Annotated in this window: 116 protein-coding genes and 1 pseudogene (2 of these 117 running past the window's edge); 45 read left to right on the forward strand and 72 right to left on the reverse strand. The window is 71.2% G+C overall.

Features of this window, described 5'->3' with window-relative positions; genetic code table 11:
* Window positions 1-784, forward strand: the 3' portion of a protein-coding gene (locus tag PQI07_RS07155; RefSeq protein WP_043386036.1) for an ABC transporter permease. Its footprint begins 425 nt before the window's first position; 784 of the gene's 1,209 nt are visible here — the last part of the coding sequence; its start codon lies off the left edge, out of view; the stop codon is at window positions 782-784.
* 32 nt (window positions 785-816) lie between these two features.
* Here the strand turns inward: PQI07_RS07155 and PQI07_RS07160 are convergent, their stop codons facing one another.
* Both PQI07_RS07160 and PQI07_RS07165 read right to left on the reverse strand, forming a co-directional pair.
* Window positions 817-1,269 carry a cache domain-containing protein gene (locus tag PQI07_RS07160; RefSeq protein ID WP_274926348.1) on the reverse strand — a complete coding sequence of 151 codons (453 nt, stop codon included), beginning with the start codon at window positions 1,267-1,269 and terminating at the stop codon, window positions 817-819.
* 78 nt (window positions 1,270-1,347) lie between these two features.
* Window positions 1,348-1,689 (reverse strand): hypothetical protein, encoded by a 342-nt coding sequence (locus tag PQI07_RS07165; protein WP_274926349.1) that lies wholly within the window; start codon window positions 1,687-1,689, stop codon window positions 1,348-1,350.
* 543 nt (window positions 1,690-2,232) lie between these two features.
* Here PQI07_RS07165 and PQI07_RS07170 point away from each other — a divergent pair.
* From PQI07_RS07170 to PQI07_RS07185, 4 genes are all read left to right on the forward strand, one after another.
* Window positions 2,233-3,075 carry a type 1 glutamine amidotransferase gene (locus tag PQI07_RS07170; RefSeq protein WP_274927692.1) on the forward strand — a complete coding sequence of 281 codons (843 nt, stop codon included), beginning with the start codon at window positions 2,233-2,235 and terminating at the stop codon, window positions 3,073-3,075.
* Between the two features lie 105 nt (window positions 3,076-3,180).
* Window positions 3,181-4,710, forward strand: coding sequence for a phytoene desaturase family protein (locus PQI07_RS07175; protein ID WP_274926350.1), 1,530 nt, complete (start codon window positions 3,181-3,183; stop codon window positions 4,708-4,710).
* Between the two features lie 95 nt (window positions 4,711-4,805).
* Window positions 4,806-5,564, forward strand: coding sequence for a lysophospholipid acyltransferase family protein (locus tag PQI07_RS07180; RefSeq protein ID WP_274927693.1), 759 nt, complete (start codon window positions 4,806-4,808; stop codon window positions 5,562-5,564).
* A 67-nt stretch (window positions 5,565-5,631) separates the two neighbouring features.
* Window positions 5,632-6,768, forward strand: a complete 1,137-nt coding sequence (locus PQI07_RS07185) for a glycosyltransferase family 2 protein (protein ID WP_075381264.1) — start codon at window positions 5,632-5,634, stop codon at window positions 6,766-6,768.
* 45 nt (window positions 6,769-6,813) lie between these two features.
* On the opposite strand, the gene PQI07_RS07190 is transcribed toward PQI07_RS07185, so the two are convergent.
* The 3 genes from PQI07_RS07190 to cutA form a co-directional block, all read right to left on the reverse strand.
* Complete coding sequence (locus tag PQI07_RS07190; RefSeq protein ID WP_244447714.1) at window positions 6,814-7,401, reverse strand: cupin domain-containing protein; 588 nt, start codon at window positions 7,399-7,401, stop codon at window positions 6,814-6,816.
* 84 nt (window positions 7,402-7,485) lie between these two features.
* Window positions 7,486-8,040, reverse strand: a complete 555-nt coding sequence (locus tag PQI07_RS07195) for a hypothetical protein (RefSeq protein ID WP_274926351.1) — start codon at window positions 8,038-8,040, stop codon at window positions 7,486-7,488.
* Between the two features lie 66 nt (window positions 8,041-8,106).
* On the reverse strand, window positions 8,107-8,460 hold the full coding sequence (cutA, locus tag PQI07_RS07200) for a divalent-cation tolerance protein CutA (RefSeq protein ID WP_274926352.1): 354 nt from the start codon (window positions 8,458-8,460) through the stop codon (window positions 8,107-8,109).
* A gap of 143 nt (window positions 8,461-8,603) precedes the next feature.
* On the opposite strand from cutA, the gene PQI07_RS07205 reads away from it, so the two are divergent.
* The gene (locus tag PQI07_RS07205) at window positions 8,604-9,371 is read left to right on the forward strand and encodes an NAD kinase (protein WP_043350190.1); all 768 of its coding nucleotides are present in this window, start codon (window positions 8,604-8,606) and stop codon (window positions 9,369-9,371) included.
* A gap of 2 nt (window positions 9,372-9,373) precedes the next feature.
* Complete coding sequence (locus PQI07_RS07210) at window positions 9,374-9,856, forward strand: GNAT family N-acetyltransferase (protein WP_274927694.1); 483 nt, start codon at window positions 9,374-9,376, stop codon at window positions 9,854-9,856.
* Between the two features lie 12 nt (window positions 9,857-9,868).
* On the opposite strand, the gene PQI07_RS07215 is transcribed toward PQI07_RS07210, so the two are convergent.
* The 6 genes from PQI07_RS07215 to PQI07_RS07240 all read right to left on the reverse strand — a co-directional run bounded on the left by PQI07_RS07215 (window position 9,869) and on the right by PQI07_RS07240 (window position 13,122).
* A complete protein-coding gene (locus tag PQI07_RS07215; protein WP_043350192.1) occupies window positions 9,869-10,069 on the reverse strand; it encodes a hypothetical protein in 201 nt (66 codons plus the stop codon).
* 35 nt (window positions 10,070-10,104) lie between these two features.
* Entirely contained in the window at window positions 10,105-10,473 is a 369-nt protein-coding gene (locus PQI07_RS07220; protein WP_043350195.1) for a DUF6481 family protein, read from the reverse strand.
* Window positions 10,474-10,596: 123 nt separating this feature from the next.
* Window positions 10,597-10,806, reverse strand: a complete 210-nt coding sequence (locus tag PQI07_RS07225) for a cold-shock protein (protein WP_010683690.1) — start codon at window positions 10,804-10,806, stop codon at window positions 10,597-10,599.
* Between the two features lie 370 nt (window positions 10,807-11,176).
* The gene (locus PQI07_RS07230; RefSeq protein WP_274926353.1) at window positions 11,177-12,304 is read right to left on the reverse strand and encodes a beta-ketoacyl-ACP synthase; all 1,128 of its coding nucleotides are present in this window, start codon (window positions 12,302-12,304) and stop codon (window positions 11,177-11,179) included.
* A gap of 7 nt (window positions 12,305-12,311) precedes the next feature.
* On the reverse strand, window positions 12,312-12,791 hold the full coding sequence (locus PQI07_RS07235; protein ID WP_043350198.1) for a 3-hydroxyacyl-ACP dehydratase FabZ family protein: 480 nt from the start codon (window positions 12,789-12,791) through the stop codon (window positions 12,312-12,314).
* 22 nt (window positions 12,792-12,813) lie between these two features.
* Complete coding sequence (locus PQI07_RS07240) at window positions 12,814-13,122, reverse strand: acyl carrier protein (RefSeq protein ID WP_010683687.1); 309 nt, start codon at window positions 13,120-13,122, stop codon at window positions 12,814-12,816.
* A 302-nt stretch (window positions 13,123-13,424) separates the two neighbouring features.
* On the opposite strand from PQI07_RS07240, the gene PQI07_RS07245 reads away from it, so the two are divergent.
* Window positions 13,425-14,543 carry an AI-2E family transporter gene (locus PQI07_RS07245; protein ID WP_043350201.1) on the forward strand — a complete coding sequence of 373 codons (1,119 nt, stop codon included), beginning with the start codon at window positions 13,425-13,427 and terminating at the stop codon, window positions 14,541-14,543.
* A 13-nt stretch (window positions 14,544-14,556) separates the two neighbouring features.
* Here PQI07_RS07245 and PQI07_RS07250 read toward each other — a convergent pair whose 3' ends face one another.
* Window positions 14,557-15,060 (reverse strand): thermonuclease family protein, encoded by a 504-nt coding sequence (locus PQI07_RS07250; protein ID WP_043386014.1) that lies wholly within the window; start codon window positions 15,058-15,060, stop codon window positions 14,557-14,559.
* Between the two features lie 209 nt (window positions 15,061-15,269).
* On the opposite strand from PQI07_RS07250, the gene PQI07_RS07255 reads away from it, so the two are divergent.
* Window positions 15,270-15,530, forward strand: a complete 261-nt coding sequence (locus tag PQI07_RS07255) for a hypothetical protein (RefSeq protein ID WP_182591275.1) — start codon at window positions 15,270-15,272, stop codon at window positions 15,528-15,530.
* Between the two features lie 46 nt (window positions 15,531-15,576).
* Here PQI07_RS07255 and PQI07_RS07260 read toward each other — a convergent pair whose 3' ends face one another.
* Window positions 15,577-16,257: a L,D-transpeptidase gene (locus PQI07_RS07260; RefSeq protein ID WP_043349444.1), complete on the reverse strand. Its 681-nt coding sequence runs from the start codon at window positions 16,255-16,257 to the stop codon at window positions 15,577-15,579.
* Window positions 16,258-16,428: 171 nt separating this feature from the next.
* Between PQI07_RS07260 and PQI07_RS07265 the strand changes: the two genes are divergently transcribed.
* Window positions 16,429-16,869 (forward strand): VOC family protein, encoded by a 441-nt coding sequence (locus PQI07_RS07265; protein WP_274926354.1) that lies wholly within the window; start codon window positions 16,429-16,431, stop codon window positions 16,867-16,869.
* Here PQI07_RS07265 and PQI07_RS07270 read toward each other — a convergent pair whose 3' ends face one another.
* Window positions 16,870-17,313 carry a cyclic nucleotide-binding domain-containing protein gene (locus tag PQI07_RS07270; RefSeq protein ID WP_043349450.1) on the reverse strand — a complete coding sequence of 148 codons (444 nt, stop codon included), beginning with the start codon at window positions 17,311-17,313 and terminating at the stop codon, window positions 16,870-16,872.
* Window positions 17,314-17,392: 79 nt separating this feature from the next.
* Here PQI07_RS07270 and PQI07_RS07275 point away from each other — a divergent pair, with 79 nt between their 5' ends.
* Window positions 17,393-18,208: an SCO family protein gene (locus PQI07_RS07275; protein WP_274926355.1), complete on the forward strand. Its 816-nt coding sequence runs from the start codon at window positions 17,393-17,395 to the stop codon at window positions 18,206-18,208.
* 18 nt (window positions 18,209-18,226) lie between these two features.
* Here PQI07_RS07275 and PQI07_RS07280 read toward each other — a convergent pair whose 3' ends face one another.
* Complete coding sequence (locus tag PQI07_RS07280) at window positions 18,227-18,433, reverse strand: hypothetical protein (protein ID WP_274926356.1); 207 nt, start codon at window positions 18,431-18,433, stop codon at window positions 18,227-18,229.
* 243 nt (window positions 18,434-18,676) lie between these two features.
* Between PQI07_RS07280 and PQI07_RS07285 the strand changes: the two genes are divergently transcribed.
* Window positions 18,677-18,865, forward strand: coding sequence for a con-10 family general stress protein (locus tag PQI07_RS07285; RefSeq protein ID WP_043349455.1), 189 nt, complete (start codon window positions 18,677-18,679; stop codon window positions 18,863-18,865).
* A gap of 147 nt (window positions 18,866-19,012) precedes the next feature.
* Here the strand turns inward: PQI07_RS07285 and PQI07_RS07290 are convergent, their stop codons facing one another.
* Complete coding sequence (locus PQI07_RS07290) at window positions 19,013-19,594, reverse strand: hypothetical protein (RefSeq protein WP_236952777.1); 582 nt, start codon at window positions 19,592-19,594, stop codon at window positions 19,013-19,015.
* Between the two features lie 249 nt (window positions 19,595-19,843).
* Window positions 19,844-20,647, reverse strand: a complete 804-nt coding sequence (locus PQI07_RS07295) for a response regulator (protein WP_043349459.1) — start codon at window positions 20,645-20,647, stop codon at window positions 19,844-19,846.
* Window positions 20,648-20,820: 173 nt separating this feature from the next.
* Between PQI07_RS07295 and PQI07_RS07300 the strand changes: the two genes are divergently transcribed.
* Entirely contained in the window at window positions 20,821-21,168 is a 348-nt protein-coding gene (locus tag PQI07_RS07300) for a NepR family anti-sigma factor (protein ID WP_236952776.1), read from the forward strand.
* Window positions 21,169-21,353: 185 nt separating this feature from the next.
* On the opposite strand, the gene PQI07_RS07305 is transcribed toward PQI07_RS07300, so the two are convergent.
* Window positions 21,354-21,530 carry a DUF1328 domain-containing protein gene (locus PQI07_RS07305; RefSeq protein ID WP_007568853.1) on the reverse strand — a complete coding sequence of 59 codons (177 nt, stop codon included), beginning with the start codon at window positions 21,528-21,530 and terminating at the stop codon, window positions 21,354-21,356.
* Between the two features lie 205 nt (window positions 21,531-21,735).
* On the opposite strand from PQI07_RS07305, the gene PQI07_RS07310 reads away from it, so the two are divergent.
* A complete protein-coding gene (locus tag PQI07_RS07310) occupies window positions 21,736-21,912 on the forward strand; it encodes a hypothetical protein (protein WP_164706346.1) in 177 nt (58 codons plus the stop codon).
* Between the two features lie 228 nt (window positions 21,913-22,140).
* Window positions 22,141-23,061 (forward strand): MBL fold metallo-hydrolase, encoded by a 921-nt coding sequence (locus PQI07_RS07315; protein ID WP_274926357.1) that lies wholly within the window; start codon window positions 22,141-22,143, stop codon window positions 23,059-23,061.
* Window positions 23,062-23,074: 13 nt separating this feature from the next.
* On the opposite strand, the gene PQI07_RS07320 is transcribed toward PQI07_RS07315, so the two are convergent.
* The gene (locus PQI07_RS07320; protein WP_043349473.1) at window positions 23,075-23,854 is read right to left on the reverse strand and encodes a DUF1499 domain-containing protein; all 780 of its coding nucleotides are present in this window, start codon (window positions 23,852-23,854) and stop codon (window positions 23,075-23,077) included.
* 67 nt (window positions 23,855-23,921) lie between these two features.
* Window positions 23,922-25,754, reverse strand: a complete 1,833-nt coding sequence (locus PQI07_RS07325) for an AsmA family protein (RefSeq protein ID WP_274926358.1) — start codon at window positions 25,752-25,754, stop codon at window positions 23,922-23,924.
* Window positions 25,755-26,061: 307 nt separating this feature from the next.
* Here PQI07_RS07325 and PQI07_RS07330 point away from each other — a divergent pair, with 307 nt between their 5' ends.
* On the forward strand, window positions 26,062-26,802 hold the full coding sequence (locus PQI07_RS07330; RefSeq protein ID WP_274926359.1) for a CoA transferase subunit A: 741 nt from the start codon (window positions 26,062-26,064) through the stop codon (window positions 26,800-26,802).
* A gap of 24 nt (window positions 26,803-26,826) precedes the next feature.
* On the forward strand, window positions 26,827-27,489 hold the full coding sequence (locus tag PQI07_RS07335) for a 3-oxoacid CoA-transferase subunit B (RefSeq protein ID WP_043349486.1): 663 nt from the start codon (window positions 26,827-26,829) through the stop codon (window positions 27,487-27,489).
* A gap of 269 nt (window positions 27,490-27,758) precedes the next feature.
* On the opposite strand, the gene PQI07_RS07340 is transcribed toward PQI07_RS07335, so the two are convergent.
* From PQI07_RS07340 to PQI07_RS07420, 17 genes are all read right to left on the reverse strand, one after another.
* On the reverse strand, window positions 27,759-28,052 hold the full coding sequence (locus PQI07_RS07340) for a formate dehydrogenase subunit delta (protein ID WP_043349488.1): 294 nt from the start codon (window positions 28,050-28,052) through the stop codon (window positions 27,759-27,761).
* Window positions 28,053-28,061: 9 nt separating this feature from the next.
* Complete coding sequence (gene fdhF / locus PQI07_RS07345; protein ID WP_043349489.1) at window positions 28,062-30,935, reverse strand: formate dehydrogenase subunit alpha; 2,874 nt, start codon at window positions 30,933-30,935, stop codon at window positions 28,062-28,064.
* 10 nt (window positions 30,936-30,945) lie between these two features.
* A complete protein-coding gene (locus PQI07_RS07350) occupies window positions 30,946-32,505 on the reverse strand; it encodes a formate dehydrogenase beta subunit (protein WP_043760140.1) in 1,560 nt (519 codons plus the stop codon).
* Window positions 32,502-32,975 (reverse strand): formate dehydrogenase subunit gamma, encoded by a 474-nt coding sequence (locus PQI07_RS07355; protein ID WP_010684574.1) that lies wholly within the window; start codon window positions 32,973-32,975, stop codon window positions 32,502-32,504. The genes PQI07_RS07350 and PQI07_RS07355 overlap by 4 nt, the downstream gene beginning before the upstream one ends.
* Before the next feature lie 459 nt (window positions 32,976-33,434).
* The gene (locus PQI07_RS07360; RefSeq protein ID WP_043349495.1) at window positions 33,435-34,091 is read right to left on the reverse strand and encodes a glutathione S-transferase family protein; all 657 of its coding nucleotides are present in this window, start codon (window positions 34,089-34,091) and stop codon (window positions 33,435-33,437) included.
* A gap of 97 nt (window positions 34,092-34,188) precedes the next feature.
* Window positions 34,189-34,653 carry a cytochrome c-type biogenesis protein gene (locus PQI07_RS07365; protein ID WP_274927695.1) on the reverse strand — a complete coding sequence of 155 codons (465 nt, stop codon included), beginning with the start codon at window positions 34,651-34,653 and terminating at the stop codon, window positions 34,189-34,191.
* Window positions 34,653-36,653 (reverse strand): heme lyase CcmF/NrfE family subunit, encoded by a 2,001-nt coding sequence (locus PQI07_RS07370; RefSeq protein WP_043760138.1) that lies wholly within the window; start codon window positions 36,651-36,653, stop codon window positions 34,653-34,655. The genes PQI07_RS07365 and PQI07_RS07370 overlap by 1 nt, the downstream gene beginning before the upstream one ends.
* Window positions 36,654-36,663: 10 nt before the next feature.
* Window positions 36,664-37,176: a cytochrome c maturation protein CcmE gene (gene ccmE, locus PQI07_RS07375; RefSeq protein WP_043388080.1), complete on the reverse strand. Its 513-nt coding sequence runs from the start codon at window positions 37,174-37,176 to the stop codon at window positions 36,664-36,666.
* Window positions 37,177-37,360: 184 nt separating this feature from the next.
* On the reverse strand, window positions 37,361-38,851 hold the full coding sequence (gene ccmI / locus PQI07_RS07380) for a c-type cytochrome biogenesis protein CcmI (RefSeq protein ID WP_043760134.1): 1,491 nt from the start codon (window positions 38,849-38,851) through the stop codon (window positions 37,361-37,363).
* A 189-nt stretch (window positions 38,852-39,040) separates the two neighbouring features.
* Window positions 39,041-40,459 (reverse strand): ATP-binding protein, encoded by a 1,419-nt coding sequence (locus PQI07_RS07385; protein WP_043349505.1) that lies wholly within the window; start codon window positions 40,457-40,459, stop codon window positions 39,041-39,043.
* Between the two features lie 15 nt (window positions 40,460-40,474).
* On the reverse strand, window positions 40,475-40,840 hold the full coding sequence (locus PQI07_RS07390) for a PrpF domain-containing protein (protein WP_274926360.1): 366 nt from the start codon (window positions 40,838-40,840) through the stop codon (window positions 40,475-40,477).
* Window positions 40,837-41,514, reverse strand: coding sequence for a response regulator transcription factor (locus PQI07_RS07395; protein ID WP_012321897.1), 678 nt, complete (start codon window positions 41,512-41,514; stop codon window positions 40,837-40,839). The genes PQI07_RS07390 and PQI07_RS07395 overlap by 4 nt, the downstream gene beginning before the upstream one ends.
* 35 nt (window positions 41,515-41,549) lie before the next feature.
* Window positions 41,550-41,921, reverse strand: coding sequence for a PepSY domain-containing protein (locus PQI07_RS07400; RefSeq protein ID WP_043354854.1), 372 nt, complete (start codon window positions 41,919-41,921; stop codon window positions 41,550-41,552).
* Between the two features lie 197 nt (window positions 41,922-42,118).
* Window positions 42,119-42,340 carry a hypothetical protein gene (locus tag PQI07_RS07405; protein WP_043354856.1) on the reverse strand — a complete coding sequence of 74 codons (222 nt, stop codon included), beginning with the start codon at window positions 42,338-42,340 and terminating at the stop codon, window positions 42,119-42,121.
* 1 nt (window position 42,341) lies between these two features.
* Window positions 42,342-42,701 carry a hypothetical protein gene (locus tag PQI07_RS07410; RefSeq protein WP_182591278.1) on the reverse strand — a complete coding sequence of 120 codons (360 nt, stop codon included), beginning with the start codon at window positions 42,699-42,701 and terminating at the stop codon, window positions 42,342-42,344.
* Window positions 42,702-42,741: 40 nt separating this feature from the next.
* Window positions 42,742-43,263: a hypothetical protein gene (locus PQI07_RS07415; protein WP_182591279.1), complete on the reverse strand. Its 522-nt coding sequence runs from the start codon at window positions 43,261-43,263 to the stop codon at window positions 42,742-42,744.
* A gap of 66 nt (window positions 43,264-43,329) precedes the next feature.
* On the reverse strand, window positions 43,330-43,839 hold the full coding sequence (locus PQI07_RS07420; protein ID WP_179697622.1) for a phage tail tip lysozyme: 510 nt from the start codon (window positions 43,837-43,839) through the stop codon (window positions 43,330-43,332).
* An 86-nt stretch (window positions 43,840-43,925) separates the two neighbouring features.
* On the opposite strand from PQI07_RS07420, the gene PQI07_RS07425 reads away from it, so the two are divergent.
* Window positions 43,926-44,486: a GDSL-type esterase/lipase family protein gene (locus PQI07_RS07425; protein ID WP_274926361.1), complete on the forward strand. Its 561-nt coding sequence runs from the start codon at window positions 43,926-43,928 to the stop codon at window positions 44,484-44,486.
* 39 nt (window positions 44,487-44,525) lie between these two features.
* Here the strand turns inward: PQI07_RS07425 and PQI07_RS07430 are convergent, their stop codons facing one another.
* Genes PQI07_RS07430 through PQI07_RS07485 form a run of 12 tightly spaced genes read right to left on the reverse strand, consistent with a single transcriptional unit; the run spans window position 44,526 to window position 54,780 of the window.
* On the reverse strand, window positions 44,526-45,782 hold the full coding sequence (locus PQI07_RS07430) for a DUF2793 domain-containing protein (RefSeq protein ID WP_274926362.1): 1,257 nt from the start codon (window positions 45,780-45,782) through the stop codon (window positions 44,526-44,528).
* A gap of 18 nt (window positions 45,783-45,800) precedes the next feature.
* Window positions 45,801-49,709: a baseplate multidomain protein megatron gene (locus tag PQI07_RS07435; protein WP_274926363.1), complete on the reverse strand. Its 3,909-nt coding sequence runs from the start codon at window positions 49,707-49,709 to the stop codon at window positions 45,801-45,803.
* Window positions 49,697-50,272 (reverse strand): NlpC/P60 family protein, encoded by a 576-nt coding sequence (locus PQI07_RS07440; protein WP_274926364.1) that lies wholly within the window; start codon window positions 50,270-50,272, stop codon window positions 49,697-49,699. Before PQI07_RS07440 ends, PQI07_RS07435 begins: the two co-directional genes overlap by 13 nt.
* Entirely contained in the window at window positions 50,269-51,144 is an 876-nt protein-coding gene (locus PQI07_RS07445; protein WP_053609246.1) for a DUF2163 domain-containing protein, read from the reverse strand. Before PQI07_RS07445 ends, PQI07_RS07440 begins: the two co-directional genes overlap by 4 nt.
* 14 nt (window positions 51,145-51,158) lie before the next feature.
* Window positions 51,159-51,800, reverse strand: coding sequence for a DUF2460 domain-containing protein (locus PQI07_RS07450; RefSeq protein ID WP_179697618.1), 642 nt, complete (start codon window positions 51,798-51,800; stop codon window positions 51,159-51,161).
* Window positions 51,801-51,843: 43 nt separating this feature from the next.
* Window positions 51,844-52,416: a phage tail tape measure protein gene (locus PQI07_RS07455; protein WP_043349533.1), complete on the reverse strand. Its 573-nt coding sequence runs from the start codon at window positions 52,414-52,416 to the stop codon at window positions 51,844-51,846.
* Between the two features lie 9 nt (window positions 52,417-52,425).
* Entirely contained in the window at window positions 52,426-52,629 is a 204-nt protein-coding gene (locus PQI07_RS07460) for a phage tail assembly chaperone (RefSeq protein ID WP_075382066.1), read from the reverse strand.
* Between the two features lie 14 nt (window positions 52,630-52,643).
* Window positions 52,644-52,976 (reverse strand): gene transfer agent family protein, encoded by a 333-nt coding sequence (locus tag PQI07_RS07465; RefSeq protein ID WP_043387351.1) that lies wholly within the window; start codon window positions 52,974-52,976, stop codon window positions 52,644-52,646.
* 5 nt (window positions 52,977-52,981) lie between these two features.
* Entirely contained in the window at window positions 52,982-53,392 is a 411-nt protein-coding gene (locus PQI07_RS07470) for a phage major tail protein, TP901-1 family (protein WP_043349538.1), read from the reverse strand.
* Window positions 53,393-53,403: 11 nt separating this feature from the next.
* Window positions 53,404-53,832, reverse strand: a complete 429-nt coding sequence (gp17, locus tag PQI07_RS07475; protein WP_043349542.1) for a tail completion protein gp17 — start codon at window positions 53,830-53,832, stop codon at window positions 53,404-53,406.
* A complete protein-coding gene (locus PQI07_RS07480) occupies window positions 53,829-54,182 on the reverse strand; it encodes a head-tail adaptor protein (protein ID WP_043349544.1) in 354 nt (117 codons plus the stop codon). The genes gp17 and PQI07_RS07480 overlap by 4 nt, the downstream gene beginning before the upstream one ends.
* A 34-nt stretch (window positions 54,183-54,216) precedes the next feature.
* A complete protein-coding gene (locus PQI07_RS07485) occupies window positions 54,217-54,780 on the reverse strand; it encodes a head-tail connector protein (protein WP_043349547.1) in 564 nt (187 codons plus the stop codon).
* 25 nt (window positions 54,781-54,805) lie between these two features.
* On the opposite strand from PQI07_RS07485, the gene PQI07_RS07490 reads away from it, so the two are divergent.
* The 3 genes from PQI07_RS07490 (at window position 54,806) to dps (ending at window position 57,284) form a co-directional block, all read left to right on the forward strand.
* On the forward strand, window positions 54,806-55,576 hold the full coding sequence (locus PQI07_RS07490) for a S1 family peptidase (RefSeq protein WP_274926365.1): 771 nt from the start codon (window positions 54,806-54,808) through the stop codon (window positions 55,574-55,576).
* A gap of 126 nt (window positions 55,577-55,702) precedes the next feature.
* Window positions 55,703-56,626 carry a S1 family peptidase gene (locus tag PQI07_RS07495; RefSeq protein WP_274926366.1) on the forward strand — a complete coding sequence of 308 codons (924 nt, stop codon included), beginning with the start codon at window positions 55,703-55,705 and terminating at the stop codon, window positions 56,624-56,626.
* Between the two features lie 112 nt (window positions 56,627-56,738).
* Window positions 56,739-57,284, forward strand: coding sequence for a DNA starvation/stationary phase protection protein Dps (gene dps, locus PQI07_RS07500; protein ID WP_043353382.1), 546 nt, complete (start codon window positions 56,739-56,741; stop codon window positions 57,282-57,284).
* Between the two features lie 256 nt (window positions 57,285-57,540).
* On the opposite strand, the gene PQI07_RS07505 is transcribed toward dps, so the two are convergent.
* The 3 genes from PQI07_RS07505 to PQI07_RS07515 form a co-directional block, all read right to left on the reverse strand.
* Complete coding sequence (locus PQI07_RS07505; protein WP_274926367.1) at window positions 57,541-58,833, reverse strand: phage major capsid protein; 1,293 nt, start codon at window positions 58,831-58,833, stop codon at window positions 57,541-57,543.
* Window positions 58,834-58,859: 26 nt separating this feature from the next.
* A complete protein-coding gene (locus PQI07_RS07510; protein WP_043387356.1) occupies window positions 58,860-59,372 on the reverse strand; it encodes an HK97 family phage prohead protease in 513 nt (170 codons plus the stop codon).
* 93 nt (window positions 59,373-59,465) lie between these two features.
* A complete protein-coding gene (locus PQI07_RS07515) occupies window positions 59,466-60,659 on the reverse strand; it encodes a phage portal protein (RefSeq protein WP_274926368.1) in 1,194 nt (397 codons plus the stop codon).
* Between the two features lie 30 nt (window positions 60,660-60,689).
* Here PQI07_RS07515 and PQI07_RS07520 point away from each other — a divergent pair, with 30 nt between their 5' ends.
* Entirely contained in the window at window positions 60,690-61,667 is a 978-nt protein-coding gene (locus PQI07_RS07520; RefSeq protein ID WP_274926369.1) for a hypothetical protein, read from the forward strand.
* A 321-nt stretch (window positions 61,668-61,988) separates the two neighbouring features.
* Here PQI07_RS07520 and PQI07_RS07525 read toward each other — a convergent pair whose 3' ends face one another.
* The 3 genes from PQI07_RS07525 to PQI07_RS07535 all read right to left on the reverse strand — a co-directional run bounded on the left by PQI07_RS07525 (window position 61,989) and on the right by PQI07_RS07535 (window position 64,399).
* Window positions 61,989-63,290, reverse strand: a complete 1,302-nt coding sequence (locus tag PQI07_RS07525; protein WP_274926370.1) for a DNA-packaging protein — start codon at window positions 63,288-63,290, stop codon at window positions 61,989-61,991.
* Window positions 63,256-63,894, reverse strand: a complete 639-nt coding sequence (locus tag PQI07_RS07530; RefSeq protein ID WP_274926371.1) for a helix-turn-helix domain-containing protein — start codon at window positions 63,892-63,894, stop codon at window positions 63,256-63,258. The genes PQI07_RS07525 and PQI07_RS07530 overlap by 35 nt, the downstream gene beginning before the upstream one ends.
* Before the next feature lie 121 nt (window positions 63,895-64,015).
* Window positions 64,016-64,399, reverse strand: coding sequence for a DUF3761 domain-containing protein (locus tag PQI07_RS07535; protein ID WP_236952773.1), 384 nt, complete (start codon window positions 64,397-64,399; stop codon window positions 64,016-64,018).
* Between the two features lie 345 nt (window positions 64,400-64,744).
* Here PQI07_RS07535 and PQI07_RS07540 point away from each other — a divergent pair, with 345 nt between their 5' ends.
* Window positions 64,745-65,836, forward strand: coding sequence for a sensor histidine kinase (locus PQI07_RS07540; RefSeq protein ID WP_170861828.1), 1,092 nt, complete (start codon window positions 64,745-64,747; stop codon window positions 65,834-65,836).
* An 80-nt stretch (window positions 65,837-65,916) separates the two neighbouring features.
* Window positions 65,917-66,345: a SufE family protein gene (locus tag PQI07_RS07545; RefSeq protein ID WP_043355266.1), complete on the forward strand. Its 429-nt coding sequence runs from the start codon at window positions 65,917-65,919 to the stop codon at window positions 66,343-66,345.
* Between the two features lie 6 nt (window positions 66,346-66,351).
* Here the strand turns inward: PQI07_RS07545 and PQI07_RS07550 are convergent, their stop codons facing one another.
* The 3 genes from PQI07_RS07550 to PQI07_RS07560 form a co-directional block, all read right to left on the reverse strand.
* The gene (locus PQI07_RS07550) at window positions 66,352-67,203 is read right to left on the reverse strand and encodes a DUF6456 domain-containing protein (RefSeq protein WP_274926372.1); all 852 of its coding nucleotides are present in this window, start codon (window positions 67,201-67,203) and stop codon (window positions 66,352-66,354) included.
* A gap of 93 nt (window positions 67,204-67,296) precedes the next feature.
* On the reverse strand, window positions 67,297-67,533 hold the full coding sequence (locus tag PQI07_RS07555) for a hypothetical protein (RefSeq protein ID WP_053609252.1): 237 nt from the start codon (window positions 67,531-67,533) through the stop codon (window positions 67,297-67,299).
* Between the two features lie 162 nt (window positions 67,534-67,695).
* Window positions 67,696-69,204 carry a PAS domain-containing protein gene (locus PQI07_RS07560; RefSeq protein ID WP_179697612.1) on the reverse strand — a complete coding sequence of 503 codons (1,509 nt, stop codon included), beginning with the start codon at window positions 69,202-69,204 and terminating at the stop codon, window positions 67,696-67,698.
* A gap of 503 nt (window positions 69,205-69,707) precedes the next feature.
* On the opposite strand from PQI07_RS07560, the gene PQI07_RS07565 reads away from it, so the two are divergent.
* Window positions 69,708-69,878 (forward strand): hypothetical protein, encoded by a 171-nt coding sequence (locus PQI07_RS07565; protein WP_164706349.1) that lies wholly within the window; start codon window positions 69,708-69,710, stop codon window positions 69,876-69,878.
* A 286-nt stretch (window positions 69,879-70,164) separates the two neighbouring features.
* Here PQI07_RS07565 and PQI07_RS07570 read toward each other — a convergent pair whose 3' ends face one another.
* From PQI07_RS07570 to PQI07_RS07580, 3 genes are all read right to left on the reverse strand, one after another.
* Window positions 70,165-70,548, reverse strand: a complete 384-nt coding sequence (locus tag PQI07_RS07570; RefSeq protein WP_043381491.1) for a nuclear transport factor 2 family protein — start codon at window positions 70,546-70,548, stop codon at window positions 70,165-70,167.
* 328 nt (window positions 70,549-70,876) lie between these two features.
* Window positions 70,877-71,035 (reverse strand): STAS domain-containing protein, encoded by a 159-nt coding sequence (locus PQI07_RS07575; protein ID WP_158498480.1) that lies wholly within the window; start codon window positions 71,033-71,035, stop codon window positions 70,877-70,879.
* A gap of 186 nt (window positions 71,036-71,221) precedes the next feature.
* Window positions 71,222-72,913 (reverse strand): methyl-accepting chemotaxis protein, encoded by a 1,692-nt coding sequence (locus PQI07_RS07580; protein WP_274926373.1) that lies wholly within the window; start codon window positions 72,911-72,913, stop codon window positions 71,222-71,224.
* Window positions 72,914-73,680: 767 nt separating this feature from the next.
* Between PQI07_RS07580 and PQI07_RS07585 the strand changes: the two genes are divergently transcribed.
* The 3 genes from PQI07_RS07585 to PQI07_RS07595 all read left to right on the forward strand — a co-directional run bounded on the left by PQI07_RS07585 (window position 73,681) and on the right by PQI07_RS07595 (window position 77,005).
* A complete protein-coding gene (locus tag PQI07_RS07585; RefSeq protein WP_051976024.1) occupies window positions 73,681-74,034 on the forward strand; it encodes a putative quinol monooxygenase in 354 nt (117 codons plus the stop codon).
* Between the two features lie 77 nt (window positions 74,035-74,111).
* Window positions 74,112-75,863, forward strand: coding sequence for an LLM class flavin-dependent oxidoreductase (locus PQI07_RS07590; protein WP_342462227.1), 1,752 nt, complete (start codon window positions 74,112-74,114; stop codon window positions 75,861-75,863).
* A 284-nt stretch (window positions 75,864-76,147) separates the two neighbouring features.
* A complete protein-coding gene (locus tag PQI07_RS07595) occupies window positions 76,148-77,005 on the forward strand; it encodes a DUF6662 family protein (protein WP_236952771.1) in 858 nt (285 codons plus the stop codon).
* 316 nt (window positions 77,006-77,321) lie between these two features.
* On the opposite strand, the gene PQI07_RS07600 is transcribed toward PQI07_RS07595, so the two are convergent.
* Entirely contained in the window at window positions 77,322-77,717 is a 396-nt protein-coding gene (locus PQI07_RS07600; RefSeq protein ID WP_274926374.1) for a TetR/AcrR family transcriptional regulator, read from the reverse strand.
* A 233-nt stretch (window positions 77,718-77,950) separates the two neighbouring features.
* Between PQI07_RS07600 and istA the strand changes: the two genes are divergently transcribed.
* Both istA and istB read left to right on the forward strand, forming a co-directional pair.
* Window positions 77,951-79,489: an IS21 family transposase gene (gene istA / locus PQI07_RS07605; protein ID WP_053609000.1), complete on the forward strand. Its 1,539-nt coding sequence runs from the start codon at window positions 77,951-77,953 to the stop codon at window positions 79,487-79,489.
* A gap of 11 nt (window positions 79,490-79,500) precedes the next feature.
* Window positions 79,501-80,244: an IS21-like element helper ATPase IstB gene (gene istB / locus PQI07_RS07610; RefSeq protein WP_053608999.1), complete on the forward strand. Its 744-nt coding sequence runs from the start codon at window positions 79,501-79,503 to the stop codon at window positions 80,242-80,244.
* A gap of 144 nt (window positions 80,245-80,388) precedes the next feature.
* Here istB and PQI07_RS07615 read toward each other — a convergent pair.
* Window positions 80,389-80,514 (reverse strand): annotated as a pseudogene (locus tag PQI07_RS07615) (TetR/AcrR family transcriptional regulator); the annotation flags it as partial.
* Window positions 80,515-80,625: 111 nt separating this feature from the next.
* Between PQI07_RS07615 and PQI07_RS07620 the strand changes: the two are divergent.
* From PQI07_RS07620 to PQI07_RS07630, 3 genes are all read left to right on the forward strand, one after another.
* Window positions 80,626-81,324, forward strand: a complete 699-nt coding sequence (locus PQI07_RS07620; protein WP_075381235.1) for a glutathione S-transferase family protein — start codon at window positions 80,626-80,628, stop codon at window positions 81,322-81,324.
* Window positions 81,325-81,877: 553 nt separating this feature from the next.
* Complete coding sequence (locus PQI07_RS07625) at window positions 81,878-82,792, forward strand: manganese catalase family protein (RefSeq protein ID WP_043355261.1); 915 nt, start codon at window positions 81,878-81,880, stop codon at window positions 82,790-82,792.
* A 309-nt stretch (window positions 82,793-83,101) separates the two neighbouring features.
* The gene (locus tag PQI07_RS07630) at window positions 83,102-85,237 is read left to right on the forward strand and encodes a S9 family peptidase (RefSeq protein ID WP_274926375.1); all 2,136 of its coding nucleotides are present in this window, start codon (window positions 83,102-83,104) and stop codon (window positions 85,235-85,237) included.
* A 127-nt stretch (window positions 85,238-85,364) separates the two neighbouring features.
* On the opposite strand, the gene PQI07_RS07635 is transcribed toward PQI07_RS07630, so the two are convergent.
* Window positions 85,365-88,820 carry an AsmA family protein gene (locus PQI07_RS07635; RefSeq protein WP_274926376.1) on the reverse strand — a complete coding sequence of 1,152 codons (3,456 nt, stop codon included), beginning with the start codon at window positions 88,818-88,820 and terminating at the stop codon, window positions 85,365-85,367.
* 500 nt (window positions 88,821-89,320) lie between these two features.
* Between PQI07_RS07635 and PQI07_RS07640 the strand changes: the two genes are divergently transcribed.
* From PQI07_RS07640 to PQI07_RS07670, 7 genes are all read left to right on the forward strand, one after another.
* Window positions 89,321-91,702 (forward strand): ATP-dependent helicase, encoded by a 2,382-nt coding sequence (locus PQI07_RS07640; protein ID WP_274927696.1) that lies wholly within the window; start codon window positions 89,321-89,323, stop codon window positions 91,700-91,702.
* A 419-nt stretch (window positions 91,703-92,121) separates the two neighbouring features.
* Window positions 92,122-92,838 (forward strand): PhoH family protein, encoded by a 717-nt coding sequence (locus PQI07_RS07645; protein ID WP_012321860.1) that lies wholly within the window; start codon window positions 92,122-92,124, stop codon window positions 92,836-92,838.
* A gap of 133 nt (window positions 92,839-92,971) precedes the next feature.
* Window positions 92,972-93,220, forward strand: a complete 249-nt coding sequence (locus PQI07_RS07650) for a hypothetical protein (RefSeq protein ID WP_043346996.1) — start codon at window positions 92,972-92,974, stop codon at window positions 93,218-93,220.
* A 148-nt stretch (window positions 93,221-93,368) separates the two neighbouring features.
* A complete protein-coding gene (locus tag PQI07_RS07655; RefSeq protein WP_043346993.1) occupies window positions 93,369-93,653 on the forward strand; it encodes an accessory factor UbiK family protein in 285 nt (94 codons plus the stop codon).
* Between the two features lie 290 nt (window positions 93,654-93,943).
* Window positions 93,944-94,453 carry a type III secretion system chaperone family protein gene (locus PQI07_RS07660; RefSeq protein ID WP_043346992.1) on the forward strand — a complete coding sequence of 170 codons (510 nt, stop codon included), beginning with the start codon at window positions 93,944-93,946 and terminating at the stop codon, window positions 94,451-94,453.
* Between the two features lie 8 nt (window positions 94,454-94,461).
* Entirely contained in the window at window positions 94,462-95,271 is an 810-nt protein-coding gene (gene proC / locus PQI07_RS07665) for a pyrroline-5-carboxylate reductase (protein WP_075382062.1), read from the forward strand.
* 102 nt (window positions 95,272-95,373) lie between these two features.
* Complete coding sequence (locus PQI07_RS07670; RefSeq protein WP_274926377.1) at window positions 95,374-96,195, forward strand: TetR/AcrR family transcriptional regulator; 822 nt, start codon at window positions 95,374-95,376, stop codon at window positions 96,193-96,195.
* A gap of 13 nt (window positions 96,196-96,208) precedes the next feature.
* On the opposite strand, the gene PQI07_RS07675 is transcribed toward PQI07_RS07670, so the two are convergent.
* Window positions 96,209-98,155, reverse strand: coding sequence for a methyl-accepting chemotaxis protein (locus tag PQI07_RS07675; protein ID WP_274926378.1), 1,947 nt, complete (start codon window positions 98,153-98,155; stop codon window positions 96,209-96,211).
* Between the two features lie 540 nt (window positions 98,156-98,695).
* Window positions 98,696-99,130 (reverse strand): response regulator, encoded by a 435-nt coding sequence (locus PQI07_RS07680; RefSeq protein ID WP_043346983.1) that lies wholly within the window; start codon window positions 99,128-99,130, stop codon window positions 98,696-98,698.
* Window positions 99,131-99,358: 228 nt separating this feature from the next.
* Here PQI07_RS07680 and argJ point away from each other — a divergent pair, with 228 nt between their 5' ends.
* From argJ to PQI07_RS07695, 3 genes are read left to right on the forward strand one after another with little or no spacing between them, the layout of a single operon-like run.
* Window positions 99,359-100,609, forward strand: a complete 1,251-nt coding sequence (gene argJ, locus PQI07_RS07685; protein ID WP_274926379.1) for a bifunctional glutamate N-acetyltransferase/amino-acid acetyltransferase ArgJ — start codon at window positions 99,359-99,361, stop codon at window positions 100,607-100,609.
* Entirely contained in the window at window positions 100,606-101,322 is a 717-nt protein-coding gene (locus PQI07_RS07690) for an SIMPL domain-containing protein (RefSeq protein ID WP_043346980.1), read from the forward strand. The genes argJ and PQI07_RS07690 overlap by 4 nt, the downstream gene beginning before the upstream one ends.
* Window positions 101,319-101,747 (forward strand): (deoxy)nucleoside triphosphate pyrophosphohydrolase, encoded by a 429-nt coding sequence (locus tag PQI07_RS07695; protein WP_043346979.1) that lies wholly within the window; start codon window positions 101,319-101,321, stop codon window positions 101,745-101,747. Before PQI07_RS07690 ends, PQI07_RS07695 begins: the two co-directional genes overlap by 4 nt.
* A gap of 171 nt (window positions 101,748-101,918) precedes the next feature.
* Here the strand turns inward: PQI07_RS07695 and PQI07_RS07700 are convergent, their stop codons facing one another.
* From PQI07_RS07700 to PQI07_RS07720, 5 genes are all read right to left on the reverse strand, one after another.
* Complete coding sequence (locus tag PQI07_RS07700) at window positions 101,919-102,896, reverse strand: Gfo/Idh/MocA family protein (protein ID WP_274926380.1); 978 nt, start codon at window positions 102,894-102,896, stop codon at window positions 101,919-101,921.
* Between the two features lie 100 nt (window positions 102,897-102,996).
* Window positions 102,997-103,818, reverse strand: a complete 822-nt coding sequence (locus PQI07_RS07705) for an alpha/beta fold hydrolase (RefSeq protein ID WP_274926381.1) — start codon at window positions 103,816-103,818, stop codon at window positions 102,997-102,999.
* Window positions 103,819-103,855: 37 nt separating this feature from the next.
* Window positions 103,856-104,266, reverse strand: coding sequence for a DoxX family protein (locus tag PQI07_RS07710; RefSeq protein WP_043388964.1), 411 nt, complete (start codon window positions 104,264-104,266; stop codon window positions 103,856-103,858).
* A 34-nt stretch (window positions 104,267-104,300) separates the two neighbouring features.
* Window positions 104,301-104,933 (reverse strand): alpha/beta hydrolase, encoded by a 633-nt coding sequence (locus tag PQI07_RS07715; RefSeq protein WP_182591298.1) that lies wholly within the window; start codon window positions 104,931-104,933, stop codon window positions 104,301-104,303.
* A gap of 71 nt (window positions 104,934-105,004) precedes the next feature.
* Window positions 105,005-105,928: a ring-cleaving dioxygenase gene (locus tag PQI07_RS07720; RefSeq protein WP_043760085.1), complete on the reverse strand. Its 924-nt coding sequence runs from the start codon at window positions 105,926-105,928 to the stop codon at window positions 105,005-105,007.
* Between the two features lie 119 nt (window positions 105,929-106,047).
* Between PQI07_RS07720 and PQI07_RS07725 the strand changes: the two genes are divergently transcribed.
* Entirely contained in the window at window positions 106,048-106,986 is a 939-nt protein-coding gene (locus PQI07_RS07725) for a LysR family transcriptional regulator (RefSeq protein WP_043346969.1), read from the forward strand.
* 284 nt (window positions 106,987-107,270) lie between these two features.
* Window positions 107,271-107,966 (forward strand): GntR family transcriptional regulator, encoded by a 696-nt coding sequence (locus PQI07_RS07730; RefSeq protein WP_053609680.1) that lies wholly within the window; start codon window positions 107,271-107,273, stop codon window positions 107,964-107,966.
* A 42-nt stretch (window positions 107,967-108,008) separates the two neighbouring features.
* Here the strand turns inward: PQI07_RS07730 and PQI07_RS07735 are convergent, their stop codons facing one another.
* Window positions 108,009-108,139, reverse strand: the 3' end of a protein-coding gene (locus PQI07_RS07735; protein ID WP_075381225.1) for a GbsR/MarR family transcriptional regulator. It continues 448 nt past the right edge of the window; the window shows 131 of its 579 coding nt (coding positions 449-579); its start codon lies beyond the right edge, outside the window; it ends in the stop codon at window positions 108,009-108,011.

Below are 108,139 nucleotides of genomic sequence, written 5' to 3' on the forward strand. Positions count from 1 at the left end.
GCGGGTCCTGAACGAGGCGCTGCCCGACGTGGTCCTGTCGCGGATCGTCGCCGACGTCGAGCGCACGGGCAAGATCGGCCCCGACGAGCGCCGCTTCCTCGACGAGGCCTTCGCGGAGCAGCGGGCCAAGAAGGAGCCGTTCAGCTTCGCCGCCCTGGTGGAGCGGCGCAGCACCGCCGCTGGCAGCGCCAATGCGCGGGTGAGCTACTATGCCGGTGCGATCACAGCGGTGTTCCTGCTCTTCGCCGCGATGCAGGGGGCGATGTCCCTGGTCGAGGAGCGCGAAACGGGCCTCGCCGAACGGCTGATGGCCGGTCCGGGCGGCCTGCCGGTGGTCGTGCTCGGCAAGTTCGCCTTCCTGACGCTGCAGGGTCTCGTCCAGGCCGGGCTGATCTTCCTGGCCGCCGCCCTGCTCTACGGAGTCGAGATCGGGCCGCACTGGCCGGCCTTCCTGGCCACCTGCCTGCTGGTCTCGGCGATGGCCGCCGGCCTCGCGCTCGCTGCCTGCGCGCTGGCTGGCTCGCGCCAGCAGGCGCACCTCGCCTCGACCTTCGGAGTGCTGCTGCTCTCGGCGGTGGGGGGCTCCATGGTTCCGCGCTTCCTGATGCCGCCCTGGCTGCAGCAGGCCGGCTGGCTCACCCCCAATGCCTGGGCGATCGAGGCGTATCAGAGCGCGCTCGGCGAAGGGTTCTCCGCCGCAGCGCCGTCGCTCGCGGTGCTGGGCGCGCTGACGCTCTGCGGGCTCGGCCTCGCCCTCACCCTGGCGGCGCGGCGGACCGTGTAGGGCAGCCATCGGGCGCGCGGATCGGACCCGCGTTACTCGACGTAGACGCCCGCACCGATGACCGCGTCCGAACCGGCGACGTGCGTCGCGCAGACGTAGCTCCATTTCACGGTCGGGACGGACTGACCGGGCTTCGGGAACATGTAATCGACCCAGCCGGAACCGAAGCGGTCCACAGCCTCGATGAAGTCCCTGTGGAACTGCTTCCGGTCGGCGTCGCGCTCGTCGAGAAGATCATGCCCCTCGCGGTTCGGATGCGCGGCATTGAACAGCACGATCCCCTTCATGTCGATGACGAACAGATAGACGTCCCCGTAGCGCCAGACGCTACCTTTCCGTCTGAACTCTCCGAACGCCCCGGCGCCGCGGTCTTCCAACGCCTCGGCCGCCCGGTTCACCAGGGCCTCGATCTCGGCCGCCTGATGGACGGGCGGAGTCGAGCGCGTCCGGAATGCGGGAAGCGTCAGGCCGATCACGAGCAACACCGGCCATATCAGCAGGGCTCTCCACATGTGGTTGCCTCACCGGTTGAATCTGAGACGTCCCAGGCGATCCCGAGACGATCACGGCGCGCTGCGCCACGGCGATCCGCCCAAGGCGGCAGGCGCGCCGAACTGCAGGTGCGGCCGCAGCACCGTCTCCAGCCCCGCCTGCGCGGAGCGGGGATGGCTGTGGGAGTCCGGCCGAACGGAGAGCGGAGGGTCCACGCTCGTCCCGTCAGGATCTTGCCGGGAGCCCTCCGAGGTCATCGGATAATCCCGCCCGGTGCGCGTTGCCGAGGCGCGGACTTCGCCGACATGGCCGTGCCCCCTCACAGCACAGCCGGCCCGCCTTCCGGAAACCGGCCGGCCCACGGCATCGGGCAGCGTCGCGAAGGCGAGGCAATTGCCGTTCAGCTCGATCATCGGATGACGGTCGTCGATCGCGGCACGCCTCGGCACGACCGTCCTGCGAGACCCCGCGCAGGCGCCCGCCTGCACCGCGCTACGGACGGCCTCCGTGTCTTGGACGAGGAGACCCCACCCCTCTCGGACACAGAATTCGATCCCTGTGAAATCCGGCATTTCGCCCTCCAGCATAGCCTGATTTCAGTAATGATCTGATCCAATATGAATCGTATGCGGGATAATGCGCATCATTCATTTGGATGCGCCAACGAATAAATAATATTCGACAGCCCGAGGGATGGACGGGAGCTCCGTCCCTTGGCCCGACCCTTGGCCCGTGCCGAGACCCGCGCCAAGACCCGTGCGCTCGGCATCCGTCACACCGTGGTCGTTGCCCTGTGCGTCCGGCCGGGGCGCTCCGACCCGGTCGCCCGCGACGGGCTCCGGGAACCGCTCCGGGCTGCGGCATGCTCGGCCCGCGACGATCCGCGCCGTTTCCCCGCGGCTCCGCGAGCGCACATGCAGCTTCCCCGCCGCACGGCCCCGCTCAACGGAACTCCCATGCTCCGCCTGCTCATCGCCGACGGCAACGACCGCGCGGCCCGGGACCGGCACGTCGCGGCCACCGGCCGAACCTCGGCCGAGTCCTACGCGGCCGTGGTCCGGGATCTTCGACCGGAAATCAGCTGCCATCTCGTCAGCCCCGCCGATGCCGACGCCACCCTCCCGGCGACCCTCGCGGATTTCGACGGCATGATCTTCACCGGCTCGACGCTCAGAGTTTCCGAGGGCACGCCCGAGGTGAGGCGGCAGCTCGTGCTGATGCGGGCCGCCCTGGACGCGGGGCTGGCGATCTTCGGATCGTGCTGGGGCGTGCAGGTCGCCGCCACGGTGGCGGGCGGGCGGGCCGCCGAGAACCCGCGCGGGCCGGAATACGGCTTCGCTCGCTCCATTACCCCGACCGAGGAGGGCCGGACCCATCCGCTCCTCGCCTGCCGGCCCGCCACGTGGGACGCCCCCGCGATTCACGCGGATGCGGTGCTCCAACCGCCGCCGGGCGCCCGCGTGCTTGCCGGGAACCGGATCCTCGGCATCCAGGCGATCGAGATCCGCCAGGGGGACGGATGGTTCTGGGGGACGCAGTATCATCCCGAACTCGACCTGGACGAAGTCGCCGCGATGCTCCGCCTGTGCGACACGGCCATCGTCGCGGCGGGCCTGGCGGAGGATCCGGAGACGGTGGCGGCCTATGCCGACGAGATCGCAGGACTTCAGACAGGCGAGCCCGCAGCCGTGCGCCGGCTCGCATGGCGCCACGGATTGGGGCCGGAAGTGCTGGAGGCGGATCGCCGCCGCCGCGAGATCGGCAACTTTCTGACCCGGCTGTCCACAGGTGAGGATTGACCGGATGCGGCCGCGACCGGGTGGCGCGTTGACCCGCACGACCCCGGGGCTAGCTTCGCTGTCGCGGGTCACGTTCGTGGAAGGCCCGGGGAGCGACCCATCAGGATGAGCCAGGATTCAACGGTGGCCGTTATCGGCAGCGGACTCGGCGGTCTGGCGGCCGCGTGTGTCGCTTCCGCGCGGGGACACCGCGTGACGGTCTACGACAAGAACGGCTGGCTCGGCGGAAAGGCGGCGGTGCTCCATGAGGGCGGCTTCCGCTTCGACATGGGCCCGACCATCCTGACCGTGCCGCGGGTGCTGGAACGGATCTTCGCTGAAGCCGGCCGCTCGGTCCACGACTACATGGATCTGCGCCGCCTCGACCCGCAATGGCGGTGCTTCTTCGATGACGGCACCCAGATCGACCTGATGCAGGACGTCGAGCGGATGGCCGGCGACATGGAGCGCTTCGCGCCCGGCACCGGCGAGGGCTACAAGAAGTTCCTCTCGATCTCGGAACACCTGCACGGCGTTTCGGAAAAGTTCTTCTTCTGGAAGCCGGTCGAAGACCTGTTCGACACGATCAACATCCGCGCCAACATGAACCCGAGCACGCTGCGCGACGTGCTCTCCCTGCGCATGCACGCCTCCGTCGCCTCGACGATCCGCGGCAAGGTCAAGGACGCCCGGCTCGCGCAGATGCTCGACCACTTCGTGCAATATGTCGGCTCCTCGCCCTACGGCGCGCCGGCGGTGCTCTGCGCCATCGCGCACATGCAGACCGCCGACGGCGTCTGGTACCCGATGGGCGGCACCCGCGCCGTGGCGGAGGGGCTGGCGAAGCTCGCCCAGGAACTCGGCGCCACCTGCAAGACCGACACCGAGGTGACCGGAATCGAGACCGCGAACGGCGCCGTGCGGGGCGTGCGGACCGCCCACGGCGTCACGCCCTTCGACGCGGTGATCTCCAACATGGATTCGGTCCGCACCTACCGCGAACTCGTCGGCGGCGAAGCGGCCAAGGTCTACGCCAAGAAGAACCCCGAGCCGGCCTGTTCGGGCGTGGTGCTCTATCTCGGCCTGAACAAGCGCTACGAGCACCTGAACCACCATGACTTCGTCTTCTCCCGGGATCCGGAAGAGGAGTTCGACTACATCTACAACAAGGGCGAGCCGGCCCCGGACCCGACCGCCTATCTGGCGGCGCCCTCCTCCACCGATCCGAGCGTGGCACCGGAGGGTGGCGAGGCGCTCTACGTCCTCGTGCATACCCCGTATCTGCGCCCGCACCACGACTGGCGTCCGGACGGACCGCTGTTCCAGAATTACCGCCGGACGATCCTCGACAAGCTCAAGCGCACCGGCGGCATGCCGGACCTGGAGGAGCGCATCGTCGTCGAGCGCCACCTGACGCCGCAGGACATCCACGAGCGTTACAAGGTGCTGAATGGCGCGATCTACGGTCTCGCCTCCCACGGGCGGGTGATGGGCGCATTCAAGCCTGGAAACCGTTCGCGGCAGGTGCGCGGCCTCTACCTCGCGGGGGGCGCCGCCCATCCGGGGCCCGGCATGCCGATGGTGATGATGTCGGGCTGGATCGCCGCCGACGCGCACGACCAGGACGCCCGCGGCGCCCTGCGCGCCTCGGCGTGACGGCGACGCCGCCACCTCCCGCCTCCGTCCCGGGGGGCGAGAGAGGTACGCGCGGCGCCCCCTTGCCCCCGATCTCGCCCGGAATCCGCGCCTTCATGGTGGCGTGGTTCGAGCGCTATATGCACCGCCACCTCGACGCCGTGCGGCTGCCCCTCTGGAGCACACCGCCGGCGACGAGCCATCCGGGCGCGATCGTGGTCTATTGCAACCACCCGGCGTGGTGGGACGCCGCGCTGATCGTCGTGCTGGCCGGCCGCCTCTATCCGGAGCGATGGAGCCGCGCCCCGTTCGACGCCGCGATGCTGGCGCGCTACCGGATCTTCGAGCGGATCGGCGCCTTCGGGGTCGACCTGGAGAGCCCGCGCGGGGCGGCGCAGTTCCTCACGGCCGCCCGGTCGATCCTGGCGTCCTCCGACGGCATGCTCTGGATCACCGCACAGGGCCGTTTCGCGGATGCCCGCGCACGGCCGCTGGCACTGAGGCCCGGCGTGGCACGGCTCGCCGAGATCGCCCCCGACGCCCTGTTCGTTCCCCTCGCCGTGGAATACACCTTCTGGGACGAGCGCGGCGCCGGCGCCTTCGTGGCCTTCGGTCCCGGGATCGGCGGAACCGAACTCGCCGCGCTTCCGCGAGACCAGCGGCTCGCGCGCCTGGAATCCGACCTGACCGCGACCCTCGACCGTCTGAGCGCCGATGTGATCAGCCGGGAACCCGGACGCTTCCGCACCCTGGTCTCCGGCCGAAAGGGCGTCGGCGGCCTCTACGATCTGTGGCGACGCGTGGCGGCCCAGCTCTCCGGGCGACGCTTCGATCCGGCGCATCGCGCCGCGGGCGGCCAGGATCGCGCCGGATGACCCCTTCCGCTCGCGCCCGGCCCCGTACGATCCCTGGTCGAGACACGACACCAGCGCGGCGCGGACGATGACCGATTCGATCCTCACGGCCCTGGCCCTGCTCTGCCTGGTCACCGCCCTCCTGCCGGCCGTGCTGGCGGCGGTGAATCTCGCGGCTCTGCGCCGGCCCATGCCGGAGACCGGGACGGGCCTGGTCTCGATCCTGATCCCGGCACGCAACGAGGCCGGCAACATCGACGCCACCGTGCGGGCTGCGCTCGCCAGCACATCGGTTCCGGTGGAGGTGATCGTCGGTGACGATCATTCCACGGACGCGACCGCGGAGATCGTGCGCGCCGTCGGTGATCCGCGTCTGCGCCTCGTCTCGGTGCCGGCCCTTCCCGAAGGCTGGACGGGTAAGAACCACGCCTGCAGCCATATGGCCGGCCTCGCCCGCGGCGACCACCTGCTGTTCCTGGACGCCGACGTGCGCCTCGAGGCCGAGGCCGCGGCTGCCGTGGCGGCCCAGGCCCGCCGCACCGGCGCGGCGCTCGTCAGCGGCGTACCCCGGCAGCGCACGGACACGCTCGGCGAGATGCTGACCGTCCCGATGATCGACTTCCTGCTCCTCGGCTTCCTGCCGGTGCCGCTGATGCGTCGGCTGCCGGACCCGTCGCTCGGCGCGGCCTGCGGTCAGCTGATCTTGGTCGATCGTGCGGCCTACACGGCCGTCGGCGGACACGCTGCGATCCGCAGGTCCCTCCATGACGGCGTCCGCCTGGCCCGCCTCTTCCGTGCCGCGGGCTACCGGACGGATCTCGTGGCCGCCGCCGCGCTGGCGACATGCCGGATGTACGATGGCTTCACCCAAGCCTGGGCCGGCTTCTCCAAGAACGCCCACGAGGGCATGGCCACGCCCCGCGCCCTTCCGGTCTGGACGCTCCTGCTCGGCTGCGGCCAGGTCCTGCCGCCGCTCCTCATTCTGGCCGGCCTGCTCGGGCTGGTGCCCGCCTCCGCCCTGGCCCTGGCCGCCCTGGCCTTGGCCCTGTCGCTGGCGACCCGGACGGCCGTCACGGTGGCGGTCCGGGCACCCTGGGCGACGATCCCGCTCCACCCGGCGGCGGTCGCGGTGGCCCTGGCGATCCAGTGGAACGTGCTCCTGCGCCGCGAGCGAGCCGGCGCGGCCACTTGGAAGGGGCGCAGCTATCCCGTGAGCGGCGGCTGACCCGCGCAGGCCGACGGAAGGCCACCGCCGGCCCGGATCACGCGTTCAGGGCTGGCACGGGTTGGTGTTGCGGGCCTTTCCGGAAGACGGCTTCAGCGAGACGATGAGCTGAACGTTCGGCACATCGCCGACCTGCCGGGTCAGGTGCCCGACATGGCCCTCCGCCCCCTGCGGCGTCGATCCCATGTCGGCGTTGAACTCCACCTCGCCGGGTCCCTGCTCGAGCACGCTCCCGTCGGTGGCCTCCACCGACCAGCGGCCCGACAGGGTGATCACCCATTGCGGCCCCGGCGCCGTGTGCCACGTACCGACATAGCCGACGGGCAGGACCGCATACTTGATCGACGCCACCTCCCCCGGCGGAAAGCCGACGTATTGCGGCGCTGCCGGAGGCGCGTAGCTCTTGAAGATGAAATTCTTCAGGTCACAGTATTGGACATGGCTGTGACCCTTGTCGTCGGCATAGAGAACCCCGTACCGCAAGGCGGGCGGATCGGCTGAGGCGAGACCGGCCGGACCGGACGGCGCCGCCTCGATGGTCATCAACGGTTCCTTCTTCGGATCGCCGGCCGCCTGAACATTCAGGGCGCCCATGACCGACATCAGCAGAGCCGCAGCGGCGCGGTCTGCCATCCTGAACCATCCCATGGTTTCCCCTCGGCTTTGTCTCGGGCGCGACGCGCGCCGCAGCCCATTAAAATCGGCCGCCAGATTTTCTCAATCTTTTTCGCGTGCAACGAACTTCCGATGCTTTTCTTTATCTGAAACATCGATCTTTAATCTCGAACCTTTGCATGCAAACTTAGATCTGTTCACGACGCCGAGAAGCAAGGCAAAGGAAATACCCGGATGCACGCGCTCCATGCGGCGTCCGACGGCGCAGGGGTCTTGTCCACAGACGCCCGACAGCGAGGCCGGCAACCTGACGGGTTCGGCTCCGATCCGCGGCCGCAGATCGGGGCGAGAATCGCTCATCGCCCACAGACCGCCAGATGCAGGATCCGGTCGGAGGCGCAGATGGATCCGACGGCTTCGGATGCCGGGCTCCCCATCGCGGGATACGCCTCGTCGTGGCTCGCAGCGCACGACCGCGCGCGCCCGGCTTTCAGCGCAGCGGCAGCCGTCCTGTTCGCCGGAGCGACGGCGGCTCTTGTCACCGTCGCCGGCAACAGCCTGCTCGGTGCCGGCATCGCCGAGCGCCGCAACGCGGCGCCGGACCGCCCGGTCGTCCTGGCGCCGGTGGGCCGGCGCGTTCGTCCGGATCGGTGCCAAAGCGGTGTTCGCCCGGGTGCGGTGATCGCACAGCGGTTTGTCGTGCCGCGGGCTCGGCCTATTGGATCAGGCCGACTGGGGCTCCGCTCCAGCCGAGCCGTCCGGCTGCGTTTCCGCCAGGATCCAGGCGGCGGTGTCGGCGTCCGCGCCGGCGACCGGCAGATGCAGGATGATCGGCGTGTCGTAGGGATGTCGCGCCTTCAGGGCGGCCGTCAGTGCGTCGGCGAGACCCTCATGGCTCTTGAGAAGGGCCGCGACCTCCGCGCCGCGCTCGACGGCGCCCTTCCAGCTGTAGACGGATTGCATGCCCGGCATCACGTTGATGCAGGCGATGAGACGCTCGCGGACCAGGGCCTCGCCGATATTCAGCGCAGAGGCGAGGTCGGGAAAGGTGGTGTAGACGAGGAGCGGACGCTCCATGCTATGCCTCCGATTGCGCATGTGCCGTCAGAGTGAGGCCCATGCCAAGCCAGGACGTCAACCGGGCGGTTCGCTCATCAGACTGGAGCCGTGACGTGAACCCTGAGGCGATTTTGACGCGCCTGCGCGGCTGCGCCTGAGCCATGGCGCTCTTCCAGAAGATCGCCTTCGTGGCGAGTCCGACCGGCCATGCCCGCGAGGCCGCCGCCGCCCTGATGCGTCGCTACGATCACGTCCCGCCCGAGGAGGCGGACGTCGTGGTGGCGCTCGGCGGTGACGGCCTGATGCTGCAGGTGCTCCACCGCTTCATGGACAACCCGAAGCCGATCTACGGGATGAACCGCGGCACGGTCGGCTTCCTGATGAACGAGTTTCGCGACGACGACCTTCTGGAGCATCTGGAGACGGCGCATCGCAGCGTCATCCACCCGCTGGTGATGGACGTCCTCGACACCGAAGGCCGCTCCCACCGGGCACGGGCGATCAACGAGGTCTATCTGCTGCGCCAGACCCACCAGACCGCCAAGCTGAAGATCGCCGTCGACGGCAACGTCCGGCTCGACCTGCTGATCGCCGACGGCGTACTCGTCGCCACCGCGGCGGGCTCGACCGCCTACAACCTGTCGGTCGGCGGCCCGATCCTGCCCCTGGACGCCAAGCTGCTGGCACTGACGCCGATCTCGGCCTTCCGCCCCCGGCGCTGGCGTGGCGCGCTCCTGCCGGATTACGCCCGCATCCGGATCGACGTGCTCGACGCGCCCCACCGCCCGGTGGCGGCGGTCGCCGACCACACCGAGTTCCGCCGCGTCTGCACCGTGGAGACATCCCTCGACCGCGCCACTGAACTCGTGCTGCTCCACGATCCCGGCCACAGCCTCGACGAGCGCATCCTGCGAGAGCAATTCGGGTGAGCCTGGACATCAGACCTGCGCGGGCGACCGATCACGCGGCGATCACCCGCATCATCGTGCCGACCATCCGGGCGGGAGAGACCTATGCCCTCGACCGCGACCTCGGCGAGGCCGAAGCCCTCGCCTACTGGACCGGACCGGACCGCGAGACCTTCGTGGCGGAGGAAGCGGGGACGGTGGTCGGCACGTATTACCTGCGCGCCAATCAGGCGGGCGGAGGCGCCCACGTCGCCAATTGCGGATTCATGACGGGGGAGGCCGCGATCGGCCGCGGAATCGCCCGCGCCCTGTGCGTGCATGCCCTCGATCGGGCGCGGACGCGCGGTTTCACGGCGATGCAGTTCAACTTCGTGGTCAGCACCAACGTCCGGGCCGTCCGGCTATGGGAAAGCTTCGGCTTCGCCGTGGTCGGACGGCTGCCGGGCGCCTTTCGACACCCGGACCTCGGGCCGGTCGATGCGCTGGTGATGTTCCGGACGCTCTGAGGTGCGCCCGGATCAGGGCTGCGCAGCCGCGACGAGGTCGCCTTCGCGGATCGCCCGCTCGCCGGCCTTCGTGCGGATCCGGTAGCTCGGCTCGCCGGTCTGATCCTGCGGCATGAGCCGCAGGACCTCGAACACCTCGACCTCGCCCGCTTCGCCGGGGGTCCCGAGCCGGGGCCGGCAGACACGCTGGCCGATCTTGAACTTGTGGGACATGCCGGGCTCCTGGAGGGTGTTGCCGCTGCCGCGCCTCAGCGCTTCTTCTGCGCTTTCGCCTTGCGGGCGAGATAGCGAGCGTCGCGCTGGGCCTTCTGTTCGGCCTGGAGAGCCTTGGCGCGCTCCTGCGCGGCCAGCTGCTCGGCGTGCTTGCGCTCGATTTCCGCGAGACGCTCGGCCTCGGCCAGGGCAGCGGCGCGCTCGAGCTCGGCCTGACGCTGGGCGGCGCGTTCGGCCGCACGGGCCTCGCGGGCATCGACCACGGCGCGGCGGGCGGATTGGCGAGCCAGGACCGTGGGATCATCGGCAGACGGGCGCGCCCGGAACCGGGCCAGCATCTCGGACCGCGCCTTCGCGGCGGTCTCCAGACGATCGACGACACCCTGATTCTTCAAAAAGCTCACAGACACTCCTGGATCGGGCGCGGCGAAGGCCGTCGCCCACGAGAGAAAGGCAAGGAAAGAGAATGCAGATACGAAGAAGCCGCTCCAAGGGAGCGGCTTCGACAGAAACGCCTAGGACGGCGATCAGGCCGTCTGGAGCTGACCGGCGGACTGCTTGCCGCTGCGACGGTCGGTCTCCAGCTCGTAGGAAACCTTCTGGCCTTCGTTCAGGCTGCGCAGGCCGGCGCGCTCGACGGCCGAGATGTGAACGAACACGTCCTTGCCGCCGTCATCCGGCTGGATGAAGCCGTAGCCCTTGGTCTCGTTGAACCACTTGACGGTTCCGGTGCTCATGGAAGTCCTTGATCTTCGCAGGCATAGTGAGGAATGGCACCCGCTCATGCGAGAAGGCGCCGGCATCGACCGATAGCGATAGGAAAGTCAGAACCGCCCTGCGAAGGCGTAACGGTCCAAGATATCCGGACACGTGCCGATACGGCTTAAATAAACCGCCGGCGGTTTTTTGGCAAGCGCAGGGAAATATTTCACCCGGCAACAGGCCCGCCGATGCGGGAAATTGTCAGCGGAAAATGCGGTTGAGCAACGCCAGAACGGCCGCGAGAACAACGAGATAAGGGAGTTCAATGCGGCTTGGGCGCATGAAATCTGTGGTTACGGCCGCACGAACTAGCGCCGTCGGCACGCAGGCACCGGACGGGCTTGCTCAGGCCGGAACGAGGCGCAGAACACCCTCGCCGCGCCGATGGCCGACGGCGGTCACCGCGACCTCGCGGGCGCTGCCGCCGGCGACGAGGGCGGCCCCGAGCGCCGTTCCGAAGGGTGCCGCCACTTCGAGCCCGTGCCCGGTCACGTCCCCGAGGGCGCGCAGCCGCGCGCCGGGCGCGAGACGGGCCAGCGCATCGTGCTCTTCCGCGGTGATCGGCGCGACTCCGGTGGCACCGGACAGGACGTGATCGGGGCTCGAGAGGCCGGCCTGTCGCCAGAGGGCCTCGAGGCTGTCGGCGACGCTGCCGGGCCTGCGCCGGGTCCGGTCGCTCGCCACCGTCTCAAGCCGGGCCAGGGCACGGGCACCGCGGGCGGCCGCATGCGCAGCCGATTCCAGCATCAAGAACGCTGCGCAGCTACCGAGGATGAAGCCGCCCGCCTCGCCGCGCGCGAAGACCGGGCGGTAGGCGTCGCGGGCGAGGTAGCCGCCCATCTCGTGGATGACCAGAACGTCCGGCCGCTCGGCGCTGTAGGAGCCGCCGACCAGGATCGCATCGATCTGGCCCGAAGCCACCCGCGCCTGGGCGATCCGCAGGGCGTCGACCCCGGCGGATTCCTCGCCCATGAAGGTGCGCGAGGCGCCCGTCACCCCGTGCACGATGGCGATGTTGCCGGCGAGCAGGTTCGAGAGCTGAGCGAGGAACAGGGTCGGCCGGAGGTCGTTCTGCAGCCGCTCGTTCAGGTAGGCGCCCGGATCGGCGGCGTCCCGCAGGCCCGTGAGGATCGCCCCGTCCGCCGCGTAATCGCGCTCGCCGCCGCCCGCCGCCACGACGAGATGGAGCGCCTGCTTGAAGGCGGCCTCATCCTTCACGCCCGCGGCGTCGAGGGCGAGGCCGGCGGCGTAGACGCCGAGCCGCTGCCAGGCCTCCATCTGCCGCTGGTCGCTGCGCTTGGGGATCTGGCCGTCCCAGGCGATCGCCGGCGCCGGATGCACCGGGTAGGGCGCAAAGGTCTCGCTGTCCGTGCGCGGAGCCGCCTCCCCGGCGAGGGCGGCCAAGTGGGCATCGACGCCTTCACCCGCGCAGGAGACGAGGCCGAGGCCGGTGACGACGACGGGGCGGCTCATGGCTGACTCAGGGCTCGCGTTCGGCCGGCGCCGAATCGGGAAACAGGCCGATCGTCCGCGCCCGCTCGCGCATCGGCGCGTCGAGGCCGTCCGGGAACGGCATGGTGCGGAAGCGCAGCTCCGCGTCGCACAGCGCCTTGCCGTCGTGGCTGATCGCCGCCTTGGTGACCGCGTAGCCCGAGCCGTCATGCTCCAGGTGCGCCGTGACGAGGAGGTCCGCCCCGGGGCCCACGAAGGACCGGAAGCGGGCCTTGTCGACGCCGGTGAGGAACGGCATCCGGGCGAAGTCGAGATGGGCAAGCACAAGGTAGCCGGAGGCCTGCGCCATCGTCTCGGTGAGGAGGACGCCCGGCACCAGGGGATGGCCGGGGAAGTGCCCTTCGAAGACCGGGCTGGCCATGGGCACCCGGGCGAGCGCCTCGATGCGGCCGGCGGCCCGATCGAGGAGCCGCACGGAGTCGATCATCTCGAAATATTCGAGGCGCATGATGGGTCGGATCGGCCTGCGTTCAGACCTTGGCGGCCTTCTCGGCCACGAGGCCGTCGATGCGCGCGCAGAGGTTCTTGAGGACGAAGTACTCCTCGGCCGGGACCTTGCCCTCGTTGACCTCCTGGGTCCAGCGCTCGAGCGGCAGCTTGATCCCGAAGGCCTTGTCCACCGCGAAGGCGATGTCGAGGAAGGCGAGGCTGTCGATGCCGAGGTCGTCGATGGCGTGGCTCTCGGGCGTGATCTTGTCCCGCGGGATGTCGGCGGTCTCGGCTATGATGTCGGCCACGCGCTCGAAGGTGGCGCTGCCGTGGGCGGGCTCGTCGGACATGTCTTCTCGCGGGCTGTTCGAATTCCGGATCGGTCGTGCGGGAGCCCCCTCGCCGCCCGGGCGGCCCGGCGGAAACGCCCCGTGCGGCCACCCTACGCGTATACGGGCCTTCGTACGCGGCCCCGTCGAATGGCGGCGACCTCTACACGAGGGTGTCAGGGGCGGCAACCGCGGCGCTTCCCCGGCGTTTCAGCGCCTGTCCACAAGCGTGCGCCGCCGGGTGCGCGGACGCGCATGTGCGCCGATCGCGCCGACCCTAGCTTGACGGCGAGAGGACCACGCGTCCTCAGGAGAACAGACGGATGCCACCGATCACCAAGCCCGCCGCTCCGCCGGCGCGGATCGAGACGCCACCCCTCCCGCCACAGGAGCGGGCGCGCTCCCAGGGTGCGGCTCGCGTCCTGCTCGTGCTGACCCTGTCGGCCCTGGGTCTCTGGATCCTGCACGAGTTCCTGCCCGCGCTGGCCTGGGCGGTGGTGCTGGCGATCGCCCTGTGGCCAGTCTACACGCGGCTGGAGCACCGCTTCCCGCCGGGGAAGCACAACATCCTGCTGCCCACGCTGATGACGGCGGCGGTGGCGCTGGTCTTCCTGGCGCCGCTGGCGATCCTCGGCGTCCAGGCCGCCCGCGAGGCCCACGACGTGGCCGAGTTCGTCCGCAATGCCGAGGCGAACGGCATCCCGGCGCCGGAATTCCTCCAGCACCTGCCCTACGGCGCCGCGCAGGCGACCGCGTGGTGGAACGACAATCTCGGCCATGCGCAGGCGGGCTCGGACCTGCTGCGCCGGTTCGAGAACAATTCCGTGCTCGGGGCGTCGCGCAATGTCGGCCGCGAGGTGGTGCACCGGATCGTGCTGTTCGGCTTCAGCCTCGTGGCCCTGTTCTTCCTGTTCCGCGACTGGCGGACGGTGCGGGACCAGTCGCTGACCGCCTGCCACCGGCTGTTCGGCCCGCGCGGCGAGCGCGTCGCCCGCCAGATGGTGGCCTCCGTGCACGGCACCGTCGACGGGCTCGTGCTGGTCGGGCTCGGCGAGGGCTTCGTGCTGGGGATCGTGTACCACTTCGCGGGGGTGCCCCACCCCGTGCTGCTCGGCGCCTTCACGGCGGTCGCGGCGATGATTCCGTTCGGAGCCGCCGTGGCCATCGCCATCGCGGCGCTTCTTCTGGTGGCGGCGGGTTCGGTGACGGCGGCTTTGGTGGTGGCTGCGGCGGGTTTCGTCGTGACCTTCGTCGCCGACCATTTCATCCGGCCGGCTCTGATCGGCGGCACGACGAAACTGCCCTTCCTGTGGGTGCTCCTCGGCATCCTCGGCGGCGTCGAGACCTTCGGGCTGCTCGGACTGTTCGTTGGCCCGGCGGTGATGGCCGCCCTGGTCCTGCTGTGGCGGGAATTCACCGAGGGGCAGGACGCGACGGCCTGAGCCGCCGGACCCGCTAGTCGGCCGCGCTCGCCCCGGCCGTGGCCTCGACCCGGCGCCGATCCTGGCGCCAATCGGCCGGCTTCTCGAAGGTGCCGGCCCAGATGCCGCGGCGGGTCGCCCAGGCGTGCCCCTCGTGGCGGACATAGGTGGGCGTCACGTGGCGGCTGGCCAGCGCCAGGCCCTGGCCGACCATCCAGGCGGACAGATCCTCGCCATGGACATGGCAGATCCCGGTGACACGCCCGGCGACGGCTCCCTCCCGCCGCTCGCAGGTGACGACGCCGCCGTCGATCCGCGCGCGCAGGGCCTGCGCGGCCTCGCGGCCGCAGCGATATTCCAGGCCCTTGGCGCTCTCGCAGCTCTGCGCGGTCTCGGGGGCGTCGATGCCGTACAGGTGGATGCGCGTCCCCTGCACCTCGATCGTGTCGCCGTCGATCACGGTTGCCGGACCGCTGATCGTCCCGGCCGCGGCAGCAGGGCCGCACAGGAGGAGCAGGGCAAGCATCGGTCTGATCATCACGGAACTGTCCACGCGGGAGGCAAGGCGTCGAAGAAAAGCGGTGTGAGGGCCGTCACGCTGCACGACCAATGTGGCGAATTTGTCGGGCGACCGGAGGGACGGCGCTTCCCCGGCGCCGACTTTCTCCCGTCGTGGTTGCGAAAGCGTTCCGACCCTGCGTGCGGGCTGCGCCACGGAACGGCGCCCCGGAGCCGTCGTTGTATCGCATGAGCTTTCTCAAGACCCTGCTCGCCGGCGTGGCCCTGAGCGCAGCCCTTCTCACCTGGATCGGCCTCGCGATCGGGCCGGAAGGACCGGCCGCCCGTACGAGCCCGGGGCTGACCACGGCCGCGGTCCTGGCGAGCGACGGCATGGTACGGGACGGCGCCCTGCGTGACCCGGCGCTGGATCGTGAGGGTCTCGGCCGTCTCGCGCGCCACGCCTCCGAAGAGGCACGCGACGCCGCCTCTGTGAGGCCGGCCGGCTGACCGCCGCCTTTGCGCGGCGCAGCCGACGTCGGGGAAGCCAGACCGATCAGGTCCGGTATTGGCCGTTGCGCTTGACGAGAACGCGGGTTCCCACCGGAACGCGCTCGTAGAGGTCCGCGATGTCTTCGTTCAGCATCCGGACGCAGCCCGACGACATCTGCTCACCGATGCTCCAGGGCTCGTTGGTGCCGTGGATCCTGAACAGGATGTCGCGGTTGCCCTGGTACAGGTAGAGCGCGCGGGCACCGAGCGGGTTGTCGACGCCGCCCTTACGGGTCCGTGGCAAGTCGGGATGGAGCGAGACCATCGTGGCCGTCGGGCTCCAATCCGGCCAGACACCCTTGCGCCCGACCCGGGCCTCGCCCTTCCAGGAGAAGCCCGCTTTGCCGACGCCGACGCCGTACTGCATCGCCGTGCCATCGGCCTGAACAAGGACAAGCTGGCGCTTGTCGATGTCGACGACGATGGTGCCGGGTTGCTCGGGGCCGTTGTAGCTGACCTGCTGCCGGCGATATTTGGGGTCGAGCCGCTGGGTATCGACGAGGGGAATGTCGAAGGGCTTGTCGGGCTTTGCGCCGATGTACCAAGCGGATTCGTCGTCCTGCGCGACCTGGACCGGACGGGTCTGACAGGCCGCCAGCGGCGCGATCGCCACCACGGCGAGGAGGATCCGCGAGAGGGCGATCCGGCGCAGGCGGCTCCAGGCCGATGGAAGCGTGGCGATCATAGGTCCTGTCGTGCGGGATACGGTCGTCGCGCCATGCCTACCGCCTCAGCGCCCGTGACGATGTAGCTTTTCCGCCGCAGCGGATCGCGCGCGGGCGGCTCGCGCGGCCACGGTTGCGCCCTAATTCAGAATCGCGGCAACGCTCTATTGCGGCCGGCGCGGAGGTTAAGGATGCCCGAGACCCAAACTCTTCCGACCGAGGCGACGACCGTACCCGAGGTCCCGCTCAGCCCGGCGATACACCTCGACCACTGTGTGATCCACGTCAGCGACTGGGCCCGATCCAATGCCTTCTACCGGGATGTGGTGGGCGCCGAGATCATCGAGCGCGGCCCAGGCTTCGCCTACCGGTTCGGCGGCGTCCAGCTCAACTGCCATGGCCCTGGCGTCGAGGCGGTGCCCGTGGCGGCCAAACCCGTCCAGCCCGGCAACAGCGATCTGTGCTTCCGCTGGTCGGGTCCGATCGAGGCGGCGATCGCGCATCTCGAGGCATCCGGCATCGCGGTGGAACTCGGGCCGGTGGAGCGGCACGGCGCCGCGGGTCCCGGCCAGAGCGTCTATTTCCGGGATCCGGACGGGTCGCTCCTGGAATTCATCACTTACGCAGCGTGATCAGCCGCGGCTCTCGGCCAGCGCCTGATTGGTCTGCTCCAGCCGCAAGGCCAGGACGCGCATCAGGGCGATGCTGATCTGGGGAAACTGTGCCAGCAGTTCCAGGAAGACGCCGCGGTCGATGCGCAGGGCGGTCACCGCGGATTGCGCCGTCACGGTGGCGGACCGGGGCTGCTCGGCCAGGATGCCCATCTCGCCGACCAGGGCATCCTGGCCCAGCAACGCCAGGCGCACCGGGCCGGCGGGGCCATCGATGCTGACCTCCGCGGTGCCCGAGAGGATCACGTAGGCTGCATCCGCCACATCGCCGCGGGCGAAGAAGCGTTGCCCCGGCTCGAAATGCACCCGCTCGCTGGTGAAGGCCAGAAGCTTCAGGCGCGACGGTTCCACCTCGCGGAACAGCGGCACCTGCTTCAGGGAGGAAACCTCGGTGTCGAGGGTCATTCGGGGGCTCCGCGACGGGTCTCACGCCCAGGACGGCGGGGCCGGACGGGCCCGTATATCCATGCGGTTCGTCAGGCACTTGTCCAGCCCTGCACTGGACGCAACTTGGCGGTGTGGTCTCGGCGCCCTGCTGGCACTCGGCCTCATCCTGGGGTCGAGGCCGGCCGCAGCCCGGCTGGTCCAGGCCGATCTCGCCCGTGTCGCGGTCACGCCGCCCCCGGGGGCCCGCGTCCCGCTCGACCTTGCGGTCACCGATGCGCGCACCGGGCAGCCCACCACCCTGGGCAAGGCCCTCGACGGTCGGGCCGCCCTGCTGCTGCCGGTCGATTACACCTGCGGCAATGTATGCGACCCGATGGTGTCGATGTCGGTGGAGGCCCTCGCGGCGACAGGACTCCCGCGGGACGATTACGGGCTCGTCCTAGTCGGGATCGACCCGCGCGACGATTCCGCGGCCGCGCGCCGCATGCTCGCGGATACGCTGGGAGACCGGGATGCATCGGCCCGCCCCCGGGCGCTGATCGCCTCGGACGCGGCCCTCGCGCGCCTCACCGGCGCCCTGGGCTATCAGGCCGTCTATGATGCCGGCACCGACAGCTTCGCCCATCCGGCGGCGGCCATTCTTCTCGCCGCCGACGGCCGGGTGGCACAGGTGCTGTCGCCCCTCGCCCTGACCGGGCGGGATCTCCGCCTCGCCCTGACCGAGGCCGGCGAAGGCCGGGTCGGCAGCCTCGCCGACCGGCTCACGCTGCTCTGCTACGGTTACGATGCCGCACGGGGTCTCTATACGCCGCTCATCCAGCGGATCCTGACGGGGGCCGGGATCGTCACCATCCTGGCAATCGCCCTCCTGATCGCCGCTCTGATCCGCCTCACGCACCGGCGGCAGGCTTAAGGGCGGCTTCGGCCTGGATCAGCGCTCGGTTGAGAGGCCCTGGCGTCCGGGAGCGGGCGCCTCGTGCTTGAGGCTGGCATTCAGATGGGGCGAGTCGGTGGGCTCCTCACGGGTGGTTGGCGTGGCGGAATCTTCCGCGGCCGGCATCGGCGGCATCGGCGGCGTGTTCGGCCGCTCCGTCGCCGTGCCCGGGACAGGATCCTTGACCATGTTGCGGTTCGTCATGCGCGATACCCCATCTCTTTCTGCGGCCGCACTGTCGCACCGCCTCCCGGACCAAGTCGCCGTGGCTCCGGTCATGCCGACACGGCCGCGGATGTCGACCAAGGTCGAACGTCGACCAACGCCCGACACAAGTCCGGGTTGCTGCCAAGCTTAGCTGGCGGAAGCTTGAGCAGGTCTCGGGATAGGAACCTTGGTTATTGCTGAAGGTTGTTGCGGGGTGAAGCGAAGCCTGAGGAGGAACTGATGGCATCCGGAAATTCGACCTCGAAGCGGGGCTTTGCCTCGATGAACCTCGAGCGGCAGCGCGAGATCGCCAGCAAGGGCGGCCGCAGCGTGCCGGCAGAGAAGCGGTCCTTTTCGCAGGATCGCGAATTGGCCTCGTCCGCCGGTCGCAAGGGCGGTCAGTCCACGGGGACAGGCCGGGCCGAGTGAGGCATCGGCTCACGCGTATCGCGTAGCGGCGCCGCGTCTTCGGACCGGCGCCGTTTTCGTTTCGGCTATGCCAACACGGCACACCAACGCAAAAGGCCCCGCCATGGTGACAGGGCCTTTTGCGTTACGGGATCCGGGGGGCAACGATCAGGAAATGCAACGCCCGGGGGTCATGCGGCGCGCCTCGGGCCCGACCAGGGAGCTCAGCGCCGTCTCGCAGCCTTCGCGGACCATACGCCGGGGCGGCTGACGCAGGATCGGCTTGATCTCCAGATCCTGGGCTTCCCCTGCCACCGGGGCAATCCGACCGTCGGCCTTCTGAACGCCCGCGACCCGCGTCGGGCTGAGCGCGATGGAGACCGGCCGCATCCCCGGCAGCGGAATCTGCGCCGTCTGGGCGGTGGGCACCGGGGGCACCCAACGATCCGCCGTGTCGCGCACGACCGGCTGGACGAGGACGGTGAGAAGAGCGGCAGGAGCACTCACGCCCAGGAGGAAACCAGACCGCAGCATTGCCCCGACCTCATGCGAGAGCTTGACAGGATGTTCGTATAACGCGCCCTGCAATCGCAGGTTCCTAGACTGTGACGCGCCTACGTATCCTGAGTATTCGATGACAGCCCGGCCGTTGGTGCGGCGGCGCACGCCCGCAATCCACACCATCCACATGTGGCCAAAAGGCCACCGCATCAGAAAAAGTGCGTTTGCTGGAACCTCCCGGTCCGGCATCCGTTTTCTCTGCACCCGGCCACCTGGTCCTCCCCGCATTCCCCTTGTGCATCGGCCGGAACCTTCGCGACGGGCTGGAGACTTCTCCGGCCCGTTTTTTTGCGCCTGCATCCGGGATGTCCGGGCCTCCGGCACGGACAACAAAAAACCCCGGCGCAAGCCGGGGTTTTTGTCGTCATCGAGGCTCGGAGGCGGCCTGGGACCGGTTCAGCCCGGCGAGAACCGCCGAGCCCGGCTCAGGCCGTCCTCTCAGGCCGTCTTGGCTTCGCGCCGACGGGCCGTCTGCTGGAAGAACAGCGCCTGGCTGATCACCGCCGAGACATTCGCTGGCTGGAAGGGCTTCGCGATGAGGAAGGCGGGCTCGGGACGCTCGCCGGTGAGGAACCGCTCCGGATAGGCCGTGATGAAGATCACCGGGACCTCGAAGGTCTTCAGGAGATCGTTCACGGCATCAAGACCCGAGGAGCCGTCGGCGAGCTGGATGTCCGCCAGGATCAGGCCGGGACGCTTACCCTCGCCGGCGATCTTGATCGCCTCGGTGCGGGTGCGGGCGACGCCGATGACATTGTGACCCAGACCCTCCACGAGGGCCTCGAGATCCATCGCGATCAGCGGCTCGTCCTCGATGATGAGGATCTCGGTCGCCATGTCGGCGGCCAGCTCGCGGCCGGCCTCGTCCACGAGGTCACGGACCTCGGAGACGTCGACGCCCAGGATGATGGCCGCATCTTCCTCGGAGAAGCCTTCGAGGCAGGAGAGCAGGAACGCCTGCCGCGGCAGCGGCGTGATCTGGCCGAGACGGACCTCCGCCGGCAGATCGTGCTGAACCTGCTCGCTGCGGCCGTTCACCGAGAGCGAATTCCAGATCCGCGTGAAGACACGGAACAGATCGGCCTTGATGTTGGTGCTCCGGCCGAGCGTGTCCGGTTCGTTGACGAGGGTCTCCAGGGTGGCGGCGACATACGCGTCGCCCGCCACTTGGCTACCCGTGAGCGCCCGCGCGTAGCGGCGCAGGTACGGCAGGTGCTGTACCACGAGTTGCGATGTCGACATTCGATCCCCTGTGCCTCGCCGTGTTGCCCGGCCGCGAACGCCTCGGTCCTTTACCGAAGTCCTGCCGGGGCCGGCTTGTGTCCTGCGCAGCCTACCGCCCAACGCGGAGGCCCGCACTCCGTTCCACCCCCCGGCGGAACCGATCCCGGCGGGCAGGCGTTGCCGCCGCAGCCATGGCGTATGTCGAGCCGCAGCACAATGCGGCCGAGCCGACTTCGGCAACAAGGGGCCTATTGATGGTGGACCAGGGAAAGGAGGGAGGTCTTCGCGCGCGCTATTCGCATGCCGAGACTGTCTCGAATCGCTCGTCGGAGGGCCAGGACGGCGCCGTCGATCAGCAACCTTTCGACACCCCTGACCAGACCACCGGCCACCGGACCAAGAACGGCCTGAGCGACCAGACCCGCAATCGTATCGCGACGCAGCTGCGCGCGATGTACGACACGGTCACGCAGCAACCGGTGCCCGACCGCTTTGCCGAACTGATCGCGAAGCTGGACAGCGCCGACCGCAAAGCCTGACGGTCGAGAGCCCTCGACCCCGGATCCAGCGGACGCCCATCCCTATACCCCCGCCTCGGCCAGACGGAACCGTCTCGAGCCCAGTATGCGGACCGACACGACGGAAAAAGCCGCCGCACGGGGCGGCGGCTTTTCATCGCGCCGTGCGCCGGCCCGGGATCGGGGCCGGCGTCTCCGGTCGTTCCTCAAAGTGTCGGCGAGCGGCCCCGCATCAGTCCCACGACCGCCGAGATCGCAAAGAGGACGATGGCCACGAAGAATACCAGCTTGGCAGCTTCCATCGCCGTGCCGGCGATGCCGCCGAAGCCAAGCAGAGCGGCCACGAGGGCGACGACGAGAAAAGTTACGGCCCAACCGAGCATCGTTCAGATCCTTCGAAAGTCTCAACGCGGGCGGGCCGCGTCGTTCTGAACACGAAAACGCCAAGGTTTCGCTCCGGTTCCGCCCCGATCGCGAAGTCCCCTGGGGAGCGGGGGGTTCGTGCGCTGTCCGCGTCAAGGGGTGACGGAACGAGACAGGGGCGCTAGCGTTCGAAGAGAGGTCTCCAGGCTCGATCCGGGATTTGCGATGCTGCAATCTGCCAAGAGTGCCGTTCGATCGAAGGCCGCCGCGCTGGCGGTGCGCCTCGCCGATCTCGTCGATAGAACCGGCGATGCCTTGCGCGCGGCAGCGCTCGGTCTCCTGCCGGCACCGGCGCCCGTACCGGTCCGCGTGCGCGCTCGACAGACCCGCCGCCAGGGCTGACGTCCTTCGTCGCGGTCTGGCCCGTAAGCGTCACGCCCAGACCGACGGCCGCCTCCAGGGGGCGAGGTCGGTGCAGGGGCGGTCATCCGGTCTCAGAGCGCGTCTGCGACATCGGAACTTGCCGGACGCGCGGGGAATGCCCGGAACGTCGGATCGCGGTCTCCGGGCCGATTGCCACGCGGCGTCGAACCGTCCAAGGAAGCGCCGTGTCGATCGCATGGGATCGCGATGGCGGACGCCGACGAGAACAGCCTGACCTTCGATCGTTCGATGCCCCCAGCCGGGCGGCTGGAGCCGGTCGCCCCGTTGATCCGCCGCCGGGTCGCGCCGAACGGCGGCCCCTTCACGGCGAGCGGCACCTGCACCTACGTGGTGGGCCAGGATCGCGTCGCGGTGCTCGATCCGGGCCCGGATGATCCGGTGCATATCGAAGCGCTGCTTCAGGACCTCGCTGGGGAGCGTGTGGAGGCCATCGTGGTCACTCACACCCACCGTGATCATTCTCCGGGCGCGCGGCTCCTCGCTGCCCGCACCGGAGCGCCGATCGTCGGATGCGGGCCACACCGGGCCGCACGCGCGCTCTCGGAGGCGGAAGCGCCGATGCTCGACGCCAGCGCCGACCGGGCTCACGCTCCCGAGCGGATCATGGCGGAGGGCGATTCCGTGTCCGGTCGAGGCTGGACCCTCGTGGCCGTCGAGACCCCCGGCCACACGATGAACCATCTCGCCTTCGCGCTGCCGGAAGCGCAGGCGCTGTTCTCGGGAGACCACGTCATGGCGTGGTCGACCACGATCGTGGCCCCGCCGGACGGCGCGATGCGGGCCTACATGGACTCCCTCGACAAGCTGCGCGGGCGCGACGAGACCGTATACTGGCCGGGCCATGGCGGGCCCGTATGCGAGCCCGCCCGGTTCCTGCGCGGGCTGGCCGGGCACCGCCGCCAGCGCGAAGCGGCGATCCGCGCGCGGCTGGCGGCCGGCGACAGGCGGATCGCCGACATCGTCGCGGCGATCTACCAGGGGCTCGATCCCCGCCTCCGCGGCGCCGCGGCGCTGTCGGTCTTCGCCCATCTGGAGGATCTTGTCGGACGCGGGCGCGCGACCTGCGGCGGCGCCCCCCGGCTGGACGGCACCTACGCGCCGGCCTGAGGGACGCGACGGGTCACTTCACCGCGAGGGCGAGGTTGGCGACGTCGTCGAGATAGGCCCGGATCCGGTCCGCGTTGCTGCCGAAATCGCGGCCGCTGAGGCGCGAGGCCGAGCGCACGTCGATCCGCGCCCCGTCCGCGCGGGGGCGGATGCGCACGGTGACGTCGCCGGGCAGGTTGAGGATCAGACCGCGGGCCACGGCCTCGATCCGACCGTTCCCGGTGCGTCCCCCCGGCCGGATCGCCTCGACGATCTGCCAGTGCCGCTTCAGCGCCGCCTGCCGGGCGAGTTCGAAGGCCTCGTCGGCGCCGATATCGAGGGTCAGGGGCGCGATCTGCGGATAGGCGCCGCGCTGGCGCTCGCGGATCGCGGGGCCGGGATCCGCCGGGTAGCGGCCGCCGCGAGCCGCGAAGGCCGCCCGCGAGCGCGAGAAGGCGGGTGGGTTGTCGATGTCGGTGGTGATGTCGGACAGCGCCGGCAGCCGCAGGCTGCGCAAGCCCAGGAAAGCGGGATAGCCGAGAACCGCCAGCGCGAGGATCAGCCCTGCGAGGGCGGCCCCGAGACCGCGAGCCCCCTCGCGCCAGACCCGCACGAAGGCGAAGACCGCAGCCGCCGCGGCGAGCACCGCGACCCCGAACCCGGCCACCAGGGCCGCGAGCGCCGCGTCGGTGTCGGCACGCGGGTCCCGGACCAAGATCAGGGCGATGCCGGTGGCGATGACGGAGAACACGGCGAGCCGCCGGGCCAGAGGCCCTGCGCGGGTGACGGGTTCCTCGATGAGCAGGCGGCGCATGGGGATCATGACGGCGATCGGGATCCGATCTTAGAGCTTGGCCGGGGCCGGCGCCAACGCGCGACCGTCACGGCGCGAAGGCACGGACACTGCCGGGCAGGCCGAGGGTGGCGGGCAATTTGAGAGGATCGGGCAGCATCGCATCCCCGATCCGGCCGGCCGGATCGGACGGCTCGCTGTGGGCGGCCGTCTGAGCCGTCAGGGCGTTCCAGGGGCCCGTCACCGCGAACAGGATCCCGCGGGCGGAATCGCCGGGCGGCCGCAGGACGAGATCGCCCCTGGCGTCGAGTCGCCGTTCCGGCAGCGACACCTGGCCGTGAAGGGTGGCGCCGACACTCGGCCCCAGAAGACCCGACTCGGCGATCTCGCCGACACCGTCGACGAAGCGCACCGTCACCACGGCCCGCTCGAACGCGGTCCGGCCGTTCCGGCGCGCCAGAGCTCCGGACGCCACGGCACCGTTGCGGTGGACGACGTCGGCGAGATCGAGGCCCGCGATGGCGCCCCCATCCATGGCGAGCGTGGCCCGTCCGCCGAGATGCGCCAGGAGGCCGACCGTGTCACGCGCCCTGGATTCGAGGGCGAAATGCCCCTGGACGGGCCCGACCACCCAGCGGGCCGCGCCGATCTCGCCGAGGAGCGCACCGAGATCGACGCGGTCGAGGCTCCCCTGGGTGCGCAGCTCCGTCGCGGCCGGATCGGTCCCGCTCGTCAGGTTCACGCGCCCCTTGAACGTGCCGTCCTGGATCCGGGCCCGGTTCACCGCGACCTCAAGGGCGGTATCCCGCACTAGGATGCTCGCCGCCAAATCCTGCACCCGAACGGCGCCGGCGCGGCCCTCCGCCGCCGACAGGCGGAGGTCGAGGTCGCCCTGCGTGAGCGGCGCCAGGGCGACGGATACCGGGGCGGGATCGAGGAGCCGGGTCAGATCCTCGACGAGCGGCGTGAAGTCGAGGGTCTCGGCCGCCAGGGTCGCCTGCACCGAGAGGCGCGGCGCCTTGCCGGGTCCGAAGGCGACGGCGCCGGCGCCTTCCAGCACGTTCTGACCGAGGCCGATGCGCAGACTCGGCCACGAGATGGACCGCTCCGCCGTCTCGAACCGGCCGTCGATCGAGAAGGCGCCGGCGAGCGGCGCCAGCGGCACATCACGGCCGATCCAGGCCAGGCTCTCCGGCAGGGATCGCGTCTCGAACCGGACCTGCCCGGACAGGACGGGCAGCGCGTTCCCCTCCGCAGGCGGCGCCACCGTTCCGTCCGCCGCGAGGCTGCCGTCCGGCCACGTGACCTCCGCGGTGAACGGGCTGCGGCGGCGCTGGGCCAGCTCGGCCGGACGCAGGTGGGTCAGGGTGATCCGGGTCGGCACGCCCCGCCACGTGAAGCTGGCGCGGCCCTCGGCGGTCTTTCCCCAGAGCGGCCACGCGATGTCCAGGTCGATGTCCCGGGCCGTGTCGCCGGCGGCGAGGCGCGCGTCGCGCACGACGATCCGGCGTGGCCGGGGCGTCTCGCCGGACCGGGACTGCTCGGCGAGGCGCGCGAGGGGGGCGTCCCAGCCGGCGGGGTCATCCGACAGCCGCGCACCCTCCAGGCGAAGCCCGCTCACGGCCGCGCGCCCGCCGAGGAGGCTCAGCGGGTCGAGGTCGAGGGTCAGGCGGCCCGCATCCGCCAGGACCGGTCCGTCGGAACCGGCGGCGAGCCGGACGCGGTCGAGGGTCAGGCGCGGCCAAGGCAGCACCGCGACGCTCGCGGGGCCCTGCAGCGTCAGGCCCAGGCCGTAGGCGTCGAAGGCGCGGCGCGCGTAGGCCGTGACCCGGCCGTCCTCCAGGGGCCAATCGCGCAGGCCGAGGCCGGCCGCGATCAGGCTCCCGAGAGCGAGGACGAAGATCGGGCGGCGCAGCGACATCATGCTCCGAAGGGGCGGCGGCTGTAACCGGAAGCCGGGCGCCGCGCCGGCCCCTCGGGCTGCCGCGGCCCGGCAGGGTCTGCACGTCGAGTGAGCAATTTAGCGTCCTTGGCCGGCTTTGTCTGCCGCGCCCGCGCAGGGCCGCCCTGCCCTCCCCAACGCAGTGCCGGTTACGGATCGCCCGCGTCCGCGCGGACCGGTGCGGCGCACCACTGGATTTCACGCGCGGAATCGGGGAGAGCAGGCGCGAGGACACGCACTTCCCAAGGTTTCGGCCGGTCGGGTCCGGCGGGAAAAGGACGGTTCGATGAAGAAGGTCTACACGGATGCCGCCGCGGCCCTGGCCGGCCTCCTGCACGACGACATGATGGTGATGTGCGGCGGCTTCGGCCTCTGCGGCATCCCGGACGAGCTGATCGAGGCGGTGCGCTTCTCGGGCGTCAAGGGTCTCACCGTCGTCTCGAACAATGCCGGCATCGACGGGGTCGGCCTCGGCAAGCTTCTGGACACCCGCCAGGTCCGGAAGATGATCTCGTCCTACGTGGGCGAGAACAAGGAATTCGCCCGCCAGTATCTTGGCGGCGAGCTGGAGATCGAGTTCAACCCGCAGGGCACGCTCGCCGAGCGGATCCGCGCCGGCGGCGCCGGCATCCCGGCCTTCTTCACCAAGACCGGCGTCGGCACCAAGGTCGCCGAGGGCAAGGAGGTCCGCGAGTTCGATGGCGAGCATTACGTCATGGAGCGCGGCCTGTTCGCCGACCTCGCCCTGGTCCATGCCCATACGGGCGACACCGAGGGGAACCTGCGCTACCGGATGACCGCGCGCAACTTCAACCCGATGATGGCCACCGCCGCCAAGATGACGGTGGCGCAGGTCGAGCATCTCGTGAAGCCGGGCGAGATCGATCCGGACACGATCCACACGCCCGGCATCTTCGTGAAGCGCATCGTCGACGTGGGCGTGCGCGACAAGCGCATCGAGCAGCGCACGACGCGCACGCGCAACGATGCGACCCCGGCCGCCGCGGCCGGCGGCGGCACGCACTGACCGGACGGGAAGGGAGCGAGAACGATGGCCTGGACCCGCGAGCAGATGGCGGCGCGCGCCGCCAAGGAGCTGGAGGACGGCTTCTATGTGAACCTCGGCATCGGCATCCCGACGCTGGTGTCGAACTACATCCCCGAGGGCATGTCGGTGCAGCTCCAGTCGGAGAACGGCATGCTGGGCATGGGCCCCTTCCCCTACGAGGGTGAGGAGGATCCGGACCTGATCAACGCCGGCAAGCAGACGATCACCGCCCTGCCGACGACGAGCTACTTCTCCTCGGCGGATTCCTTCGGGATGATCCGCGGCGGGCACATCAACCTGTCGATCCTCGGCGCCATGCAGGTGGCCGGCAATGGCGACCTCGCCAACTGGATGATCCCCGGCAAGATGGTGAAGGGGATGGGCGGCGCCATGGACCTCGTGGCCGGGGTGAAGCGCGTGGTCGTGGTGATGGAGCACGTCGCCAAGAACAAGGACGGCACCGAGAGCCCGAAGCTGCTCAAGGCCTGCGACCTGCCGCTCACCGGAACCCAGGTGGTCGATCTGGTGATCACCGATCTCGGCGTGTTCGCCATCGACAAGAAGGGCGACGGCGGCATGACGCTGATCGAACTCGCCGACGGCGTCACCGAGGACGAGATCCGCAAGAAGACCGAGGCCGACTTCACGGTCGCCCTCAAGAACTGACATCCGCAGGCTCGGCGACCGACGTCGCCGGGTCCGACGGGGCGATGGCCGCCCAGATCGGGCGGCCATCGCATGACGGCGCGGGCGCCCCTTCAGACGCGCCCGATGTCGGCGCACCTCGTCAGCGCCAGCCCCCCTTCACCCATCGGCACAGGCCAGACGCGAAACGCCCCCCTCTCCCGGTCGGAAGAGGGGGGCGTTTCGCGTGATCCTTCGCCGCTCGGCTTCGGCCGGGTCAGAGCCCGAAGCCTCCGACCTGTGCCGATCGGTCAGCCCGCGTCGCTGGCGCCCGCGCCCGCGAGTTGCGGATCCCGGGTCGCGGGACGCACCGGGCTGTCGGCCGCCGGCTCCTCGCCCTGCAACGCCCGCCGCACGTAGCTGTCGACCCGGTCGCCCTGCTCCGGGAGGGCGGCCTCGAGATGCGCGATCATCTTGGGCGTCCAGAACGCCTTGATGTGCTTCTGGACCCCGGCGACCGCCTCCTCCTCCGGGTAGGACCGGAAGAAGGTAGCGATCTGGTTGGCCATGCGGACGAGCTTGTCCGCCTGCGTCACGGCACTCATCGGATACTCTTACTCCGCCGCGTCGAGCGCAGTGCCCTGGGAATTGGCGATCCGGGTCAGGGAGAAGTCCTCCTCGTAGAACTTCGCCTGCCAGTCGGACGGCCGGTTGGTCCGCCGGACCTGCACCGCCGTCACCTTGTACTCGGGGCAGTTGGTCGCCCAGTCCGAGTAGTCGGTGGTGATGACGTTGGCGCCGGTCTTGGCGTGGTGGAAGGTCGTGTAAACCACGCCCGGCTGCATCCGCTCGGAGATCTTCGCCTTGAGGGCGATGTCGCCCGAGCGGCTCTCCAGGGCGACGAGATCGCCGTCGACGATGCCGCGCAGCTCCGCGTCGAACGGGTGGATCTCCAGCACGTCCTCCTCGTGCCAGCGCGAGTTCTCGGTGCGCCGGGTCTGCGCGCCGACATTGTACTGGGACAGGATCCGGCCCGTGGTGAGGATCAGCGGGAACTTCGCCCCCGTGCGCTCCTCGGTGGCCACGAACTCGGTGATCATGAACCGACCCTTGCCGCGGACGAACCGGTCCACGTGCATCATCGGCGTGCCGAGCGGCGCCTTCTCGTTGCAGGGCCACTGCACCGAGCCGAGCTCGTCGAGCTTGGCGTAAGACACGCCGGTGAAGCTCGGGGTGAGCGAGGCGATCTCATCCATGATCTCGGACGGGTGGCTGTACTCCATCTTGTAGCCCAGCGCGTTGGAGAGCAGCACGGTGCCCTCCCAGTCGCCATAGCCGCCCATCGGGGCCATCACCTTGCGGACCCGCGAGATGCGGCGCTCGGCGTTGGTGAAGGTGCCGTCCTTCTCCAGGAACGAGGCACCCGGCAGGAAGACGTGGGCGTATTTGGCGGTCTCGTTCAGGAACAGATCCTGGACGACGATGCACTCCATCGCCATCAGGCCCGAGGTGACGTGGTGCGTGTCCGGGTCGGACTGCGCGATGTCCTCACCCTGGATGTACATGCCCTTGAACGAGCCCTCGACGGCCTCGTCGAGCATGTTGGTGATGCGCAGGCCTGGCGCGTTGTCGAGCTTGGCGCCCCAGAGGGCCTCGAAGCTCTCGCGGGTGGCGTCGTCCGAGACGTGGCGGTAGCCGGTGAGCTCGTGCGGGAACGAGCCCATGTCGCAGGAGCCCTGCACGTTGTTCTGGCCGCGCAGGGGATTCACGCCGGCGCCGAGCTTGCCGATATTGCCGGTGGCCATGGCGATGTTGGCCATGCCCATCACCATGGTCGAGCCCTGGCTGTGCTCGGTGACGCCCAGACCGTAGTAGATGCCGGCCGCGCCGCCCTTGGCGTAGAGCCGGGCCGCCCCGCGGACTTCCGCCGGGTCGAGACCGGTGAAGGGCTGCTGGCTCTCCGGGGAGTGCCGCTCATCGGCGATGAACCGGGCCCAGGACTCGAACTCGGCGAGGTCGCAGCGCTCGCGGACATAGGCCTCGTCGATCAGCCCCTCGGTGACGATCACGTGCGCCAGCGAGTTGATGAAGGCCACGTTGGAGCCGGGCTTCAGCGGCAGGTGATAGTCGGCCTTGATGTGGGGCGACTTCACGAGGTCGATCTTGCGCGGATCGGCGACGATCAGCTTGGCGCCCTGACGCAGGCGCTTCTTCATCCGCGAGCCGAAGACCGGATGGCCGTCGGTGGGGTTGGCGCCGATCACCAGGATCACGTCGGAATGCTCCACCGACTTGAAGTCCTGTGTGCCGGCCGAGGTGCCGAGCGTCGACATCAGGCCGTAGCCGGTCGGCGAGTGGCAGACGCGGGCGCAGGTATCGACGTTGTTGTTGCCGAAGGCGGCGCGCACGAGCTTCTGGACGAGGTAGGCCTCCTCGTTGGTGCAGCGCGACGAGGTGATGCCGCCGACCGAATCCTTGCCGTACTTGGCCTGGATCCGCTTGAACTCGCTCGCGGCCCGGTCGATGGCCTCCTCCCAGGAGACCTCGCGCCACGGATCCGTGATCTTCTCGCGGATCATCGGCTTGGTGATGCGGTCCTTGTGGGTGGCGTAGCCGTAGGCGAAGCGGCCCTTCACGCAGCTATGGCCCTCATTGGCCTTGCCGCCCTTGTAGGGGACCATGCGGACGACGCGCTCGCCCTGCATCTCGGCCTTGAACGAGCAGCCGACGCCGCAATAGGCGCAGGTCGTCACCTCGGCGTGCTCGGGCTGGCCGTACTCGTGGATCGACTTCTCCTGAAGGGTCGCGGTCGGGCAGGCCTGCACGCAGGCGCCGCAGGAGACGCATTCCGACTCGAAGAAGTTGGTCGGGCCGGCGGCCACGCGGCTGTCGAAGCCGCGGCCCGCGATGGTCAGCGCGAAGGTGCCCTGCACCTCTTCGCAGGCGCGCACGCAGCGGTTGCAGACGATGCACTTCGACGGGTCGTAGGTGAAGTACGGGTTCGACTCGTCCTTCGGCAGATACTTCTCGGCGCTCGGCTTGACGTGGTTGTCGCCGTCATAGCCGTAGCGGACGTCCCGCAGGCCGACGACGCCGGCCTGCGTCTGCAGCTCGCAATCGCCGTTGGCCGCGCAGGTCAGGCAGTCCAGGGGATGATCGGAGATGTAGAGCTCCATCACGCCCTTGCGGAGCTTGGCGAGCTTCTCGTTCTGCGTGTGGACGACCATGCCGTTCTCGGCCGGGGTCGTGCAGGAGGCCGGGGTGCCGCGCCGGCCCTCGATCTCCACGAGGCAGAGGCGGCAGGAGCCGAACGGCTCCAGGCTATCGGTGGCGCAGAGCTTCGGGATCTGCGTCCCGGCATGCATCGCCGCCGCCATCACCGAGGTGCCCGCCGGCACCGTCACAGACATGCCGTCGATCGTCAGCGTGACGGTCTGCTCCGCCACGCGGATCGGCGTGCCGTAGTCGATCTCCTTGATCAGGCCCATCGACGCCTCCTTACTCGGCCGCGGCCGGCAGATCGCCGGCGCGCCTGAAATCCTCGGGGAAATGGGTGATCGCGCTCATGACGGGCATCGGGGTGAGCCCGCCCATGGCGCAGAGCGACCCGTCGGTCATGACCTCGCAGAGGTCCTCGACCAGCTTGAGATTCGCATCCGGCCGGATGCCGGCGATGACCTTGTCCATGGTCTCGACGCCGCGGGTGGCGCCGATGCGGCAGGGGGTGCACTTGCCGCAGGACTCGGTGGCGCAGAACTCGAAGGCGAAGCGGGCCTGGGCGGCCATGTCGACGGTGTCGTCGAACACCACAATGCCGCCGTGGCCGACGAGACCCTTCTTGGCCGCCATCGCCTCGTAGTCGAGGGGCGTGTCGAGGAGATGGTCGGGGAAGTAGGCCCCGAGCGGCCCGCCGACCTGCACGGCCCGGACCGGCCGACCCGAACGGGTGCCGCCGCCGAAATCCTCGATCACCTGCCGGAGGGTGATGCCGAAGGCCATCTCGATCAGGCCGCCGTGCTTGATGTTGCCGGCAAGCTGGATCGGCAGGGTGCCGAGCGAGCGGCCCATGCCGTAATCGGCGTAGGCCTTGGCGCCGTTCTCCAGGATCCACGGCACGGCCGTGAAGGTCATGACGTTATTGACCAGCGTCGGCTTGCCGAGGAAGCCCTTCAGCGCCGGGATCGGCGGCTTGGCGCGGACGATGCCGCGCTTGCCCTCGAGGCTCTCCAGCAGCGAGGTCTCCTCACCGCAGATATAAGCACCGGCGCCGAGGCGCACTTCCAGGTGGAAGGTCTTGCCCGAGCCCAGGATGTTCTCGCCGAGCACGCCGGCGGTCACGCCGTTGGCGATGGCCTCCTTGAGGGTGGCAAACGCCTGCGGGTACTCGGAGCGCAGGTAGATGTAACCGCGGGTGGCACCGGTCGCGACGGCCGCGATGGTCATGCCCTCGATGAGGTTGAAGGGGTCGCCCTCCATCATCATCCGGTCGGCGAAGGTGCCGGAATCGCCCTCGTCGGCGTTGCAGACCACATACTTCTGGTCCGCCTTGGCGAGCATCACGGTGTTCCACTTGATGCCGGCCGGGAAGCCGGCACCGCCCCGGCCGCGCAGGCCGGAATCGCGCACCGCCGCGACGATGCCCTCGGCATCGAGCTTCAGGGCGGCCTCGAGGCCGCGATAGCCGCCATGGGCCCGGTAATCGTCCACGGAGACCGGATCGATCACGCCGCAGCGGTGGAAAGTCAGCCGCTGCTGCCGGGCGAGGTAGGGGATTTTTTCAGGATCACCGAGGCGCAGGGGATGGTCACCGCCGGTGGCGAGGCCGGCATCCAGAAGGGCGTCGATATCCGCGAGCTTGACCGGGCCGTAGGCGACGCGCCCCTCGGGCGTGCCGACCTCGACCATCGGCTCCAGCCAGAACAGGCCGCGGGAACCGGTGCGCACGATGGTGACGTCGAGACCGCGGCGCTCGGCGCCGGCGAAGAGGGCGCGGGCGACCTTGTTGGCGCCGAGGCCGAGGGCGACGGCATCGCGGGGAATGTAGAGGGTCACGCTCACTGGCGCACCTCCGTCAGTGCAGCTTCGAGGGCGTCGGCGGTCAGGTGCGCGACGGGCTCACCGTCCACCAGCGCGGCGGGACCGTTGGCGCAGAGGCCGAGGCAGTAGACCGGCTCCACCGTGGCGCTGCCGTCGGCGGTGGTCTCGTGCCAGCCGCAGCCGAGGCGGCCGAGGATCTCGCGATGGAGCTTGTCGGAGCCCATGGCCTGGCAGGCTTCGGCCCGGCACAGCTTCACCTCGTGGCGGCCGGCGGGGTGGGCGCGGAAATCGTGGTAGAAGGTGATGCAGCCGTGCACCTCGGCGCGCGACAGGTTCAGCGCGTCCGCGATCAGCGGCACGGCGCCGGAATCCACGTAGCCGAACGTCTCCTGCAGCGCGTGCAGGATCGGCAGCGTGGCCCCTTCGAGATGGGTGTGTTCGGCGATGATCCCGGATGCGCGCTCCGCGCTCCAGGGCTCGTGACGCGCCATGGTTTCCAGCCCAGTCTGTTCCTGTTCTAATGCGAAGAGGAACAGAAATGCCGGTTGGCTTCAATCGCGCAGTCCGGTCGCTCGACAAAGGACGTTTGTCGAGCTGTAACCCGGCCGACCGCGCCCCGGCCGATTCCGGCTAATTCTTTGTCAGAAATTCATTTTTTGAATCGGAGCGGTGACTGACTACATCTGCGTGCGGCGCAACATGAATTTGTGCCCTGCAATAAATTGCATCCACACGGTGAATCTGCTCGATCGTCCGCCTCTGCCTTTCCGAGCGGCGCGAGCCATGCACCTCCGCGACGCTGGCCCGTGTCCCGTCACCTGGATCGTTGGGTGCGTGAGTCGCCTTCGTCCGGCGGCGACTGGGAGCGACCGAAGGAGGGCATCCGGGTTGCCTGCGCGCCCCGCTCGCAGGGACGACCTGCGCAGGCCGGACGCCAAGCAGGCGGCTCGTCAGAACTCCATCTCCAGTTCTTCGATCTCGTCCGGCTCGTCGGCAGCGGCTTCCGCCCATTCCACCATCAGCGGCCAGTGCAGGATCGTGTCGCGGTAGGCGGCGGCGCGGGGCGGCAGGGCGACGTCGTAGGTGCGGAAGCGGGTGCAGACCGGGGCATACATGGCGTCCGCCAGGCACGGTCGCGCTCCGAACAGGTACGGCCCGTCGTAGCGGTCCAGGCAATCGTCGAAGATCGTCACGATACGCTCGATGTCGGCCTTCGCGCCGTTGAACACCCGGAAGTCAGGGTGGAAGGCACGCAGGTTCATCGGCAGGGCCGAGCGGAGATTGACGAAGCCGGAATGCATCTCGCCGGAGATGGACCGGCAATGGGCGCGCTCCGCCGCGTTGCCGGGAAGGAAACCGGCCGCGGGAAAAGTCTCGGCGAGGTATTCGGCGATGGCCAGGGTGTCCCAGACGACCACGTCGCCGTGGCGCAGGCGCGGCACCAGGAACGACGGCGACAGGTGCAGCAGCTCCGCCCGGCTGGTGGCATCCGTGCCGGACAGGACCTCGGTCTGGAAGTCGAGACCGGCCATTCGGCAGATCAGCCAGCCCCGCAGCGACCACGAGGAATAATTGCGGCTCGAGATGGTGAGCGTAGCGGCCGTCATCGTCCTGCCCCGGGGCGCGTCGCCGATCATGCGGTCTGCGAAGCCCGATCCAAGACTCGTGCCGAATGGGGCGGGCGAATCGCTACCGCCCCCAATTCTAATCGCGTCGCAGCAGCGCCGCGACCTCCGCCTGCTCGGCGGCCGACAGAGTCCGGACCGGCGCGGGCGGCCGGCGGCGGGCGAGGCGCCAGAGGCCGAAGCCGCCCAGCAGCACCGCCAGAACCGGGGTCAGCCAGAGCAGCAGGGTGTGCAGCGCGAAGACCGGGCGCAGCAGCACGAACTCGCCGTAGCGCGCCACGACGTAATCGAGCACCGCCTTGTCGCTGTCCCCCTTCTGCAGCCGCTCGCGCACGATCAGGCGCAGGTCCTTGGCGAGCGGCGCGTCGGAATCGTCGATCGACTGGTTCTGGCAGACGAGACAGCGCAGCTCGGCCGAGATCTCCCGGGCGCGGTGCTCCAGGGTGGGATCCTTCAGCACCTCGTCGGGCTGGACCGCGTGGGCGGGAAGCGACGCCAGCAGGGCCAGCGCCGCCAGGGCCGATCGGAGGGAGCGGCGCGCCATCATTCGGCCGGCACCGCGACGGGAAGCGGCCGCGCCTTCGCCTTGGCGGGGACGCCCACGCGCATCCGCCGGTCCGTCAGCGACAGGCCGCCGCCGACCGCCATCACCACCGCCCCGAGCCAGATCAGCAGGACCAGCGGCTTGTAGTAGAGGCGCAGGCCGACGCCACCGTCCTGGCCGATCTCGCCGAGGCTCGCATAGACCTGGCTGGCGCCGATCGTCAGCAGCCCGGACTCCGTCACCGCCATCTTGCGGCTCGGGTAGAAGCGCTTGCCGGTCTCGACCTGGCCGACCTCGTCGCCGGCCCGGGTGCGGATCGTCAGGTAGGCGGCGGCCTCCTCGTAGTTCGGTCCCTTGCGCGGCGCGACCCGGTCCAGGGTGGCCGTGTAGGGCCCCGTCGCCAGAGTCTGGCCGGGCTTGAGGGTCGCCAAGCCCTCGGTGGCCCAGCCCTGCGCGGCGATGCCCAGCACCACCACGCCGACCCCGGCATGGGCGATGGCGGTGCCCCAGGCCGAGCGCGGCAGGCCGACGGCGCGGCGCCCGATCTGGCCGAGCGAGCGGGCCCGGCTCGCCCCGTAGCCCCGGGCGCGGGTGACGATCTCCAGAACGGAGCCGATCAGCAGATAGGCGCCGAGGCCGATCCCCACCGGCGCCAGGACCGGGCCGCCCCAGGTGAGGGCCAGGACCACGAAGCCGACGACCAGGGCCACCGCCAGCGCGGCGAAGAGGCGCTGGGCGGCGGCGAGCACGTCGCCGCGCTTCCAGGCCAGTGCCTGCCCCACGGGCACGATCAGCAGCAGCGGGATCGCGAGCGGCACGAAGGTGGAATTGAAGAAGGGCGGCCCGACCGTGATCTTCTCGCCGGTCAGCATCTCCAGCACCAGCGGGTAGAGGGTGCCGACCAGCACGGTGGCGCAGGCCGCCACCAGGAAGAGGTTGTTGAGGACGAGCGAGCCCTCGCGGGAGATCGGCGCGAACAGACCGCCCTGCCGGAGCAGCGGCGCGCGCCACGCGAACAGCGTCAGCGAGCCGCCGATGAACAGCACCAGGATCGCCAGGATGAAGACGCCGCGGGTCGGGTCGGTGGCGAAGGAATGCACCGAGGTGATGACCCCGGAGCGGACCAGGAAGGTGCCGATCAGCGAGAGCGAGAAGGTCAGGATGGCGAGCAGCACCGTCCAGACCTTCAGGGCGTCGCGCTTCTCCATCACCACCGTGGAGTGGAGCAGCGCCGTGCCGGCGATCCACGGCATCAGCGAGGCGTTCTCGACCGGATCCCAGAACCACCAGCCGCCCCAGCCGAGTTCGTAATAGGCCCAATAGGAGCCCATCGCGATTCCGAGGGTCAGGAAGCACCACGCGGTCAGCGTCCAGGGTCGCACCGCCCGCGCCCAGACGGCGTCGATCCGCCCGTCGATCAGCGCGGCCACCGCGAAGGCGAAGCTGATCGAGAAGCCGACATAGCCGACATAGAGGAGCGGCGGATGGATCGCGAGGCCGGGATCCTGCAGCAGCGGGTTGAGGTCGTTGCCCTCGAGCGGCGCCGGGATCACGCGGGTGAACGGGTTCGAGGTCGTGATGATGAACAGCACGAACACGAAGGTGATCAGCCCCTGCACGCCCAGGGTGTTGGCCCGCAGCCGCGGCGGCACCGCGTTCTTGGCGGCGGCCACGCAGGCGCCGAACAGCGTGAGGATCAGCACCCAGAGGAGCATCGAGCCCTCGTGGTTCCCCCAGACGCCGGACAGCTTGTAGATCAGCGGCTTCTGCGTGTGCGAATTCTCGACGACGTTCTGGACCGAGAAATCGGAGGTGACGTGCGCCCAGGTGAGCGCCGCGAAGGCGAACAACACGCAGGCGAAGGCGCCGAGCGCCGCCTGCGAAGCGGTCTGGCGCAGGGCCGGATCGCCCGAACGTGCCGCCCAGATCGGCATCACCATCTGGACGAGGGAGATCGCCAGCGCGAGCGCGAGGGCGAAGTGACCGGTCTCGACGATCATGCGGATTCCCTCACCGCTCGCTGCGGGGGCCGAGGGTGCTGTCCGCCGCCGCCGTAGCGGGTTTCGGCGCCGGGGCCGCCTTGTTCGGCCCCCCCTCCTGCCAGCGCCCCTGCGCCTTCAGCGCGTCGGCCACCTCGCGGGGCATGTAGGATTCGTCGTGCTTGGCGAGCACCGTGTCGGCGCGGAACTCGCCGCCGGGCTCCAGGACCCCCTCGGCGACCACGCCCTGCCCTTCCCGGAACAGGTCCGGCAACAGCCCCTTGTAGTGGACCGCGACGGTGGCGTTCGTGTCGGTGACGGCGAAATCGACCGTCTGGTCCGGGCCGCGCCTGAGCGAGCCGTCCTTCACCAGACCGCCGAGCCGCAGGCGCGTGCCCGGGGCGATGGCCTGCTGGGCGATGTCGGTGGGCGAGCGGAAGAACACGATCGAGCCGCTCATGGCGTACAGGATCAGCCCCACGGCGAGCGCCAGCACGCTGCCGCAGGCGGCGATCAGGATCAGGCGGCGTTTCTTACGCGTCACGATACTTCCACCCCGCGGTCCGGCGCGCGGAGACCCGCCCCGACCGGAACCGTTCTCATTCTAGTCTTGAGGGTGTCGGCTCCAGGCGCCCGCGGGTCAAGGGCGGGCATCAGGACCGATTGTCGTACGGGCCCCGTCCCGCGCAGGCGGCCTCACGATTTCGCGGTGTCGCGGATCGGGCTTGTCAGGGATTCGGCTTGGCGGCGAGGTCCAGCTCCCGGGCGAGTCCGTCGAGCCGCGCCACCGCGTCGCTGTTGGCGGCCAGCGCCATCCGGGCGCGGTCGAGGGCCTTCACGGCCTGGTCGCGCTCGCCCAGCGCGCTGTAGGAGCGCACGAGGCGCATCCACTCGTCCGGCGTGCCGCCCCGCGCGGCGAGGCGCCGGTCGAGCCCCTCGACCATGCTGCGAATCGCCGCCTGCTGCTCCGCCTGCGGCATGGCGCGCACCGCCGCCATCGCGGCCTCCTTCTCGGCCTGCGCGGTCGGGCCGGCCTCACCCGACCCGGCGGGCCCGGGCGCCGCGCCCTCCGCGCCGAGTCCCACGGCGCGGGCGCCCTGCTCCACCTGGGCGAGCCCCTGCGGGTCACCCGCGAGGGCGGTCCGGGCCCGGGCCAGGGCGGCGGCCGCCTGATCGGGCTCGCCGAGGACCACCCGCGACCGGACGAGCCTCAGCCATTCGTCGGAGGTGCCGCCGCCGGCCTTGAGGCGGGCATCGAGACCGTCGACCATGCCGCGGATCGCCGCCTGCTGCTCGGCCGGGATCTTCGGGGCGGCCTGGGGCGTCGTCGGGGGCGGCGGCGGCTCGCCCTTGAGGCGGGCGAGGCTCTGCTTGACGATTCCGAGCCAGGGGGCGGTCGGCGGGCTGCTGGCCTCGAGTTCGGTGAGCTGGCGGATTGCCTCACCGGTATCGCCGGCCTGCTCGGCCGCCCGGGCCAGATAGAAGCGCGGCTTCGGGGCGTTCGGCTCCTTGGCCTGGGCCTTCTCGAACAGGGCCTTGGCCTCGGGCGAGACGGTGCCGTCGCCGGCCGCCGTGAGGGCCTCGGCCTGATCGGCGAGGGTGTCGGCGGTCTCGCCCTTCAGGCGCGCGATGTTGGCGTAGGCGCGGGCGGCATCGTCGAAGCGGCCGGTGCGCATGTAGACCGGGGCGAGCACCGCCCAGCCGCGGGCGTCGTTCGGGTCCCGGGCGAGGCGCGCCTCGATCTGCCCCACCGCCTTCATGAGTTCGTCGGCCCCGCCGCGGGTGGCCTGCCGGTCGGCTTCCGTCTGCGCGGGCAGTTCGGGCGAGCCGTAGAGGCCGTAGGCGATCAGCGCCACGAGGGGAATGGTGGAGAGCGCGAAGGCCGAGGCGGCCCGCCGCCGGCGCAGGCGCGGCTCGGCCGGGCGCGCGGCCTCGACGAGGCCGGCATCCTCGGCCTCGCGCTGCGCCTCGCGGCTTGCCCGGAGCAGGCGGCGGGCCGCCTCGGCCTTGGCGGTCTCGGCCTCGTCCGGAGCGATCAGGCCGCGTTCGAGGTCGCGGTCGATCTCGGCGATCTGATCCTCGTAGAAGGCGGTCTCGGTGGCGAGCCCGCTCCCGCCCGCCTCGCCGGTCGGCACGGCGGCGCGCCGCGACATCGGCCAGAGCAGGCCGAGAACGGTCGCCGCGGTCATGGCCGCCAGAATGAACCAGATCGCCGTCATGGACCTTTCCGCCAACGAGCCGGACCGGCCCGCCCCTCCCCACGCCCTGTGGAGCCGGCAGCGTGATGCCACGACGCCTCCCGACGGCGGCACGGTGTCACGCAACTCTCCCACGATGACAAGGGCCTGGGCTGGGCCATGAGGCCGCGTCGGCCTCACACCGCCCCCTCGCGGAACTCGCGGACGGCCTCAGTGGGTCGCGGTGCCGACGGGCAGGTCGCCCGGCACCTCCAGCACCGCCCGCAGGCCGCCGAGCGCTCCCTCCTCCAGGGTGAACCGCCCCCGGTACAGGGCGGCGAGGTCGGCCACGATCGACAGGCCGAGGCCGGATCCGGGCTTCGATTCGTCGAGGCGCCGCCCCCGGCCGAGCACGGCCTGGCGGGCCTCCGGCGGCAGGCCGGGGCCGTCATCCTCGATGGCGACGACGAGGTGGGGATAATCGTCCTTGTCGACCGCCTCGGCCCGGATCGCCACCCGGCCGTGGGCCCATTTCGACGCGTTGTCGACGAGGTTGCCGACCATCTCCTCGAAGTCTTGGCGCTCGCCGCGGAAGCGCAGGCCGGGAGGCACGTGGACGTCGTAGGCGATATCCTTGTCCCGGTAGATCTTCCCGAAGGTGCGCACGAGGCCGGCCAGCGCCGGCTCCACCTCGGTCGAGGTGCCGAGCGTGCCGGCGAGCGCCGCGGCCCGCGCCCGGTCCAGATGGTAATTGACCTGATCGCGCATCACCGCGGCCTGCTCGCGGATCTTGTGCGTCAGCTCCTCGGGGGCATCGGAGGCGCCGACCTCGTTGACGATGATCGAGAGCGGCGTCTTCAGGGCGTGGGCGAGGTTGCCGACCTGGGTGCGGGCACGCTCCAGGATCTCCCGGTTGGTCTCGATCAGGAGGTTCACCTCGCCGGTGAGCGGCGCGATGTCGCGGGGATAGGTGCCGGTGATGCGGTCGGCCTCGCCCCGGCGCACGGCGCCCAGCGCCGCACGCATCTTCTTGAGCGGCGCGAGGCCGAACCGGATCTGCAGCAGGGTTGTGATCGCCAGCGACAGGCCCAGCAGGCCGAAGGTGATGGTCAGCGAATTGCGGAACCGGTCGACGTCGTTGACGATCTCGTCGGCGGGACCCGCGACCCGGACCGTGTAGCGGCCCTCCTCGCCGAGATCGACGTCGCGCTCCATGATGCGCAGGAGGCGCCCGTCCTGCCCCTTGCCGTAGCCCTGGCGGATCTGGCCGACGCCGGCCTTGCCGTCCGAATCGGTGGCCGCCGGCAGCGGCACGCCGACCAGCGAGCGGGAGGTGCGCACGTCCCGCGGCTTCGCGTCGGGCTTGCCGACCTGCCAGTACCAGCCGGACAGGGGCAGGTCGAAGCGCGGATCGCCCAGCGAGAAGGTCCGGCTCTCGGGATCGTTGGGCGAGACGAGATCGGTGGCGAGGTTGTTGGCGAAGACGAGGAGCCGGCTGTCGAAGGAGCGCTCGGTGTTCTCGCGATAGAGGGTCGTGAGGATCCAGGCCGCGATCAGCAGGATCGCGGAGCTCGACAGGAACGCCGACACGGCGAGCCGCACCGCGATGGAGCGGCGGCGCAGGGAGAAGAGGCCGATGAGGTCGATCATGGATGCGTCGGTCGCTCAGACGGGCGGCGGCGCATCGTCGAACACGGTGCCCCGCATCAGCGGGCGCGCCGTGCGGACGAACGCGCCGCGCGCGACCCGCCAGCCGTCGCCGACCACGACCTGCAAGAAGGTGTCGTCGATGTCGGCATCCGGCCGCGCAGAGCGCTCCACCACACAGGTCTTCGACACCGACGAGACGCCCCCGCCCATGCCGTTGAGCTGCCGCCCGAACGGGTCGGGACTGTCCATGGTGGAGAGGAAGACCGGCTCCCGGGCGGCGACATCTCCCGGTACGTCCCGGCGGTGCAGCATCAGCGCCTTGCTGGTGCCGCCGCGCATGAAGACGGCCGGCAGCGTGCCGGAACGTGCGGCCGCGCTCACATCCGCGCCGGCGGCTGGTTGGGATCCACGAGATAGCCGAGGCCGCGCACGGTCTGGATCAGGTCCACCGCGAGCTTCTTGCGCAGGCGGCCGACAAACACCTCGATCGTGTTCGAGTCACGGTCGAAATCCTGATCGTAGAGGTGCTCGGTCAGTTCGGCCCGGGACACGACCCGGCCGGTATGGTGCATCAGGTAGGAGAGCAGCCGGTACTCGTGGCTCGTCAGCTTCACCTGGGCGCCGTCGACGAAGACCTTGCCGGAGCGTGTGTCGAGGGTGACCGGCCCGCAGGCGATCTGGCTGGTGGCGTGTCCGGCGGCGCGGCGCAGCAGCGCCCGGACGCGGGCCATCAGCTCCTCCATGTGGAAGGGCTTGGTGACGTAGTCGTCGGCACCGGCATCGAAACCGTCGACCTTGTCGGACCAGCGGTCCCGGGCGGTGAGGATGATCACCGGCGTCTTCACGCCGGCCCGGCGCCACTTCTGGAGCACCGTGACGCCGTCGGCCTTGGGCAGGCCCATGTCGAGGATGATGGCGTCGTAGGGCTCGCTCTCGCCGAGATAGCCGCCCTCCTCGCCGTCATAGGCCTTGTCGGCCACGTAGCCGGCCTCCTCCAGCGCGGCCACGACCTGCCGGTTGATGTCCTTGTCATCCTCGACGACGAGCAGTCGCACGGCTTACTCCCCTCCGACACGGTTGCGGCGCCCGCTCAATACTGTCCCGCCACGGTGCCGGTGCGCGCATCCACGATCACGTGCACGAAATGCCCGTCCCGGCGCAAGGCGGTGAGCATATAGACGAGGCCGCCCTCGTGACGGCAGAGGCTCGCCCGCTGGATCTCGGCCCGGGGGATCACCGTGCGGGCCGCGCGGATCGCCGCCACGGGCGGGATCACCCGCCGCTCGCCGACCTCCTCGCGCAGGTCGGCGGGGGACAGGCAGCTCTCGATGCGCAGCGGCGCCTGGCTGGAGACGGCGCCCGTCTGGGGGGCCGGCCCGTCATCCGCCATGGAGCCGAACCCGCCCGCGGCGAGGGCCGCGGCGGTCAGGCTGATGGCGACGAGGGCGATGGCGTAGCGCATTGGCGAACGATGTGCGCCCAGGGCACTGAATGCGTCCTGAATACGTAGCCGTGCGTCAACCCCGGCGGTTGTCGGCGTCGGTCCGGACATTCCCTTCGCGGTTGATCTGGCGGCGGACGGCATCGTGCCGACATGACGGCCGAGGCGGCGCCCGGTTCCACGCCGCGGGCCGCTTCGCACAGGCGCGTCGACCGCTGTCATGGCGACGGAGCCGGGGCGGGCCCGCAGGCCAGGGCGGCGCGGGCCGGCGGGTTGACCCCGCCGGGTCCCGCCGGCGCGGCCAGCGCGCCGCCGCCGGACCCGAGCGTCCAGGCGCGCCGGCCGACCGCGCCGCCCTCGTGGACGGCGACCGTCACCGCCGCGGTGGCGGCCAGGGCGAGCCAGGCCCGGTCGAGAACCCTGTCCCAGCGCAGACGCATCTCACGCTCCCGTCAGCAGCTTCCAGAGGGCCCGCAGGGCCGGGACATGCGCGGCGAGCCACGCGACCTGATCGGAGAACCAGTGCGCGGCCGCCGCCGCGGCGACGAAGGCGAACACCGTCGCGTGCTTCAGCCGCCGCAGGTAGCGGCGCAGCGCCCGGCGCTCGACATGCGCGTCGACCAGCTCGTCGAGGGCGGCGAGCCGCGGCTCGGTCTGACGCGCAAACCACGCGTGCCAGAAGGGCGGGAAGCGGATCGTCCGGGGCCGGCCGCCCAGCGCGACGCCGGGACCGGCCCCGTCCTCGGGGGGCTCGACTGCCCATCCCGAGGCCCTGCGGGTCGTGGTGCGGGCGGTATTCATGGCGTCGATCCCTGTTCCACGGGCTCCCGGGGCGCCGGCCTCAGCCGCGGCGCTTGTCCGGCTCGCGCAGTTGGGTCAGCGCCGGGGCGAGGACGTTGGCTGCGCTCGCCTGCGGATCGAGGGGCAGCGCCCGGAAGATCCGCGCGGCGACGCCCTCGGGCCCGCCCGCCTTCCGGACGACGTGCGCGGGGGCGGTCGCGAGCACGTGACGGGCGCCGGCGGCCACCACTGCGGCGCCGACATCGACGCCGACGGTTCGGCCCCGGGCGGCCCCGGCCACGGCATTCTGCCCGAACTCGGCCCCGGCGCGGATCGCGGCCTCGATCCGATCGCGGGTGAGCACCGAGGCGGCCCAGGGCGCGACCCGGGCGATGCCGGCGGTGACGGCGGCGGCGGCGAGGGGCACGAGGGCGGCGGTCACCGGCTGGAGCAGGCCGACCAGCCAGTCGCCCCACGGGATCGCCAGGTTGGTGGCGGAACGGGCGGCGGCCGGCTCGGCGAGCGCGGCAAGCGACAGGCTCGTGCAGGCGAGGGCGAGGCCCGCCCGGATATGGTGCATCATCGTCGATCTCCGTGGCTATGCGCGCGGCGGACCCGGCCGGCTCGGGATCGGGTGCGACGGGGCCGGTCAGGCCCGTCCGGGCCGCCGGGCCGGTGCCGGAGCGGCGGGACCGTCGCGAAGGGCGGCGAGCGCCCGGCGGGCCCAGGCGAGGCGGCGCGCGGGGGCGACGACGCCCGGTCGCTCGTAGCGCCGCCAGACCGTCTCGGTGGCGGCCGCGAGGGTCGTCGTGGTTCTCAGGGCGGCGAGGGCCGGCGCCTCGGTGGTGCGCAGCTCGGCGCAGAGATAGCCGTAGCCCGCTTCGGGATCGGCGGGATCAAGGCCGCGCGCCCGGCACCAGGCCTCCAGGGCAACGCGCCGGGGGCCGGTCCACTGGGCGAGCCCCCATCCGCCGCGGGAGCCGGGCACCGCGGGGGCGATCTCCTGGAGGTGGCGGAACCCGCCGGTCTCGTAGCCGAGATTGCCCAGGAGCCCGGCGGCCTGGACGTCACTCAGGCCGAGATCGCGCATCAGCCGCGGCCCGAGGCGGCGGCATGAGGCGGCGAAGGAATCCCGCGCATTCGGGAGGGGGCTCGACATGGGCGTGCTCCGGACGGTGGCGTGCCCGACCCCGCCGGGCTAAGGCGGCGCCGCCCGATCCCGGGCGCGGCGCCGATGGGGGACGTGTGGGACGCGGACAGGACCGGCCGCTCGTGTTCATCGGCGATTCGATCACCGCCGCCTGGGGCGTCGTGCGGGCCGAGACCTTCGCGCGACACGGCTTCGTGGCCCGGGGGGTGCCGGGCGAGACGAGCGCGCAGATCCGGGCGCGCTTCCTCCGGGACACCGCGGATGCGCGCGGCGTCCATCTGCTCTGCGGGATCAACGACATCGCGGAGATCGGCGGCCCGGTCCCGGACCGGGCGATCGCCCAGAACATCATCGCCATGGGGCGGATGGCCTTCGCGGCCGGTCTGCCGCTCACCATCGGCACCGTGATGCCGAGCGACTTCTGGGGCTGGCGCCCCGAGTTGCGCCCGGTGGCGCGGATCCGCACCCTGAACGGATGGCTGCGCGGCTATTGCGCGGCGGGCCCCGCCCGCCTCGTCGATTACGGGCCGGCGCTCGCCACGGCGGAGGGGGCGCTCCGGCGGGATCTCACCGACGACGGCATCCACCTCAACGGGGCGGGGTACGCGGCCGTGGAGCCGGTCATGCTGCGGGCCCTCGGCGCAGTCCCGGACTGACAGCGGACGCGGCCGCGACGGACCCGCAGGGTCAGGCGCTCACGCACCCAGCGCGAGCCAGTAGGTCGGCACCGACCCGGCGCCCGCCACCGAACCGGCCGTCGCGCGACGGGTGCGGAGCGTGAACCCGGCGACCGCCACGTCGCTGACCTGCGCGACGTAGAGCGCGGCGCCGGCCCCGGCGACCGGCTGCGCCCAGACCCCGAGGCAGCTCCCCGGGAAGGCGGTGCCGAACGCCACCGCGACGTCCGCGTCGGCGGCGGTGACGAGCCCACATTGCACGATCAGGCCGCCCGGGAGCCGGACCGACCCAGTCGCGCCGAGCACCTGCGCGCCGGTGGCGAGCGGCGTCCCGTCGGCGCGCTGGTAGTGGTGCACGCGCCAGCGGCCCGCCGCGTCCGAGGCGGCGATGCAGGTGTCGTCGGGGGCCGTGACGAGATCGGCCCGGGTCGGCAGCGCCAGCGCCTCAGGATCGTGGACCAGGGTCGCGGCCCCCGAGAAGCGCACGAACCGCTCCCGGTCGGCCGCGGCGCCGAAGCTCGCGATCCGTGCCGCGCCGGTGACGAGCACCCGCCGCGTGCCCGCACCGCCGAGGTCGGTGATGGGGGCGGCCGCGAGCGCCGTCTCGGCCGAGGCGAAGTCGATCCCGCCGGTCCGGGCCGAAGCGGTGAGCGCCGTGGCGAAGGCGGCCCCGTCGGGCGAGACCTTCAGGCTGAAGTCGTCGCTCCCGAGGGTGCCCAGCATCGCCCGCGCCGCGTAGCCGGTCTCGAAGACCAGAGCGGCGTCGCGGGCGGCGGCCTTGCGGTTGACGAACACCCGCATGTCGCCGCTGCCCGGCGTGGCGTCGTCCCAGGTCAGGAGCGCGGCATCGGCCTTGACGGCGAGGCGGTTGGTGGCGTCCGCCCCCGTGTTGATCCCGAGGCGGCTGACGCTCTGGATCGCCGTCAGCGTCCGGCTCAAGCTCGTCCAGGCCACGCCGTCGAAGACGTAGAGGTCGGCCTCGTCGATCAGCCAGGCGAGCCAGCCGGCCCGCGGCACCGCGCCGGTCCAGACCCCGTCGCCGTAGCGCACCACCTGTCCGGCGAGCCCCGCCCAGGCGCCCCCGGGCTCGGCGGCGACCACGAGGTAGCGGTTGCCCTCCGCGGGGCTCGGCGGCGGCGCGGTGAGGTCCTTGTCCAGGCAGGCCAGCTGGACGAGGGCGTCGAGAAGGCCGAGCGCCTCGTTGTGGGTGACGTGCTTCTGCGCCTGGCTGGCGGCGATCAGCGGCAGGCCGAGATGGGGCGTGGCGTCGGACATGGGGCAACTCCCGGGCGGTCAGGCCGTGCGGACGGGGATGCGGGCGCGACAGGCGGGGCCGGGGCCGGCGACCTGCCCGATCTGCGCCACGGCGACGTCGAGATGCGCCTGGGCCCCGCCGAAATCGGCCGCCTCGTCCGCGTAGAGACAGTGCTGGGCCTCGGCCCGGAGCGTGCGCAGGGCCGTGCCGGCGGCCGAGAACAGCGTCACCGCGTAGGCCTCCGGCTCGTCGAGCGGGATCTCGGCCGGCTCCCAGGCGTCGCCGTCGCGGCGGGCCCGGCGGATCCAGGAGAGCCGCACGCCATCCGCGCCGCGCCGCGCCCGCAGGTGGACCGGCCGCAGGGGCGTGAGCGCCGCGAGGCCGGCCGTGGCGGTGAACTCGGTGAAGGCCGGATCGGCCGGATCGCTGTCCGCAGGCCCGATCCGGTAGCGGAAGGCGCGGCCGACCTCGTCCAGCCGGTCGATCAGGGGCGTCACGGCGCCGTCGTCGAGGCGCACGATCAGGCTCCCCGCCGGGCTGACGCGCCCCGCCGCCGCCTCGCTTCCGGCGAGCCCGCGCAGGAAGCCGGACAGCCGGTAGGTGTCGGGCCCGGTCAGCAGCGCGTTCGCCGCGCAGAGCAGCTCCACGGCGCCATCCGCGCCGAGCAGGGCGAACAGGTTGCCCCCGGCGCGCATCGCGCCCTCCCCGATCGACGCGAGGGCCGCGCCGCGCCGCAGGGCGACGTCGAGATGCACACCCCGCTGGATCCGCCAGAGCGGGCCGGCCGGCAGCGCCGACAGGGTGCGCCCGAGGCAGGCCGGGTAGTCGACGACGCTGTGCAGGGCGAGCGGTCCGTCGCCCGCCGCGCGCCAGATCGCGACCGCGCCGGGCCAGGGTTCGGCCGCCACCGCGGCGTATTGCAGGACGGTCGGGCTGCCGCGGTCGATCGGCAGGTCGAGGGCCAGGGCGACCGGCGGTCCCGGGAAGGCGGGCGGCGCCACCGCCGCCTGGGCCATCTGGCGAGGCAGCCCGCGCCCGGGTCCCGCCCGGGGCGGCACGCCGCTCGCCTCGATCCGGCGGCCCGTGGGCGCGTCGTCGATCCGGTCGATCCGGCGCAGGACCGTGCCGCCCGGCACCGCGCAGGGCACCGCCAGGAGGTCGCCGGGCTCCAGCTCGACCCGGCGCGGGCTCACGGTGAACACCGCGCTGTCGCGGGCCGCGATCAGCCGGTCGAGCAGCGCCTCGGCGAGCCCGTCGCCGGTCTCGCGGCGGGTGACGATCGCCGACTCGATCCGGGTCTCGCGCCGCCGCAGGCCGGCGGGCCGCACGGCCGCCGCCGTGGCGCGTCGGTAATCCGGGCTCTCGGATTCGGTGATCCCGAGCTCCACGGAGCGCGGCAGGGCGCTCTCCTCGGCCCGGACCTGGTGCAGGACCGGCCGGTCCTCGGACAGCCGGACGAGGTCGGCCTCGGCCAGGACCACGGGCCGGTCGCGGCGGGGACCGCGCAGGCGCAGGGTCCCGGCCACCGCCGAGACGTCGAGGCCGTAGACCTGCGCCAGGGTCTCCAAGGCACCGCGTGCCGTGAGCGGCCGGTCGATCACGTAGCCGTCGAGATAGGCGGCGGCCTCCACGGAGACCGGCGCGTCGAAGCCGAAATCCGCGAGGATCCTCAGGACCAGCAGGTCGAGGTCGCAGCCCTCGATCCGGCCGGTGATCCAGTGGCCCACCCGCCAGTTGGCGTTGTCGGCCCAGACGCCCCGCACCGTCGGGAAGGCCGGGAAGGGCCGCGCGTCCCAGGCCCAGACGAAAATCCCGTCGGGATCGACCATGCGGCCGCCATAGACCGGCGAGACCGGGTTGTCGGCCTCCCGGAAGCCCGGCACGGCCGGGTCGAACCGGGCGATCACGGCCTCCAGACCGCGGAGCTGGATCAGCTCGTCCCGCAGGGCCCGGGATTCCGGCGGGAAGGCGCTCTCGGAGGATTTCGGGTCCGGGAAGACGTTGGGGCCGTTGGTGCCCTTGTCCACCGCCGGCACGCCGATCTCGGTGAGCCAGATCGGCTTGCCGGCCGGCACCCAGGCGGTGCTGCGGGTCTCGACGCCGCCGTCGCGCTCCATGTGCGGGCTCGACCACCACGCGACGAGATCCTTGGCCCGGTAGAGCCACGGCTTGCCGGCGGCGCCGTCGGTGATCGGCCGGCGCGCCTGGGCGGCCCGGTCGTCCGCGTCGGCGTAGTACCAGTCGAAGGCCTCGCCGGACGCGCCGCGCGCCTTGAGATAGGCCCGGTCGGCGATGTCGCCCGTCACCGCGAGGTCGGCGTGGTCCGGGTCGTCGCGCCAGTCGGAGACGGGCGGGTACCAGTCGATCCCCACGGCGCCGATGTTCGGATCGGCGAAGAGCGCGTCCAGGGGGAAGCGCACCGTGGCGCCGCCGTCGCGGACATGGGCGCCGTATTCGGTCCAGTCGGCGCCGTAGACCAGGGTGACCGCCGGGCCGAGGCGTTCGCGGAGCGCGGCGGCGAGGTCGCGCAGGGCGTCCACGGCCGGGTAGCCGGCGGCGCCGCGCACCCGGGTGAGGCCGACGAGCTCGCTGCCGATCACGAAGGCCGCGAGCGGCACCCCGGAGGCCGCCCAGCCGGCCGCGAGGCCGGCGTAGTGGAGCAGAGCGGCGCGGTAGCCGCCCGCGAAGAAGGCCGCGACCTGCGCGTCGGCCGCGGCGGTCCCGTCCGGGCTTCCCGGGCAGCCCGGGGCCGGATCGCAGGTGATGCGGCCGCGCCAGGGATAGGCGGGCTGCGCGGCGCCGGGGACGTGCGGGTCGGGCAGCGCGTTGCCGGCCGGCACGTCCATCATGACGAACGGATAGAGCGACACCGCGAGCCCCCGGCGCGCCAGCTCGGCCACCAGCCGGGTCAGGCCCGCATCCGCGGGGGTGCCGCCATAGGCCGGGCTGCCGTCCGGCAGGGTCGAGACCACCTCGGCCCGGTCGCGGGTGATCCCGGCAACGCGCCAATCCTCCGGCAGGGCGCGCTTGTGAGCGGCCTCGACCTTCGGCACGACCCGGCAGGATCCCGCCCGCAGGTCGGTGCCGAACCACGTCGCCACCACGGCGACCCGGCGCAGGTTCGGGCAGAGCGCCTGGAGGGCGTCCAGGGAGGCGACGACGTCGGTGCCGCGCTGGAGCTGGTGCCGGTTGGCGGCCTCGGTCCGGCCGAGCCCGAGATCGACGGTGACCCGGTCCGGATCGAGGCCGAACTCGCTGGCGCCGGGGATCAGGTCGACGGCCCGCACCCGGCCGAACAGGCCGTTGACCGGGCGGATCACCTCGAAGGCGAATTGCGGGACGCGGTTGCCGAAGGCGGCGAGCGGCAGGTTCTCGAACACCACATAGGCGAGGCCGCGATAGGCCGGCGCGTTCTCAGCCCCCTCCTTGGCGACGATGAGCGGGTCGGGCTCCTGGCCGGGGCCGCCGGTATGGACCCGAAGGTTCAGGCCGACCTGGTCGATCTCCTTACCGTCCGCCCAGATCCGGCGGACGAAGGCGATCTCGCCCTCGCACAGACCGACCGCGAGGTTGGCAAAGTAGGTGTAGCGGGTCGTGACGGTCCTTTGGCCGCCCGTCAGGCCGCCCATGGCCTTGGCGGGCGCGGCGGCGCGCTGCACCGCGGTGTTGGCGACCTCCAGCGGACGGGTCGCCCAGATCAGGGTGCCGCCGATCCGCGCCCGGCCGTAGACCCGCGGGATCGGATCGCCCTCGGTGGAGGTGAGCCCGGCCACGTCGGCGAGCCGCGGCCCTTCGACGAAGCGCGTAGATCGCCCGGACCCCGACAGGGCGCCGCCCAGCGCCGCGCCCGCGACCGAGCCGAGCGCCCGACCGACCATGCCGCCGATCGGACCGCCGAGGGCGGTGCCCACCGCCGCGCCGGCCGAGGACAGGATCAGCGTCGCCATGACGGAGCTCCGAGATCGACCTGCTCGCCATCGACTCGGCGGTCTCGATGCGCACCGCGGCCGGGCAGCAGGTCGGACTCGGCGACGCCGCGGCGGCCCGACGGGACGTCCGGAAACCGGAACACCCCCGTCACGTGCCGACGCCACCAGCCGGTGAGCGCCACCTCGGCGACCACCGCGCCGTCGTGGGCATGGATCATGGCGCCGTCGCCGGTGGCGATGGCGCAGTGGCGCGCCGGCAGGCGGCGGCGGAAGGCGAAGAGCAGGACGTCGCCCGCCCGCGGCGCCAGATCCGCCAGGGGTCCCGGCACCGGCACGAGGTGGCGGGCGGCCGCTTCGGTGAGGGGGTCGGTCCCGGGCGCGGCCGATTCCGCCCAGGTTCCTGAATAGGGGGGCGGCCCCTCCGGCTCGTCCCCGTAGAGCCCGCGCCAGACCCCGCGCAGCAAGCCCAGACAGTCGCACCCTACGCCCCGGAGCGAGGCCTGATGCCGGTAGGGCGTGCCCAGCCACAGGCGCGCCTCGCCGAGCGCCGCAACACCGATATCCCGCCGCATCGCGCTCATCGGAACAGGCTCCCGCCGTCGAGGACGTGGTCGGAGCCCGGCACCGCGCGCATCACCGCGTCGTTGCCGGGCATGTGCGGGAAGCCCTGGAAATTGACCGCATTGGCGAAGCGGTCGCGGCACGTGGCGAGGCGCTTGTCGCACCCGGCCGTGAGGCTGAAACCGTCGCCGACGGCGACCGGCCGGGGTGGCACGGTCCAGAGCTCGATCAGGGACCCGAGCTGGAGGCGCAGATCCGCCGCGAGCCCGGCATTGGCCCCCGCGGTCCAGGTGAGCCGCCCGCCGGTGAACAGGCCGTCCGCGAAGGCGCCGACGAGCGTCGCCGCGAGCGTGGCCGGCTCCGGCACGCCGGTCACCCGGCCGGTGGTCGTCCACGCGGCGCGGTCCACCCGGCAGCGCGCATCACCGAGATCGGCACCGCAGGTCGCCCGGTAGGTTCGGCCCCGCTCGGCGCCGAGCCGGTGGGCGAGGCCGCGCAGCTCCGCCACGAAGGCGTCCCCATCCCGGCGCACCTCGCCGATGGTGGCGACGTCGATGAGAAGCCGCGTCTCGGGGTTGGTCCAGTCGACCAGCCAGGTCTCCACCGCGGCACCGTCGTAGAGGCCGCCGGCGATGTCCGCCTCGGTGAGGCCGAGGCTGCTGAGCGCCCCGGCCACATCGCCGCCCGAGACGGCGAAGCCGAGTTCGGCGCTGGCCTCGGCCGCCTCCAGCCCGGTGCGGGCGGCGTGGACGAGGCCCGCGACGGTAAGGTCGCGGTCGTGGTCGGTGAAGCCGAGGGCGAGCCCGTCGCGCCGCCGGAGGGACCAGCAGCGGCACAGAGTGGTCACGCCGCCCGCGAGATGGGCCGCGAAGGCCTCCGGGATGTCGCGCATGGCCTCACGCCTCCTCAGGGCACGATCTCGACGAGCGGCACCTTCGGGATCTCCCCGGCCGTGAAGGCGGCGAGGTCGATGGTCAGCGCGTCGGTGTCGAAGCGGACCGGAACGTCGAAGGCGAAGCCCGCCGTCACCGCGGCGCCCGGGGGCGGGACTTGGCCGGAGGCGAAGGTGACGAGACCGGTGGTCGGATCGCAGGCGAAGGCGCCGGGCTCGATCTCCCGGCCCGAGACCGCCACCCGGACGCTGCCCGCCACCGGCTTGGCGATCCGGCGGCGATAGGGCGCGAGACCGGCACCGTAGGTCTTCACCAGGGGGAAGGCGGTCGCGGTGCCGTCACCCGTGCCGAGCGGCTGGTCGAGGGGCCCGATCGGCCGGCCGGGCGGCCCGGAGCGGCCGTCGACCCGGTCGCGGAACCGGAAGCCGTAGAGCCGCCCGCGCCGCTCCTCGAAGAAGGCGAGCACGGCATGCAGCGCGTCGAGGCCGCGCATGCCGAACCCGGCATCGTAGCGGCGGCGGGAATCGGCCCAGCGGCCGTTCCGGTGCTCCCGGCCCGAGGCCAGGGTCACGATCTCGGTGAGCCGCTGCGGGCCGCCGCTCGCGCGCAGGGACACGTCGAGGGGGAACAGCACCTCGTGGAAGTCGTCGGCCATGGCGAACTCGGCGGTTGGAGCGGGGCGTCGGCGGCGGGATCCCTCACGTCGCCCGCTGGCCGCGCGCCACCGCCCGGGCGAGGCTCGCGGTCACCTGGGCCTCGGAGCGGCGGAAGGCTCCCGGGTCGGGAGTCGCGATGTTGACGGTCACGGAGACCGGCCGGGCCTGAGCGCCACCCGCGGCGACGCCGAGCCGCCCGTCCGGACCGCGGCCCAGGGGCAGGATCGCCTCGGGGCCGGCCTCGCCCATGAGGCCGGCGCCCCCCGCCATGGGGAAGTAGGTCGGTGCGGCCACGACACCGCCGGCGGCGAAGGGCTGGACGCGGCCGCCCCGGAACACGCCGCCCCGGGCGAAGCCGGCCTCCGAGCCCGAGCCCAGCATCGCGCCGATGAGGCCCGTGACGCCCGATTGGATCGGCCCGGCCGCCGCCCGCGCCGCCACGCCGGCCAGGCGCGCCCCGATCGTGCCGAGCACCCCGTCGAGGCTGCGACCAGAGGCGGCCCCGCGGGTCAGGGCCGTGTCGAGGCTGCGGCCGAAAGTCTGCGCCAGGCGGTCGAGGGTCTCGAGCTGCCTGATCCGGTCGTCGGCCTGGGTGTCGGTCTCGCTCTCGGCCATCGGGGCGCCTCATGTCGGATCGGGATAGGCGGCGAGCAGCCGCGCGAAGGCGGCGCGGGTCAGCGGCTCCGGCCCGCCGCGCCGGCCGAGCGCGGCGGCGAATTCGCGCGGGGTCGCCGACCAGAAATCGCGGGGCCGCCAGCCCAGAGCGCCGAGGCCGAGGGCCAGGGCGTCGTCCCAGGGGAAGCGGCCCGGAGCCGGACGCGGCGGCAGATCCGCATCCGGCTCTAGGGAGGGTTTGCCGGGCCCGGCGCCTCCCCGAAGGCGGCCGCCAGGACGTCCCCCAGGGCGGCCGAGACGGCATCGAGCCCCCCCGCCAGGGGCAGCCGCGCCACCGCCGCGTCGTCGAGATCGTGGCCGCCGCCCCGCAGGGCGACGCCCAGAAGGGCGATCAGGTCGCGGGCCGAGACGCGCCCGCCCGCGAAGCGCGCGGCGAGGCCCGCAAGATCGCCGGCCTGGAGCGCGGTCTCCAGCTCGGCCAGCGCCCCGAGGGTGAGGCAGAGGGTGTAGCGCTGCCCGCCGAGGTCGAGCGGCACCTCGCCGCGGATCCGGTTGGCCATGGGATTCAGGCCGCCGCGAAGGCGAGTGCGCCGCCGGATTCGAGGCTCATGTCGAAGGTCACCTCGCCGGCATGGTCGCCCCGGTATTCGAGGCTCGCGATCTGGAACGGTCCCTCCAGGGTCCCGAAGGCCGGGATCACGATCTGGAACACCTCGACCGCGCCCTCGAAGAACAGCAGCCGCAGGCGCGCATCCGACGCCTGGTCGCGGAACACGCCGGAGCCGGCGATCGCGGCCCGGCGTACCCCCGCGCCGGCCAGCAACTCGCGCCAGCGCCCGGCGGAATCGGCGTTGGTGACGTCGACGGTCTCGGCGTTGAGGGTGATCTGGCGGCTGCGCAGGCCCGCCACCGCCGTGAAGCCGCCCGCGCCGTCGCCGGCCCGGATCAGCAGGTCCTTGCCCTTCTGCGCGCCCATCGGCCTTCTCCTCACAGGGTCTCGGTGACGGCCTCGACCGTCAGGCTCGCGCGGGCCTCGCCGGTCCGGGCGTCGCGGTGGGCGCGGACGGCCCGCACCCGCAGGGTGACGAGCCGGCAGCCCGCAAGGGGGAGGACGGGCGGCGTCGCGGCGTCCTGCAGCAGGGCCGCCATCCGCGCCGCGGCGTCGAGGGCGGTGCGCACCGAGCCGGCCTGAGCGATAACCACGATCGCGTGGCTATGCCGGTGGCGCTCGGCGCCGTCGACGGAATCGTCCGTGATCTCGGCGTCGCCGAACAGAGCGTAGACCGGGAGCGTGCCCCGCGGCGGCTCGTCGTAGAGCCGGACCCGGCCGCCCAGCAGGGCGGCCAGGGCGGCATCGGCGGCGAAGCGGGCGATCAGGCCAGCGCGGAGCGCCAGGAGCGGGCCCGGATCGCTCACGACCGGCCCTCCCGGGGCAGTTCCTCGACGTGGCAGATCAGGTCGCGGCCCCGCGCATCCGGCTCGGTGACGGCGCGGATCGCGAAGCGGCGGGGGCCGGCGGCGAGCCGCATGGTCGGGTCGAGCTCGGCCCGGCTCCGCAGGGTGACGCGGTAGGCGGGCAGCGTGTCGGTGCGGCCGCCGGCCGGGCGATCGGCCATCCCCGCCGGGGCTAGGGCCCCCCACAGGACCGGGCCGGCCACGTAGCGGCGCAGCACGCCCCCGAAGCCGTCCGGCTCTTCCAGGGGCCGTTCGAGCACGAAGCGGCGGCGCCGCGCGCCGAGGGGCGGGTGTTGGGACGAGGACGCCATCGGGCAAACTCCGGGAGCGAGCGTCACAGCCGTGTCAGAGCCGCATCCGCCGGAACGGCGCGGCGAGTTCGGCCGCGTCGGTACGGGCGGCATCGGGCTCGTCGCCGCGATGCTCGTAGCGGGCGGCGGCGAGACGCAGGATCGCGAGGCGCAGAGGCTCGGGGAGCGGCGGCCCGTCGCCGCCGTATCCCGCCGCGACCTCGATCAGGATCGTGCGGCCGGCGGGATCCGGCACGGCGGGATCGATGCGCAGCGACGGCGCCTCGCCCGGATCGGGGCCGAAGCGCACGAGCCCCGCGGCGAGGTCGGAGACGTCCCCCGAAGCCTCCGCGAAGCCGGCGCGGAGGAGCGCGACCAGGGGGCTCAGGGGCAGCGGCACTTGCCCGTCCGGCGGCCATGCGGACAGGGCGATCCGGTAGCGGCCCGGGATCAGGATCCGGCGGGTCTCGATCTCCAGGCTCGCGCGCGCCGCACTGATCAGGGCCTGGAGCAGCCCGTCCTCGTCGGCGCCCGCATCGGACTCGAACCGCAGGTAGGCGCGCAGGTCGGGCACGCCCACCGGCTCGACGGCGGCGGCCTCGATGCGTAACGGGATCATCGCGCGTCTCTCTGCAGGTGGTCCGATGCCGATCTCGAAGCGCCGCCCGGTGCGCCACCCGGCGGGGGGGAGCCTTGCGGCGGCCTTCGCGGCGGCCCTGGCGCCGATCCTGGCGTTCGCCGCCCTCCCGGCGCAGGCGGTGGTCGGCGGCACCGAGGCGCCGGCCGGCGGGGCCGTGATGGTCCTGTCGTCGAAGGGCGGCGTCTGCACCGGCGTGGTGCTCGCCCCCGACACGGTGCTGACCGCCGGCCACTGCCTCGCCGACGCAAGCGAGCACCGCGTCCATTTCCGCGACGCCACCGGCGAACCGGTCCTCGTCGACGTCGCCGCGCAGGCGCTGCATCCGGGCTACGCGCCCGGCGCGGCGGCGGCCCGGCGGCGCTCCATCGACCTCGCGCTGCTGCGCACCGCGACGCCGCTGCCGACCCGCTTCGCGCCCGTGACCCTGAGCGCCGCCCCGGCCCGGGCGGGCGAGATCCTGACCCTGTCGGGCTACGGCGCGGCCAAGCCCGGCGATCCGCGCTCCACCGGCACCTATCGCAGCGTCGGGCTGCCGGTGATCGAGCCCTACGGGCCGAGCCGGGTCCTGGTCTGGCTGAAGGGCACGGGCGGCGGCGCCTGCCAGGGGGATTCCGGCGGCCCGATCGCGGGACCGGACGGGGCCGTCCTGGCGCTGTCGGCCTGGATCGGCGGCGCCTGCGGCGGCCTGACCCAGGGCATCCTGACGGGGCCGCAGCGCGGCTGGATCGATCGCGTGCTCGGTGGCTGGAACCGGACCGCGCGCTGGACGGAGTAACGTCACGGCGACGTGTGCGCAGGGAACCTCAGCTTGGCCGGGCACTTGCCTTGCTCTAGGCTCAACGCGCGCCGCCTCCCGCATCCGGCGCCCCCACCCGCGCAGTGCGCGCGCCCGGAGATCCCGATGTCCCCTCGCCCGATCCGGACGGCCGGCCCCCGCGAGCGCAGCCTGCGCGGCGGCCTGAGGGGCAGCTTGTGGGGCGGCCTGCTCGGCGTGTCGTTGCTCGGCGCCCTGACGGGCCTGCTCCCCACTCCCGCCGCCGCGGTGATCAACGGCGCGACGACGCGGGATCCGAACGGCGCGCGCAGCTTCGTGGTGCGCATCGAGAGCACCGAGGGCGAGATCTGCTCGGGGACGCTGATCGCCCCGGATCTCGTGCTTAGCGCCGCCCACTGCGTCATGCGCCCCGCCGGATACACGGTGATCAGCGTCGACCGGAGCTTCCGGCAGCACCGGACCCCGGTGATCGCCGCCTCCATGCACCCGGACTTCGTGCCCGGGACGACCCCCGAGGATCAGCCCGGCGTCGATCTGGCGCTGCTCAAGCTCGAGCAGCCGCTCGGCAACGACTACGTGCCCCTCGATCCCCGGGGCGCCGGCTCGATCAGCAACGGCGAGCCGGTGGACATCGCGGGCTTCGGCGTGGTGGCGGAGAACCGGCGGAACTCGGCGCGGGTCCTGCGTCTCGCCCACCTCGTGTCGATCGGCTCCCTGCAGGTCGCCAACCGGGTGACCGTCGTGACGGACCGGCGGCGCATGGCCGAGACCTCGGGCGCCGGCGCCTGCCTGGGCGATTCCGGCGGCCCGATCCTGACCGGAGGCCCCGGCGGCTACCGGATCGTCGGCGTTGTCAGCTGGTCGAGCGGGGCCCTGCAGCAGGGTACGCGGCGCACCGCCTGCGGCGGCTTCACCGCCGTGACGCCGGTGGCCGAGCATGCCGGCTGGATCGCCTCGCGCTCGGCGGAACTGCAGCGGATCCAGGTCGGCGAGGCGGCCTCCCGCGGCAACCGGTCGGACTGGATGGCGCGCCCCGGCCGCAACCGCTAGGCGCGCCCTGCGGCGAAACAGTCCCGCCGCCGCGGATCCGTCGCGGCTGCGGGAACCTGAGGCCGCACCGGCACTTTCGCATCCGAACCTTTTCGACTGACGGAGCGAAAGCATGGCCGAGAGCGGCACCAGCACCACACCCCGGACCCACAAGACCCGCAACGACACCGACTCGAACGCCAAGAAGGTCTCGATCGACGCCCTGAACGCACGGCTCGCGGACGGCATCGACCTCGCCCTGGCGATCAAGCAGGCGCACTGGAACCTGAAGGGCCCGCAGTTCATCGGCATCCACGAGATGCTCGACGGTTTCCGCACCGAGCTGGACGACCTCAACGACAAGGTCGCCGAGCGCGCGGTGCAGCTCGGCGCCACGGCCTTCGGATCGGCCCAGGTGGTCGCCGAACGCACGAAGCTGCCGCCCTACCCGACCGGCATCTACGCCATCGCCGACCACGTCGCGGCGCTGATCGACAGCTATGCCGGCTACGCCAACGCCGTGCGCGAGAACATCGACGAGACCGACGAAGCGGGCGATCCCGGCACGGCCGACCTGTTCACCGAGATCTCCCGGGCGGTCGACAAGCACCTCTGGTTCCTGGAGGCCCACGTCCAGGAGCCGACCGGCGCCCTGCGCGACGGCAATCCGGGCCGCTGAAGGCGCGCGGTCCTTCTGAAGGCGCTGGCCCGAGGGATCACACGTCCCCGTCCGAGACCGGCGCCGTCCCGGACGCGTGCAGTCCCCCCTCCCCCTGTGGGGAGGGGCCAGGGGCGGGGGCGGCTCTGGACCGAGCGGTCCGGTGACGTCCGAACGCCCCCGGTCCCGGGCCTCCCCAGACGGCGGAGGAGCGCGCATCGCGGATGAACCGGCGCGGCGATCCGAAAGCGCCGAGGGGGAGCGACGCGGCATCCCCTCAGGAGAATTTTAACAGCTTGATCGCGTCGAAATCCTGCACCCCACCGCCGACGCGCTTGGTGGTGTAGAACAGCACGTAGGGCTTGGCCGAGTACGGGTCGCGCAGCACCCGCATCCCGGTGCGGTCGACCACGAGGTAGCCCCGGCGGAAATCGCCGAAGGCGACCGACAGGCTGTCCTTGGCGAGATCCGGCATCGCCTCGGCCTCGGTGACCGGGAAGCCGATCAGCGTGGCGGACCGGCCGGCGGCGAGCGGCGGCTGCCAGAGGTAATTGCCCTCCGCATCCTTGAACTTGCGGATCGCACTCTGGGTGCGCCGGTTCATGACGAAGCCGGCATTCTGCCGGTAGGCCGCCCGCAGCCCGTAGACCAGATCGAACAGCACGTCCGCCGGGCTGGCGGACGGGAAGGCCCCGGCCGCCCCCGTGGCGATCGTGCCGAGCTTGCCCGGCACCCAGGCGGCATTGGCGACCGTGTCGTAGCTGAGGAAGCCCCGCGGGCGGCTCGCGCCGTTGCCGGACACGAAGGCGACGCCCTCCTGCTCGGCGAAGGCGGTCTCCACCTCGGCCGAGAGCCACGCGTCGAGATCCACCACGGCATCGTCGAGAAGCGTCTGGGTGGCGGCGGGCATCGCGTAGAGTTCCATGGCGGGGAACGCGATCTCCGACAGGGCCGGCGCGGCGGTCTCCGGTCGTGGCGCGGTCTCGGCGGCCCAGCCGGTGACCGGCGCGCCCACCGAGACCGCTCGCTTGTACTGGGATCCCGAAATCTGCTGCACGCTGGCGATCGACCGGATCGGCGAGACCTGGCCGAGGCGCGTCAGCACGGTGCGCTCGATCGTGTAGGGGACGAGGTAGCCGCCGTCCGGCCCGGAGCCGGCCGACAGGGCCTTGGCCTCCAGGCGCTTCAGGCCGCCGCTCTCGCCGGCCCGGACGTAGAGATCGAAGGCGGCCTTGTGCTCGTGCGCGGCCCCCGCCTCGCGGACGTCCGGCTGCCCGAGGGGCGGCCGGGCCCGCTCCAGGGCGATCCGGTCGAGGCGGGTGCGGGCGGCATCGAGGGCCGCGTCGATCCGGGCGAGCTTCTCCTCCGTGAGCACGTCTGCGCCGAGGCGGCCCTCGATCTGGTCGATCCGGGCGTCGTTCGTCTCCTTGAAGGCCGCGAAGGCGGCGGCGAGCTCGTCGAGGGCCGAGCGGACCGGGCCGCCCTCGGGTTGCGCGGCCTTGTTCTCCAGAAGAGGCAGGCCGCTCTTCGTCGCGAAGGCGGGATCGGTGTTCAGGGTCTGGGCGTCCATCGTGAGCCTCGTCGGCGGGGTGAAAGTCAGGACCGCGCGGCCAGCCGAGGCCGGGCGGCGGGTCTGGCGGTGCGGAGCGGGGCGATCAGGCCGGCGAGGCCGCGGATCGCGTCGGCCTCCGGATCCGGCTCGGGGCTGGGGCTCGCCCTCGCCCCCGGCTGCAGCGGGAAGGTCACGAGCGAGATCTCCCAGAGATCGACCTGCTGGAGCCGGCGCTCGCCGCCGGCGCCCTTCCGGGCGCGCAGCGTGCGGAAGCCGATCGACAGCCCGTCGAGGCCACCGCCGCGCATCAGGGCGTCGACCTCCCGGGCGCGCTGCACCGCGAGGTTGAGCTGGCCTTCCGCGAACAGGCCGCGGCCATCCTCGCGCAGGGCGAGCCACCGGCCGATCGGCTCGGCGGGGTCGTGCTGGAACAGGAGCCGCACCCCCGCGGCCCCACGCCGGGCGAGGCTCACCGCGAAGGCGCCGGGCACCACCACGTCGCGGCCGAGATCGGGCACGCCGAAGAGGCTGGCATAGCCGGAGAAATGCCCGTCCATGGGGGGATCCTCGCGTGAAGCGGGTCGTGAGGGGACGTTCGGAACTGCCACGGGCCCTTCCTCCCCCGCGCCGGGAGGAGGGAGACCTGCGCCTCACCGGGAACCCGGCTCCTGCGGCATCGCGGGCGGGTAGCCCACCGCCTCGCGCTTCTCCGCCACCGACAGGAAATCGGCGGCCTCGACCCGGCGCCACAGGGATTCCCGCTCCACCGCCAGCGCCTCGATCCGATCGAGGTCCGGCTCCAGGTCGACGGGGCCGAAGGCGGGCTCCAGCCAGCCGGCCAGCGCCTGCGCGGTGCGGGTGGCGAGGGGGATCAGGGTCTGGCGGTAGAGGGCGCGGTTGGCCTCGGCGTAGTTGGCGTGGGTGTTGTCGCCGGGCAGCCCCAGCAGCAGCGGCGGCACGCCGAAGGCCAGGGCGATCTCCCGGGCCGCCGCGTTCTTGGCCGCGACGAAATCCATGTCCCGCGGCGACAGCGCCAGGGGCTTCCAGTCCAGGCCGCCCTCCAGCAGCAGGGGACGGCCGGCATTGGCGGCCCCCTGGTAATTCGCCTCCAGCTCCGCCTTCAGCCGGTCGAATTGCGGTTCGGACAGCGACGCCCCTGCGAAGACCAGGGCCCCGGACGGCCGGGCGGCATTGTCGAGGAGCGCCTTGTTCCAGGCGCTCGCGGCGTTGTGGATGTCGAGGGCCGCGGCGGCGGCCGCGATCGGGGCGAGGCCGCCGGTCTCGTCGTCCGGGTGGAACAGCGCCAGCGCCAGGATCGGCGCCACGGCGGCCCCGGGCTCGGGCAGATCGAACCGGCGGCTGCGTCCGCCCGCCGTGTAGAGATAGGCCGTCGGCCAGCCGTCCGGGCCCGGCAGCATCCGCATGCGCCCGGGCCGGAGAGCCTGGAGCGCCGCGATCCGCCCGTCGAGGCTCACCGCCTCGAGATAGGCCGTGCCGCCGAGCAGGAGGTCGGCATAGACGGTTTCAAGCAGGTGCGTGCCGCTCTCCCGGGGGTTCGGCCGCGCCAGCAGCGCCAGGAGGTCGCCCGCCCGCTCGGCCCCGGGGCCGGTGGCGATCAGCGGCAGGCTCGCGGCGCTCTCGGCGACGAGCCGCACCGCCCGGTGGACCACCGGGTTGGCTTGGTAGCCGGCCCGGGCGAGGGCCGCCGGATCGCGGGGCGTCCAGCTGGCCCGGCCCTCGGCATAGAGGGCGAAGGCCGGGGCCGCGGCGGCCTTGGTGGCGGGCGCCGGGCCGCCGCTGGCGCGGCGCGCCACCCGCGCCAGCCGTTCGAGGAGGGTCGACATGCCGGTCCGTTCCTGAGCTATGGTCACGCAATGCAGCCCCGGTTCCCCACACGGCCCCAGGCGCGGTTCCGGGCGCGCTTCCGCGCCGCCCGTTTCGGCGGCCTCGTCGCGGCGCTCCTCGCCGCGCCCGCCCGGGCCGGGGATGCGCCCGGGCCCGCGCCCCTCTGGCCGGAACCCGATGGAACCCTGATCCTGGCGCGCCCCTTCGGCCGGTCCGAGATCAGCCTGCGCCTGTCCCGGCGGGTCGCCGGAGCGGTGGACACCCTGACCTGGGACGGCGTCACGTTCCTGGCCGATACCGAACCGGGCGATGCCCTGCAGGCGCGGGCGGAGGTCGGGTCCGGAGGCGGCTGCCGCCGGGCGAGCGAGGCGGGCACCCCGCAGGACCCCACCGGCGAACCCGCCGCCCGCCGTCTCCGCGCCCTGCGCGCCGGACGGAGCTGGGCCGAGACCGAGACCCGCATGGCCTGGGACGGGCCGTCCGATCCCGCCGACGAGCCCCCGTCAGACTGCCCGACGGGCGCCGCGGCCGCGGCATTGCCCGCCCCGATCCTGCACAAGCGGATTGCCCTCGGCCTGCCCGGCCTCGGCAACGCCGTGGAGGTGCAGGCCCGCTTCGACCTGGCCGAGGCCGCGGCGGCGCTCCGGCTCGAACCCCTCGCCGCCGCCGTGCCGGCGGAATTCTCGTCGGCCTGGCGCTTCGACCCGGCCAGCGGCGGGATCGCGCCCCTCGATCCCGAACCGGGGGAGCGGCCGGACCCCGTGATCCTGGCGACGCCGGAGGGCTCGCACGCTCTGGCGGTCTGGGCGCCGGGCCCGCCGGAGCAGGAGCCCGACGCGCCGCGACCCGGCTTCGCGGTCGACGCCGAGGCCGGAGCGAACCGCCTGAGCTGCCGGTTCCGGGTGACGCACGCCGCCGCCGGCGCGCACGCTTTCGCCTGCTATGCCCTGGTCGGCTCCCTGGCCGACGTCCGGGCCGCCCTGCGGACCCTGACCGCGCCTCCGTGACGGCGCCCCCCGTGCTGGACCGTCCGGATTGCAGGACCCGCCGGGGCCCGGGGTTCTGGATGCCGGGCGCGCCTGCGGCGCCCCAAGCTGACGGCAAGGATCGTGCCCCCAGGATGCGCGGCCCGATCCACCCGCCGCCGTCGCACAAGCGGAATGAATTGTGGTGGGGATTCCCAGCACGGGACGGCACGCCGTGGCAGGACAGCTACAGCTTTGGCGCACGACATTGTGTATACAGGATGCAGTTCGTTCCAGAGACCACGAACCACCTCCGGCGCGCTTCTCACGGAAGCGCGCCGAATTGTTTTCTAGACGCCGCGGTCAAAGCCGCCGGATCCGCGGCTCGGCCTGCGGCCCGAGCATCAGATGCGTCAGCGCCCAGACGAGGGCGTCGAGCCGGTCGGGCGAGGCCCCGCCGGACAGGCCGTCCGGCCCGAAATCGCACAGTTCGTCCTCCAGCGCCGGGAACGCCCCGACATGGTGGACCAGTCCGCGGGCGTAGAGCAGCGAGACCGGCTCGGCGCGGAGATACTTGCCGCGCGTGGCGTGCACCCGCGTGACCGGCACCGCGGGGTCGCACTGGCTGAGCACGGCGGCGGCCATCTCGCCACCCTGGTTGACCTCGACCACGAGGGCGTCGGCCTGGAGGCGGTGATAGAGCGCCAGCGCCGCACCCGCCCAGGCCTGTGGGGTGGCGCGGGCGAGGCTCGCATCGGCCAGGACGTAGGCGTGCCCCCCCGCGCGCCCGGCCGCCACGATCCCGCAGGCATCCGAGCGCGCCCCGGAGGCGGCCGGGGGATCCACCGCCACGACGATCCGGCCGAGATCGGGCGCGGCGGCGACCCGGCCCGCCTCCAGCGCGGCGCGGTTCCACAGGGCGTCGTCCCGGTCGGCGATGAGCTCGCCGTCGAGTTCCTGACGGCCGAGCCGGGTGCCGGCGTAGCGCCCGACCACTTGGTCGAGGAAGTCCGGCGCGAGATGCGCGGCGTTGTCATGCGTCCGGGCCCGGCTCACCACCGTGCGCGGATCGGCGAGCAGGCGGCGGATCAGCGGCACCGGCCGGGGGGTCGTCGTCACGCAGTTGCGCGGCCGGGCGCCGAGGCGCAGGCCGAATTGCAGCATGTCGAACGCGGCGTCCGGCCGGCGCCATTTGGCGGCCTCGTCGCACCACGCGGCGCCGAATTGCGGACCGCGCAGGGCGTCCGGCTCCTCAGCCGAGAAGGCCAGCGCGACCGCACCGTTGCTCCACTCGACGCGGCGGCGGCTCGGCGACCAGACCGGGCGAACGCGCCCCCGCGCCGGCAGGCCGAGGAGTCCCGAGGGCCCGTCGACCATCACGTCGCGCACGTCGAGATGAGTCTCGCCCACGAGCGCGATCCGTCCGACCGGGTCCTCGGTGAAGGCCGGATCGCCCCGGGCGAGGGCGTCGACCCACTCGGCCCCGGTGCGGGTCTTGCCGCTGCCGCGGCCGCCGATCACCGCCCAGGTGGTCCAGGGCTCGGGCGGCGGCAGCTGATCGGGCCGGGCCTGATGCAGCCAGTCGCCGGCCAGGGCCCGGAGCAGGTCCTGAGGCAGGGTCCCGAGGAAGTCAGGCAGCCGTCCGGCCGCCGACAAAGCCAGCATAGCGTCGCGCGATCTCCGCGCGCAGGGAGGGCAGGTCGGGTTCGCTCCCATCGCCCCCCTCCTCCCCCGCGCTCCGCGCCCTGTCCGCATCCACCGTGTCGAGGAGCCGCTTGAGCCCGCCGAGGTCGCGCAGGATCCGGGCGGAGTCGCGCGCGGCCGGCCCCACCCCGCTCAGCGTCGCGTCGAAGGCGGCGATCTGCCGGACGATGTGGGCGCGCAGATGCGTCCGCAGGGTCGCCGGATCGGTCGCCGGGTCGCCACGCCGGATCAAAGTCGGCGGCAGATCCGCCCCGAAGGCCGAGGCCAGCATCGCGGCATCGAGCCGGCCGAGTCCCAGGATCTCGGTGACGTCGCCGGGATCGGCGCCCGGGGTGCAGAGCAGGCGGATCAGCGCCGCCCGACGCGCCGCCGGCCAGCGCGCCGTCAGGAGCCTGGGCCGATGCTTCCGCGGTCTCAGCCAGCCGGCCCGGACATTCCACGTGCGGACCGTGCTCGGATGGACACCGAGGCGGGCGCTGATCGCGTCGAACGGCAGATCGGTCTCTCGGAGAAGCTTCAGGGCCTCGGCGCGGCTATCCGCCCTGCTGGGAGGAGGTGGCCACATCGGCGTCTCTCCGCACACGTCTCGACCGTGCCGTGTTGATACACGGGCAGCGCGACGGTGTCAAGCGCAAATTCCTATTCTTGGCCCAGAATAGGATTTAAGGCAGAGCTCGCCCTGGGCTTCAGCCTTCCCACCGGGCGACGCCGCCGTGGCGGGAGCAGGTGCCGCGATGGGTATGGCTGAAGCTCCACGTCCCGTCCCGGCACTTGGCGGTGGCGCCGGCCGGTTTGGCGCCGTCGAGGCTCTTGGCCGGTTGATGGACCTCGGATCCGTCCCGGCTCCGGTAATGGCCGTGCCGGTCGAGGTTCCGGTCGTCCGGTTCGGAGAAGGGCCGCGCGGTCGCACTGCCCGCCATGGCGAGGAGGAGGCAGCCACCGAGGGCGCACCAGCGGGCAGCGCCCCGGCGGAAGGCTCTGGGCCGCAGCGTGATCCGCCACCGGCTGGCGTCGCCACCGGCGCCCCTCCGGCGGAGGATGGGAACGGTCGCGATCGGGCCAGGCAGCACGGCGCCCTCAAGGTTGTGTCAAACACCATCAGACACAACCAGAGCATCGCGTCACGAACTATCTAAAGTTATCTCATCGTCACTCACAGGTTGTCGCTCCCGCGTGATGGCCGGTCTGCCCGACCGGCTCGCCGGCGCGTGCGGTCCGGCCGTGCGCCCCGGTTCGGGCGCGCAGGGCGGCGGGGCGCGGAACGGGCTCGAAAGGTATCGCGGCTATCGTCGCCGAAAGTGCGCTGTTGAAGGCGGTGGAAGACCGGAACGGCCGTCCGGTCGACACGTTGACCGGCGCCATCCGCACGCAGGCATCGCCTTTTACGCAGTTCGTCAAAGTGAATCGGGTACAGAATGGTCGGTGAGCCACCAGGGTCCGGCGCGGCACAACCGCCGGATAACGGCCCCTCGGGGGATCCTGGTCGGGGTCCGGCACAGGGGACCGCGGAAGCCGCTGCCCTGAGCGACAGCTTCAAGCGATTCGCCGACGTCGTGCCCCTGATGATGTGGCGCTCGGACGAGGCCGGTCACGCGATCCACCACAACGAGTGCTGGCTGGAATTCACCGGACGCCCCCTCGAGGCGGAACTCGGGCTCGGCTGGCGCAGCGGACTGCATCCCGAGGATTTCGACCGGCATGCCCGGATCGTCGCCGAGGCCTTCGAGGCGCGGGCGCCGTTCACCGTCGAGTTCCGGCTGCGGCGGCACGACGGCGAGTACCGCTGGCTGCTCGACACGGCCCGCCCCCTCATGGAGGATGGCCGGTTCCAGGGCTATCTCGGCTCCTGCTTCGACATCACCGACCGCAAGCACGCGGAGGAGCATATCGAGCACGCGCTGGCCGAGAAGGAGGCGCTGCTGGCCGAGGTCTACCACCGGGTCCGCAACAACCTCCAAGTGATGGTCAGCCTGATCGGCCTCTACGGCCGGGCGGCGCCGGATGCCTGCCGGGGCAGCTTCGAGGCCCTGGGCCAGCGGGTCCGGGCGATCGCGCTGGTGCAGCAACATCTCCATGAGGCGCCGCACATCGCGTCGATCGACCTCAAGGACTACCTCCACCGCCTCGCCTCCGGGCTCGGGCAGCTCCGGCGGGCCGGGCGGATCAGCGTCCATGTCGGCGGCTCGGGGAACGGCCTCGTGGAGCCGCGTACCGCCAATGCCCTCGGCATGATCGTCGCCGAGATCGTCGCCGAGTGCCTGGACGCCACGGCCGAGCACGTCGCCTGCTCCATCGCCATCGACATCGAGTCCGGCCTCCCGGCGCGCCTGTCGATCGTCTCCGGGGTGAGCGAGATGGCCGATTCCGGCCGGTCGAACGTCCCGAAGCTCGGCCCCCGCCTCATCGCCGCCTACGCGGCACAGGCCGAGATCAGCGTGTCGGGCGATGCCAGCCCGGGCGATCCCCTGTGGCTGACCCTGCCGCCGACCCGCCCCGCCGCGCAATGAGCGACCGCGTCGCCGGGCCCCGTCGCCATGACGGCGCGGTCGGCCTATAGCGGCGTGGACCCTACCGGACCCGGCCGAGCATGCTTCCTCCGATCGACACCATCATCGAGAATTTCGAGATCGTCGAAGACGACGACATGCGGCTTGAGTATCTGATCGAGCTGGGCCGCGCCCTGCCGCCGATGCCCGAGTCGGAGCGGACCGAGGCGAACCGCGTCCATGGCTGCGAGAGCCAGGTCTGGATCGACACGAAGGCGGAGCCGTCCGACGGCACGCCGCGCCTCGTCCTCCACGGCTTCAGCGATTCGTTCATCGTCCGCGGCTTCGTGGCGCTGATGGTGGCGCTCTACACCGGCAAGACGCCCCGGGAGGCCGCCGAGACCGACGGCCTCGACCTGTTCCGGCAGCTCCGCTTCGGCGCCCACGTGACCTCGAAGCGCTCCAACGGCGTGCGGGCGATGGCGGAACGCATCCACCGCGACGCGGTCCGGCTCGCCGCCGGGGCCTGAGGGGCCTCACCCCCGCCAGAGGCGCAGGCGGCCCCGATCGGGCCCCGTCGCCTCCCGCTCCAGCCCGTAATGCTCGGCCAGCCGCCCCAGGGCGATGCGGGCCACGACCTTGGCCGAGCGGGCCGGCCAGCGCCGCTCGGCCTCGATCCGCTCCAGGCCCTTGAGGAAACCGCAGAGGTCGATCAGCAGGCCCGACAGGTCGCTCCCGACCGCATCGAGGGCCCCGCGCACCCGTTGCCGGGCCGCGATCACGTGGTCGGCCGCGCTGGCCGGGTCACGGGGACCGCCGCCATCGACCCGGGGGGCCCCGAAATCCGAGCCCATGCGCGGCAGCAACGCGGCGGCGGTCATGTCCCGCCGCAGCCGCTCTCCGGCCTCGAACGCCGCCGCGTCGATGAGCGGCATGCCGTCCCGGTCGCGGCGGCGCACCATCCAGGCCAGGGGGTTCTCGGCAGCGTTGCGGAGGGTCGGCCCCGCACCACCCCCCTCCACGACGGCGAGGTCGTGGTGCTGGGCCGCGAAGGCCAGATCGCCCGGCATGGCCTGCCGGCGCAGGCGCGCCCGCCCGACCTCCGTGATCGTCAGCCGCGTGCCGGCCTCGTTCCACGTCGCCAGATCGGCCGCGGCCAGAGCCCGGCCGGCCGCGGCCGCGAAGCGCCCGCCCCCCACCGAGACACCGCCGCCGCCGCGCCGGATCACCAGTGCATCCTCAACCAGGGGATCGGGCCGCGCATCGGCGCCCGCCTCGCCCAGTCGCGCCAGAAGGCGGCACGCATCCGCCGGCAGATCCCCAGGTCCGGCGCCGCGCGGCCGCGCCTGCACCGAAGCCACGCGGCGACCCTTGAAAGGTTTGTTCATGCTTTGTTCCGTATGGTTCACCGCGGACGCGCCGAAGCCGCACCATATCAGGAAAAATCAGAATTTCAAGGTTTTTTTACCTACAACTCTCAGCTATCGCGCCGCGGTCTTTCGCGCGGCACGGGTCGGTGCCCGATGGAGGATCTCGGCGATCTCGTCCTCGGACTTGTCCCGGACCTCGTAACCCATCGCCTCGAACCGCTCGATGAGCGCGGCGCTCTCGGCGGCGGAGCGGGCCGCCCAGACGGCGAGGAGGTCGTTCACCCGGTCCAGCTCCACCTCGGGGTGATCGTCCTGCGCATCCGGCGACGGATTGGGGATCGCGACCATGGCGGCACCTCGGGATCGAACCGGCGACCGTGTTCGATGCCACGGCCCGTCATGCAACGCCCGAGGTCGGGCGTGGCTCCCGCGGTCCCGCAACCGAAAGCCGGGTCGCTCGGGCCGACGACGGTCCGCCCGGGGCAGCAACCGGATGGCCGGCGGACGGCGCTATTCGGTCTGAGCGCGGTCATCCCGGTCGGCGTTCGCCAACGGGGCGACGGCTGTGAAGACGACGCCCTCGGCGCGGTAGTCGATATCGACCCGCCCACCGATCTCCGTGGCCAAAACGCGCTTGATCAGCTGGGTTCCGAAGCTCGTCTGCCGCGGGGCAACGACCGGGGGACCTCCGCGCTCCTGCCAGCGAATATGGAGGAGCGGAGGCTCCTTCCCGCCCTGAACGCTCCACGCCACGTCGACCACACCCGCGGCGACAGACAACGCGCCGTACTTGGTCGAGTTGGTCGCCAGCTCATGGAGTGCCAGGGCGTAGGCGACGACAACCTGTGGGGGCAGGCGCAGATCCGGTCCCGAGAGCTGAAAGCGGTCGCCGTCTTCGACCCCGAAGGGAGCGAGCGAACGCATGATGAGGCCCTGCATCGAGACGCTGCCGAAATCCTCCGTGATCAGAAGGGTATTGGCGGCCGACATCGCCTGGATGCGCGCCGTCAGCGTCGCGGCGGCGTCCTGCAGCGAGTTGGCGCGCCGCATGGTCTGCGAGACGACGGCTTGCAGCGAGGCCAGCGTGTTCTGCATGCGATGGTGGAGTTCGCGGGTCAGCAGCGCGCGATGGCTCTGAACCGCCCGACGGTCCGTGATGTCCTGCGATGTTCCCGTGATCAGGATCGGCGTCCCGTCGGCCCGGTAATGCGCCTTCCCCCGAATCTGGACCCATCGCTCCTGACCGGCGGGCGTCGTCAGGCGATACTCGGCGTCGAGAAGCGACCGGTTCGCGATCGCCTGCTCAATCGCGTCCTGCTGGACCGCACGATCGTCCGGGTGGATGGAGGCGCGCAGTTCTTCGAGACTCAGCGGCTCGTCGGGCTGGCGTCCGCAGATCGCCTTGCAGCTGTCGGACGCTGTCAGATGCCCCGTGTCGAGGTTGATGCTCCAGCTTCCAAGCTGCCCCGCCTCGAGGGCAAAGCGCAGGCGCTCCTCGCTCGCCTGCAACTCGACATTGCGCCGCGCGACCTCCGCCTCCAGATCAAGGCGGTCGCGCTGGAGGCGAACCAGACGTTCACGCTCCAGGGTGACATCGAACTGGGACGCAAAGAAGTAGGTGAGCTGACCGTCTTCCCCGAACACGGGAGAGACGAGGAGGCGGTTCCAGAATGTCGAGCCGTCCTTCTTATAGTTCAGGAGGTCGAGTTCGATCGGCGTCCTGCTGTCGATCGCGCTCCTCAAGCGCGCGACGTCCGCCCGGTCGGTCGCAGGTCCCTGCAGGAAGCGGCAGTTCCGCCCGATGATGGCGTCGCGTCCATAGCCCGTCAGCCGCGTGAAGGCCGCGTTGGCGAAGACGATCGGGTTGTCGTCTTGTCGCGGGTCGGTGATGAGCATCGGCATGCGCGTGGCGCGAACGGCCGACGAGAAAGGGTCTGGTCCGGCGCCCGCCCGCGTCAGCTCGCGAATGATGCGGGCTTCTTCCTCATAGTCCGGCACCTGGGCACGTCCTGAACACATCAGACCTCAAGCGCTGCCGTATAACGCGTCGGCGCCTGCGCATGAAGAGCGCCGAAGACCGTTGAAGCGCCCATCCACCTGAACCGGATTGCTCGGGACCAGGGCGAGGCGCGCTGCTCCCGGGAAGGCATGACAGCCTTCCCTAGGCCCCATGGGTGGGGAACGGAGCGACCGCTCGGGGTGGGTTTCCCCCGGTCCGCCTTCGGGCAAGAATTCAGGGCCGCGGACGTCGTCGCCGCGCCTGTTTCCGGCCCGAAGCAGAATCTCGCGATCCCCGCTCCGTGCCGTCCCGATTTGGCGGTCTGCGATGATGGAACGGGGTGAGAGAATTGTTCCGGATGGTCTCGCGGGACATCCAAATCAGACCGGTGGCGGTGGGCAGCCGCGACCATACCCATGATGAACCGGCATCAGGCGCGGGGCCGGGATCACCGCGCGCCGGATCGAACAGCGGTCGGGTGACGTTCCTTACCGCCTACCCGGTCCAAACAGGAGGAACGCTCATGCGTATTGGCTATCTGCTGCCGCTCGTCGGCCTGCTCGCGCTCACGGCCTGCAAAGACGAGAAGAAGGCCGAGACACCCCCGCCTCCTCCGCCGCCTGCCAGCACCGCACCGGCAAACCCGGCGCCTCCGGCGACGACGACCAACCCGGCCCCAGCCAACAAGCCGTAGCCAACGAGCCTCAAGGGCGGCGGGCCCTGGCACGCATCCCAGCGCCACAGGACCCGCCGATCGCGACCGGGGCTGATGTCACCGCCCCGGTCGCGAGGCTCATACCCGAACCGAACCCCCTGGATCGACAGCCAGGGGGGGGCCTGCCCGTCCGCCCCCACGCAGCCTTGTGCGGAAGCGGACGAGGCCACCCATCCGCTCACGACCCGCCGCAGCGCCCGCGCGACGCGCCCGCATGCCGGCCTCGAATCGTGCGGCACGCCGATGCGGAGGCGAGTGTCGCCGTTCAAAACATCCCGTTGGGGTTGGCTGAGGCCTCTGGCAGGATCTGCAGCACGTCCCAGTGCTCTACGATCCGGCCGTTCTCATCGAGACGGAAAAGGTCCACGGCCGCGTAATCGTGGTCGCCCGGCCAGTGCTGATGGCAATGCAGCACGACCATATCGCCCTCGGCGATTGCCCGCTTCACCGACACCCGCTTCCCCGGCCACTCACGCGCCATGCGCTCGAAATAGGCGATGAAGCCGTCTTTGCCCGTGGCCACATGCGGGTTGTGCTGGATGTAAGCGTCGCCGGCATACCGCTCGATTGCTTCACGCGGACGGCACTCATTGAACATCAGCTCGTAGAACGCGATCACGTTTGCCTTATTTCGCATGAGATCTACCATGCGGCCTTCCTCTACAACGACAAGGCCAGTCTTTCGCCCCCGACAGCCAGTCGGATCGAGGGCGTCTTGATCGTGGCCGTCCGCGCCCGGTGATTGGGAGCATGTCGGCATAGGGCAGGCAAGTGCCCGCGCCCCCTTCCAAGCCGCTCTCGCAGACAGACGGACGGATCGCCGCGCTCTGGACGCTCTGGCCATCTCCCGTAAGCCGGACAGGAATCGTGCGCCGAATGCCCCCTCGGGGCCGGGAGCGATCCGATTACCGTAAGCAGCGCGCCGGGCGAGCATCCTCACGAACCGCCAGCCCGCGCGCGGATAGCCTTCGGTCGGATCAAGGGCCGCCGACCGCGCAGGCCGCCCCGGGCTTGTCGTGCGGGCCGATCCGCTCGACCCGGCTTGCCGTCGCCGCGTTCATGCCGACCACAGGGAGCGCGATGCCGTGGCGACGGAACGTCCGCACCACCCGGTCGAGGGCGTCGAAGGCCGACATATGCCCCAGGAGAGCCGCCTGGAGGTCGCGCCTGACCGCAGGATACCGTTTGGGCGAACGATCACAGCCGCCTTACCGGCCTCCCCCTGCCGCGGGACGGTTGAGACGGCGGGGCGTGCCAGGGCGTCTGAGGTGGACCGGCATCGGCGTGGCAGACGGGCGTCGATCCCCGCGGCCCCTCCCCCACTAAGCGGCGCGGACCTCGTCCAGGAATTTGCGGACGGCTCGGCTCAGCCCATCGGACCGGACGGCGAGGGTGCACGCGGCACCGAGAACCTGCGTCGCGGCCGATCCTGTTTCGCCGGCGCCCTCGCGCACCGATCCGATGTGATCCGTGACCTGCCGGGTCCCGTGTGCGGCCTCCTGGACGTTCCGCGCGATCTCGCGCGTGGCCGCGCCCTGTTCCTCGATCGCCGAGGCGATGTGGGTGGCGATGCCGGACATGTCGTCGATCGTGCGGCTCACGCCCTGGACCGCCTCGACCGCGCCGCGCGTGGCGGACTGGATCGCACCGATCCGGGCGCTGATCTCTTGCGTCGCCCGGGCTGTCTGCTCGGCCAGTGTCTTGACCTCCGCGGCCACCACGGCGAAGCCGCGCCCGGCCTCCCCCGCGCGGGCCGCCTCGATGGTGGCGTTGAGGGCGAGCAGATTGGTCTGGCTCGCCACGCCCGAGATCAGGCCCGCCGCAACGCCGATCCGGTCGGCGCTGTCGGACAGCTCCTGAATGATGGTGCCCGTCTCCTGGGCGCGCGCGATGGCCGCGCCGGCGATCGCGACCGAATGCGTCACCTGTCCGCTGATCTCCTGGACGGAGGCCGCCATCTCGTCGGTCGCGCTCGCAACCTGCTGCACGTTGCCGGACGTTTGTTCGGCTGCAACCGCGACGCTGACTGCGAGCGTATTGGTCTGCGCTGCGATCTCCGTCATCGATGCGGCGGTCGCCTCCATCTCGGTTGCAGCCGCGGTCAGCTCGCCCGTGAGCGCACCCGCCTCCCGCTCGAAATCACGCGTGATGCGGTCGAGGAGTTCGGCCCGGCGCATCTTGGCGGCATCGGCCTCGGCCTGCAGCGCGGCCAGCCGCCGAGCCTCGATCCCGGCCTCCTTGAACACCTGCACGGCGTCGGCGATCTGGCCGATCTCGTTCGCCTCGCCCTGGTGCGGGATCGCGACGGCGAGATCCCCAGCCGCCAACTGCCGCATCGGTTCCAGCACGGCCCGGACACGGGCGGCGATGCTCCGCACGATCAGGGTTCCGAGGATGGTGGCGACCACGAGCGCCAAGGCGCCGATGGCGAGCATGAGCCGCTTGGCCTTGGACGCGGTCGCAACCCCCTGCGCCACGGCGTTCTCGCCCTTGGCATTGTTGAGGGCTACGATCTCTTCGAGAGCCTGGGAGGCCGCCTTGATGTGCGGGCGGACGCCGACGAGGCTCTCGCGCAGCGCCAAGTCCTTATGCCCGGTCCGCGAGTATTCCAGCACGGCGGGGATCGCCGCGAGATAGCTCTGCCATTCACGGCGGAACCCGTCGAAGAGTTCACGCTCGCGCGCGTCGCCGATCAGCGGCGCGAAGTTGCGCATCGCCGCGGCCGTGGCCTCTGTCTTCTTTGACAGGGCGGCCTCCTCGGCCTGCATGCGGGCAGCGTCGGTGTAGAGGATGTGGTTGACGACGCTGACGCGCACATCGATGACGTCGCCGCGCAGTTCGCCGGCATATCGGACGCTCGGCAACGTGTTGGTGCCGAGGTGGGCTTGGTCATCGGCGAGGGTGCCGACCGCGTGGAGACCCAGGCCGTCGACGAGAAGCAGACAGCCGATGAGCAGGCCCAGGACGCCGACAAGGCGGTGCTTGATCGAAAGTCTGGAGAACCAAATTCTCATGGCCCGAGCGCAGCCCCGACATCTACACCGATGAAAATAGCGATCGATCTTAAATTTTCCCTTAAAATATCAAAATGCGAATGAAAATATCAAATATCAATACTAAATTCTACGACACGATAATCGCGTGTCATCTTCCTGATCGAGACCGACATTTGGCGTAATCGAGGCCGTATCATGCGGTCGAAAGTGCCGGAGGCAGGAAGTCAGCGCCGGATGGATTTCCATCGTCCGCATCTAGCCGAACACGATCCGAAGGTATCAGTCGGCTCTGAGCCGGCCCGACATCCCTTCCCGAGCCGTCCGTGAGGTCCTGGCTCGGTTCGGGGCGCTCCGCCTGCCCCGTCGGACGGGACGCAGGCCCACACGACAGCCACCCGTCTCGGCTGGTCGGCGGGCAGGCCTCGGTTCGACAACCGCCCCACCCATGCCGGCGTCGCGACGGCCAGCCCGCCACCCCGAGCCGGCTGTCGCGATGCCCGACGCGGGTGGCGCCTGCGGGACCGGCGCAGGAATCCGCATCGTCGCACCCGCCCGACAGCGGCGTAGCACGTTCTTTTGCGCCCGTGGCCGTTTGAAGAGCAGTCTTTTATCCCGCCCGCCGACATGCAAAATTTAAATCTTAATGCCGCGGTCCGTATTGCAATACTTTCCCTAATGTAAGAAGCGGAAGGCCGATCAAATCGGACTTACTGCGAAACGATCTCACTCAGAGACCAGTCGATTGTGATCGCACACGCACGATAGCCTTGCCGGAGGGCCACGCCATGACCCGTCAACCCGCGTCTCCCTCCGACAGAGCCTCGGCTGCCGGAGCGCATCGTGGGCCGACCCACGGTCTCGTCGTAACCCTGGAGGCGAAGAACGGGCAGCAGGAGCAGGTCGCGCAGACGCTCCACGCCGCCTTCACGACCGCCATCCGCGAGGGCGGCACCGCGACGTGGTACGCCTACCGCATCTCGGAGACGCGCTTCGGCATCTTCGACACGTTCTTCGACGAGGACGCACGCAAGTCCCATCTGGATGGGGAGGTCGGCCGCTTGCTGAGCCGCATCGGCGAGGAAATCCTCGTCGGCCCGCCAGACTTTCGGGCCATCTCGATCCTCGCGTCCAAGATCTAGCGTCGCAAGACCCGCCTCAAAGACGCGCGCGGCTTCCGTCCACGACACCGCCCTTCTTCCGGCCGATGGATAGAATTATGCTGATCGATCAGCGAGCGACGCGACCGCACATCTTCCTCAGTGCCTTCGACATGCACTGCGTCGTCCATCAGAACCCGGGCATGTGGCGGTATCCGGGAGACCAGACGCACAATTACAAGGATATTGAATACTGGATCGAGCTGGCCCGCGTGCTGGAGCAGGGCGGGTTCGATGCGCTCTTCATCGCCGACGTGCTCGGCTTCTACGATGTCTATGGCGGCAACCGCGATGCGGCGCTGCGTACGGCCGCGCAGGCGCCGGTCGGCGATCCGCTCATGACCATCGCGGCCATGTCGGCAGCCACGACCCATCTGAGCTTCGGGGCCACCGTCTCGCTGACCTACGAGCTGCCCTACAAGTTCGCGAAGACGATGACCACCTTGGATCATCTGACGAAAGGTCGTGTCGCCTGGAATATCGTGACGTCTTACCAGCAGAGTGCGGCCGTCAATCTCGGACTCGACACGCAAATCGCCCATGACGAGCGCTACAACATGGCCGATGAGTTCATGGAAGTCTGCTACAAATTGTGGGAAGGCTCCTGGGAGGACGACGCGGTGCGGCGCGATGTCGAGACCGGCCTCTACACCGACCCCTCCAAGGTTCACGACATTCGGCACGCCGGCAAATACTACAAGGTCCCGGGCGCACATCTGTGCGAGCCCTCCCCGCAGCGCACGCCCTTCCTGTTCCAGGCCGGCGCCTCCGCCCGGGGACGGAAGTTCGCCGCGCGCCACGCCGAGGCGGTCTTCCTCATCGGCACCAATCCCAAGGACACTCGCACCGTCGTCGATCAGTATCGGATGCTGGCGGCGGAGCAGGGCCGCGATCCGCGCAGCCTGAAGATCATCATCATGCTGACGCCGATCGTGGCGGAGACCGATGCAGCCGCCCAGGAGAAGCTCGCGTTGATCAAGTCGCGCGCGCAGGTCGATGCGGCCCTGGCGCTCTGGGGCGGCTGGACCGGCATCGACCTCTCCGGCGCGGATCCGGACAAGCCCCTCGATCAGTTCCAGGGGGACGGCATCCGGGCCTTCAGCGATATGCTGACGCGCGTGGACAGCGAACTCGTCTGGACGCCGCGGCGGCTCGCCGAATGGCTCTGCGTGGGCGGGATGAGCGCGAGCTGTGTCGGGTCCCCCAGGACGATCGTCGATCATCTGGAAGAATGGCTCGACGTCGCCGACGTCGATGGATTCAACATCGCCCGGGTGACGAATTACGGCACGTTCGAAGATTTTCGGGATCTGATCACCCCAGAGCTTCGCCGCCGCGGCCTGATCCCGGAGGATCGACCCGCCCGTCCTCAGACAGCCCGGGAGCGGGTCTATGGTCAGAGCCGCCTGCGCGACGATCATCCCGGCGCGGCCTTCAAGGTTGGCGCGGCCCAGGCGTCGGCTCGGCGCAGCGCGGGCCCGGTTACGCTGCGCACCTCACCCCGCAACGTCGGCCTTCTGGTCACGCTCAAGGCAAAGCCGGAGACGAAGGAGCAGCTGGAAACGTGGCTGCATGACATGCAGCAATTCGCCGAGGATGAGGCGGGTACGATAACCTGGTACGCCTTCCAGATCGACGACCTGACCTACGGCATCTACGACACGTTCCTCAGTCATGAGGGACGGGAGGATCACATCCACGGTCAGATCGTCAAATCATTGCGAACGCTGCAGCACGAGATGCTGGAGAGCCCGCCCGACATCCGGCCCCTCGATCTCCTGTCCGTGAAGAGCTTCGCGCCGGGCCACTGAGAATCGGTCCGCGTTCGGCAATCCCGCCGGCGCAGCAGACGTCGCGCTCCCCCCGGCCGACGAACCTCGCGCCTGTCCGGGACCGCCTGAGTGAAAGGCATCGGACGGCGGCAAGGCACGTGAGCCGGGCCGCCCCTCTCCGTAAGCCTTGGTTGTTGACGGCCCGTCATCGCAACGCCTAATACGTATAGCATAGGCTATAATGATGGGTCATGGCTATGCGGCAGACGTCCGCCCGACATCGGTCGCCGGTGTCAGGCCCCCTCCTGTGCGGGCTCGCGGTGATGCTCGGGCAGCTCACGGCACCGGCGCTTGCGCAGACCCTTCCCACCGCCGCCGAGAACCTGACGCCCGGTGACCTCGACAGCGAGCATCTGTTCGGGTTCACGGAAGGCAGCGACCTCGGCGTACCCGGGGAAGTCGAGCTGGAATGGGAGACGAGCGGGCGCCTGGGCAAGCGCCTGGGCCGTTTCCTGGCCGTCGACAGCGGGCTCGCTCTGAAGGTCCCACTCACCCGCGACTTCCGCCTGGCGCCGGGGATCACCTTCAACGCCTACGATATCGGCGTGCCCGGCGACCCGACCCGGACCACGGGCGGGTTCAACGGCGGCTTCCTCGAAACCCGTCTGCGTCTGCTGGACCGCCGCACCGCGCCCTTCGGCCTGACCCTCAACCTCGTGCCGGGATACGGGACCGTAGACGGGGGATCAGGCGCACCGGCCAGCAGCTTCGGCACCGAGGTCGGGCTTTTGGCCGACCGCGAGGTCATCCCTGACATGCTGATCGCTGCGGTCAACGTCGGCTTCGCATTCTCATCGGTCCGGATGAACGCGACGGACGCGCGCGTGGCTGGGTCAGGCGTCGAGGTCGCCGGCGCCTTGGCCTACCGCGTGCAACCGGGTTACTTCCTCGGCGGCGAGGTCCGTTATGCCTGGACCTATGATGGCCTGACGCTGGACCGGCTCGCGGGTCAGGCCGCGTATCTCGGGCCTACGGCCTATGTGACCCTGTCGCCGCATGCCTGGGCCTCATTCACCTGGAGCTTCCAGATCGCCGGGCAGTCGGCGGGTGAGCCCGGTCCGCTCGATTTGTCCAGCTTCGACCGTCATCAGATGCGACTGCGTGTCGGTTACAGCTTTTGATCGCGGCCAGGGCAAACGCGCAGCGAGGCTCCACCCACGCCTTCGCGGACAAAGGTGACGCCGTTCACCCTTGTTGTGCCGCGTGATGCCGCCCGCGCACCCCGCCGGGTTCGTCGCACGGCCGACGAACAGCTCCTCGGGAGATCGGAGATCTATCGGACGTCCGACTCGGGCCGGGAGGGCAATAGCCGCTTTGGGTGGATCTCAGCTGCTCCGCTTTCGAACGGCAACGCATCGACGCGGACCTCGCCTTGCCACTCGCTGACGCCCCACCCCGGCCTCTCGGCGCGTCCGGTCATAGGATACGCGACCCAAGTCACGGGATAAGGCCGCTCTCCCGGTAAGCCGCAATGACATCGGTGTAGTGGGCGACTTCGTCCCGGCCGTGCGCGATCATCTGCGCGCCCGATACCGCCGCGAAGATGGCCTTCGCCCGCCGCCGGATCTCCTCCGGGGCATCCCCCTCCCCCGAGGCCAGCACCCGCGCGATCCAGCGCTCGTTCATCTCGCCCCACCGGACGACTTCGGTCCGGACCTCGGCAGGGAGGTCGTTCCGTTCCGCCGCCAGCATCCCGGCCAAACACATGCGATTGCCGTTCAGCAACGTGTCCCGGAACACGTCGGTGTACCGCCGCATCACGGTCGTGCGGTCCGTGGCGTCGTTCAGGACCTCGTCGAGGTAGCGCTCGTAGCGATCGATGTAGCGCCTCACGATCGCCTCGACCAACGCACCCTTCGTCGGAAAGTAGTAGTGGATGCTGGCGCTCTTGCGGATTCCGACGGAAGCCGGCCACCCATTCCGACGCGAAGCCGGCCAGCGTTCCGATTTGATGTCGGCCACCATTCCGAGATGAAGCCGGCCACTCGGTAGCCGGCATCGGCGACGGCGCATCCCCGTGGGTCAGCAACCGCGGCATCCCAGTCCTCGACCACGAGGAGGATGGGATGCCGGCCAGGAGAGAGCTGACCATGCGACAGATCAGACAGATGCTGCGGCTCGCCCATGAGGGGGTGAGCGCGCGTGAGATCGGACGAACCCTCGGGATCGCCCGCTCCACCGTGCAGGACAACCTCGGCCGAGCCAGCGCTGCCGGCCTGACCTGGCCACTCGGCCCCGAGGTCGGCGACACGGTTCTGGAACAGCGCCTGTTCGCCCGAGCCGGAGTGAAGCAGGGCCTTCGACGGTTAGCCGAGCCAGATTGGCCGTCGCTGGTCCGAGAGATGCGCCGGCCTGGAGTCAACCTCACGGTGCTGTGGGAGGAGTACCGGGAGGCTCATCCCGAGGGATACGGCTATTCCCGGTTCTGCGACCTGTACCGCGAGTTCGAGCGCCGCCTCACCCCGGTGATGCGCCAGCACCATGCGGCCGGCGACAAGGTCTTTGTCGACTATTCCGGCAAGCGGATCGCCATCGTCGATCCGGCCACCGGTGTGGTGCGCGAGGCCGAGATCTTTGTCGCGGTGCTGGGCGCGTCGAGCCTGACCTACGCTGAGGCGACCTGGACGCAGACGCTGCCCGACTGGATCGGCGCGCACGTCCGCCTGTTCCGCTTCCTCGGCGGCGTCCCCCGCCTCGTCGTCCCGGACAACCTCAAGAGTGCCGTCCACAAGGCCTCGTTCTACGACCCGGAGATCAACCGCTCCTACGGCATGATGGCCGACCATTACGGCGTCGGCATCCTGCCAGCCCGGCCCCGCAAGCCGCGCGACAAGGCCAAGGTCGAGGCCGGCGTCCGCTTTGCCCAGAGCTACATCCTCGGACGGCTACGTCGACAGACGTTCTTCTCACTCGCCGAATGCAACGCCGCCATCGCCGTGATGGTGGAGCGCATCAACGCCCACCTCATGCGCCGGCTCAGCACGACCCGGCGCGCCCTGTTCGAGGCGATCGAGCGGGCGGCGCTCCGTCCCTTGACGGTGGAAGACTACACCTTCGCCGAGTGGCGGCTGGCTCGGGTCAATCTCGACTATCACGTCGAGGCGGCCGGCTTCCTGTACTCGGTGCCCCACGCCCTGATCCGCGAGCAGGTCGACCTCCGCATCACCGCGCGCACCGTCGAGGTGTTCCACCGCGGTCAGCGCGTCGCCGCCCATGAGCGTCGCTATGCCGGCCAGCGGCACGGCACCGATCCCGAGCACATGCCCAGCGCGCATCGGCGCTACGCCGAGTGGAGCCCCGAGCGCTTCCGGCGCTGGGCACGCGGCATCGGCCCGGAGACCGAGGGTCTCGTCGTAGCCATCCTCCACGACCGTCCTCACCCAGAGCAGGGCTTCCGGACCTGCCTGGGCATCCTGCGCCTCTATCGCGGGCTCGCCCCCGGCCGGGCGGAGGCTGCCTCGGCCCGGGCCGTGGCCATCGGTGCGCTCACCTACAAGAGCATCGCCTCGATCCTGGCCAACAGCCTCGACCGCACCGCGCCGTCTGCCGAGGCCGCTCCCGTCCTGCTCCACCCCAACCTGCGCGGCCCGCGCTATTTCCATTGACGGAGACGACGATGCTCACCCATCCCACCCTCGATCTCCTGCGCGAGCTCGGCCTGACCGGCATGGCCTCGGGCTTCAAGACGCTCGATGCCAACCCAGAAGCCGGCGCGCTCTCGCACGCCGAGTGGCTCGGACTGCTGCTCGAACACGAGGCCACCGCCCGTCGGCAGAAGCGCTTCGAGACCCGCGCCCGGGCCGCGCACCTGCGCCATCCCGCCAGCATCGAGGATGTCGACTACCGCAGCCATCGCGGCCTCGACCGTGCGCTGTTCCTCAAGCTCGCCACCGGCGACTGGATCCGGACCCGGCGTAATCTCGTCATCACCGGCCCCTGCGGCGTGGGCAAGAGCTGGCTGGCCTGCGCGCTCGGGCACAAGGCCTGCCGAGACGACCTCTCGGTGCTGTACTACAGGGTCCCGCGCCTGTTTGCGGCTCTCAGCTTGGCGCGCGGCGATGGTCGCTATGGCCGGATGCTGCGCCAGATCGCGCGCGTGAACCTCCTGATCCTCGACGATTGGGGACCCGAGCCACTCCTGCCCGAGCAGGCGCGCGACCTCCTGGAGATCATCGAGGATCGCTACGACACTGGCGCGACCCTGATCACCAGCCAGGTGCCGGTCGACCGCTGGTACGACATCATTGGCATCCCCACGCTCGCTGACGCCGTTCTCGACCGGCTGCTGCACAACGCTCACCGCATCGAACTCGCCGGCGAGAGCCTACGCAAAATCAAGGCGGCCGAACCTACCGCTTGACCTGCTGAACCGACCCCGTGATCTTCACCTCCGACCCACGGGAGCGCCTCCGCCACCGGCCGGCTTCAGATCGGAATGGTGGCCGGCTTCGCCTCGGAACGACGGCCGGCTTCAAATCGGAATCCCCGGCCGGCTTCGTCGGAATACGCAGGCGCTCTTGATCCCGACCGTTTTGGCGAGCTCACGGAAGCTGAGTCCGCTGTATCCGAGATCCTGCACGGTCAGCCGCGCGGCCTCCATGATCCGGTCCCGCATCGTGTCGCCACTCATCTCGGCCCCCCTGCTACCTGACGCCAGATAGGCTTTGACAGGCCATGCGTGAAGCTCCTATTCCGACCGCACCTACCTGACGCACGGTAGGTGCCCGTGGAGGACGCTACGATGACGGACAAGCCCCGCCTCTTCACCTCGCCCTCGGCCTTCCCCAACCCCCAGCGCGTGCGCCTCTTTCTGCACGAGAAGGGCATCGCCGATCAGTTCGATGAGGTCATCTACGACATGGCCCCCGGTGGAGAGCAGCGGGGCTGGCAACACCTCAAGATGAATCCCTGGGGCGAGACGCCGACCCTACGCCTCGCCGACGGCGAGATCCTGTCCGAGACGACCGCCATCGTGCGCTACCTCGACCAAGCCTTCCCCGGCCGCCGCATCCTGGGCGAAACCCCAATGGCGCAGGGCCTGGACGCGATGTGGGACAGCCGCATCTGGGTCCACATCCTCTATCGCATCACCACGATGTTCCACGTCCTGCACCGTGGGCTGGGTCCGAAGCTCGAACTGACGCACAATCCGGCCTGGGGTGAGCACTGCCGCAAGGAGGCGCTGGCTCACGCGGGGCTCGTGGACCGGCACCTGTCGGACGGCCGCGCCTGGATGTTGGGCGGGGATGCGCCGACCTTCTCGGACATCACGCTGGCGACGGCGGTGGCTTTCTCGAAATTCCCCGTCTGCGCCACGCCGCTGGACGAGCGGTTCGAGCACCTCGATGCCTTCTGGCGGCGATGGCAGGAGCGCCCGGCGTTTCGAGCGGCCTACGCCGATCGCAGCAGCGGCGTGCCGGAGCTGGACGACCGTCAGTAATCCCGGCGCGTGATACGGCGGTGATGGGGACCGGCCCGATCGCGAATGCCTCGGCGATCGGGGCCGATCTACCCTCTCACGGGAAGGGCGAAGCGTCCGCTCCGGACGTGATGTCTGCAATTCCGGGTGTGGAACGGCACCTGGCGGCCGCTTTCCACCGCGAGCCGAAGTTGATGGATGCGGGGCTGCTTTCGGGCTCGGCCGACGGCCGTCCCGGCGGCCGGCATGGGTTGGAGGCGGATGCCCCCTTCGGCGCGACGCGCCAGGGGCCGCGCCCCGTTCCAAGCCGAAGCTGCCGGCTGACCGACAAGGGGCCGCGCCCCGGAAGCGGCGACGGCGTTCCGCACGGCCGACAGGGGGCGAAAGCGGGCCGGCCGGTGCGGATGGATATGCGACGGGCTGCTTCTCAGCTGCCACCGTATCGAGGCGGAATTCGTAATCCCGCCTGGCGTAATTGCCAGATCCCGCACCTGTCGATCTGCGAGGCGACAGGAACAATCATCCGTCCGAACAGATGCCATCTTGCGCACACCGCGCAAACGGAGCTGCTCGCATGTTCATGAAGCTCGACCGCCTTCAGGCTGAACTGCCCCAGCCGAAGAAGCCCGATCCCAACGCCGCTGCCGCCCTGCAGGAGCTGCTCGGCGGAAAATACGGCGAGATGTCGACGCTCGGAAACTACATGTTCCAAAGCTTCAACTTCCGCAACAAATCGAAGCTGCGCCCTTTCTACAGCCTGGTATCGAGCATCTTCGCGGAGGAACTCGGGCATGTCGAGCTGGTCTCAACCGGCATCGCCATGCTGAACAACGGTCCGGGTGACGACACCGAGGAGGTCGACGTCTCCAAGGCCCCCTTCCACGACATGCAGGACATCCGGCTGGCCGGCAGCTTCCTGTCGAACGGCGGCGGCGCGACACCGGTCAACTCGAACGCCCAGTCGTGGAACGTCGACATGGTCACGACCACGGGCAACATCATCATCGACCTGCTGCACAACTTCCACTTGGAGTGCGGCGCCCGCCTGCACAAGCTGCGCGTCTACGAGACCCTGACGGACCCGACCGGTCGCGAGGTCTGCGGCTATCTCCTGGTGCGCGGCTCGGTCCACGCCCACGCCTACGCGCTGGCGCTCAAGAAGCTCACCGGCGTCGAGATCGAGAAGATGCTGCCCACGCCGAACATCGTCCTCGACAAGATACCGGAATGCCAGAAATACCTGCAGGAGGGCTCGCACCGGCGCCTCTACCGGTTCAGCCCCGACGACTACAAGGAAGCGGCGGGCGTGTGGTCGAACGACGAGGTGGCGCTGCCCGGCGATCCGCCCGGCAACCTGGAAGTGGTGGACGGTCTGCCCGAGGGTGGCAAGATCCCCGAGCTCGACGGCAATTACGGGGCATTCGCGCCCAACTACGCGCCCCAGGAGATCTTCGAGATCGCGAGCAAGCTCTACAAGAAGAGCCGCTGAACGGACGACGGTGGATGGAGATCGCCCCGCGGATGCGACGCCGCGGGGCGCGGTGGCTCTCTCGGCGGCTCTCTCGGAGACTCTCTGCCGCTCGGACGGCCGAGCCGATGGCGTTCAGACCCCGGGCGCGGTGCGCCCGGCCCGGATGCCCCTGGACGACGGGGTGACGCAGATCCCGGGATCACCGCGCCGTTCCGCCCCGCAACACAGCCCTCGCCCTGCCGCCCTGCGCCCCGGGTGCCTTGCATCCCGGCGCCGGGCGGGACACATCCCGTCACCCGAACGTGACGGGACCCGACGGGAGAGACAATGACGGAGATCGGCCACGGCTTGCTCGCTCACCGGTCCGGCGCGCCGGTCGCCGAGGTCCGGCCGCGACGCTTCAGCGTCCACGGGCAGGAGATCACCGACGATTACGCTTGGCTGAAGGCCGAGAACTGGCAGACGGTCCTCAAGGACCCGTCGGCGCTCCCCGACGACATCGCCGCCTACCTGAAGGCCGAGAACGCCTTCGCCGAACAGGCGCTCGCCGGGAGCACGGAGCTGCGGCGGCAGCTGGTCGCCGAGATGCGCGGGCGCATCCAGGAGGACGAGAGCGGCGTCCCGGAGCCGGACGGGCCCTTCGCCTACTACACCCGCCATCGCGCGGGCGGCCAGCACCCGCTGATCTGCAGGCGGCCGGCCACGTCGCCCGACGTGCCCGAAACGGGGCCGGACCCGGACGAGACGATCCTCATCGACGGCGACCGAGAGGGCGAGGGCCTGCCGTTCTTCGAGATCGCCGCCGCGGTGCATTCCGACGACCACCAACGACTCGCCTGGAGCGCCGACACCAAGGGCTCGGAACTCTACACGATCCGGGTGCGCGACGTCGCCACCGGCCTCGATCTCGACGACCGGGTCGACGCGACCTCCGGCGAGGCGGTCTGGGCCGCGGACGGGGCGAGCTTCTGGTACGTGGCGGTGGACGCCAACCACCGGCCCGCGAAGGTCATGCGGCACCGCATCGGCACGGGGCAGAGCGAGGACGAGACCGTCTACACGGAAGCCGATGCCGGCTACTTCGTCCATATCGGCAAGACCCAATCCGGCGCCTTCCTCGACGTGACGGTGAGCGACCATGAGACCTCCGAGGTCCGGCTCCTCGACCGGCACGCGGAGGACGCCCCCTTGCGCCTCGTCGAGCCGCGCACGCCGCTGCTGATCTACGGGGTCGAGCATCGCGGCGACCGGCTGTTCATCCGCACCAACGCGGACGGCGCCGAGGACTTCAAGATCGTCACCGCGCCGCTGGACGATCCGGGCCGCGCCCACTGGACCGACCTCGTGCCGCACCGGGCCGGGGTGATGATCCGCCACCTGCACCTGCTCACCGGCCACCTGATCCGTCTGGAGATCGAGAACGCCAAGCCGCGGATCGTCGTGCGCGACTTGGCCGACGGCGCCGAGCACACGGTCGCCTTCGAGGAGGAAGCCTATTCCCTCGGCCTGCGCGCCGGCCTCGCCTTCGACACGGCCACGATCCGCTTCGTCTATGCGTCGATGACGACCCCGTCGGAGACCTGGGACTACGACTGCGCGGCCCGCACGCGGGTCCTGCGCAAGCGTCAGGCGGTGCCGAGCGGCCACGATCCGGCCGCCTACGTGACCCGGCGGCTCTTCGCCACCGCGCCCGACGGCGCGCAGGTGCCGATCTCGCTGCTGCACCGGCGGGATCTCGTCCTCGACGGCAGCGCGCCGCTGCTGCTCTACGGCTACGGCTCCTACGGCACGCTGATGCCGGCGGCGTTCCGCACGAACCTGCTGAGCCTCGTCGACCGCGGCTTCGTCTACGCGATCGCCCATATCCGCGGCGGCACCGAGAAGGGCTGGCGCTGGTACCTCGACGGCAAGCGCGAGAAGAAGCCCAACACCTTCACGGACTTCATCGCCTGCGCCCGGGCCCTGATCGCGGCGCGCTACACCGCCGAGAAGCGCATCGTCGCCCATGGCGGATCGGCGGGCGGGATGCTGATGGGGGCGGTGGCCAACCTCGCGCCGGAGCTGTTCGCCGGAATCGTCGCCGACGTCCCCTTCGTCGACGTGCTCAACACCATGCTCGACGCGGAGCTGCCCCTGACCCCGCCGGAATGGCCCGAATGGGGCAACCCGGGGGAGAGCGAGGCCGCCTTCCGGACAATCCTGTCGTACTCGCCCTACGACAACGTCGCCGCCAAGGACTATCCGGCGATCCTGGCGCTCGGCGGGCTCACCGACCCGCGCGTCACCTACTGGGAGCCGGCCAAGTGGGTCGCGCGGCTGCGCGCCACCATGACGGGCGGCGGGCCGGTGCTCCTGCGGATCAACATGGAGGCAGGCCACGGCGGCGCCGCCGGCCGGTTCGACCGGCTGGAGGAGGTGGCGCTGATCTACGCCTTCGCGCTCATGGCGGTGGGGAAGGCTTGAGCGCCGTCGTCCGTGCGGGCGCATGGCCCATGACGGCGATGACGGGGCCATGACGGGGCGCGGCGCCTGAGGCGTTCAGAGGGGCCGGTCCCACGGAGATGGGAGCTGCCTCAGGATGCGGCCGGCCTCATGGTCGGACCTCGGCGGGAGCCGGCGGTTGGGCGATCCCCTCGTCCGGATTGCGGGCCCGCTTCGCCGCCTCCTCGGCGGCCTTCTCCGCGGCGGCTTTCTCCGCAGCCGCTTTCTCGGCGGCAGCCTTCTCGGCCGCGGCCTTGAGAGCCGCCGCGCGGGCCCGGTCCATCTCGATCCGGGCGCGGCGGCGCTGCCGCTCCACCTGGTCGGCCTCGGTCAGCTCGATCGTCTCCAGCTCGCGCTGCAGCACGAAGGCGGCGAGGCCGTTCGACAGGGTGCCGACGTCCAGTACGCGCTCCGGCGCGCCGAGGGGCCCGGTCAGGCCGAACTGGACCGCGGGCGGGCCGGCATTCCAGCCCCGGGGGACCGGGCCGCCCACGAGCGTGCCGCGGACGTCGAGGCGGCCGGCGCGCAGGTCGTAGCCGACGGTGCCGGCCCAGCGGGCCGGGCCGAGATCGAGGTCGAACGGCCCGGCCCGCAGGACGCCGCCCACGATGGTGGCGGCGGCCCGGGCGGATCCCCGCGCCTGCCCGCCGCCCCGGGCGAGTTCCTCGGTGACCAGGGCCTGGAGCCGCCCCTCGCGGAGCGGGTCGTCCATCTCGGCCGCCCGGGCCAGCACCCGGCCGAGGGCCGCGGGATCGGCCGCGGGCAGGCTCAGATCGGTCAGGGTGAGCGCGCCGCTGCCCGAGAGGCTGTCGGCGAGGCCCGGCAGGGTCTCGGCCGTGGCGGCGAACCGCAGATCGGCGCTCAGGCGGCCGCCGATCGGGCCGCCGGCCAGCGTCGGGAGCGCCGCACCGTCGAGGCTGCCCGAGCCGGAGACCGCGGCGCCGGCCCCGAGACGGGCGATCGTCACCGAACCCACGAGCCGTCCCCCGGCGAGCTTGCCGGACAGGTCCCGCAGGATCAGGTTCCCATCGGTGAGGCCCAGGGCGGCCGTCGCCTCCGTGGCGACGAGGCCGCGCCCGAGATCCAGGCTGGCGACGCGGGCGTCGAGGGACAGGGCCGGATGGGCCGTCGGCGGCCCGAACGTGCCGTTCGCCCCCGGCGGGATCACCAGGGCGGCGGCGAGCTGCGGCACGGACAGGCGGTCGAGGGCGAGGCGGCCGTGCAGGGCGCCGCCCGCCGCCCGCAGCAGCGTCCCGTTCACCCCCGAACCCGCGACCGTGCCGGCGATGGCGGCGGCGGCCTCGCCCTGCTGCCGCGACAGCGTGACGGTGAGATCGGCCGGCCACGCGCCGGGGGCCAGGGTCGCGGCGCCGGCGAGCGTCAGGAACGGCGCCAGATCGGCCGTGTCGGCCCGGACTTCGCCGCCCGTGGGCACGAAGTCGGGACCGACCAGGATCGGGCGGCCGGTGGAGAGCCGGAGGCCCGCGACCGTGCCGTTCGCCGTCAGGGCGAGGGCCTGCCCGTCCGGCCGCTCGGCCGTCACGTGCAGTTCGGCGGGCTGCTGGAGGCCAACGATGTCGGTGCGGCCGAACCACGCCCCCGCCCGGGGCGCGGTGAGCGTGGCGGTGCCGCCCTCGATCCGCGTGCCGCGGCTCGCCAGGGTCAGGTCGAGGGTGCCGCCGCCGGCGCTGCCCCGCGCCTGGGTCCGCAAAGCCGCGGCCGCGCCGCCCGCCCGGTCGAGGGTGACGGCGAGGTCGAGGGGCGCGTCCCGCAGGACGGCGGGCAGCAGGCGGATCTCGCCCACCCAGACCCGCTCGAGCAGGCCGAGCAGCGGCGCCGCCGCCGGGGCCTTCAGCCGTCCGGAGACGCGGCCGGTCCCGTCCGCACCGATCTGGCCGGACAGCCGGGCGCTGGCGCCGGCGAGATCGGTGACGTCGAGGCTGTCGACCTTGAGGCCGGCGCCGTCGGACTGGATCCGCGCCGCGATCGTCCCGGTGCCGGAGCCCGTGGCGCCGAACCGGACATCCTTCGCTTCCAGGGTCAGGGCGAGGTCGGTGTCGCGCAGGGTCCCGAGCGTCGTCCCGAGGGGCGGCAGGCCGGCGATGTCGAGGCCGCTGGCGCGAATCTGGGCCTCGAACCGGCCGCGCTCGGTGCCCTCGGCGGCGGTGTAGCGGGCGTTGCCGGTGATCCGCGCCGGTCCGAGTCCGAGGCGCAGGTTGCGCAGGGACAGGCCGGTGGCGGCGGCCGACAGGTCGGCGGCGGCCTCGACCGTGCGCCCGTCGAGGAGCGCGACGAGGGGCCCCTCGGCGCCGAGGCGGCGCAGATAGCGGCCCAAAGCCTCCGAATCGGGGGCGGTGAGCGACACCGGGCCGGTGAAGCGCAACGGGGCCGTCTCGACCTGCCCGCTCGCCGCGACGGTGGCGTCGGCCGGGCCCGTCACCGACAGGCGGCGCAGCAGCAGGCCGCCGGCCCGTTCCAGGGTGCCGGTGAGGGCGAGGTTCGACCAATCCTCGCCGCCGAGCACGGCGCTGCCCACCGTGAGGTCGAGATCGAGCATGGCCGGCAGGCTGCCGGCCGAGCGCGGCAGGCCGCGGCCGATCAGATTCTGGCCCTCCGCCGAGGTCAGGAAGGCGTCGAGGTCGAGGCGGCGGGCCTCGAGGGTCAGGCCGCCGCGCCACTGGCGCAGATCGAGCCGGCCGGTGCCGCCGAACCGCAGGCTCCGGCCCCCGGGATCGATGGCGAGGTCGACGCCCTCGAACCGCACCTGCGTGCCCCGGGCCTTGAAGGTGCCGGCCAGCGAGAAGGGCAGGTAGGCGCCCGCGGCCTGGGTCGGCGGCCCGACGACGAGGCGCGCCGAGCCCTCGGCCTCGACCAGGGAGCCGCCGGCTTCGCTCGGCGCGAGGCCGAAGCGTGCATCCGCCTCGAAGCGCGGAGCCGCGTCGCCGCCGCCGGAGATCTTGGCGGCGAGGCGCCCGTCGGGTCCCGGCGTGCCACTCACCGCCCGGAACGGGATGCCGCCGCTCGTCCCCTCGACCCGCCAGGGGCCGACCAGGGCCGGCGCCTGCAGGTGCAGGTCCTGGACGTAGAGCTGGTCGGTCCGCCCGGTGGCGGGCACCTGCGTGGTGACCAGGAACTGCTGGATCTGCAGGTTCTCGATCGCGAGGTCGCGGTCGCGCAGGGCGCCACCGAAATCGGCCGGCAGCTTCAGGGCGTCGGGGCCGGCGACCGGGAGCTTGATCTCGGCCCGGCCGATCCGGGTCTCGGTGAAGCGGAACTCGCCCTTCAGGAGCGGCGCGAGGGCGATCTCGGCCTTGACGAACCGGGCGTCCAGGCTCGGCCGGTCCGGATCGGCGCCGAGATGCAGGCGGTCCACGCGCAGCCGCGGCGAGGGCAGCAGCCGGACCTCGATCCGGCCGTCGGTCCGGACCGGGACGCCGAGGGACCGGGCGAGCGCCCGGTCGACGAGCGCGCGATGGGCCTGCCAGTCGACGAAGGGCGGAACGGCGAGCGCCGCCACGAGAACCAGGATGACGGCGCACGCCAGCGCGGTCAGAAGATCACGCAATGGTCCTGTTCCGCACCATCTCTCCGCGAGGCCGCGCCATCACCGTGCCGCCATGCCCCGCGTGCCCCCGCGAGTCAGTTGTCACGGCCATAGCACGATAAGCCCCCGGGAGCGCCAGCGGCGATGCCACGGTCCGGAGCGGTGCGCGCGGCTGTCCGCGGCACCCCGGGCGAGGGGTTCCGGACCGGGCGCGGGTCCCCTCTCCCGTGCGGGAGAGGGACAGGGTGAGGGATGCGACTTCTCCGGAAGGACCTGGTCCCTCACCCCAACCCTCTCCCGCACGGGAGAGGGGGCTTGTCGCGCTCCGCCGCCGCTGTCGGCCCCCGATCACACACGTGCCGATCCGCGGCCACCGGGGAGACGGCGGCGCCCCGCAGCCGGCCGCGGGCCCCGAAGGGCGCGGATCGTCCCGGCGCGGACAGCCGCGCTTCATGGCTCCGCGCCCCCTCGGCGGCGCGAACGGCCTCGACGCCGTTCGCGATTTGGTCCAGGGATGCGGGATGCAGAACCACCCGCAAGCGCAGCCCGCCGGGGACGGCGCGCCCGCCACGTCCATCACCGCCCGCGCCATGGGCGCCCTCCGCCGCGACGCCGCCGGCTATCTCGAGGGGCTCAATCCCGAGCAGCGCCGCGCCGTCGAGACCACGGAGGGCCCGATCCTCGTGCTGGCCGGCGCCGGCACCGGCAAGACCCGGGTGCTGACCACCCGCATCGCCCACCTGATCGCCACCGGGCGGGCGCGCCCCTTCGACATCCTGGCGGTGACCTTCACCAACAAGGCCGCCCGGGAGATGAAGCACCGGATCGGCACGCTGATCGGCCCCGCCGGCGAAGGCATGCCCTGGCTCGGCACCTTCCACGCCATCGGCACCAAGATCCTGCGCCGCCATGCCGAGCTGGTCGGGCTCAAATCCGACTTCACCATCCTCGGCACCGACGATCAGCTCCGGCTGATGAAGCAGGTGATCGCCGACCAGAACGTCGACGAGAAGCGCTGGCCGGCCCGGGCCCTGTCCCACGCCATCGACGGCTGGAAGAACCGCGGCCTCGGCCCCGAGCAGGTGCCCCCGGGCGAGGCTGCCTCGTTCGCCTTCGGAAAGGGCGGCGCGCTCTACACCGCCTACCAGGCCCGGCTCGCGACGCTGAACGCCGTCGATTTCGGCGATCTCCTGCTGCTCTGCCTCAAGCTCTGGCGGGAGAACCCCGACGTCCTGGCCAATTATCAGGACCGGTTCCGCTACATCCTGGTGGACGAGTACCAGGACACCAACGTCGCGCAGTACCTGTGGCTGCGCCTGCTGGCGCAACAGCGCAAGAACATCGCCTGCGTGGGCGACGACGACCAGTCGATCTACGGCTGGCGCGGCGCCGAGGTCGACAACATCCTGCGCTTCGAGCACGATTTCCCCGGCGCGGTGGTGGTGCGGCTGGAGCGCAACTACCGCTCCACCGGCCATATCCTCGCCGCCGCCTCGGGGCTGATCGCCAAGAACGAGAGCCGCCTCGGCAAGACCCTGCGCACCGACGACGAGCCGGGCGAGCGCGTCACCGTCACGGGCGCCTGGGATTCCGAGGAGGAGGCGCGGATGCTCGCCGAATCGATCGAATCCCTCCAGGTGAAGCAGCATCCCCTGTCGGAGATCGCCGTGCTGGTGCGGATTTCCGCGCAGATGCGCGAGATCGAGGATCGGTTCGTCCAGCTCGGCCTGCCCTATCGGGTCATCGGCGGCCCGCGCTTCTACGAGCGCGCCGAGATCCGCGACGCCCTGGCGTATCTGCGCGCCACCGTGAACGTCAGCGACGACCTCGCCTTCGAGCGGATCGTGAACACGCCCAAGCGCGGCCTGGGCGACGCCACCCTGCAGCAGCTCCACACCTACGGCCGCGCCAACCGGCTGCCCCTGCGGATCGCCGCCGAGCGCCTGTGCGAGACCGACGAGCTGAAGCCCCGGGTCCGCTCGACCCTGCGGGCGCTCACCGAGAGCTTCGCACGGTGGGCGCGACTGGTGGAGGCGCAGCCGCACAGCGAGGTCGCGCAGACGATCCTCGAGGAATCCGGCTACACCGAGATGTGGCAGAAGGACCGCTCGGCCGACGCCGCCGGCCGGCTGGAGAACCTGAAGGAATTCGTCCGCTCCATGGAGGAATTCCCCGACCTCGCGGCCTTCCTGGAGCACGTCTCCCTGGTGATGGAGGCCTCCGAGGCCGAGGGCGCCGAGCGGGTCTCGCTGATGACGCTCCACGCCGCCAAGGGGCTCGAATTCGACACCGTGTTCCTGCCCGGCTGGGAGGACGGCCTGTTCCCGAACCAGCGGGCGCTGGACGAGAGCGGCCGCGCCGGCCTGGAGGAGGAGCGGCGCCTCGCCCATGTGGGCCTGACCCGGGCGCGCAAGCGGGCGAAGCTGTCCTTCGCGGTCAACCGGCGCATCCACGGGCTCTGGTCGTCGACCATCCCGTCGCGGTTCATCGACGAGTTGCCCGAGACCGCCGTCGACGTGGTCGAGGCCCCCGCCCACTTCTCGGCCGGCGCCTCGCGGTTCGACCGCAACCCGGCGCCGTTCGGATCGAGCTACGGCACGCCGGGCTGGCAGCGGGCGCAGGCCAACACCGCGCCGGGTGGCCGGTCCGGGTCCGGCGGCGGCTTCCGGTCGGCGGGCCCGGGGGGCCGCTCCGGCGGCCAGTCCGGCGGACCCCGCCAGATCGAGGGCGAGCTGATCGCCAAGTCGACGGGCGCGCCCTCGGCCTTCCAGGCCGGCCAGCGGGTCTTCCACACCAAGTTCGGCCCCGGAACGGTCGCGGGCGTCGATGGCAACAAGCTCACCGTTGACTTCGACAAGGCCGGCCAGAAAATGGTGCTCGACAGCTTCATCCAGGCCGGGTGAGGCCCGTCCCGCCGACCAAGCCCGGACGTTTCAGGGCGGCAGGGTCGGCCGGCTTCGCCCCTGCGGGCGGGGAGGATCGTGATCGTGCCGGATGCCGCGTCATCGCGTCTCCCCCGTCCCGAACCTGATGCATCCGCGCCAGCCGCGCGGCTTTTCCGAAGCCCCCTCGCCCACCGTCACCCCTTGGTCACACCCGGCGCGCATTCGTCGGATGCGAATCGCACTGGTGCGCCAGTTGCATCGTGTATTCGGCCGCGCACGGATCGTCGTGACGCTCTCCACAGGCGGACGAGCGCGGGGCGGAACCTTCGGCCTGGGGCCGGTATTAAGTTTCGCAAACGAATAGAACCGGGAGCACGCAGGTAAACGGCAGTTCAGATACAGATCCAGGTTGGCTAGTCCCGTTGGAGTGTACATCCATGAAGAGACGCCGCGCACGACTTGAACTGGTTGAAGACCGCACGTCCCGCATTCACCGCACACGCTTCGACGAAGAACGCAACCTCGCCCCCATCCAGCCGCTCACCGAACGCCAGGCCGAGTATCTCGACGCCCTCGCCCGCTCCCCGCAGGTCATCGTCCTGGGGCCGGCCGGCACCGGAAAGACCTTCATCGCCGGCACCCGCGCGGCGGACCAGCTCCGCCAGCGCCGGATCGCCAAGGTCGTCATCACCCGCCCGAACGTGCCCTCGGGCCGGTCCCTCGGCTACTTCCCCGGCACGCTGGAAGAGAAGATCGCCCCCTGGGTCGCCCCGCTGACCGAGGCCATGAAGGAGCGCATGGGCGCCGCCGCCTTCGAGATCGCCCTCAAGACCGGCGACATCGAGATCGTCCCCTTCGAGGTGATGCGCGGGCGGACCTTCAAGAACTGCCTCGTGATCCTCGACGAGGCCCAGAACACCACGATCAACGAGATCAAGATGTTCCTGACCCGGATCGGCGACGATTGTCAGGTCATCATCAACGGCGATGTGTCGCAGACCGACCTGCGCGAGACCTCCGGCCTGCGCACCGTCATGCACATGGTCAAGAGCCGGATGATGCCGATCCCAGTGGTGGAGTTCACCCGCAACGACATCGTGCGTTCGGGAATCTGTGCCGAATGGGTGAAGGCCTTCGAGGAAACGAATCTCTGACTTGGCAGTTGATGGCGGCGGGTCCTCGCAGACCCGCCGTGCCGCCCCGCGGCACGAGACGACTCTCCGCACCTCCCGTCCGGGAGGAGGAACCGGGCACCCGACCCGGCCACCAGAAAATTGGAGTCTCCTCGTGAGGAAACTGACCTTCGCCTTTGCCGTGCTGGCCTCCCTGGGCGGCGCCGCCCTCGTCCAGCCGGCCTCGGCGGCTCCGGCGATGCCCGGCGCCGTCACGGCGCCCGACGCCGTGACCCATGTCCGCATGACCCCGATGGAGCACCGCATGATGCACCGCCGGATGGAGCGCCGCATGATGCACCGCCGGATGGAGCGCCGCATGATGCATCACCGCATGCATCGCCGCATGATGCGCCACATGTGATCAGCCGGCGAAGCGGGGGCCTCGCGCCTCCGCCTCGCCGTCCCGGACCGACCGGGCGTTGCTCCCCATCGCGAAGATTCCTATCTCGTCCTCTCGAATCGCGCCGTCAGGCGGCCGCCGCGGCAGCCGGCCGATCCGGGAGACCTCGATGCCCCCCTCCAATCGACTGTTCGACGACCTCGCCCGCCTGATGACCGACGCGGCCGGCGCCGCGCAGGGCGTCCGTCGCGAGGCGGAGACCGTGGCCCGGGCGCAGCTCGAACGCGTCATCCGCGACCTCGACATCGCCTCGCGCGAGGAGCTCGACGTGCTCCGCGACCTCGTGACTCAGCTGCAGGCGCAGAACGAGGCCCTGTCGGCCCGTATTGCGGCCCTGGAGGCGAAATCCGGTGCCGCCGGAGCGGGCGCCGCGGGCCTGAGCGAGGCCGTCTGAGTCTCCGCGGCAACGCCCCCGGCTTTTACACAGGAAGCCGCGGCGACGATCCGGTTTCCTGTTCACCGATTGTGACCTGCACTTTGTGTCGCGAGTCACGGCCGGTCTATAGTCGGGCATAGGGTGATTCGGGGGCTGCAGGGCGATGTCCGCAGAGCTTCGACAGTCGATCGCATCACCACCGGCCTAGATCTGCCGATCGTTCCAGTTCTCGGAGTGTTCTCACGCTCCGGTTTCGCGTCACCGTCACGTCGGGCCGGATCTCGTCCGGGCCGTCCTTTTGGATCGTCATGCCGCTTCTCAACGTCGACTTCCACGACCCGGACCGGAACGAGCATCCGCTCGACGTCGTCGAGCGGCTGGCCTCCCTGCGCGATTGGATCTTCGACCGGGCCGAGACCGACGAGATGTCGGTCACGAGCCCCGGCCGGTGGACCGACTACAACGTGGCCTTCACCTGGATCGAGGATGTCGAGGCGCTTCACGTCGCCTGCGCCTTCGACCTCAAGGTGCAGGAGCGGCAGCGCACCGAGGTGATGCGCCTGATCGCGATGATCAATGAACAACTGTGGGTCGGCCATTTCGACCTTTGGACCACCGACAACGTCGTGATGTTCCGGCACGCCCTGCTGCTGACGGGGGGCGCGGTGCCGACCCACCCGCAATGCGCCACCATGATGAAGACCGCGGTGGACGCCTGCGAACGCTACTTCCAGGCGTTCCAGTTCGTGCTCTGGGCCGGCAAGAGCGCCCGCGAAGCGCTGGACGCTGTCCTGTTTGAGACCGAAGGCGAGGCGTGACCGGCCCGATGCCGATGCCCGCCTCGCTGGTCCTGGCCGGGGCCGGCAAGATGGGCGGCGCGATGCTGGCGGGCTGGCTGGATGCTGGCCTCGACCCGCGCCGGACAACGATCATCGACCCCGTGCCGTCCGGCGCGATCGTGGACCTCTGCACCGAACGGGGCATCGCCCTGAACCCCCCGGCCCCCGAGCCCGGCGCTGTTCTGGTCCTCGGCATCAAGCCGCAGGGTCTGGAGACGGCCGCCCCGGGGCTCGACCGGCTGATCGGCCGCGACACGCTCCTCGTCTCGATCCTGGCGGGCAAGACCATCGCGGATCTCCGCGCCCGCCTGCCGCGGGCGCGGGCCGTCGTCCGGGCCATGCCGAACCTGCCGGCGAGCATCGGCCGGGGCGCCACCGGCGCCTGCGCGAATCCCGAGGTGACGCCCGCGCAGCGCGCGGCCGCCGAGGCGCTGTTCGCGGCGAACGGCACGGTGGCGTGGCTCACCGACGAGGCGCAGATCGACGCCGTGACGGCGGTCTCGGGCTCCGGGCCGGCCTACGTATTCCTGCTCGCCGAGACCCTGGCGGATGCCGGCATCGCGGCCGGCCTGGATCCCGACGTGGCCCGCAACCTCGCCCGGGCGACGGTGGCAGGGGCCGGTGCGCTCCTCGACGCGGACCCGGCCGAGGCGGCGGACTTGCGCCGCAACGTCACCTCCCCCGGCGGCACCACGGCGGCGGCCCTCGACGTGCTGATGCGGCCGGACGGCCTCGGCGCGCTGATGCGGGAGGCCGTGGCGGCGGCCCGCAGACGGGCGGAGGACCTCGCCGGCTGACACGGTGCGGCGTCCGTGCGGCATGGCCGCGCGACGGCCCTGCCCTTCGCCGCCGGCTCGCCTACATGAGGCGACACGACCGACAGACCGGGCGACCGATCCATGACCGACAGCAGAGCCACCTCCAAGCGTCCCCGCAAGGGCGCGACGTCCCCCAAAGCGAGCAGCGCCACCGAGAGCGTCGCCCCCGCGGCCTCCGCTCAGGATGGCGCGGCGCGGAGCGCCGGTGCGGCGCCGGAGGATAGCGCGCCGAAGCTGCCGCCCCGGGAGGCCGCCGTCGAGGCTCTGATGCGGCTCGCCGCCGAGCAGCCCTGGAACGACATCGAGGTGAGCGACATCGCCCGGGAGGCGGGCCTGACGCTCGCCGAACTGCGCGACCTGTTCCCGTCGAAGGGCGCCGTGCTCGGCGGCCTGACCCGCATCATCGACCGCAAGGTCCTGGAGGGCGATCTCGCCGGCCTCGAGGAGGAGCCCACCCGCGAGCGGCTGTTCGACGTTCTGATGCGCCGCATCGATGCGATGGAGCCCTACAAGCCCGCTCTGCGCCGGATCGCCTACGCGCTGCGCGGCGAGCCGCTGTCGATGCTGGCGCTGAACGGCGTGATGCTGAACTCGCACCGTTACATGCTGGCGGCGGCCGGGATCGACACCGAAGGCCCCCTCGGACAGCTCAAGCTGCAGGGCGTGGTCATCGCTTTCGCCCGCGTGACCCAGGTCTGGCTCGACGACGACGACCCGGCCCTGGCCCGGACGATGGCGAAGCTCGACAAGGAAATCCGCAACGGCGAGCGCGTCATGGAACGCGCCGAGGATGTCCGTCGGTTGACGGCGCCGCTGCGCGCCCTCGGCCGCTCCTTCCTCGATCGGCGCCCCCGCGAGCGGCGGACGCGCGACGGCGACGAGACGGACACCGCCGCCATCTAGGCCGCCCTGGCCTTCACGCCGCCTGAATGTCGTCGAGGAAGCTGTCGACCTCGCGCTTGACCGTCAATGACTGGGTGGCAAGCTCGGACGCAGCGCTCTGGACCTGCGCGGCTGCGCTGCCGGTCTCGCGAGCGGCGGCCAGCACGCGCGTGACATTGGCCGACACATTCTCCGTGCCCCGCGCCGCTTCACCGGCATTGCGCGAGATCTCGCTCGTGGCGGCCGTCTGCTGCACCACCGTCGCGGCGATGGCGCCGCTGATCTCGTTCACGGCGGCGATCGTGCGGCCGATCTGGGCCATCGCCTCCGCGGCCTGCCCCGAGGCCGCCTGGATCGCGGCGATCTGGCCGCCGATCTCCTCGGTGGCCCGCGCCGTCTGCGAAGCGAGTTCCTTCACTTCGGAGGCCACGACGGCGAAGCCGCGCCCCGCCTCGCCGGCCCGCGCCGCCTCGATGGTGGCGTTGAGGGCCAGCAGGTTGGTCTGGTTCGCGATGCCGGAGATCATGATCACGGCGGCGCCGATCTGCTCGGCGGCGGCGCGCAGGCTCGCCATGGCGGCGTTGGTCGCCTCGGCCTCGTGGGCGGCGTGACCGGCCACCTCGTTGGAGCGCACGACCTGCCGCTCGATCTCCTGAAGCGAGGAGACCATCTCCTCGGCGGCCGCCGCGACGGTCTGGACATTGGCCGAGGTCTGCGCGGCGGCCGAGCTCGATGTCACCGCCTGACTGTTGGTGTTGTCGGCCACCCGGGTCATCGCCTGCGCGGTCGCGTCGAGTTCGCTGGTCGCCGCCGTGACGATGGCGAGCGAGGCGGCGATCTTCGCCTGGAAGGCTTGGACGCGCTGCTCGACCCGCTCGGCCCGGCGCAGGCGAGCCTCCCGTTCGGCGGCCTGCGCCGCCTCGAGCTCCGCTCGGGCGACCGCGTTCTGCCGGAAGATGTCGACGGCCTTGGCCATCGCGCCCATCTCGTCGGCCGCGTCGCGGTACGGCACCACGACCTGAAGGTCGCCGCCGGCCAGCCGCGTCATCGCCTCCGTCATGCCGGCGATCGGCCGGATGATGCTGCGGGCCAGCATGAAGGCCAGGACGCCCCCGAGGAGCAGGGCCGCGCCGACGAGGCCGATCAGGATGTAGCGGGCCCGTGACGCGGCCGACGCGGTCTCCCGGGAAATCCTCTCGCCGGCGGCCACGATCCGGTCGCGCAGCGCGATGCCGAGCCGTTCGATCGCGTCGGTGTGGGGCTTGATCCCGGTTTCGAACGTCGCCTTTGCCGAAGCCACCGCCTGATCGTACGCACGGAAGCCGGTCGCGGCGGCGACCAGCGCGTCGCGAACGGCCCTGACCTGCTGCGCGAAGACCGCGCCGCCCTGCGTGTCCTTGAACGCATCCAGGGCCGCCAGAGCCTGCTCGACCCGCTGCTCGAAGGTGCTGCGGTCCTGCGGATCCAGGCCGATCACGAAGCGGGCCGATGCGATGCGGGACCGCAGGACGGCATTCTCGATGTGCTCGATCCGCGCCAGCATTGCCTCGCCGCCTCGGGCGCGCACATCCGCGAGCAGGTTTCCGAGAAGAACGGTGAGGGTATTGCCGGTCTCGTACAGCTTCGCCCTGGCTTCACGCAGGCTCGCGCCCGAGGCCGCGAGGCGCTCCAGCTCCGGCTTCATCGCGCGGGCGGCCTCCCGCACGTCGTCGTACAGCTTCCGCCCCCCGTCCGTCATGGCCAGCGAGAAGTACTTGTCGCAGGTCTGCTCGATCGCCCACCGGGTCTGCTCCATCGCGACGATCAGATCGGGATCCGGCTGGAGCCGGTACCGTTCGGCGGTTCCGATGAGGCGTGCGGCATGACCGTCGATCATCAGGACCGATTGCGCACCCCGCTCCACCCGCTCCTGAAGCGCGTGGTCTTCGCTGATCACACCCTGCTGGTAGATCGCGAATGCACCGATGATACCCGTGATCATGACGAGCATCGCAAATCCCGCGTAGAGGCGAGAGCGTATCCCAGTTCTCACAGGCGCATCTTCCACGGAACAGGCCAAGTTCTCGGCCGAACGATAGACGCCTCAATCATGACAACATCGTGTCACGCGATCAAGTTCAACTTGTACTATATATATTTGGCGGCAATGTCTTGAGATATATTTGATATTCAGGCCATGCAAGTCAGCCGCAGACGCAGGGCGGCACGCGCAAACGGCAATCGGGGCGTTCTCGTCGCGATAGACCAGTTCTGACAACGCGTCCTGGGTCGCCAGAAAGCTTCGCCTTGCGCGTGTCCGCTGCTGAGCCGCGCTAAAACTGCGCGCTCATCCCTCTTTCACCGGATCACGCGGCCGCTGCATTTGGATTGCCGTGCGGCCCGGCCCGCGTTGCTGACATCGAGCGGGCCGTCCCGATTGCAACAGTCCCGAACCGGCACGGAGGCGCGGCGACGTCGTGAGTCGCGTCGGCCGCGATTCGGTCGACGCCTTGCGAGGCCCCTCAGGCCGTCGCGCCGGACCTCAGGCCGCGCGGTTCGCCAGCGCCTCGCGCATCATCGTGGCGACCATGCCGTTCTGAAGCTGGTCGCGCGGGACGCGCAGCGCGTCGGGCACGCGGGCCGACGCCTCCGGCTCCATCGCGTCCACCGGGTCGCTGGCGAGGATGATGCGCAGGGCCGGGCGCAGGGCCCGCGCCTCGACGGCGAGCTGCGCGCAGCACAATCCCCCCTGGAGCGCGGTATCCACCACGATCACATCCACGGGGAGGCCGAGGGCCAGCACCGTCATGGCATCGACGCCGCGATCGCAGGCGGTGACCTGATAACCCAGCATCCGGACTTGCGCGGAGACCTCGTCGCGCCAGCGCTTGTGGCAGCCGACCACCAGAACCTGGATTCGATAGCAGCTGCCCTGGGGAAGGCTGCCCGAGGCAGTCTCGACGTCGGCTGGGGGCATTCCGCACTCGACCTCGCGCTGACTTTGCGATGCAGCATGCTAGGCTGGGATGCAATCCACACGCAAGCCCGACGCCGTGATACCGCCGTATTCGGCGCCGTCGGTGCACAAAACCGAAGCAGCTCGAAGCGTGGCCATAGGCTGAGCACACGGTTGACGCCGCAGGGGTCGCGCGGGCAACACCGGGCCGCCGCGGAACCTGAGCCGCGCGTGCCGGAGCCTGAGCCGATGTCATCCGCGAAAGCCCCTCCCGTCTCCCCGCTGGCGCCCACCGCGATGCCCGAGCTGCCCCCCCTGCCGGGCGTGCGCATCGCCACCGCTCAGGCGGGGATCCGCTACAGCGGCCGAACCGACGTGCTCTACGTCGCGCTGGAATCCGGCACCCGGGCCGCGGGGGTGTTCACCCGGTCGAAATGTCCCTCGGCACCGGTGGATTGGTGCCGCGACGCCCTGGCCGACGGATCCGCGCGGGCGCTGGTGGTCAATTCGGGCAATGCCAACGCCTTCACGGGCCGGCTCGGCCGCGACGCGGTGGCGCGCACCGTCGAGATCGCCGCGCAGGCGGCGGGCTGCCGCACGGGGGAGGTGTACGTGGCTTCGACCGGCGTGATCGGCGAGCCGCTTCCGGCGGAGCGGTTCGAGGGCGTGCTCGCGGAGTGCGCGGCCCGGGCCGAGGATGGACCGGCCGCCTGGAATGCGGCGGCCCGCGCGATCATGACCACCGACACCTTCCCGAAGCTCGCCACCCGCACGGCCGAGATCGCCGGCGTGCGCGTGACCATCAACGGGATCGCCAAGGGCGCCGGCATGATCGCCCCCGACATGGCGACGATGCTGTCCTTCGTCTTCACCGACGCGGCCCTGCCGCAGGACGTGCTGCAGGCGCTCCTCTCGGCCGGGACGAAGACGAGCTTCAACTGCGTGACGGTGGACGGCGACACGTCCACCTCCGACACGCTGATGCTGTTCGCCACCGCGAGGGCCGGCCATCCGGCGATCACGGATCCCGCCGACCCGCGTCTCGCCGGCTTCCGGGAGGCGCTCGACGGCCTGCTGATCGAGCTGGCCCAGCTCGTCGCCAAGGATGGTGAGGGCGCGCGCAAGTTCGTCACCGTGCGGGTCACCGGCGCCGAGAGCGACGCCTCCGCGCACCGCATCGCGATGTCGATCGCCAACTCGCCGCTGGTGAAGACCGCGGTGGCCGGCGAGGATGCCAATTGGGGCCGCGTCGTGATGGCCGTGGGCAAGGCCGGCGAGCCCGCCGACCGCGACCGGCTCGCGATCTGGTTCGGCGACGTCCGGGTGGCCGTCCAGGGCGCCCGCGACCCCGATTACAGCGAAGCGGCTGCCAGCGCCGTGATGTGCGAACCGGAGATCGAGATCCGGGTCGATCTCGGCCTGGGCGACGGCAATGCCCGCGTCTGGACCTGCGACCTGACCAAGGCCTATGTCGAAATCAACGGGGATTACCGCTCGTGAGGGCCATCCTGTCCGGCGCCCTGTTGGTCACGGTCCTGGCGGCCCCGGTTCAGGCCGACGACGCGGCGTGCAAGCGGCATATCAGCGTGGTCGGACGCGCGGCGGAGACACGGGCACCGGACTTCGCCGAGGTGACCGTCGGCATTGAGGCGCGCGCCGCGACCGCGGCAGCCGCCCTCGACGCGGCCTCGAAGGCGGTGTCCGGCGTCTCGGCGCAGGCCCGTGCCCTCGGGGTCCCGCCGGCCGATATCGGGACGGCCGCCGTCACCCTGCAGACGGCGACCCGCACCGTCGCCCGGCCCGGAGGCGCCGTGACCGAGGAGCCCGACGGCTACCGCGCCAGCAACCTCGTCACGGTCCGCCTCGCCGATATGGACCGCCTCGGCGACCTTCTCCGGCAAGCACTGGACTCCGGGGCGAACCGCATCGACGGCGTGAGCTTCGGACTGCGCGACCCGGACAAGAGCGAAGCAGCCCTTCAGGTCGCGGCGACCCGGGACGCCCGGAGCCGGGCCGAGGCGCTCGCCGAGGCGGTCGGGGCCAAGCTCGGCGCGCTCTGCACGCTGACCACCACGGTCGGGACACCGTACCGCCCGGCGCTGGAGATGGCCCGCGCGGCACCGATGGCCGCCAAAGGGCGACGGGTGCCGATCGAGGCGGGCACGATACAGATGTCCTCCGAGGTCTCGGCCGCTTTCGCGGTGGCGCAATGAGCGGGCTCGAAGGCGGCGCGCTGCGCCTGCTCCTGGTGGTCGCCGTGGCCCTCGTCGACGTCGACGGCCGGGTGCTGGTGAGCGAGCGTCCGGCGGGCAAGCAGCTCGCCGGCCTGTGGGAGTTCCCCGGCGGCAAGGTCGAGCCCGGCGAGCGCCCCGAGCAGACCCTGATCCGGGAGCTCGCCGAGGAACTCGGCATCCGGGTCGAGGAGCCCTGCCTCGCGCCGCTGACCTTCGCCAGCCATGCCTATCCGGACTTCCACCTTTTGATGCCGCTCTACGTCTGCCGGCGCTGGACCGGCACGCCGCGCCCGATGGAGGGACAGGCGCTCAAATGGGTCCGGCCGAAGGCGCTGCGCGATCTCGCCATGCCGCCCGCCGACGCGCCGCTGATCCCGTTCCTGGTCGACCTGCTGGGAAGCTGAACGCCTCACGGTCCGGGTCGCTCGGTCCCGGTCCGCTCCGTCATCGCGAGCGCAGCGATCCAGGGTAGCGAGAGGCCAACCCGCGTCCCGCGGCCTGGATGGCCGCCCTCCGCTCGAAGACGGCGGAGCCTCGGCGGGTTCGTTCTTCGGGCGCGGGCCCGCGCCCGGCCCTCACAAGGCCAGGATACCCTCTACGACCTCCTGCACGGCGAGCGCCTCCGCGAAGGTGGCGAGGGGGTGGGGTTCGCCGCGGGCCATCCGGACGACGCCCTCGAGCTGTCGCCGGAGGGTGATCGGCCGCAGCCGCTCGTTGGGGATCGCGTCCGGCTCCGGCTCGAAGCGCCCGTCGGCGCCCCGACGCTCGGCGATGGCCCAGTCGCGCAGCCGGACGGCGCCCGCGTCGCCCTCCAGCGTCCACGTGTTGTGGTCGTCGGCCTCGACGCCCCCGACCCGGCCGGTCAGGGTGACGGGAATCCCACCCGCGCTGAGCGTCACGTCGATCGCGCGCTCGGACCGGCCCGGCTCCGGGAAGGCGATCCGTCCGGCGAGACCCTGGAGCGGGCCGAGCTGGCGGCGGGCCAGGAACAGGAAATGCGAGACCACCTCGCGGGTGAAGCCGCCCTCCGCCCGGGCGTCGAGCCAGTGCGCGGCGTCGGCCTGCCAGGGGCGCGGCCAGCGAGCGAATGCCACCGCGATGGTGAGCGCCCGGGGCGTGCCGACTGCGCCCGCTTCGATCCAGCGCTCGATCGTCGCCACGCCCGGCGACGAGGCGAACGGGAAATTGACCGCGGCGGCACCCGTGGTGTCCGCCACGAAGGCGCGGGCATCGGCCAGATCGATGGCAAGCGGCTTCTCGCAGAAGACGCTCCGGCCGGCGGCCAGGGCGGCACGGGCATAGTCGAGATGCGAGGCGGGCGGCGAGGCGACGTAGACGCAGTCGCTCGCCGCCACGACCGCGGCGGCGTCGGCTACGCGCGGCACCGCCGGGAAGGCCGCGCCGATCCGGGCCAGGGCCTCCGGGGCCGGATCCCAGATCGCCGCGACCCGCACGGGCGAATCAGCCGCCCCGTGGATCGCACCGAGCAGGCGCTCGCCCATGATGCCCGCGCCGATGATCCCGAGGGCGAGGGGTGCGTCGGAGGTCGGCATGCGAGGATCCGTGCGGAGGTTCGGGTCTGACGGACCGCGGCGTGCGGCCCGTCGCAGGCTTTAGGAGCCCGGACCCGCGCGGGAAAGGCCGCCGGTCTCCTCAACCTTGGATGAAGGCGAGCAGGTCTGCGCTGAGCCGGTCCTTGTGGGTGGCGGCCAGCCCGTGCGGGGCGCCCGGATACTCCTTCAGCACGGCGTTCGGCACGAGCTTGACGGCGGCGCGCGCCGCGGCGTCGATCGGCACGATCTGGTCGTCGTCGCCGTGCACGAACAGGGTCGGCACGTCGATGCGCTTCAGGTCCGCGGTGAAGTCGGTCTCCGAGAAGGCCGCCACGCAGGCGTGCACGTTCCGCAGGCCGGCCATCATGCCCTGCATCCAGAACGTGTCCCGCAGACCGTCGCTGACAGCGGCGCCCGGTCGGTTGGCGCCGTAGAACGGGCCGCTCAGGTCCTTGAAGAACTGGGACCGGTCGCGGAGGACCGAGTCGCGCATGCCGTCGAACACCTCCCTGGGCTGGCCGTCCGGATTCGCGGGGGTCCGGACCATCTGGGGCGTCACGGCCCCGACCAGCACCGCCTTGGCGATGCGCGCCGTGCCGTGCCGCCCGATGGTGCGGGCGACCTCGCCGCCACCGGTGGAGTGGCCGACCAGCACCGCCTCGCGCAGGTCGAGATGGGCGATCAGCCCGGCGAGATCGTCCGCATAGGTGTCCATGTCGTTGCCGGACCAGGGCTGTTCGGAGCGACCGTGCCCCCGGCGGTCATGGGCGATGACCCGGAACCCGTGCTGCCCGAGGAACAGCATCTGGTCCTCCCAGGCGTCGCCGTTGAGCGGCCAGCCGTGGCTGAAGACCACCGGCTGCCCGGTGCCCCAATCCTTGAAGTAGATCTGCGTGCCGTCCTGCGTGGTGAAGTAGGGCATGGTGGTCTCACGATAGTCGCAACAGTCGAAGGACGGGTCAGGCCCGGCCCTGCCGCGCGTCGAGGCTGAACGGACCGGCCCCGAAGGCCGCGACCTGAAGCAAGCCGCCGGCCATGGCGAGGTTCTTCAGGAAGTGGAACATCTGGTTCTGGTCGCCGAGGGCCGCGTGGAAGGTCACCGCGGTGGCGACCGCGAAGAGCGCGAGGATCAGGGCGACGAGCCGGGTGCGGTAGCCGGCGATGAGCAGCAGCCCGCCGACGACCTCCACGCTTGTCGCCGCCGCGTAGGCGAGCGGCGGCAGCGGCAGATGGGCGGCCTCGATGGTGGCGAGCGTCGCGGCGGGGGCGGCGAGCTTGCCGGCGCCGCTCACGAGAAAGATCGCGCTCATCAGGACCCGGCCGGCCACCGGCAGCAGGGCGGTCGCGCCGGGAGAGGAAATCGGGGACATCGTCAATCGCTCCATCCTGTCGTCAGTTGCGGAATCAGGCCGCTTCGGGGCGTGGGAGGCTGCGAAGCCATGCGAGGGCCTGACTGACATCGGCCTGCGACAGGCCGTGGCCGGCCGGCAGGATCCTATGCTCCACGCGCGCCCCGGAGGCGGAAAGCTGCTGCGCGAGGCGCCTTGCATTCTCGACGGGTACGATCGGGTCCATCGCCCCGGAGAGGATCAGGACCGGCCGGCCCGCGAGGTCCGCGGCCGGGGGCTCGGCGAACGGCACCATCGGGCGGATCAGCACGGCACCCGTCAGGGTCTCCGGCCGGAGCATCAGCAGCGAGGCGGCGATGTTGGCGCCGTTCGAGAATCCCAAAGCCAGGGGGGCCCCGAGGCCGTACCGTGCCCGGGACGCCGCCACGAAGGCGGCGAGGTCGCCGGTGCGCCGACGGAGATCCGCCTCGTCGAAGACGCCTTCGGCCAGGCGCCGGAAGAAGCGCGGCATGCCGTTCTCGCTGACGCCGCCGCGCGGCGCGAGCAGGGCGGCCTCCGGCGCGACCATGCGGCCGAGGGGCAGGAGGTCGTTCTCGTCGCCGCCGGTCCCGTGCAGCAGCAGCAGGGGACGCGCGGTGTCGGGACCGGGCTCGAAGCGGTGGATGAAGCCGGTGGTATCCTGGGTCATGATGGCCTCACGGCTGATGGGGCGCGGTCCCGCCCCGCACGGATGCGGGGCGGGCATGATGGTGTCGCGGCTCAGGCGACCTTGGGCAGGACGGCCTCGATCTCGGCCCGGTGCGGCTCCAGGCCGGCGGGGAGCTTGAGCGCCTGGCCGAGGGCCTCGATCGGCTCGTCCACCGCGAAGCCGGGCGCGTCCGTGGCGATCTCGAACAGCACGCCGCCGGGCTCGCGGAAGTAAACCGAGCGGAAGTACTGCCGGTCGCGCTGCTCCGTGACGTGCAGGCCCCGCGCCGCGAGCGCCTGCCCCATCGCAGCCTGCGCGGCGTCGTCCGCCGCCCGGAATGCGATGTGGTGGACCGAACCCGCCCCCGGCCGTCCGGGGAGGAAGCCGCCCACCGCCCGCAGGGTGACGAGCCCGCCGAGTTCGGCGCTGCCCGCGAAGCGGATCAGGCTGCCCTCGCGGCCGACCTCCTGCAGGCCGAGCACCTCCGTGAGGATCGCGGCCGTGGGCTCGGCCCTGTCGAGGAGCAGCGTCACCCCGTGGAGGCCGCGGATCGCGTGCTCGGCCGGTACCTCGCTCGACGCCCAGCCCTCCGCATCGCCGACATCGACACCCACCAGGGCGAGCATCATGCCGTCCGGATCGCGTAATCGCAGGGTCGGCGCGCCGAAGACCTGAACGAGCGGCTCGTGGGCGACGCCCTTCTCGATGAAGCGATGGGTCCACCAGCCGATGGAGGCGCGGGGAACCCGGAACGCGGTCTCCTGGGTCTCGCCGATCCCGACGCGGCCCGGCGCGGCGTGCTCGATGGGGAAGAAGGTCAGGATCGTGCCCGGGCGCCCGACCGCATCGCCGTAATACAGGTGATAGGTGCCCGGATCGTCGAAGTTGACGGTCTTCTTCACCAGACGCAGCCCGAGGACGCGGGTGTGGAAGTCGAGGTTGCGGAGGGCCGGGCCGGAGAAGGCCGTGACATGATGGAGGCCGGTCTGAACCATGGCGATGTCTCCCGACAGGCCACCGCGGAGGGCGGCGTGTTTTGATGACGGGAATGTGCCCCTTGCCATGTCTCGCGAAAATAGAAACGATGGAAACCTATCGTTTCTGGAAATGACCGATGCGATTGCCCGATTTCGAGGCCTGGGCGGTGTTCGCCAAGGTGGTGGAGACCGGCTCCTTCGGTCGGGCTGCCACGGAGCTCGGCCTGTCGAAGGCCACGGTCTCGAAGGCGGTGAGCCGGCTCGAGGTCCGGATCGGTGCCCGTCTGTTCAACCGCACGTCCCGGAAACTCGCCCTCACGGCGGCTGGGCAAGGCGCCAAGGACAGCGCCGCACGCATCCTGGCCGAAGGTGAGGCCGCCGAGGCCCTCGCGACGGCGAGCGCCACAGAGCCGCGCGGCCTCGTGCGCCTCGCCGCGCCGATGACCTTCGGGGTGATGCACGTGGCGCCGATTCTGCCGGCCTTCCTGCAGCAATACCCCTCCGTTTCGGTCGACCTGCACCTGTCCGACGCGGTCGTCGACTTGGTCGGGGGCGGATTCGATGCCGGGCTGCGCATCGCCGCCCTGCCCGACTCATCGCTGCGGGCGCGCCGGCTCTGCGGGATCCGCCGCTCGCTGGTGGCCACGCCCGCCTATCTCGACCGGCACGGCAGGCCCGAACATCCGGACGATCTCGTCCATCACACCTGCCTCGGCTACGCCTACCTGCCGACGCCCGATCGCTGGCGATTCGTGGACGGAGCCGGGACCGAGGCCGTCGTGGTGCCCGCGGGCCAGCTTCGGGCGAACAATGCCGAGGCCCTGACACCGGCGCTTCGGGCCGGTCTCGGCCTCGCCCTGCAACCGGACTTCATGATCTGGGAGGATCTCGAGGCCGGGCGCCTCGAACGGGTGCTGCCCGCTTGGTCGCCGCCCCCGATCGCGCTGCATCTCGTCATGCCCCCCGGCGATCCGAGGCCTGCGCGGGTGACGGCGCTGATCGCATACCTGGGGCAGACCCTCGCCCAGTCGCCTTGGGCCGATCCGCACCACCGGCGCGATCCACCAGAACGATAGGCCGCGCGACGGGGCCGTGCCCCACCCGGTTTCGGTCCTGGTTTTCGCAATCTGGATCAGTGCCGTCCACGTCTGCGTGCGTTATCGGCGATCAGCAGGTGAGTCGCATGATGTTCCTGCTGGCTGAATGACATCGCGGGCGGGGGCCGAGACGTACAACCCAACAGCAGGGGCCCGTAAATTTGCAACCTCAAGTTCGATCAGGACAATCTGGCATTGGACATGCGAGCGTTTCCGCGGCATGACGGTGTCCTGCATAAATGTATACATTCGGCGAGGCGTTGATGTCCCCTGCGGTCCCCGGACGACCGGCGCCAGATCGGCTGCGGCACAAGACCGTGTCCGCGGCCGTCGCGGACTCGTTGCGTCAGCAGATCCTGAACGGGGACCTGCCGCCCGGGGTGCAGCTTCGCCAGGATGCCCTGGCTGAGGAATTCGGGATCAGCCGGATCCCGATCCGCGAAGCTTTGCTCCATCTGGAAGCCAGTAATCTCGTGAAGATCATGCCGCATCGGGGTGCGGTCGTGACGGGTCTGTCGCTGCAAGAGGTCGAGGACATCTTCCAGCTGCGCGTCCAGCTGGAGCCGCAATTGCTGCTGCTATCGGCCCCTCATCTGTCGCACGACGAGATCCGGGATCTCGACGCGCTCGCGCAGGAGTACGGCGCGGCGCTGGAGACGGGCGAGGTCCTCCGATGGGGCGACCTGAACAGCCGTTTCCATCTCGACCTGCTCCGCCACGCCAATCGCCCGCGGTCGCTGACGATCGTGTCCGGACTGCTGCAGGATTGCGAACGGCCGACGCGGCTGCAGATCTCGACCTCCAACGACGCGACCCGCGCCCTCAGCGAACATGCGCAGATCCTCGACCTGTGCGAGGCGCGCAGGTTTGAGGAGGCCGCGGCCTGCCTGCGCGGCCATATCGAGCATGTCGGCACTTCCCTCATCGCCCTCTACCGGCGTGCTCTCGCCCGGGCCTGATCGGACCTGACAAAGCCGTGCGCCCCGGCGCATCCGGCCGACTCAGTCCGGCTTGGATGCCCGACCGCCGATCCGCCCCGGCAGACGGGTCAGGCGATCCTTCATCTCGAGCACCTTCTGGACCTTTGCGCCGAGGGTGAGGAGCTGGACGAGGCGCTCTGTTTCGAGGCGGC

Origin of the sequence: Methylobacterium sp. 092160098-2, assembly GCF_028920805.1 — a bacterium.
Taxonomy (GTDB): Bacteria; Pseudomonadota; Alphaproteobacteria; order Rhizobiales; family Beijerinckiaceae; genus Methylobacterium; species Methylobacterium fujisawaense.

Excerpts from the sequence above, each read along its gene's own strand:
- PQI07_RS07325 (WP_274926358.1), bottom strand. The coding sequence starts at position 25,754 with ATGTCGCTGCGCCGCCCGATCTTCGTCCTCGCTCTCGGGAGCCTGATC.
- PQI07_RS07290 (WP_236952777.1), bottom strand. The coding sequence starts at position 19,594 with ATGCCGGACCGGGAGGTTCCAGCAAACGCACTTTTTCTGATGCGGTGG.
- PQI07_RS07675 (WP_274926378.1), bottom strand. The coding sequence starts at position 98,155 with ATGATCACGGGTATCATCGGTGCATTCGCGATCTACCAGCAGGGTGTG.
- PQI07_RS07260 (WP_043349444.1), bottom strand. The coding sequence starts at position 16,257 with ATGATCGCCACGCTTCCATCGGCCTGGAGCCGCCTGCGCCGGATCGCC.
- PQI07_RS07165 (WP_274926349.1), bottom strand. The coding sequence starts at position 1,689 with ATGATCGAGCTGAACGGCAATTGCCTCGCCTTCGCGACGCTGCCCGAT.
- PQI07_RS07430 (WP_274926362.1), bottom strand. The coding sequence starts at position 45,782 with ATGTCCGACGCCACGCCCCATCTCGGCCTGCCGCTGATCGCCGCCAGC.
- PQI07_RS07530 (WP_274926371.1), bottom strand. The coding sequence starts at position 63,894 with ATGTGGCCACCTCCTCCCAGCAGGGCGGATAGCCGCGCCGAGGCCCTG.
- PQI07_RS07520 (WP_274926369.1), top strand. The coding sequence starts at position 60,690 with ATGCAGCCCCGGTTCCCCACACGGCCCCAGGCGCGGTTCCGGGCGCGC.
- PQI07_RS07495 (WP_274926366.1), top strand. The coding sequence starts at position 55,703 with ATGTCCCCTCGCCCGATCCGGACGGCCGGCCCCCGCGAGCGCAGCCTG.
- PQI07_RS07680 (WP_043346983.1), bottom strand. The coding sequence starts at position 99,130 with ATGCCCCCAGCCGACGTCGAGACTGCCTCGGGCAGCCTTCCCCAGGGC.
- istA (WP_053609000.1), top strand. The coding sequence starts at position 77,951 with ATGCCGGCCAGGAGAGAGCTGACCATGCGACAGATCAGACAGATGCTG.
- proC (WP_075382062.1), top strand. The coding sequence starts at position 94,462 with ATGCCGATGCCCGCCTCGCTGGTCCTGGCCGGGGCCGGCAAGATGGGC.
- PQI07_RS07700 (WP_274926380.1), bottom strand. The coding sequence starts at position 102,896 with ATGCCGACCTCCGACGCACCCCTCGCCCTCGGGATCATCGGCGCGGGC.
- ccmI (WP_043760134.1), bottom strand. The coding sequence starts at position 38,851 with ATGACGGCGATCTGGTTCATTCTGGCGGCCATGACCGCGGCGACCGTT.
- PQI07_RS07295 (WP_043349459.1), bottom strand. The coding sequence starts at position 20,647 with ATGTCGACATCGCAACTCGTGGTACAGCACCTGCCGTACCTGCGCCGC.
- PQI07_RS07640 (WP_274927696.1), top strand. The coding sequence starts at position 89,321 with ATGCAGAACCACCCGCAAGCGCAGCCCGCCGGGGACGGCGCGCCCGCC.
- cutA (WP_274926352.1), bottom strand. The coding sequence starts at position 8,460 with ATGGAGCGTCCGCTCCTCGTCTACACCACCTTTCCCGACCTCGCCTCT.
- PQI07_RS07265 (WP_274926354.1), top strand. The coding sequence starts at position 16,429 with ATGCCCGAGACCCAAACTCTTCCGACCGAGGCGACGACCGTACCCGAG.
- PQI07_RS07360 (WP_043349495.1), bottom strand. The coding sequence starts at position 34,091 with ATGACGGCCGCTACGCTCACCATCTCGAGCCGCAATTATTCCTCGTGG.
- PQI07_RS07240 (WP_010683687.1), bottom strand. The coding sequence starts at position 13,122 with ATGTCCGACGAGCCCGCCCACGGCAGCGCCACCTTCGAGCGCGTGGCC.
- PQI07_RS07490 (WP_274926365.1), top strand. The coding sequence starts at position 54,806 with ATGCCGATCTCGAAGCGCCGCCCGGTGCGCCACCCGGCGGGGGGGAGC.
- PQI07_RS07270 (WP_043349450.1), bottom strand. The coding sequence starts at position 17,313 with ATGACCCTCGACACCGAGGTTTCCTCCCTGAAGCAGGTGCCGCTGTTC.
- PQI07_RS07410 (WP_182591278.1), bottom strand. The coding sequence starts at position 42,701 with ATGAATACCGCCCGCACCACGACCCGCAGGGCCTCGGGATGGGCAGTC.
- PQI07_RS07660 (WP_043346992.1), top strand. The coding sequence starts at position 93,944 with ATGCCGCTTCTCAACGTCGACTTCCACGACCCGGACCGGAACGAGCAT.
- PQI07_RS07585 (WP_051976024.1), top strand. The coding sequence starts at position 73,681 with ATGACCCGTCAACCCGCGTCTCCCTCCGACAGAGCCTCGGCTGCCGGA.
- fdhF (WP_043349489.1), bottom strand. The coding sequence starts at position 30,935 with ATGGGCCTGATCAAGGAGATCGACTACGGCACGCCGATCCGCGTGGCG.
- PQI07_RS07560 (WP_179697612.1), bottom strand. The coding sequence starts at position 69,204 with ATGTGTTCAGGACGTGCCCAGGTGCCGGACTATGAGGAAGAAGCCCGC.
- PQI07_RS07550 (WP_274926372.1), bottom strand. The coding sequence starts at position 67,203 with ATGAACAAACCTTTCAAGGGTCGCCGCGTGGCTTCGGTGCAGGCGCGG.
- PQI07_RS07705 (WP_274926381.1), bottom strand. The coding sequence starts at position 103,818 with ATGCCCTACTTCACCACGCAGGACGGCACGCAGATCTACTTCAAGGAT.
- PQI07_RS07190 (WP_244447714.1), bottom strand. The coding sequence starts at position 7,401 with ATGGCAGACCGCGCCGCTGCGGCTCTGCTGATGTCGGTCATGGGCGCC.
- PQI07_RS07485 (WP_043349547.1), bottom strand. The coding sequence starts at position 54,780 with ATGATCCCGTTACGCATCGAGGCCGCCGCCGTCGAGCCGGTGGGCGTG.
- PQI07_RS07730 (WP_053609680.1), top strand. The coding sequence starts at position 107,271 with ATGTCCCCTGCGGTCCCCGGACGACCGGCGCCAGATCGGCTGCGGCAC.
- PQI07_RS07250 (WP_043386014.1), bottom strand. The coding sequence starts at position 15,060 with ATGATCAGACCGATGCTTGCCCTGCTCCTCCTGTGCGGCCCTGCTGCC.
- PQI07_RS07715 (WP_182591298.1), bottom strand. The coding sequence starts at position 104,933 with ATGACCCAGGATACCACCGGCTTCATCCACCGCTTCGAGCCCGGTCCC.
- PQI07_RS07440 (WP_274926364.1), bottom strand. The coding sequence starts at position 50,272 with ATGAGCGCGATGCGGCGGGATATCGGTGTTGCGGCGCTCGGCGAGGCG.
- PQI07_RS07230 (WP_274926353.1), bottom strand. The coding sequence starts at position 12,304 with ATGAGCCGCCCCGTCGTCGTCACCGGCCTCGGCCTCGTCTCCTGCGCG.
- PQI07_RS07450 (WP_179697618.1), bottom strand. The coding sequence starts at position 51,800 with ATGGCCGACGACTTCCACGAGGTGCTGTTCCCCCTCGACGTGTCCCTG.
- PQI07_RS07565 (WP_164706349.1), top strand. The coding sequence starts at position 69,708 with ATGCGTATTGGCTATCTGCTGCCGCTCGTCGGCCTGCTCGCGCTCACG.
- PQI07_RS07320 (WP_043349473.1), bottom strand. The coding sequence starts at position 23,854 with ATGCGCCGCCTGCTCATCGAGGAACCCGTCACCCGCGCAGGGCCTCTG.
- PQI07_RS07580 (WP_274926373.1), bottom strand. The coding sequence starts at position 72,913 with ATGAGAATTTGGTTCTCCAGACTTTCGATCAAGCACCGCCTTGTCGGC.
- PQI07_RS07620 (WP_075381235.1), top strand. The coding sequence starts at position 80,626 with ATGACGGACAAGCCCCGCCTCTTCACCTCGCCCTCGGCCTTCCCCAAC.
- PQI07_RS07245 (WP_043350201.1), top strand. The coding sequence starts at position 13,425 with ATGCCACCGATCACCAAGCCCGCCGCTCCGCCGGCGCGGATCGAGACG.
- PQI07_RS07510 (WP_043387356.1), bottom strand. The coding sequence starts at position 59,372 with ATGGACGGGCATTTCTCCGGCTATGCCAGCCTCTTCGGCGTGCCCGAT.
- PQI07_RS07710 (WP_043388964.1), bottom strand. The coding sequence starts at position 104,266 with ATGTCCCCGATTTCCTCTCCCGGCGCGACCGCCCTGCTGCCGGTGGCC.
- PQI07_RS07305 (WP_007568853.1), bottom strand. The coding sequence starts at position 21,530 with ATGCTCGGTTGGGCCGTAACTTTTCTCGTCGTCGCCCTCGTGGCCGCT.
- PQI07_RS07365 (WP_274927695.1), bottom strand. The coding sequence starts at position 34,653 with ATGGCGCGCCGCTCCCTCCGATCGGCCCTGGCGGCGCTGGCCCTGCTG.
- PQI07_RS07415 (WP_182591279.1), bottom strand. The coding sequence starts at position 43,263 with ATGATGCACCATATCCGGGCGGGCCTCGCCCTCGCCTGCACGAGCCTG.
- argJ (WP_274926379.1), top strand. The coding sequence starts at position 99,359 with ATGTCATCCGCGAAAGCCCCTCCCGTCTCCCCGCTGGCGCCCACCGCG.
- PQI07_RS07340 (WP_043349488.1), bottom strand. The coding sequence starts at position 28,052 with ATGAGTGCCGTGACGCAGGCGGACAAGCTCGTCCGCATGGCCAACCAG.
- PQI07_RS07400 (WP_043354854.1), bottom strand. The coding sequence starts at position 41,921 with ATGCGCTACGCCATCGCCCTCGTCGCCATCAGCCTGACCGCCGCGGCC.
- PQI07_RS07405 (WP_043354856.1), bottom strand. The coding sequence starts at position 42,340 with ATGCGTCTGCGCTGGGACAGGGTTCTCGACCGGGCCTGGCTCGCCCTG.
- dps (WP_043353382.1), top strand. The coding sequence starts at position 56,739 with ATGGCCGAGAGCGGCACCAGCACCACACCCCGGACCCACAAGACCCGC.
- PQI07_RS07655 (WP_043346993.1), top strand. The coding sequence starts at position 93,369 with ATGCCCCCCTCCAATCGACTGTTCGACGACCTCGCCCGCCTGATGACC.
- PQI07_RS07645 (WP_012321860.1), top strand. The coding sequence starts at position 92,122 with ATGAAGAGACGCCGCGCACGACTTGAACTGGTTGAAGACCGCACGTCC.
- PQI07_RS07335 (WP_043349486.1), top strand. The coding sequence starts at position 26,827 with ATGGCCTGGACCCGCGAGCAGATGGCGGCGCGCGCCGCCAAGGAGCTG.
- PQI07_RS07280 (WP_274926356.1), bottom strand. The coding sequence starts at position 18,433 with ATGACGAACCGCAACATGGTCAAGGATCCTGTCCCGGGCACGGCGACG.
- PQI07_RS07695 (WP_043346979.1), top strand. The coding sequence starts at position 101,319 with ATGAGCGGGCTCGAAGGCGGCGCGCTGCGCCTGCTCCTGGTGGTCGCC.
- PQI07_RS07215 (WP_043350192.1), bottom strand. The coding sequence starts at position 10,069 with ATGTCCCACAAGTTCAAGATCGGCCAGCGTGTCTGCCGGCCCCGGCTC.
- PQI07_RS07235 (WP_043350198.1), bottom strand. The coding sequence starts at position 12,791 with ATGCGCCTCGAATATTTCGAGATGATCGACTCCGTGCGGCTCCTCGAT.
- PQI07_RS07385 (WP_043349505.1), bottom strand. The coding sequence starts at position 40,459 with ATGATCGACCTCATCGGCCTCTTCTCCCTGCGCCGCCGCTCCATCGCG.
- PQI07_RS07720 (WP_043760085.1), bottom strand. The coding sequence starts at position 105,928 with ATGGTTCAGACCGGCCTCCATCATGTCACGGCCTTCTCCGGCCCGGCC.
- PQI07_RS07205 (WP_043350190.1), top strand. The coding sequence starts at position 8,604 with ATGGCGCTCTTCCAGAAGATCGCCTTCGTGGCGAGTCCGACCGGCCAT.
- PQI07_RS07540 (WP_170861828.1), top strand. The coding sequence starts at position 64,745 with ATGGTCGGTGAGCCACCAGGGTCCGGCGCGGCACAACCGCCGGATAAC.
- PQI07_RS07300 (WP_236952776.1), top strand. The coding sequence starts at position 20,821 with ATGGCGTATGTCGAGCCGCAGCACAATGCGGCCGAGCCGACTTCGGCA.
- PQI07_RS07285 (WP_043349455.1), top strand. The coding sequence starts at position 18,677 with ATGGCATCCGGAAATTCGACCTCGAAGCGGGGCTTTGCCTCGATGAAC.
- PQI07_RS07370 (WP_043760138.1), bottom strand. The coding sequence starts at position 36,653 with ATGATCGTCGAGACCGGTCACTTCGCCCTCGCGCTCGCGCTGGCGATC.
- PQI07_RS07525 (WP_274926370.1), bottom strand. The coding sequence starts at position 63,290 with ATGCTGGCTTTGTCGGCGGCCGGACGGCTGCCTGACTTCCTCGGGACC.
- PQI07_RS07455 (WP_043349533.1), bottom strand. The coding sequence starts at position 52,416 with ATGGCCGAGAGCGAGACCGACACCCAGGCCGACGACCGGATCAGGCAG.
- PQI07_RS07630 (WP_274926375.1), top strand. The coding sequence starts at position 83,102 with ATGACGGAGATCGGCCACGGCTTGCTCGCTCACCGGTCCGGCGCGCCG.
- PQI07_RS07255 (WP_182591275.1), top strand. The coding sequence starts at position 15,270 with ATGAGCTTTCTCAAGACCCTGCTCGCCGGCGTGGCCCTGAGCGCAGCC.
- PQI07_RS07330 (WP_274926359.1), top strand. The coding sequence starts at position 26,062 with ATGAAGAAGGTCTACACGGATGCCGCCGCGGCCCTGGCCGGCCTCCTG.
- PQI07_RS07180 (WP_274927693.1), top strand. The coding sequence starts at position 4,806 with ATGGTGGCGTGGTTCGAGCGCTATATGCACCGCCACCTCGACGCCGTG.
- PQI07_RS07670 (WP_274926377.1), top strand. The coding sequence starts at position 95,374 with ATGACCGACAGCAGAGCCACCTCCAAGCGTCCCCGCAAGGGCGCGACG.
- PQI07_RS07185 (WP_075381264.1), top strand. The coding sequence starts at position 5,632 with ATGACCGATTCGATCCTCACGGCCCTGGCCCTGCTCTGCCTGGTCACC.
- PQI07_RS07170 (WP_274927692.1), top strand. The coding sequence starts at position 2,233 with ATGCTCCGCCTGCTCATCGCCGACGGCAACGACCGCGCGGCCCGGGAC.
- PQI07_RS07445 (WP_053609246.1), bottom strand. The coding sequence starts at position 51,144 with ATGCGCGACATCCCGGAGGCCTTCGCGGCCCATCTCGCGGGCGGCGTG.
- PQI07_RS07515 (WP_274926368.1), bottom strand. The coding sequence starts at position 60,659 with ATGTCGACCCTCCTCGAACGGCTGGCGCGGGTGGCGCGCCGCGCCAGC.
- PQI07_RS07625 (WP_043355261.1), top strand. The coding sequence starts at position 81,878 with ATGTTCATGAAGCTCGACCGCCTTCAGGCTGAACTGCCCCAGCCGAAG.
- PQI07_RS07420 (WP_179697622.1), bottom strand. The coding sequence starts at position 43,839 with ATGTCGAGCCCCCTCCCGAATGCGCGGGATTCCTTCGCCGCCTCATGC.
- PQI07_RS07570 (WP_043381491.1), bottom strand. The coding sequence starts at position 70,548 with ATGGTAGATCTCATGCGAAATAAGGCAAACGTGATCGCGTTCTACGAG.
- PQI07_RS07465 (WP_043387351.1), bottom strand. The coding sequence starts at position 52,976 with ATGGCCAACCGGATCCGCGGCGAGGTGCCGCTCGACCTCGGCGGGCAG.
- PQI07_RS07310 (WP_164706346.1), top strand. The coding sequence starts at position 21,736 with ATGCTGCAATCTGCCAAGAGTGCCGTTCGATCGAAGGCCGCCGCGCTG.
- PQI07_RS07590 (WP_342462227.1), top strand. The coding sequence starts at position 74,112 with ATGCTGATCGATCAGCGAGCGACGCGACCGCACATCTTCCTCAGTGCC.
- PQI07_RS07315 (WP_274926357.1), top strand. The coding sequence starts at position 22,141 with ATGGCGGACGCCGACGAGAACAGCCTGACCTTCGATCGTTCGATGCCC.
- istB (WP_053608999.1), top strand. The coding sequence starts at position 79,501 with ATGCTCACCCATCCCACCCTCGATCTCCTGCGCGAGCTCGGCCTGACC.
- PQI07_RS07225 (WP_010683690.1), bottom strand. The coding sequence starts at position 10,806 with ATGAGCACCGGAACCGTCAAGTGGTTCAACGAGACCAAGGGCTACGGC.
- PQI07_RS07575 (WP_158498480.1), bottom strand. The coding sequence starts at position 71,035 with ATGTCGGCCTTCGACGCCCTCGACCGGGTGGTGCGGACGTTCCGTCGC.
- PQI07_RS07470 (WP_043349538.1), bottom strand. The coding sequence starts at position 53,392 with ATGGGCGCGCAGAAGGGCAAGGACCTGCTGATCCGGGCCGGCGACGGC.
- PQI07_RS07725 (WP_043346969.1), top strand. The coding sequence starts at position 106,048 with ATGCGATTGCCCGATTTCGAGGCCTGGGCGGTGTTCGCCAAGGTGGTG.
- PQI07_RS07480 (WP_043349544.1), bottom strand. The coding sequence starts at position 54,182 with ATGGCGTCCTCGTCCCAACACCCGCCCCTCGGCGCGCGGCGCCGCCGC.
- PQI07_RS07505 (WP_274926367.1), bottom strand. The coding sequence starts at position 58,833 with ATGGACGCCCAGACCCTGAACACCGATCCCGCCTTCGCGACGAAGAGC.
- PQI07_RS07355 (WP_010684574.1), bottom strand. The coding sequence starts at position 32,975 with ATGGCGCGTCACGAGCCCTGGAGCGCGGAGCGCGCATCCGGGATCATC.
- PQI07_RS07595 (WP_236952771.1), top strand. The coding sequence starts at position 76,148 with ATGCTCGGGCAGCTCACGGCACCGGCGCTTGCGCAGACCCTTCCCACC.
- PQI07_RS07545 (WP_043355266.1), top strand. The coding sequence starts at position 65,917 with ATGCTTCCTCCGATCGACACCATCATCGAGAATTTCGAGATCGTCGAA.
- PQI07_RS07435 (WP_274926363.1), bottom strand. The coding sequence starts at position 49,709 with ATGGCGACGCTGATCCTGTCCTCGGCCGGCGCGGCGGTGGGCACCGCC.
- PQI07_RS07175 (WP_274926350.1), top strand. The coding sequence starts at position 3,181 with ATGAGCCAGGATTCAACGGTGGCCGTTATCGGCAGCGGACTCGGCGGT.
- PQI07_RS07555 (WP_053609252.1), bottom strand. The coding sequence starts at position 67,533 with ATGGTCGCGATCCCCAATCCGTCGCCGGATGCGCAGGACGATCACCCC.